This window comes from Pseudonocardia oceani (assembly GCF_019263585.2).
In the GTDB taxonomy this organism is placed as follows: domain Bacteria; phylum Actinomycetota; class Actinomycetes; order Mycobacteriales; family Pseudonocardiaceae; genus Pseudonocardia; species Pseudonocardia oceani.
Map to the genome: position 1 here is coordinate 2,430,388 of NZ_JADQDF010000001.1, position 115,343 is coordinate 2,545,730.

The 115,343-nt window shown below is 69.2% G+C and carries 98 protein-coding genes, 7 pseudogenes and 2 other annotated features (2 of these 107 only partly in view); of the genes and pseudogenes, 31 read left to right on the plus strand and 74 right to left on the minus strand.

Going from position 1 to position 115,343, the window contains the following annotated elements; all coding sequences use genetic code 11:
* The 8 genes from I4I82_RS12120 to I4I82_RS12155 form a co-directional block, all read left to right on the plus strand.
* A protein-coding gene (locus I4I82_RS12120; protein WP_218589703.1) for an FAD-dependent monooxygenase crosses the window boundary here: on the plus strand, positions 1 to 465 show its 3' portion. 804 nt of this gene lie to the left of the window's left edge; the window shows 465 of its 1,269 coding nt (coding positions 805-1,269); its start codon lies beyond the left edge, outside the window; its stop codon occupies positions 463 to 465.
* Positions 466 to 476: 11 nt separating this feature from the next.
* A complete protein-coding gene (locus I4I82_RS12125) occupies positions 477 to 1,859 on the plus strand; it encodes an MFS transporter (RefSeq protein WP_218589704.1) in 1,383 nt (460 codons plus the stop codon).
* Positions 1,856 to 2,740: an FAD binding domain-containing protein gene (locus tag I4I82_RS12130; protein WP_218589705.1), complete on the plus strand. Its 885-nt coding sequence runs from the start codon at positions 1,856 to 1,858 to the stop codon at positions 2,738 to 2,740. Before I4I82_RS12125 ends, I4I82_RS12130 begins: the two co-directional genes overlap by 4 nt.
* 68 nt (positions 2,741 to 2,808) lie before the next feature.
* Positions 2,809 to 5,214, plus strand: coding sequence for a xanthine dehydrogenase family protein molybdopterin-binding subunit (locus I4I82_RS12135; protein ID WP_218589729.1), 2,406 nt, complete (start codon positions 2,809 to 2,811; stop codon positions 5,212 to 5,214).
* A complete protein-coding gene (locus I4I82_RS12140) occupies positions 5,196 to 5,708 on the plus strand; it encodes a (2Fe-2S)-binding protein (protein ID WP_218589706.1) in 513 nt (170 codons plus the stop codon). Before I4I82_RS12135 ends, I4I82_RS12140 begins: the two co-directional genes overlap by 19 nt.
* Positions 5,705 to 6,376, plus strand: coding sequence for an SRPBCC family protein (locus I4I82_RS12145; protein WP_218589707.1), 672 nt, complete (start codon positions 5,705 to 5,707; stop codon positions 6,374 to 6,376). Before I4I82_RS12140 ends, I4I82_RS12145 begins: the two co-directional genes overlap by 4 nt.
* A complete protein-coding gene (locus I4I82_RS12150; RefSeq protein ID WP_218589708.1) occupies positions 6,366 to 7,019 on the plus strand; it encodes an isochorismatase family protein in 654 nt (217 codons plus the stop codon). The genes I4I82_RS12145 and I4I82_RS12150 overlap by 11 nt, the downstream gene beginning before the upstream one ends.
* Positions 7,012 to 7,872: an alpha/beta fold hydrolase gene (locus I4I82_RS12155; RefSeq protein ID WP_218589709.1), complete on the plus strand. Its 861-nt coding sequence runs from the start codon at positions 7,012 to 7,014 to the stop codon at positions 7,870 to 7,872. Before I4I82_RS12150 ends, I4I82_RS12155 begins: the two co-directional genes overlap by 8 nt.
* A gap of 54 nt (positions 7,873 to 7,926) precedes the next feature.
* On the opposite strand, the gene I4I82_RS12160 is transcribed toward I4I82_RS12155, so the two are convergent.
* The 4 genes from I4I82_RS12160 to I4I82_RS12175 all read right to left on the minus strand — a co-directional run bounded on the left by I4I82_RS12160 (position 7,927) and on the right by I4I82_RS12175 (position 10,588).
* The gene (locus I4I82_RS12160) at positions 7,927 to 8,718 is read right to left on the minus strand and encodes an aspartate racemase/maleate isomerase family protein (protein WP_218589710.1); all 792 of its coding nucleotides are present in this window, start codon (positions 8,716 to 8,718) and stop codon (positions 7,927 to 7,929) included.
* Positions 8,715 to 9,761 carry a 2,5-dihydroxypyridine 5,6-dioxygenase NicX family protein gene (locus I4I82_RS12165; RefSeq protein ID WP_218589711.1) on the minus strand — a complete coding sequence of 349 codons (1,047 nt, stop codon included), beginning with the start codon at positions 9,759 to 9,761 and terminating at the stop codon, positions 8,715 to 8,717. Before I4I82_RS12165 ends, I4I82_RS12160 begins: the two co-directional genes overlap by 4 nt.
* 76 nt (positions 9,762 to 9,837) lie before the next feature.
* Positions 9,838 to 10,227, minus strand: a complete 390-nt coding sequence (locus I4I82_RS12170) for an MmcQ/YjbR family DNA-binding protein (RefSeq protein ID WP_218589712.1) — start codon at positions 10,225 to 10,227, stop codon at positions 9,838 to 9,840.
* 55 nt (positions 10,228 to 10,282) lie between these two features.
* Complete coding sequence (locus tag I4I82_RS12175; RefSeq protein ID WP_218589713.1) at positions 10,283 to 10,588, minus strand: hypothetical protein; 306 nt, start codon at positions 10,586 to 10,588, stop codon at positions 10,283 to 10,285.
* Positions 10,589 to 10,995: 407 nt separating this feature from the next.
* On the opposite strand from I4I82_RS12175, the gene I4I82_RS12180 reads away from it, so the two are divergent.
* On the plus strand, positions 10,996 to 12,081 hold the full coding sequence (locus I4I82_RS12180) for a VldE C-terminal domain-containing protein (protein WP_218589714.1): 1,086 nt from the start codon (positions 10,996 to 10,998) through the stop codon (positions 12,079 to 12,081).
* Between the two features lie 214 nt (positions 12,082 to 12,295).
* Here I4I82_RS12180 and I4I82_RS12185 read toward each other — a convergent pair whose 3' ends face one another.
* The 18 genes from I4I82_RS12185 to I4I82_RS12270 form a co-directional block, all read right to left on the minus strand.
* Positions 12,296 to 12,826, minus strand: a complete 531-nt coding sequence (locus I4I82_RS12185; protein WP_218589715.1) for a beta propeller repeat protein — start codon at positions 12,824 to 12,826, stop codon at positions 12,296 to 12,298.
* Between the two features lie 68 nt (positions 12,827 to 12,894).
* Positions 12,895 to 13,536 carry a DUF305 domain-containing protein gene (locus tag I4I82_RS12190; protein WP_218589716.1) on the minus strand — a complete coding sequence of 214 codons (642 nt, stop codon included), beginning with the start codon at positions 13,534 to 13,536 and terminating at the stop codon, positions 12,895 to 12,897.
* A 55-nt stretch (positions 13,537 to 13,591) separates the two neighbouring features.
* Complete coding sequence (locus I4I82_RS12195; protein ID WP_218589717.1) at positions 13,592 to 14,014, minus strand: DUF6153 family protein; 423 nt, start codon at positions 14,012 to 14,014, stop codon at positions 13,592 to 13,594.
* Between the two features lie 184 nt (positions 14,015 to 14,198).
* Positions 14,199 to 15,641 carry an NADH-quinone oxidoreductase subunit N gene (locus I4I82_RS12200; protein ID WP_225920583.1) on the minus strand — a complete coding sequence of 481 codons (1,443 nt, stop codon included), beginning with the start codon at positions 15,639 to 15,641 and terminating at the stop codon, positions 14,199 to 14,201.
* The gene (locus I4I82_RS12205; RefSeq protein ID WP_218589718.1) at positions 15,638 to 17,146 is read right to left on the minus strand and encodes a complex I subunit 4 family protein; all 1,509 of its coding nucleotides are present in this window, start codon (positions 17,144 to 17,146) and stop codon (positions 15,638 to 15,640) included. Before I4I82_RS12205 ends, I4I82_RS12200 begins: the two co-directional genes overlap by 4 nt.
* A gap of 3 nt (positions 17,147 to 17,149) precedes the next feature.
* A complete protein-coding gene (locus I4I82_RS12210; protein WP_226370005.1) occupies positions 17,150 to 18,976 on the minus strand; it encodes an NADH-quinone oxidoreductase subunit 5 family protein in 1,827 nt (608 codons plus the stop codon).
* A gap of 5 nt (positions 18,977 to 18,981) precedes the next feature.
* Positions 18,982 to 19,287, minus strand: a complete 306-nt coding sequence (gene nuoK / locus I4I82_RS12215; protein ID WP_218589719.1) for an NADH-quinone oxidoreductase subunit NuoK — start codon at positions 19,285 to 19,287, stop codon at positions 18,982 to 18,984.
* A complete protein-coding gene (locus I4I82_RS12220; protein WP_218589720.1) occupies positions 19,284 to 19,844 on the minus strand; it encodes an NADH-quinone oxidoreductase subunit J in 561 nt (186 codons plus the stop codon). Before I4I82_RS12220 ends, nuoK begins: the two co-directional genes overlap by 4 nt.
* A complete protein-coding gene (locus I4I82_RS12225) occupies positions 19,845 to 20,795 on the minus strand; it encodes a complex I subunit 1 family protein (protein WP_218589721.1) in 951 nt (316 codons plus the stop codon).
* Positions 20,788 to 21,837, minus strand: coding sequence for a hypothetical protein (locus I4I82_RS12230; RefSeq protein ID WP_226370006.1), 1,050 nt, complete (start codon positions 21,835 to 21,837; stop codon positions 20,788 to 20,790). The genes I4I82_RS12225 and I4I82_RS12230 overlap by 8 nt, the downstream gene beginning before the upstream one ends.
* Positions 21,828 to 22,178 (minus strand): NADH-quinone oxidoreductase subunit A, encoded by a 351-nt coding sequence (locus tag I4I82_RS12235; RefSeq protein ID WP_218589723.1) that lies wholly within the window; start codon positions 22,176 to 22,178, stop codon positions 21,828 to 21,830. The genes I4I82_RS12230 and I4I82_RS12235 overlap by 10 nt, the downstream gene beginning before the upstream one ends.
* Positions 22,179 to 22,325: 147 nt before the next feature.
* The gene (locus tag I4I82_RS12240) at positions 22,326 to 24,599 is read right to left on the minus strand and encodes a heavy metal translocating P-type ATPase (RefSeq protein ID WP_218595706.1); all 2,274 of its coding nucleotides are present in this window, start codon (positions 24,597 to 24,599) and stop codon (positions 22,326 to 22,328) included.
* Positions 24,600 to 24,619: 20 nt separating this feature from the next.
* Positions 24,620 to 25,588 carry a DUF8832 domain-containing protein gene (locus I4I82_RS12245; protein WP_218595157.1) on the minus strand — a complete coding sequence of 323 codons (969 nt, stop codon included), beginning with the start codon at positions 25,586 to 25,588 and terminating at the stop codon, positions 24,620 to 24,622.
* A 23-nt stretch (positions 25,589 to 25,611) separates the two neighbouring features.
* Positions 25,612 to 25,818: a heavy-metal-associated domain-containing protein gene (locus I4I82_RS12250; RefSeq protein ID WP_218595707.1), complete on the minus strand. Its 207-nt coding sequence runs from the start codon at positions 25,816 to 25,818 to the stop codon at positions 25,612 to 25,614.
* Between the two features lie 17 nt (positions 25,819 to 25,835).
* Positions 25,836 to 26,117, minus strand: coding sequence for a metal-sensitive transcriptional regulator (locus I4I82_RS12255; protein ID WP_218595159.1), 282 nt, complete (start codon positions 26,115 to 26,117; stop codon positions 25,836 to 25,838).
* 104 nt (positions 26,118 to 26,221) lie between these two features.
* Positions 26,222 to 26,650 carry a carboxymuconolactone decarboxylase family protein gene (locus tag I4I82_RS12260; RefSeq protein WP_225920584.1) on the minus strand — a complete coding sequence of 143 codons (429 nt, stop codon included), beginning with the start codon at positions 26,648 to 26,650 and terminating at the stop codon, positions 26,222 to 26,224.
* Between the two features lie 182 nt (positions 26,651 to 26,832).
* On the minus strand, positions 26,833 to 27,321 hold the full coding sequence (locus I4I82_RS12265) for a universal stress protein (RefSeq protein WP_218595161.1): 489 nt from the start codon (positions 27,319 to 27,321) through the stop codon (positions 26,833 to 26,835).
* Positions 27,322 to 27,336: 15 nt separating this feature from the next.
* Positions 27,337 to 28,767, minus strand: coding sequence for an MFS transporter (locus I4I82_RS12270; protein ID WP_225920585.1), 1,431 nt, complete (start codon positions 28,765 to 28,767; stop codon positions 27,337 to 27,339).
* A 156-nt stretch (positions 28,768 to 28,923) separates the two neighbouring features.
* On the opposite strand from I4I82_RS12270, the gene I4I82_RS12275 reads away from it, so the two are divergent.
* On the plus strand, positions 28,924 to 29,130 hold the full coding sequence (locus I4I82_RS12275; protein ID WP_218595163.1) for a heavy-metal-associated domain-containing protein: 207 nt from the start codon (positions 28,924 to 28,926) through the stop codon (positions 29,128 to 29,130).
* Between the two features lie 14 nt (positions 29,131 to 29,144).
* On the opposite strand, the gene I4I82_RS12280 is transcribed toward I4I82_RS12275, so the two are convergent.
* Together I4I82_RS12280 and I4I82_RS12285 are read right to left on the minus strand one after the other, a co-directional pair.
* Positions 29,145 to 29,537: a hypothetical protein gene (locus tag I4I82_RS12280; protein WP_218595710.1), complete on the minus strand. Its 393-nt coding sequence runs from the start codon at positions 29,535 to 29,537 to the stop codon at positions 29,145 to 29,147.
* 21 nt (positions 29,538 to 29,558) lie between these two features.
* Positions 29,559 to 32,279, minus strand: coding sequence for an ATP-binding protein (locus I4I82_RS12285; RefSeq protein WP_218595711.1), 2,721 nt, complete (start codon positions 32,277 to 32,279; stop codon positions 29,559 to 29,561).
* Positions 32,280 to 32,495: 216 nt separating this feature from the next.
* Between I4I82_RS12285 and I4I82_RS12290 the strand changes: the two genes are divergently transcribed.
* A complete protein-coding gene (locus I4I82_RS12290; protein ID WP_218593813.1) occupies positions 32,496 to 32,696 on the plus strand; it encodes a hypothetical protein in 201 nt (66 codons plus the stop codon).
* 954 nt (positions 32,697 to 33,650) lie between these two features.
* On the opposite strand, the gene I4I82_RS12295 is transcribed toward I4I82_RS12290, so the two are convergent.
* From I4I82_RS12295 to I4I82_RS34420, 3 genes are read right to left on the minus strand one after another with little or no spacing between them, the layout of a single operon-like run.
* Positions 33,651 to 34,643: a ribose-phosphate diphosphokinase gene (locus tag I4I82_RS12295; protein WP_218595712.1), complete on the minus strand. Its 993-nt coding sequence runs from the start codon at positions 34,641 to 34,643 to the stop codon at positions 33,651 to 33,653.
* A gap of 41 nt (positions 34,644 to 34,684) precedes the next feature.
* On the minus strand, positions 34,685 to 35,638 hold the full coding sequence (locus I4I82_RS12300; protein WP_218595713.1) for a PfkB family carbohydrate kinase: 954 nt from the start codon (positions 35,636 to 35,638) through the stop codon (positions 34,685 to 34,687).
* The gene (locus tag I4I82_RS34420; RefSeq protein WP_267461573.1) at positions 35,635 to 35,766 is read right to left on the minus strand and encodes a hypothetical protein; all 132 of its coding nucleotides are present in this window, start codon (positions 35,764 to 35,766) and stop codon (positions 35,635 to 35,637) included. The genes I4I82_RS12300 and I4I82_RS34420 overlap by 4 nt, the downstream gene beginning before the upstream one ends.
* Positions 35,767 to 35,786: 20 nt before the next feature.
* On the opposite strand from I4I82_RS34420, the pseudogene I4I82_RS12305 reads away from it, so the two are divergent.
* Positions 35,787 to 37,033: pseudogene (locus I4I82_RS12305) on the plus strand (IS3 family transposase).
* Positions 36,068 to 36,196 (plus strand) — a sequence feature (AL1L pseudoknot). (Overlaps the previous pseudogene by 129 nt.)
* 14 nt (positions 37,034 to 37,047) lie before the next feature.
* On the opposite strand, the gene I4I82_RS12310 reads toward I4I82_RS12305, so the two are convergent.
* Positions 37,048 to 37,416, minus strand: coding sequence for a substrate-binding domain-containing protein (locus I4I82_RS12310; RefSeq protein ID WP_308112780.1), 369 nt, complete (start codon positions 37,414 to 37,416; stop codon positions 37,048 to 37,050).
* The gene (locus tag I4I82_RS12315; RefSeq protein WP_218595714.1) at positions 37,347 to 38,129 is read right to left on the minus strand and encodes a glutamine amidotransferase; all 783 of its coding nucleotides are present in this window, start codon (positions 38,127 to 38,129) and stop codon (positions 37,347 to 37,349) included. Before I4I82_RS12315 ends, I4I82_RS12310 begins: the two co-directional genes overlap by 70 nt.
* A gap of 487 nt (positions 38,130 to 38,616) precedes the next feature.
* On the opposite strand from I4I82_RS12315, the gene ribA reads away from it, so the two are divergent.
* From ribA to I4I82_RS12360, 9 genes are all read left to right on the plus strand, one after another.
* Positions 38,617 to 39,927, plus strand: a complete 1,311-nt coding sequence (ribA, locus tag I4I82_RS12320; RefSeq protein WP_226370008.1) for a GTP cyclohydrolase II — start codon at positions 38,617 to 38,619, stop codon at positions 39,925 to 39,927.
* A gap of 375 nt (positions 39,928 to 40,302) precedes the next feature.
* The gene (locus I4I82_RS12325) at positions 40,303 to 40,536 is read left to right on the plus strand and encodes a hypothetical protein (RefSeq protein WP_218594470.1); all 234 of its coding nucleotides are present in this window, start codon (positions 40,303 to 40,305) and stop codon (positions 40,534 to 40,536) included.
* An 8-nt stretch (positions 40,537 to 40,544) separates the two neighbouring features.
* Positions 40,545 to 41,570, plus strand: coding sequence for an oxidoreductase (locus I4I82_RS12330; RefSeq protein ID WP_218594469.1), 1,026 nt, complete (start codon positions 40,545 to 40,547; stop codon positions 41,568 to 41,570).
* A gap of 251 nt (positions 41,571 to 41,821) precedes the next feature.
* Positions 41,822 to 42,934, plus strand: coding sequence for an LLM class flavin-dependent oxidoreductase (locus I4I82_RS12335; RefSeq protein ID WP_218595715.1), 1,113 nt, complete (start codon positions 41,822 to 41,824; stop codon positions 42,932 to 42,934).
* 59 nt (positions 42,935 to 42,993) lie between these two features.
* Positions 42,994 to 43,416, plus strand: a complete 423-nt coding sequence (locus I4I82_RS12340; RefSeq protein WP_226370009.1) for an amidohydrolase family protein — start codon at positions 42,994 to 42,996, stop codon at positions 43,414 to 43,416.
* 46 nt (positions 43,417 to 43,462) lie between these two features.
* The gene (locus I4I82_RS12345) at positions 43,463 to 44,272 is read left to right on the plus strand and encodes an alpha/beta fold hydrolase (RefSeq protein WP_218594045.1); all 810 of its coding nucleotides are present in this window, start codon (positions 43,463 to 43,465) and stop codon (positions 44,270 to 44,272) included.
* A gap of 50 nt (positions 44,273 to 44,322) precedes the next feature.
* The gene (locus I4I82_RS12350; RefSeq protein ID WP_218594046.1) at positions 44,323 to 44,511 is read left to right on the plus strand and encodes a tautomerase family protein; all 189 of its coding nucleotides are present in this window, start codon (positions 44,323 to 44,325) and stop codon (positions 44,509 to 44,511) included.
* An 88-nt stretch (positions 44,512 to 44,599) separates the two neighbouring features.
* Positions 44,600 to 45,112 carry a flavin reductase family protein gene (locus I4I82_RS12355; RefSeq protein WP_218594047.1) on the plus strand — a complete coding sequence of 171 codons (513 nt, stop codon included), beginning with the start codon at positions 44,600 to 44,602 and terminating at the stop codon, positions 45,110 to 45,112.
* A 301-nt stretch (positions 45,113 to 45,413) separates the two neighbouring features.
* Positions 45,414 to 46,031 (plus strand): TetR/AcrR family transcriptional regulator, encoded by a 618-nt coding sequence (locus tag I4I82_RS12360; protein ID WP_218594048.1) that lies wholly within the window; start codon positions 45,414 to 45,416, stop codon positions 46,029 to 46,031.
* Positions 46,032 to 46,070: 39 nt separating this feature from the next.
* Here I4I82_RS12360 and I4I82_RS34920 read toward each other — a convergent pair.
* The 30 genes and pseudogenes from I4I82_RS34920 to I4I82_RS12500 form a co-directional block, all read right to left on the minus strand.
* Positions 46,071 to 46,178 (minus strand): annotated as a pseudogene (locus I4I82_RS34920) (IS5-like element IS4811 family transposase); the annotation flags it as partial.
* A gap of 694 nt (positions 46,179 to 46,872) precedes the next feature.
* Positions 46,873 to 47,499, minus strand: a complete 627-nt coding sequence (locus I4I82_RS12370; RefSeq protein WP_218594049.1) for an HAD family hydrolase — start codon at positions 47,497 to 47,499, stop codon at positions 46,873 to 46,875.
* 435 nt (positions 47,500 to 47,934) lie between these two features.
* Positions 47,935 to 48,261, minus strand: coding sequence for an NIPSNAP family protein (locus I4I82_RS12375; protein ID WP_169385765.1), 327 nt, complete (start codon positions 48,259 to 48,261; stop codon positions 47,935 to 47,937).
* Complete coding sequence (locus tag I4I82_RS12380; RefSeq protein ID WP_218595716.1) at positions 48,258 to 49,361, minus strand: LLM class flavin-dependent oxidoreductase; 1,104 nt, start codon at positions 49,359 to 49,361, stop codon at positions 48,258 to 48,260. Before I4I82_RS12380 ends, I4I82_RS12375 begins: the two co-directional genes overlap by 4 nt.
* Before the next feature lie 94 nt (positions 49,362 to 49,455).
* Positions 49,456 to 50,448: a ribose-phosphate diphosphokinase gene (locus tag I4I82_RS12385; RefSeq protein WP_218595712.1), complete on the minus strand. Its 993-nt coding sequence runs from the start codon at positions 50,446 to 50,448 to the stop codon at positions 49,456 to 49,458.
* 41 nt (positions 50,449 to 50,489) lie between these two features.
* On the minus strand, positions 50,490 to 51,443 hold the full coding sequence (locus tag I4I82_RS12390; RefSeq protein ID WP_218595713.1) for a PfkB family carbohydrate kinase: 954 nt from the start codon (positions 51,441 to 51,443) through the stop codon (positions 50,490 to 50,492).
* Between the two features lie 124 nt (positions 51,444 to 51,567).
* Positions 51,568 to 52,350 carry a glutamine amidotransferase gene (locus I4I82_RS12395; RefSeq protein WP_218595717.1) on the minus strand — a complete coding sequence of 261 codons (783 nt, stop codon included), beginning with the start codon at positions 52,348 to 52,350 and terminating at the stop codon, positions 51,568 to 51,570.
* A gap of 94 nt (positions 52,351 to 52,444) precedes the next feature.
* Positions 52,445 to 53,902: an aldehyde dehydrogenase family protein gene (locus I4I82_RS12400; protein ID WP_218590025.1), complete on the minus strand. Its 1,458-nt coding sequence runs from the start codon at positions 53,900 to 53,902 to the stop codon at positions 52,445 to 52,447.
* 134 nt (positions 53,903 to 54,036) lie between these two features.
* Positions 54,037 to 55,524: an aldehyde dehydrogenase gene (locus I4I82_RS12405; RefSeq protein ID WP_218590024.1), complete on the minus strand. Its 1,488-nt coding sequence runs from the start codon at positions 55,522 to 55,524 to the stop codon at positions 54,037 to 54,039.
* A gap of 62 nt (positions 55,525 to 55,586) precedes the next feature.
* A complete protein-coding gene (locus I4I82_RS12410) occupies positions 55,587 to 55,928 on the minus strand; it encodes a cupin domain-containing protein (protein ID WP_218590023.1) in 342 nt (113 codons plus the stop codon).
* Between the two features lie 39 nt (positions 55,929 to 55,967).
* The gene (locus I4I82_RS12415) at positions 55,968 to 57,035 is read right to left on the minus strand and encodes a phosphotriesterase family protein (protein ID WP_218590022.1); all 1,068 of its coding nucleotides are present in this window, start codon (positions 57,033 to 57,035) and stop codon (positions 55,968 to 55,970) included.
* A gap of 80 nt (positions 57,036 to 57,115) precedes the next feature.
* A complete protein-coding gene (locus tag I4I82_RS12420; RefSeq protein ID WP_218590021.1) occupies positions 57,116 to 58,570 on the minus strand; it encodes a nicotinate phosphoribosyltransferase in 1,455 nt (484 codons plus the stop codon).
* Positions 58,571 to 60,249: 1,679 nt separating this feature from the next.
* The gene (locus tag I4I82_RS12430; RefSeq protein ID WP_218590019.1) at positions 60,250 to 60,453 is read right to left on the minus strand and encodes a hypothetical protein; all 204 of its coding nucleotides are present in this window, start codon (positions 60,451 to 60,453) and stop codon (positions 60,250 to 60,252) included.
* A gap of 227 nt (positions 60,454 to 60,680) precedes the next feature.
* Positions 60,681 to 61,625 carry a nucleoside hydrolase gene (locus tag I4I82_RS12435; protein ID WP_218590018.1) on the minus strand — a complete coding sequence of 315 codons (945 nt, stop codon included), beginning with the start codon at positions 61,623 to 61,625 and terminating at the stop codon, positions 60,681 to 60,683.
* A gap of 85 nt (positions 61,626 to 61,710) precedes the next feature.
* A complete protein-coding gene (locus tag I4I82_RS12440) occupies positions 61,711 to 62,037 on the minus strand; it encodes a cupin domain-containing protein (protein ID WP_226370010.1) in 327 nt (108 codons plus the stop codon).
* Between the two features lie 640 nt (positions 62,038 to 62,677).
* Positions 62,678 to 63,679 carry an acrylyl-CoA reductase family protein gene (locus I4I82_RS12445; protein ID WP_218590016.1) on the minus strand — a complete coding sequence of 334 codons (1,002 nt, stop codon included), beginning with the start codon at positions 63,677 to 63,679 and terminating at the stop codon, positions 62,678 to 62,680.
* Positions 63,680 to 63,786: 107 nt separating this feature from the next.
* On the minus strand, positions 63,787 to 64,296 hold the full coding sequence (locus tag I4I82_RS12450) for a cupin domain-containing protein (RefSeq protein WP_218590015.1): 510 nt from the start codon (positions 64,294 to 64,296) through the stop codon (positions 63,787 to 63,789).
* Positions 64,297 to 64,696: 400 nt separating this feature from the next.
* Entirely contained in the window at positions 64,697 to 65,281 is a 585-nt protein-coding gene (locus I4I82_RS12455; RefSeq protein ID WP_225920588.1) for a ribose-phosphate diphosphokinase, read from the minus strand.
* A complete protein-coding gene (locus tag I4I82_RS34425; protein WP_267460524.1) occupies positions 65,278 to 65,511 on the minus strand; it encodes a hypothetical protein in 234 nt (77 codons plus the stop codon). Before I4I82_RS34425 ends, I4I82_RS12455 begins: the two co-directional genes overlap by 4 nt.
* Positions 65,508 to 65,708, minus strand: a complete 201-nt coding sequence (locus tag I4I82_RS34430) for a ribose-phosphate pyrophosphokinase-like domain-containing protein (protein ID WP_308112866.1) — start codon at positions 65,706 to 65,708, stop codon at positions 65,508 to 65,510. The genes I4I82_RS34425 and I4I82_RS34430 overlap by 4 nt, the downstream gene beginning before the upstream one ends.
* A 10-nt stretch (positions 65,709 to 65,718) precedes the next feature.
* The gene (locus tag I4I82_RS34925) at positions 65,719 to 66,021 is read right to left on the minus strand and encodes a hypothetical protein (RefSeq protein WP_372451352.1); all 303 of its coding nucleotides are present in this window, start codon (positions 66,019 to 66,021) and stop codon (positions 65,719 to 65,721) included.
* 772 nt (positions 66,022 to 66,793) lie between these two features.
* A complete protein-coding gene (locus I4I82_RS12470) occupies positions 66,794 to 67,828 on the minus strand; it encodes a LacI family DNA-binding transcriptional regulator (RefSeq protein ID WP_218590014.1) in 1,035 nt (344 codons plus the stop codon).
* Positions 67,825 to 68,310 carry a glutamine amidotransferase gene (locus I4I82_RS12475; RefSeq protein WP_267461575.1) on the minus strand — a complete coding sequence of 162 codons (486 nt, stop codon included), beginning with the start codon at positions 68,308 to 68,310 and terminating at the stop codon, positions 67,825 to 67,827. The genes I4I82_RS12470 and I4I82_RS12475 overlap by 4 nt, the downstream gene beginning before the upstream one ends.
* A 142-nt stretch (positions 68,311 to 68,452) precedes the next feature.
* Positions 68,453 to 68,695: a transposase gene (locus I4I82_RS34930; protein ID WP_372451353.1), complete on the minus strand. Its 243-nt coding sequence runs from the start codon at positions 68,693 to 68,695 to the stop codon at positions 68,453 to 68,455.
* A gap of 67 nt (positions 68,696 to 68,762) precedes the next feature.
* Positions 68,763 to 68,885: pseudogene (locus I4I82_RS34935) on the minus strand (hypothetical protein); the annotation flags it as partial.
* A 199-nt stretch (positions 68,886 to 69,084) separates the two neighbouring features.
* A pseudogene (locus I4I82_RS34940) lies at positions 69,085 to 69,327 on the minus strand (transposase); the annotation flags it as partial.
* Between the two features lie 1,474 nt (positions 69,328 to 70,801).
* Positions 70,802 to 71,467, minus strand: a complete 666-nt coding sequence (locus I4I82_RS12485; RefSeq protein ID WP_226370011.1) for an HAD family hydrolase — start codon at positions 71,465 to 71,467, stop codon at positions 70,802 to 70,804.
* A 133-nt stretch (positions 71,468 to 71,600) separates the two neighbouring features.
* Positions 71,601 to 72,419: an aldo/keto reductase gene (locus I4I82_RS12490; protein WP_218590012.1), complete on the minus strand. Its 819-nt coding sequence runs from the start codon at positions 72,417 to 72,419 to the stop codon at positions 71,601 to 71,603.
* Between the two features lie 299 nt (positions 72,420 to 72,718).
* Positions 72,719 to 74,158, minus strand: coding sequence for a nicotinate phosphoribosyltransferase (locus tag I4I82_RS12495; RefSeq protein ID WP_218590011.1), 1,440 nt, complete (start codon positions 74,156 to 74,158; stop codon positions 72,719 to 72,721).
* Positions 74,159 to 74,380: 222 nt separating this feature from the next.
* On the minus strand, positions 74,381 to 74,926 hold the full coding sequence (locus I4I82_RS12500; RefSeq protein WP_218590010.1) for a pyridoxamine 5'-phosphate oxidase family protein: 546 nt from the start codon (positions 74,924 to 74,926) through the stop codon (positions 74,381 to 74,383).
* 595 nt (positions 74,927 to 75,521) lie between these two features.
* On the opposite strand from I4I82_RS12500, the gene I4I82_RS12505 reads away from it, so the two are divergent.
* Both I4I82_RS12505 and I4I82_RS12510 read left to right on the plus strand, forming a co-directional pair.
* The gene (locus I4I82_RS12505; RefSeq protein ID WP_218590009.1) at positions 75,522 to 76,583 is read left to right on the plus strand and encodes a phosphotriesterase family protein; all 1,062 of its coding nucleotides are present in this window, start codon (positions 75,522 to 75,524) and stop codon (positions 76,581 to 76,583) included.
* A 46-nt stretch (positions 76,584 to 76,629) separates the two neighbouring features.
* The gene (locus tag I4I82_RS12510; protein ID WP_218590008.1) at positions 76,630 to 77,031 is read left to right on the plus strand and encodes an IS5 family transposase; all 402 of its coding nucleotides are present in this window, start codon (positions 76,630 to 76,632) and stop codon (positions 77,029 to 77,031) included.
* On the opposite strand, the pseudogene I4I82_RS34765 reads toward I4I82_RS12510, so the two are convergent.
* The 3 genes and pseudogenes from I4I82_RS34765 to I4I82_RS12525 form a co-directional block, all read right to left on the minus strand.
* Positions 77,028 to 77,258, minus strand: a pseudogene (locus I4I82_RS34765) (DUF5131 family protein); the annotation flags it as partial. The gene I4I82_RS12510 and the pseudogene I4I82_RS34765 overlap by 4 nt on opposite strands.
* On the minus strand, positions 77,255 to 78,133 hold the full coding sequence (locus I4I82_RS12520; protein ID WP_218590007.1) for a hypothetical protein: 879 nt from the start codon (positions 78,131 to 78,133) through the stop codon (positions 77,255 to 77,257). The pseudogene I4I82_RS34765 and the gene I4I82_RS12520, both read right to left, overlap by 4 nt.
* Before the next feature lie 766 nt (positions 78,134 to 78,899).
* Positions 78,900 to 79,733 (minus strand): hypothetical protein, encoded by an 834-nt coding sequence (locus I4I82_RS12525; RefSeq protein WP_218595718.1) that lies wholly within the window; start codon positions 79,731 to 79,733, stop codon positions 78,900 to 78,902.
* Positions 79,734 to 79,952: 219 nt separating this feature from the next.
* Here I4I82_RS12525 and I4I82_RS12530 point away from each other — a divergent pair, with 219 nt between their 5' ends.
* The 3 genes from I4I82_RS12530 (at position 79,953) to I4I82_RS12540 (ending at position 84,238) form a co-directional block, all read left to right on the plus strand.
* Positions 79,953 to 80,693, plus strand: coding sequence for an FHA domain-containing protein (locus tag I4I82_RS12530; RefSeq protein ID WP_218595719.1), 741 nt, complete (start codon positions 79,953 to 79,955; stop codon positions 80,691 to 80,693).
* A 142-nt stretch (positions 80,694 to 80,835) separates the two neighbouring features.
* Entirely contained in the window at positions 80,836 to 83,157 is a 2,322-nt protein-coding gene (locus I4I82_RS12535; protein WP_218595720.1) for a DUF4407 domain-containing protein, read from the plus strand.
* 250 nt (positions 83,158 to 83,407) lie between these two features.
* Complete coding sequence (locus I4I82_RS12540) at positions 83,408 to 84,238, plus strand: transglycosylase domain-containing protein (RefSeq protein WP_218595721.1); 831 nt, start codon at positions 83,408 to 83,410, stop codon at positions 84,236 to 84,238.
* Positions 84,239 to 84,665: 427 nt separating this feature from the next.
* On the opposite strand, the gene I4I82_RS12545 is transcribed toward I4I82_RS12540, so the two are convergent.
* Positions 84,666 to 85,607: a GlxA family transcriptional regulator gene (locus I4I82_RS12545; RefSeq protein WP_027504856.1), complete on the minus strand. Its 942-nt coding sequence runs from the start codon at positions 85,605 to 85,607 to the stop codon at positions 84,666 to 84,668.
* Positions 85,608 to 85,714: 107 nt separating this feature from the next.
* Between I4I82_RS12545 and I4I82_RS12550 the strand changes: the two genes are divergently transcribed.
* The gene (locus tag I4I82_RS12550; RefSeq protein ID WP_006247389.1) at positions 85,715 to 86,026 is read left to right on the plus strand and encodes a putative quinol monooxygenase; all 312 of its coding nucleotides are present in this window, start codon (positions 85,715 to 85,717) and stop codon (positions 86,024 to 86,026) included.
* 279 nt (positions 86,027 to 86,305) lie between these two features.
* Here the strand turns inward: I4I82_RS12550 and I4I82_RS12555 are convergent.
* Positions 86,306 to 87,552 (minus strand): annotated as a pseudogene (locus I4I82_RS12555) (IS3 family transposase).
* Positions 87,143 to 87,271, minus strand: a sequence feature (AL1L pseudoknot). Its footprint overlaps the pseudogene before it by 129 nt.
* An 811-nt stretch (positions 87,553 to 88,363) precedes the next feature.
* Here I4I82_RS12555 and I4I82_RS12560 point away from each other — a divergent pair.
* Positions 88,364 to 89,689: an ISL3-like element ISPfr2 family transposase gene (locus I4I82_RS12560; protein ID WP_032401348.1), complete on the plus strand. Its 1,326-nt coding sequence runs from the start codon at positions 88,364 to 88,366 to the stop codon at positions 89,687 to 89,689.
* 1,699 nt (positions 89,690 to 91,388) lie between these two features.
* Here the strand turns inward: I4I82_RS12560 and I4I82_RS12565 are convergent.
* Entirely contained in the window at positions 91,389 to 93,167 is a 1,779-nt protein-coding gene (locus I4I82_RS12565; protein WP_218595722.1) for a DUF262 domain-containing protein, read from the minus strand.
* Between the two features lie 629 nt (positions 93,168 to 93,796).
* Here I4I82_RS12565 and I4I82_RS12570 point away from each other — a divergent pair.
* Both I4I82_RS12570 and I4I82_RS12575 read left to right on the plus strand, forming a co-directional pair.
* Positions 93,797 to 94,432, plus strand: a complete 636-nt coding sequence (locus tag I4I82_RS12570) for a DUF6308 family protein (protein ID WP_218595723.1) — start codon at positions 93,797 to 93,799, stop codon at positions 94,430 to 94,432.
* A 348-nt stretch (positions 94,433 to 94,780) separates the two neighbouring features.
* Positions 94,781 to 95,020 carry a hypothetical protein gene (locus tag I4I82_RS12575; protein ID WP_218595724.1) on the plus strand — a complete coding sequence of 80 codons (240 nt, stop codon included), beginning with the start codon at positions 94,781 to 94,783 and terminating at the stop codon, positions 95,018 to 95,020.
* 116 nt (positions 95,021 to 95,136) lie between these two features.
* On the opposite strand, the gene I4I82_RS34945 is transcribed toward I4I82_RS12575, so the two are convergent.
* From I4I82_RS34945 to pglW, 9 genes and pseudogenes are all read right to left on the minus strand, one after another.
* On the minus strand, positions 95,137 to 95,460 hold the full coding sequence (locus I4I82_RS34945) for a hypothetical protein (protein WP_218595725.1): 324 nt from the start codon (positions 95,458 to 95,460) through the stop codon (positions 95,137 to 95,139).
* A 58-nt stretch (positions 95,461 to 95,518) separates the two neighbouring features.
* Positions 95,519 to 97,576: a DEAD/DEAH box helicase gene (locus tag I4I82_RS12585; protein ID WP_226370013.1), complete on the minus strand. Its 2,058-nt coding sequence runs from the start codon at positions 97,574 to 97,576 to the stop codon at positions 95,519 to 95,521.
* Positions 97,577 to 97,589: 13 nt separating this feature from the next.
* Positions 97,590 to 98,921: a BREX system ATP-binding protein BrxD gene (gene brxD / locus I4I82_RS12590; RefSeq protein WP_218595727.1), complete on the minus strand. Its 1,332-nt coding sequence runs from the start codon at positions 98,919 to 98,921 to the stop codon at positions 97,590 to 97,592.
* On the minus strand, positions 98,918 to 101,557 hold the full coding sequence (pglZ, locus tag I4I82_RS12595) for a BREX-2 system phosphatase PglZ (RefSeq protein ID WP_218595728.1): 2,640 nt from the start codon (positions 101,555 to 101,557) through the stop codon (positions 98,918 to 98,920). The genes brxD and pglZ overlap by 4 nt, the downstream gene beginning before the upstream one ends.
* Positions 101,554 to 105,375: a DUF6079 family protein gene (locus I4I82_RS12600; protein WP_218595729.1), complete on the minus strand. Its 3,822-nt coding sequence runs from the start codon at positions 105,373 to 105,375 to the stop codon at positions 101,554 to 101,556. Before I4I82_RS12600 ends, pglZ begins: the two co-directional genes overlap by 4 nt.
* A 19-nt stretch (positions 105,376 to 105,394) precedes the next feature.
* Positions 105,395 to 106,381, minus strand: a complete 987-nt coding sequence (locus I4I82_RS12605; RefSeq protein WP_372481294.1) for a DUF7008 domain-containing protein — start codon at positions 106,379 to 106,381, stop codon at positions 105,395 to 105,397.
* 19 nt (positions 106,382 to 106,400) lie between these two features.
* The gene (locus tag I4I82_RS12610) at positions 106,401 to 108,161 is read right to left on the minus strand and encodes an IS1634 family transposase (protein WP_443690138.1); all 1,761 of its coding nucleotides are present in this window, start codon (positions 108,159 to 108,161) and stop codon (positions 106,401 to 106,403) included.
* Between the two features lie 172 nt (positions 108,162 to 108,333).
* Positions 108,334 to 111,069 (minus strand): annotated as a pseudogene (gene pglX / locus I4I82_RS12615) (BREX-2 system adenine-specific DNA-methyltransferase PglX); the annotation flags it as partial.
* 8 nt (positions 111,070 to 111,077) lie between these two features.
* Complete coding sequence (gene pglW / locus I4I82_RS12620; RefSeq protein WP_218596474.1) at positions 111,078 to 114,923, minus strand: BREX system serine/threonine kinase PglW; 3,846 nt, start codon at positions 114,921 to 114,923, stop codon at positions 111,078 to 111,080.
* Positions 114,924 to 114,976: 53 nt separating this feature from the next.
* Between pglW and I4I82_RS12625 the strand changes: the two genes are divergently transcribed.
* A protein-coding gene (locus I4I82_RS12625; RefSeq protein ID WP_218594897.1) for an IS256 family transposase crosses the window boundary here: on the plus strand, positions 114,977 to 115,343 show its beginning. The gene runs 1,019 nt beyond the window's last position; the window shows 367 of its 1,386 coding nt (coding positions 1-367); it begins with the start codon at positions 114,977 to 114,979; its stop codon lies off the right edge, out of view.

A 115,343-nucleotide genomic window follows, 5' to 3' on the forward strand; every position in this document is an offset into this window, starting at 1 on the left:
GACTGGGACGACCGCGTCGGGGCCATGCTGTCCAAGGCCAAGGACGACGTGTCGGTGTGGGCGCTGTTCCGCCGCCGGCGCGACCCGGTCTGGGTCGACGGCCGGGTCGCGCTGCTGGGCGACGCCTGCCACGCGATGCTCCCCTACCAGGCGCAGGGCGCGTCCCAGGCGATGGAGGACGCCGCGGTGCTGGCCGAGGAGCTCGGCTCGGTGACCCGCAGCGGCGTCGACGGCGCGCTGGCGCGCTACGTCCACCGGCGGGCCAAGCACGCGGGCATGGTGCAGGACGCGTCGCTGCGCAACATGGACTTCTACCACCTGCCCGACGGCCCGGCGCAGCGCGAGCGCGACGAGAAGCTGCGCCGGTTCGACGGCGAGTCCGACGTCTCCTACGACTGGCTGTGGAACGGCAGCCCGCTGCACGACCCCGACAACGAGGCACTCTCCTACCAGTTCGCACGGTGACGGGAGCAGGTATGCGTACCGGAGATCAGATCGTCCAGGACCTCCCCTGGCGCTGGAGCGTGCAGGGCAAGGTCTTCATCATCGGCGGCCTGGGCTACATGTTCGACGCCTGGGACGTCGCGCTCAACGGCTTCCTGACCCCGCTGCTCGGCGCGGAGTTCGACCTGAGCACCACCGAGCGGGGGCTCGTCGCGACGGCCAACCTCGTCGGCATGGCCGTCGGCGCGGTCGCCTGGGGCACGATCGCGGACCGGATCGGCCGCAAGCGGGCGTTCAGCATCACGCTGCTGATCTTCGCGCTGTTCTCGGCGCTGGGCGCGCTGTCGCCCAACATCGAGGTGTTCTACCTGCTGCGCTTCCTCGCGGGCATCGGCCTGGGCGGCTGCATCCCCGTCGACTACGCGATCGTCAGCGAGTTCTCGCCGCGCAAGCACCGGGGCCGGGTCCTGTCGGCCATGGACGGGTGGTGGCCGATCGGGGCCACGCTGGCCGGGGTGAGCGCGACGTTGCTGGTGCCGGTCGACGGCAACTGGCGCTGGATGCTGCTCCTCATGATCCTCCCGGCGCTGCTGCTGTTCTGGGCCCGCCGCGGCATCCCGGAGTCGCCCCTGTTCCTGGTCCGCAAGGGCCGCGAGGACGAGGCCCGCGCCGTGATCGACGACCTCGTCCGGCGCACGGGCGCGGCGCCGGAGCCGTACTCCGTGCCGGCCCCGGTCGTCGAGGACACCCGCGGCGGCGCCGCCCGCGCCGCGGTCGACCAGCTGCGCCGCGTGTGGGCGTTCAGCCCCCGCATCACGTCGGTGGCCTGGGCGCTGTTCATCTCCGTCATGCTCGTCTACTACGCCGCGCTGAGCTGGATGCCCTCGATCCTGCGGGCGGAGGGCTTCGGCGAGGTCGCCGCGTTCGCGTCGACGACGCTCATGAACGGGCTGGGCATCGTGGGCGTCCTCATCGCCGTCCTGGTGGTGGAGCGGGTCGGGCGCAAGCGCGTCATCGCCGTGGCGGGTCCGCTGGCCGCGGTCACCCTGGTCGCGTTCGCGCTGCTGCTGGGCACCCCGTGGGTCGCGCTCGTCGCGCTCGGGGCGTTCGGGATGCTCGCGCTGATCGTCATCCCGGTGATGTACGCCTACGTCTCCGAGCTGTACCCGACCGAGCTGCGGGCCAGCGGGTTCGGCTGGGCGTCGTCGTCGAGCCGGGCGGTCACCGGCTTCGCCCCGCTGCTGTTCGGCAGCGTGCTGTGGCCGGTGCTGGGCCTGCCGCTGACCTTCGCCCTGCTGGGGGTGCTGGTCGTGGCCGCGGTGGCCTGGATGTGGGTCGCCGCCCCGGAGACCGCGGGCCGCGAGCTCGACCACATCGTCGCCGTGGAGCCCGGCGACAAGGCCGCGGCGCGGTGAAACCGGCCGCCTTCAGCTACCACCGCGCCCGTGACGTCACGGGCGCGGTGGCGCTGCTGTCCGAGCTGGCCGCAGCGGGCGAGGACCCGAAGCTGCTCGCCGGCGGCCAGAGCCTGGTGCCGATGATGAGCTTCCGGCTCGCCCGGCCGTCGGCCCTGGTCGACCTGGGCGGGCTCCGCCGCCGCGGCGAGCTGACGGGGATCACCCCGCAGGCGGACGGGTCGCTGCGCATCGGGGCCCTGACCACCCACCACGAGGTCGAGACCTCCGCCGCGACCGGCCGGGACTACCGCGTGCTCCGCCGGGCCATGCGCTGGGTCGGGCACCTGCCGATCCGCACCCGCGGCACCGTCGCGGGCAGCCTGGTCCACGGCGACGCCACCGCCGAGTGGTGCCTGCTCGCGCTCCTGTGCGACGCCCGGATCGTCGTCGAGGGGCCCGGCGGCCGCCGCGAGATCCCGGCCGGGGAGATGTTCCACGGCTTCTACGCCACCGAGGTCGAACCCGACGAGCTGGTCACCGAGGTCGTGTTCACCCGCCCGGCGCCGCACGCCGCACTCACCGAGTTCGCCCAGCGCCACGGCGACTTCGCCGTCGTCGACGCGGCCGTCGCGCTGGACCGCGCCCCGGACGGCACCCTCCTCGGCGGACGGGTCGTGCTCGGCGGGGTGGCCCCCGCGCCGGTCCGCGTGCCCGTCGCCGAGGCCGAGCTGGACGGCGGGCCCGCCTCGTTCGCCGCCTGCGCCGACGCCGCCGCGGCCGGGGTCGACCCGCCCGCCGACGCGCACGGCAGCAGCGACTACCGGCGCCACCTGGTCCGCACCCTCGTCACCCGGGCCTGCGAGCAGGCCTGGGACGGAGCGAAGGAGTCCCACCCGTGAGCCGGGAGATCCCCACCGCCACCGGGGCGCCCGAGCCGGTCGGCGAGACCCGCATCGACGGGCACGCCGTGCCCAGCCCCGCCACCGGGCCGCGGTCGCACGCCGGCGCCGCCCGCTGGGTCGGCGTGTCCGTGCCCCGCCGGGAGGACCCCCGGCTCGTGGCCGGCCGCGGCCGCTTCCTCGACGACATCGACCCACCCGGCGTGCTGCACGCCGCGTTCGTCCGCTCCACGGTCGCCCACGGCGCGCTGACCGGGATCGACCTGGAGCCGGTCCGGGCGGTGCCCGGCGTCGTCGCCGCCTTCGACGCCGCCGACCTGGACCTGGCCGACATCGTCGCGCTGCTCGACCGGCCGCCCGAGGAGTTCGTCCCGACCGCGATGCCCGTGCTCGCCCGCGACCGCGTCCGGTTCGTCGGCGAGCCGGTGGCCGTCGTCGTGGCGCGGGACCCCTACGCCGCCGAGGACGGCGTCGAGGCCGCGGTCGTGCGGATCACCGCCGAGGAGGCGGTGGTCTCCGAGGAGACCGCGCTGGCCGCCAGCGCGCCGCTCGTGCACGCCGACGCGTCCGCGAACACCCTCGTCGACGTGTCGATGTTCGCGACCGAGGGCATCGACGAGGTCTTCGCGGGCGCCGCGTGCGTCGTCGAGGTCGACACCCGCACCGGCCGCCAGAACGCGCTGCCGCTGGAGACCCGCGGGGCGCTCGCCTCCTGGGACGACCGCGACGACCAGCTGCTGCTGCAGACCTGCACGCAGATCCCGCACCAGGTGCGGACGCTGGCCGCCCGCTGCCTGCGGGTCGACGAGCGCACGATCCGCGTGACCGTCCCCGACATGGGCGGCGGCTTCGGCCAGAAGTGCGTGGTCGGGCGGGAGGAGATCGTCGTCGCCGCCGTGGCGCGCCGGCTCGACCGTCCCGTCAAGTGGATCGAGGACCGCCGGGAGTCGCTGACCGCGTCGTTCCTGGCGCGCGAGCAGCACTACCGCACCCGCGCCGCGTTCGACGCCGACGGGACCGTCCTGGCCCTCGACGTCGACGTCGTCTGCGACATGGGCGCCTACTCCTGCTACCCGTTCACGGCCGGCATCGAGCCGCTGATGGCCTCGGCGGAGATGCCGTCGGTCTACCGCGTGCCCGCCTACCGGGTGCGCGCCCGCGCGATCACCACGAACAAGGCCCCCACGGCGCCCTACCGCGGGGTCAGCCGCCCGCAGTACGTCATGGCGATGGAGCGGGTGATGGAGCGCGCGGCGCGCGAGCTGGGCATGGACCCGCTCGACGTCCGCCGCCGCAACCTCATCACCGACTTCCCCTACACCGGCGTCAACGACGTCACCTACGACCTCGGCACCTACCGGGAGTCGCTCGACCTCGCCGAGAGCACGTTGCGCGAGGAGGGCTGGTTCCGCTTCCGCGACGAGGCCGCGGCGCAGGGCCGGGCGGTGGGCATCGGGTTCTGCTGCTTCAGCGAGCGGACCGGGTACGGCTCCGACGCCTTCGCCAAGCGGCGGATGACCGTCGTCCCCGGCTTCGACATCTCCGAGATCCGGATGGACACCTCCGGGTCGGTGGTGGTCACCAGCGGCACGCTCAACCACGGCCAGTCCCACGAGACGACGATGGCCCAGATCGTCGCGGACCGGCTCGGGATCGACATCGCGCAGGTCAAGCTGCGCCAGGGCGACACCGAGCGGATCTCCTACGGCTGGGGCACGTTCGCCTCCCGCTCGATCACCGTCGGCGGGTCCGCGGTCGCCGCGGCGTCGACCCGCCTCGGCGTCCTGCTCTGCCGGATCGCCGCGCACCTGATGGACGTCACCGAGGACGACGTCGAGCTCGACGGCGAGGGCCGGGTGGTGCTGCGCACCGACCCGGCGCGGCGGATCCCGTTCACCGAGATCGCCGACGTCGCGTACCTGCGGTCGAACCTGCTGCCCAAGGACGTCGAGCCGGGCCTCAGCGCCACCGCGAGCTTCGACGCCCCGGGCGACGGCACGTTCTCCAACGCGACGCACGCCGTCGTCGTCGAGTGCCACGCCGGGACCGGCCGGGTCGAGATCCTGCGCTACGCCTGCGTCGAGGACTGCGGCGTGGTGATCCACCCCCAGGTCGTCGACGGGCAGTGCCGGGGCGGGATCGCCCAGGGCATCGCGGGCGCACTGTTCGAGGAGGTCACCTACGACGCGAACGGCGAGCCCTCGGCCGCCAGCTTCATCGACTACAAGGTGCCCACCGCCACCGAGATCCCCGACATCACCGTCGCCCACCTCGAGACGCCGTGCGCGTTCACCGAGAACGGGGCCAAGGGCGCCGGCGAGGGCGGCACCATCGGCGCTCCGGCCGCGGTGCTCAACGCCGTCAACGACGCGCTGCGCCACACCGGGGTCGAGCTCGACGCGACCCCCGTCCACCCCCGGACCGTCGTCGAGGCCCTGCTGCGGAAGGAGCCGGCGTGCACGACCGCCACCTGATCACGTTGACCGTCAACGACGAGGAGCACGAGGTCGTCGTCGAGGCCCGGCGCACCCTGCTCGACGTGCTGCGCCACGACCTGCGGCTGACCGGCGCGCACGCCGGCTGCGAGCACGGCGTCTGCGGGGCGTGCACCGTCCTCGTCGACGGCGCCCCGGCGCGGGCCTGCCTGCTGTTCGCCGTGCAGGCCGAGGGCAGCGCGCTGCACACCGTGGAGTCGCTGGCCGCGCCGTCGGGCGAGCTGTCGGACCTGCAGCGGGCCTTCAGCCGCCACCACGGGCTCCAGTGCGGCTTCTGCACGCCCGGGTTCCTCATGCTGGCCGAGGGCTGGCTCGCCGAGCGCGCCGCCACGGGGGCCGGCGAGCCCGACCGCGAGGAGGTGCGCGAGATGGCGTCGGCCAACCTGTGCCGCTGCACCGGCTACCAGACCATCGTCGACGCGATCGCCGACACCGCCCGCACCCGCCTCGCAGCACCTGGGGAGACCGCGTGATCCTGGACAACGAGCTCACCGTCGCAGCACCCCCGGACGAGGTGTTCGCGCTGGTCAACGACGTCGAGCGGGTGGCGACCTGCCTGCCCGGCGCCGTTCTCGACGGCCGCGACGGCGACACCTACCGCGGCCGCGTCACCGTCAAGGTCGGCCCGATCCGGGCGGCCTACGGCGGCACCGTCCGCTTCCTCGACGTCACCCCCGACGAGCGGCGGCTGCGGCTCGCCGCGAGGGGCGCCGACAGCCACGGCAGCGGCGACGCCGAGGCGGAGGTCGAGCTGTCCGTCGTGCCCGACGGGGCCGGGTCGATACTGCGCCTGCACACCGACCTGGTCATCCGCGGCAAGATCGCCCAGTTCGGCAAGGGCGCCGTCGTGGCGGTGTCCGACCGGCTGCTCGACCGGTTCGCGCAGAACCTGGCGGCGCAGCTCGACGGGTCGGCCGCGCCGGCGTCCCCGGAGCGCGCCGCAGCGGTGGCGCCCTCCTCCACGGCCGGGCCGGCGGACCCCGACGGCGCCGTCGACGGGCTGGGGATGCTGCTGCCCCCGAACGCGGGCCGGATCGCCGCCGCGGGCGCCGCGCTGGCCGTCGCGTTCCTGCAGGGATGGATGGCCGGGCGGCTGCGCGGCCAGAGGATGCTGATCGAGGAGCTGCGCCGTGACCGCTGAGGGCACCGACGCCGTCTACGCCCGGGCCGGGTTCGGGGCCGCCGTGCCGCGCGGGCCCCGCCCCGTGCTGGTGGTGGTCGACCTGACCCGGGGGTTCACCGAACCGGGGTTCCCCAGCGGTGCCGAGCTGGGCGAGGTCGTCGCGGAGAACGCCGCGCTCGCCGACGCCGCCCACCGCGCCGGCGTGCCGGTGGTGTGGACCTCCATCGCCTACACCGACGCCGAGGCCGACGGCGACGCGGTCGCCTGGCTGCGCAAGGCGACCGGGATGCGCGCGCTGCGCGAGGGGTCACCGGCGGTCGCGCTCGACCCGCGCCTGCCCGTGCTCCCCGGCGACCACACGATCGTCAAGAAGGGCGCGTCCGCCTTCCACGGCACCGGGCTCGCCGCCCTGCTGTCCGGGCTCGGGGCGAGCACCGTCGTCGTGACCGGCGCGACCACCAGCGGCTGCGTCCGGGCCACCGCGGTCGACAGCGTCACCGCGGGGTTCGACACGCTCGTCGTCGGCACGGCGTGCGGCGACCGCGCGCAGGCCCCGCACGACGCCGCGCTGTTCGACCTGCAGGCCAAGTACGCCGACGTCGTCACCCTCGACGACGCGCTCGACTACCTCGGCACCGACAGGGAGACCGCCCGTGCCTGACGCACCCGACCCCCGCGTCCTGACCCAGACCGCGCTCGCCGACCTGGCCGACGTCCCGGCCACCAGCCGCTGGGTCCGGTCCTCGGGCCTGGCCCTGCACGTCCTGGACTACGGCGGCGACCGGACGCCGCTGCTCGTGCTGCCCGGCATCACCAGCCCGGCGGTCAGCATGGACTTCGTGGCCCGCCGGCTGACCGACCTGGTCCGGCCGGTCCTGCTCGACGTCCGCGGCCGCGGCCTGTCCGACTCCGCCCCCGGGCCCGGCGGCTACGCGCTGGCGGACTACGCCGACGACGTCGAGGCCGTCGTGACCGGCCTCGGGCTCGACCGCCCGGTGCTGCTCGGGCACTCGATGGGCGCCCGCATCGCGGGGGCCGCCGCGGCCCGCGGGCGGATCGCCGTGCGCGGCACCGTGCTGGTCGACCCGCCGATGAGCGGGCCCGGGCGCGGTCCGTACCCGACCACCCTGGAGGCGTTCCTCGGTCAGCTCGACCAGGCCCGCGGGGGCACCGACGCCGACGAGGTCGCCCGCTCCTGGCCCTCCTGGCCCCGCGCGGAGCAGGCCCTGCGCGCGCGCTGGCTCGGGTCCTGCTCGGCGCGGGCGATCGCCGAGACCCACGCCGGGTTCGAGTCGGAGGACTTCTTCGACACCTGGCCCACCGTCCCGGCCCCCACGGTGCTCGTCCACGGAGGGGCCAGCCCCGTGGTGACCGCCGACGGTGCCCGGGAGGCGGCCGCGACCCACCCCGGCGCCGCCGTCGTGGAGGTGCCGGGCACCGGCCACATGGTGTTCTGGGACGACCCGGACGCCGCCGTCACCGCGGTCCGCTCCGCGCTGGCCGGCATGGCGTAGGACGCGCACGCGAACGGCCCCGCACCCCCCGGTGCGGGGCCGTTCGCCGTTCCGTCAGGCCGCCGCGCGGGCGGGGTCGGTGTACCGGCCCGACAGCAGCTCCCCCGCACCCGGCACGTTCGTCGCCAGCCCGAGCTCGGACAGGATCCGGAACGTCGTCGCCGTGGCCGCCGACAGCACCGGCAGGCCGCAGTCCCGCTGCACCGCCTCGACCGCGGCGAGCGAGGGCATCTGCACGCAGGCCGAGAGCACGAGGGCGTCGGCGCCGGTGAGGTCGAGCTTGCGCCAGTGCTCGCGCAGGTCGGCCGGGTCGAGCCGGGCGACCGCGAGGTTGTCGGGCACCTCCAGCGACAGGGAGTCCACGACCTGCACGCCGGCGTCCTGCAGGTAGTCCACGACCGCCTGCGTCAGGGGCTGCATGTACGGGGTGATCAGCGCGACCCGCTTCGCCCCGAGTGCCGCGATGCCCGAGAGCAGGGCGCCCGCGCTGGAGACGACCGGGGCGTGCGAGCCCTCGGCGCGGAGCACCGCGGTGATCGAGTCCTCGGCGGTGCAGTGGAACCCCGGTCCCTGCGCCATGATCGCCACCAGGCAGGCGGTGGCCACGACGTCGGGGCGGGCGTCGGCGAGCTCGGCGGCGGCCCGGTCGGCCTGGGCGTTCATCGCGCGCAGCTGCTCGGGGGTGACGTGCTGCATCCGTGCGCGGGCGGCGTGGAAGACGAACCGGTCGCCCGGGTCGGCCCCCTCCCGGGCGCGCAGCATCCGCGGCAGCTCGGTCTCCATCGTGAGGTTCGAGCTCGGGACGATCATCCCGATATGGTGGTCGGTCCCCGCCTGTCCCGTCATCGCTTCGCCGCCGGGCGCATCTCCGGGACGGTGAGCTCGCCGGCGTCGACGATCAGCTCGTCGTCGAGGAGAAGGCTGTTGCCGCGCATCGGGATGTCGAAGTGGCAGGCGGTGTCGTTGGGCCCGCCGAGCTCGTTGTTGGGGCCGATGGAGAACATGACGTTGCCGTAGAAGCTGCGCAGCTCCATGCCCATGCCCCCGCCGAACTGGGTCAGGCCGTGCCAGTGGGCGCGCTCGTCCAGGCCCCAGCCGACGTGGGACATGCCGTAGCCGCGGGGGTCGGCGAAGCTCTCGATGTAGGAGCGCAGCAGGTCCGCGTCCAGGCCGGTGGAGCCGGCGCCGCCGCGGATGTCGCGGATGAACCCGGCCTCGACGGTGATCTCGACGGGGGTCCGGACGTAGGAGTTGAACGGCAGCAGCACGTCACCGGGGGCCAGGACGATCTTCCCGTCGACGCCGTCGTCGGCGCCGCCGGTGAACACGAACGCGGCGGGCCAGTGGTCCCAGCGGCCGGGCTGGTCGGTGTAGCCGTACTCGCTCATCGTCGGGTAGACGCCCAGGCGGTAGGTGACGTCGGTGCCGTGCGGGCTGGTGATCCGCATCGTCTGCGCTTTCGCGAGCAGTTCGGCGCCGATCTCGACGCGCTCGCGCAGCTCGGTGGTCGGCATCAGCCGGGCCAGCAGCTCCGGGGGCTCCACCGCGGTCAGGATCCGGGTCCCGGCGTCCTGGATCGCGAACTGCTCCTTGCTGAACAGCAGGAACGTGCAGTCCACCACCATGTCGACGGCCTGGAGCGCCTCGACGGCCAGCGGCAGCGACCCGAGCCCCGAGTCCCCCACCGCCCAGGCGCCGGCGGCGCTGACCGGCGAGGGGAGGCGCATGTGGTACGCCGCCGCGCCCAGCTTCTGCGCCGCCCACAGGAACGCATCCGCGTACTCCGCCCGCTCGCCGCCCCTGGTCAGGACGACGACCGTCTCACCCTCGTGCACGCCCGACAGGCGCAGCTGCTCCAGGCAGATGTCGTTGAACAGGTTCTGGTCCATCGCGACCACCTCCCCTACCATCCGAGCACGTATTATCCGAGTACGCAACAGTTTTGGCGAACGGTCTTCGTCCGACTCAACGGGCTCGCGCGCCCGGACCTCCGGGATGGGTGAGGTCGTAGGCCCGCGACAGCTTCTTCGGCACGACCATGCGCCAGGCGTCCACGACGAGCTCGCGGGCCTCGACCGGGTCCAGCGCGGCGAGGGTCGCGTGGACCCAGTTGAACCGCAGGTCCGACGTCGACGGCAGGTGGAACCGCTGCGGATCGCCCGCGACGAGCGCCTCCCGCTCCTCCTTCGGGAACGCGAAGCCCAGCACGGCCCCCTCGAGCGAGAACGCCGCGTACACGATCTGCCCGACGCGGAACTTCAGCCGCCCGCGCACGTGCACCTCGTACGAGCGCTCCAGCCCGGCACCCAGCGGCCGGAGGTCCTCGACCCTCGCGCCGCGCCTGTTGTCGTCCACCAAGATGCACCCCCGTGATTGCCTGTGCCAGGAAGACGCAGGGGCGGAGCGGGAGTCATCGGTCGTCGGTGCGTCGTCCCGGAGTCACGCGTCCGAGCGGGGCGGCTCGCCCCGGCGCCGCGGTGGTGATGACCGTGCGCAGTTCGTGCAGGGCGTGGGCCCGGGCACCGGTCAGCGAGGGGGCGTCGGCCAGCTGGGCGGGCCGGACCGGGACGTGGCGCGGGAGCTGCGCGAACGCGGCGGCGACGGCGTCGAGGACGGCGGGCTCGGAGCCCCAGGTGCCGCCGAGGACGACGAGCGTCGGATCGGCGAGGGCCACCGCGGCGGCGAGGACGCCGCAGACGGCCGCATCAGTTGACACCTGACGGTTGACGGTCGGTCACCAGCAGTCCACGCGCCTGCGTCAGATGCAACCCGCAGCCGCCCGATCACGTCGTGGGTGCCGCCGCGCCACCGGCCCGCCGCAGCCCTGTTCGGCGCCGGGCAGTTCGCGGACACCTCGGCTACCAGCTGCTCGACCGCGCGACGATGTATGCACTCGCGGCGTACCGGCCCTCGCCGAGATGGCCGCTGCCACCGCCTTGCTGGGAGCACTACCCGGCCGGGCCGCCGCCCTCGTCCCCGTGCTCGGATCGGCGGACGGTTCCGAGAACCGGCGAGCACCTTTCGCTGCAGGGATGGACCGGCCGTGTCAGGCTTTGCACCGATGGCAGCCTGCACCTCGACTCCGCGCACCGCAGTCGCATCACCCGGAGGAACGGCCGGGTCGTGAACGGCTTCGAGCACGCCACCGTCGCGATGCGGAGGCTGGGGCGGCGGATCGTCGTCCTGGGTGTCGTCGTCACGCTGCTCGCCGTGGCCGGCGTCGCCCTCTTCTTCGCCATGACCGCGTTGCTGACTCCCCCAGGCCGTCCAGGTGGTTGCGTGCCCGACTCCTCCGCGGTGCCCATCGAGGCGGCGGGCGAAGCAGCCGTCGGGCAAGAGCAGCTGGCCAACGCGGCGGTGATCGTCGCGACCGGTCGTGAACTGAACGTCCCGGAGCGCGGGCTGTGGGTGGCGTTGGGCACTGCGTTGCAGGAGTCCGGGCTCAGGAACCTCGACTACGGTGACCGGGACTCACTGGGGCTGTTCCAACAGCGGCCGTCACAGGGTTGGGGCAGTCCGGCGGAGGTTCGCGACCCCCGCTACGCGTCGACCCAGTTCTACCGGCGCCTCGTCGCGGTCCCGGGTTGGGCGGACATGCCGTTGTGGCAGGCCGCGCAGACCGTCCAGCGCTCCGCGTTCCCCCTGGCCTACGCGAAGTGGGAGCAGACCGCCGCCGACATCCTGGCCGCGGTGGGCACCGCGACCGGGGTCCGTGGAGCGACGTACGGATGCGCGCCGGAAGGATCGGTGGCCGCGCTGCAAGGTGCCGCGAGCGGATGCACCGAGGACGATCCGACCACCGCGGGCTGCGTCACGCCGACGACGCGGTACGCGTTGGCCCAGGCGGAGGGAGCTTTCGGTGGGCTGCGCAACGGGACCCTGATCCGTTCCACGGGTTGCTTCGCGCAGCGGCCCGGCAACTCCACCAGCGATCATCCGCTGGGCAAGGGATGCGATCTGTTCCCCGGTCAGGGCGGTAGGTTCGCGACCGGCGTGGAGGTCGACAACGGGTGGCGCGTGGCCGGCTGGTTCCGGACCAACGCCGAGGCTCTCGGAGTGTCCTACGTCATCTGGCAGGGCCGGATCTGGGCGCCCGGCGACGACGACGTCGACGGTTGGGGCCGTCGCTACACCGGCGGCGGCGTCTACGACCCCTTGGACGCGGTCGGTGGACATTACGACCACATCCACGTCAGCTTCCTGCGCTGACGCCCCTCATTCCAGCGGGAGCGAGTACCTGCCAGCCCCGCCCGGCGTCCTCCGTCGCCAGCACCGCATCGTGCGTCGCGGCGAGGAACTGGGCGCCGTCGACGACGGTGAAGGCCTGGGCCGGTCCGGGGAGCTCGCCGGCTCGCTCCCACCGATCGCCTGCCACTCCAGCGTCCGCCCACCGTCCGAGCTCATCCGCAACCCGCCCCAGTGGTCACCACGACGCGGTGGTAATCGCACGGTCGATGTCCAGGTCCGCGATGTCGGCCACGGCGCCGCTGGTCCACGTGATTCCGCCGTCCTCGCTGCGCAGCAGTGCACCGGAGACCGAGTCCCATCCGTGGACCACCTGTCCGCTCACGGATAGCGCGTGCAGGTCGGCTGCACCCTGTAGGGAGAGCGGCTGCCACTTTCGTACGGCGTCGTCGCTGCGGATGAGTCCGAGCTGCGGTGGCCCCGGTTCGTTCGGACCCGGGTGCCCGCTGCCGTAGAAGGAGCCGGGGCCTGCCAGCGTGAAGCCCATGATGTCCTGTTTCCCGGTGCCGACGCGCCTGGCGCCCTCGGCGCCGACGGAGAGAACACCGGAATGGGTCGCGACGTAGACGGTTCCGTCGGCAGGATCCTGCTCCAGCCCGTGTACGTGTCCCAGGACGGCGGGAGCGGCGGGAGCGGCAGGGCCGGCGTGCACCGAGCAGGCGGACACGGCCGGGCCGGCGAGGATCGCGGGGGGCAGCAGGGAACGCACGGTTCTCCGGGTCGGGCCAGGGCGGATCGGCGCTACGGGCGCCCGGCATGGGCGCCCGTAGCGAACACTCAGATCTGCGTGAGCAGCTGAGCCATCTCGTCGATCTCGGCCTGCTGGGTGTCGATGATCGTCTGCGCGAGGCCGGTCGCCCTCGGGTCCGATCCCTCGGCGAGCTCGGTCCGGGCCATCTCGACCGCTCCGGTGTGGTGCTCGGTCATCATCTCCAGGAACATGCGGTCGAACGCCGGGCCCGAGGCCTGCTCCAACCGGGTCATCTGCTCGGGCGTCATCATCCCGCCCATGCCGCCCATGCCGCCCATGGCGCCCGTGCCGCCATGGTCCATGCCGCCCATGCCGCCGCCCGTGTCGGCGGAGGGCACGTCGGCTCCCCACTCCTCCAGCCACGAGTTCAGAGTCTCGATCTCCGGCCCCTGCGCGGCGCCGATCCGCGCGGCCAGGTCGATCACCTGGGGGTTCCGCGAACGGGTCGCCGCCAGTTCCGCCATCTCGACGGCCTGCTGGTGGTGCACGGTCATGCCCTGCGCGAACGACACGTCCGCCTCGTTGTGCGCGGTGGTCTGCTCGACGCCGGTGGAGCTCGAGGACGCTGCACCGGGCGTCGTGGTGTCCGTGCCGGCGGCGCAGCCCGCGAGGGCGAGACCGACGACCGCGGCCCCGGTCAGGGCAGACGTCAGCTTCGTGATCTTCATGTGTGTTGTGGTCTCCGTACGTGGGTGAACGGGGTCTACCGAGTGATCGGTGACCTCACGTCCTCAGCACGCAGAGCAGGGCGAGCCGGCGGGGAACGGTCGGCGGAGGGGCTCGCGAGCCTCCCGCGCTCGACCACGTCATACCCACGATGTGGGACGGTCCGTCCCCGCCGCCTCGGAGGAGGAACAGCGCGATCACGACCACGAGCGCCCCGAACAGCACCGCGAGGCACAGGTGGAGCAGATCCGCGAGGTGGTCGGCGTGACGGTCCGACACCGGAGCGCCGGCCGCGGAACCATGTCCGGGCTCCGACCCGGCCGGCTCGGTCATCACCGACACGGGCTCGACGACCGCCACCTGTGGCGTGGTGCCCGTGAGCAGGACGTGGTGCATCCCGATCAGACCCAGGACGAGCCCGGCCACGGCGAGTGCGAGCAGCCAGCCGCTCACACGCGGTGTGCCGGCTCGAGAGTGCACGGGCACGACCCTAGCGATCGTCGCCGATCTTCGCAGGGGTCACCCGTTCCTGGCCGTCGCCCTCAGCGGCTCCGGACCGCCCGGGCGTCGGACGCCCCGCCCCACGCCTCAGCCCTGTGAAGCCGAGGCTCGAGGACCGAGAGGATCATGGGGACGAGCAGCACGAACAGGCCACACCGGCTGTTCACGGCGCCATCGCAGGCGGCCCGGAGAGCAGCGGCAGCAGGACGCCCCCGCCGAGACCGAGACCGAGCGACACGACCGACGCCAGGTAGGCGGTGCGCGCCGAGCCGAGCGAGATCGGTGGTGCGGCGACGCGGTCCACGTCCGCGTCGCGGAAGGCCGGCGCGATCCAGCGCAGGTAGTAGAAGACGCTGGCGACGGTGTTGACCACGGCGAGGACGGCGAGCCAGCCCAGACCACCCTCGACGGCCGCGGTGAAGACGGTGAGCTTCCCGAGGAACACGGCGGTGGGCGGGGTGCCGACGAGTCCGAGCAGGCAGACGATGAGTGCGGCGACGAGCAGGGGATGTCGCCGCGCCGCTCCACGGTAGTCGTCGAGCTCGGTGTACGCCGGCAGCGCGGCGACGACGGCGAAGGCACCCAGGTTGGTGATCGCGTAGGCCGCGAGGTAGAGGAGGAGGGCGGGCTGGGCCAGCTCGGACCGGCCTGCCACGGCGACCGCCATGAGCAGGTAGCCGACCTGGCTGATGGTCGAGTAGCCGAGCAGACGCTGCACCGAGGTCTGGAAGAACGCGGCGAGGTTGCCCAGCGTCATCGACGCGGCGGCCACGACGGCCACCAGCAGGGTCGCGTCGACGGCCTCGGGTGGCACGGCGACGAGCAGCAACCGGTAGACCGCGACCAGCGCACCGATCTTCGGGATGGTGCTGACGATCGCCGCGACCGCGGGTGGTGTGCCGGCGGTGACGTCGGGGACCCAGAAGTGCACCGGGACGGCGCCCGCCTTGAACAGCAGGCCGCCCAGCAGGGCGACCACCCCGACCGCGACGACGGCCGTATCGGCACCGGCAAGACCGTCACGCATCGCGCTGTAGGCCGTGGTGCGGGCGACGCCGTAGAGGATCGCGGTGCCCGTCAGCATCGCGACGCCGAGGAATGCGCCGGACAGGTAGTACTTCATCGCGGCCTCGGTGGACAGCGCGCGGGCGTCCCACCCCGCGAGTGCGTACAGGGGCACGCTGGCCAGCAGGAATGCCGCGAACAGCAGCAGCAGGTCGTTGGCTCCGCCCAGCACGATCGTGCCGAGCGACCCGAGCAGGAGCAGCACCACGAACTCGGTCTCGCGCCGGTGTCCCCGGGTCGCGTCCGCCGACAGCGCCAGCGCGATCAGCAGGGCCACGAGCACGATCGCGCGGGCGGCGTGGGTGATGCCGTCGATCGCGTAGCTGGTGCCGAACACGACCTGGTCGGGCTCCCGGGCCGCGGCGGCGGTGGCGGCGAGCCCGGCGACGGCGGCCGCCGCGGCGAGGAGCCGCACGGCGTACTGCCGGCGCCGTGGGAGCCACGCGCCCAGCAGCAGCCCGACGACCGCGGCGGCGAGCAGCAGCAGCTCCGGCACCAGCGCGCCGGGGTTCTCGTTCATCGTCATCGCGCCGCCGGTCATCGCGCCACGAGCTCCACCAGGGTGCGCGACGCCGGCTCGATCACATCGAGCAGGAAGCGCGGCAGGACCCCGATCACCGTGGCCAGCACGAGGAGCGGAACGACGGCTGCGGTTTCGCTGGGTCGCAGATCAGCGAACGCGCGTGGTGTCCCAGGTGCGTCGGGCAGGCGCAGCGGCCCGAGGAAGAGCCTCTGCAGGGCGAGCAGGAACAGCCCGGCGGTGATGACGATCCCGGTGGCGGCCACGACCGTCGGCCCCGGTGCGGCTGGCAGGGCGCCGGTGAAGATCTGGAACTCGGCGATGAACCCGGAGAAGCCGGGCAGCCCCAGTGAGGCGAAGGCGGCGACCGCGAACGCAGCGGCGAAACTCGGGGTCCGCGCCGCGAGGCCGGAGTAGGCGCGCATGTCGTAGGTGCCGCCGCGGTCGTGCAGCACTCCGGCGAGCAGGAACAGCGCCGCGGTGATCAGCCCGTGGCTGACCATCTGGGTCACCGCCCCGGTGGTGGCCCGCTGCCGGGCCTGCTCGTCGGTGCCGGCCAGCATCCCCGCGGCACCGACGGCGAGGACGACGTAGCCCATGTGGTTGACCGAGGTGTAGGCGATCATGCGCTTGAGATCGGTCTGGGCCAGTGCGAGTAGCGCTCCGTAGATCACCGACACCGCCCCGACGATGACCGCGACCAGGGCGTACTGCCGCCAGGTGTCGGGCAGGATCGGCATCGCGATGCGCACGAAGCCGTAGGTGCCCATCTTCAGCAGCACCCCGGCGAGGATCGCCGAGCCGGTCGCGGGCGCCTCGGTGTGCGCGGGCGGCAACCACGTGTGGAAGGGCACCGTCGGGGTCTTCACCGCCAGGCCCAGCGCGATCGCGAGCAGGGCCAGTGAGGCGTACGGACCACCTCCTGCGAGCGGGTCCGCGGCGATCAGGTCGACGATGTCGAAGGTCCTCGGTTCGGCGACGAGGTAGAGCAGGATGAACCCGAGCAGCAGCGCGAGCGAGCCGAGGAAGGTGTAGAGGAAGAACTTCAGCGCTGCGGCGCGAGCCCGGTCCCCGTGGCCCCAGCCCGCGATGAGGAAGTACATCGCGACGATCGACAGGTCGAAGAACAGGAAGAACAGGATCAGGTCCAGCGCGACGAACAGCCCGAGGCAGACGGTCTGCAGCCCCAGGAACAGCGTCACGTAGGCCTTGGTCCGCCGCGTCTCCCGCAGCGCGAACACGGCGCAGGCCCCGAACAGCACGGCCGTCAGCGCGACCAGCGGGAGGGACAGTCCGTCCACCCCGACGTGGTAGGAGATCCCCACGCTGGGGATCCACGGCACGCGCTGCTCGAAGGCGAACCCGCCACCGGTCGGGAGCGCGAGCCAGACCGCGGCGATGAGGACGAGTTCGAGGACGCTGACGCCGATCCAGGCGCCGACGAACACGCGCGGCGGCGCGGTGCCGGGCACCAGGAGCAGGACTGCGGCGAGCGCTACGGGCAGGAACACGATCAGCGACAACATCTGCTACCCCACCACGATGACGAGAACGGCCAGCACCATGAGGGCGACGACGGCCTGGGCGTAGTACTGGTGGACCTGCCCGGTCTGGGGGCGCCGCGCCAGCCGTCCGAGGCGGCGCGTCCCCGCCGCAACGGCGCGCACGGCCCCGTCGACCGACAGCTCGCCCCGCCGGTCGAGGCTCCGCGCCACGGCCACGGTCGCGCGGCCCGCACCGTCCACGGCGCGGTCGAGGACGCGGTCGTCGAAGCGGGCCAGCGCCGCCGCGAGGACGAGCACCGGGCGGACGACCACGGCGTGCGCCGCCCGTCCCATCCCCAGCCAACCCACCAGTGAGCGGGACGAGGGCAACCGCGAGGCCGACCGCCAGGTAGACAGCACCGCGACGACGGCGATCGACGCGGACACGACCAGCTCCCACACCTGCGGCGCCGGCGCGACGGCCAGCGCGCCCGACAGCACGAGCGGAAGAACGCCGAGCACCGTCGCGAGCACGGCGAGCACGACCAGCGGCGGGGCGAAGGCCCCGCTCACCGCGCCGACCGGCTCCTGCTCGACGGGCGGCGAGCCGCCGGCGACGATCTCGGTGGAGGGCTGCCACACGAACCACACCGCCTTGGCGCTGTAGACCGCGGACACCGCGGCGGCGAGGAGTCCGACGGCGTAGAGCACGACGCTCTGCTCGAGTGCCGCGGCGAGCACGGCGTCCTTGCCGACCCACAGGGACAGCGGCGGTAGCCCGGCCAGCGAGGCCGCACCGATCGTGAAGGCGACCCCGACGAGCGGGAACCGGCGCGCGGCCCCGCGGAGCCCGTCGAGCTGCTTGGTGCCCAGGGCCACCAGCCAGGCCCCCGCCGCGAGGAACAGCAGGCTCTTGGTCGCGGCGTGGGCGACCAGCTGAACGGCACCGCCGGCGACGGCGCCGGAGCCGGCGGCCAGGACCATGAAGCCGATCTGCGCGCAGGTCGACGCCGCGAGCAACTGCTTGAGGTCGGTCTGGGCCACCGCGACCAGGCCCAGGAGAACGGCCGTGGCAGCTCCGACCCACGCCACCATCGGCGAGGCCCATCCACTGCGTTCGAGCAGCGGTACCAGCCGCAGCAGCAGGTAGGCCCCGGCCGCGACCATCGTCGCCGAGTGCAGCAGGGCCGAGACCGGGCTCGGGCCCCGCATCGCCCCGGACAGCCAGAACGAGAACGGCAGCTGTGCCGACTTGCCCAGCGCGGCGAGCACCACCCCGGCCGTGACGACGTGCAGCCATGGACCGGAGGCCGCGGGCAGCTCGGCCAGCGCCAGCGACCCGACCCCGCCGGCGAGCGCGGCACCGGCGGCGACGTAGAGGCCCAGATCGGCCAGGCGGGTGGTCAGAAGAGCGGTGTGCGCCGCGTCGACGGACGCGGGCTCGCGCCAGCGGTAACCGATCAGCACCCAGCTGGTCGCCCCCATCACCTCCCACGCCATGAGCAGCACGACCAGCGTCGTCGCGGTCACCGTCACCAGCATCGCGCCCGCGAACAGCAGGACGAACCCGACGAAGCGCGCGGTGCGCAGGTCCGACTCCCCGGCGGCGAACACCAGCACGGCAAGGGTCACGACGGCGACCGTCACGACCATCAGGGCCGAGAGACCGTCCACGGCCAGACCCGCCCGGATGCCGACGAGCAGTGGGGCGTCGACGGCGGGCCGGACGACGGCGACCGGCACGGCGAGTGCGAGTACGGCAACGCCGAACAGCACACCGATGCCGGCGGAGGCCCGGTCGAGGCGAGGGCCCGTCACGGTGAGGAGCGCACCGCCGAGCAGCGGGACGGTGACGAGAGCCCACAGCAGCACCGGCGTCAGCCCTTCAGGTCCGCGGCGTCGTCGGTCATGTCGACCTGCCGGGAGCGGTAGATCGCGGTGGCCACCGCGAACCCGGCAGCCATCTCGATCGCCATCGCCGTGATCACCACGACGATCAGCACCTGCCCGTCGGTGCCGCCGGGCGCGACGTAGTACCAGAACGCGGCCGTGGCGACGATGACGCCGTTGAGCATCAGCTCGAGCCCCATCATGATCATGACGATCGACATCTGCGACAGCGCGCCGAACAGCCCGATCGCGAACAGGCCGGCAGCCAGGAGCAGGAACAGCTCGAGGTTCATCCGACACCCCCACCGGCCGGGTCGTCGGCGGGCGAGCGGTCCAGGTCGTCGCCGAACCGGTCGTAGCGACCGCGGCGGGTCGAGAGCACGACGGTCGCGACGATCGTGGCGAACAATGTCACGCCCAGGGTCATCATCGTCAGCATCTGCCCGCCCATGAGCGCCTCGCCCAGGGCGAGGGTCAGATCCTGGGCGGGCTCCCCCTGCCGCGTCGGCCAGTCGACGAGCAGGATCCCGGCGGCCAGGGCTACGAACACGACCGCTGCTATGACGGCGGAGCCCTTCGTGTTGTGGAACATCGACATGGGCATCAGGCCGGCCGGGTTCATCATGTACATGATCATGAACACGGCCATGACCACCATCTCGATGATCATCATCAGCACGATCACCACACCCAGGTAGCTCAGACCCAGCAAGAGCACCAGGCCGGCCACGGCGAGGAACGACGCGAGCAGCGCGAACGTCACCTGGGCCATCGAGTCCAGGCGGAACACCAGTGCGCCGAAGACCAGCGCGGCGATGGCCAGCACCCAGAACAGGACGATCGACGACACCTACATCCCCCCTCGCTGCAGCACGACCACCGCGACGACCAGCGCCTGGGCGATCGTCAACGGGATCAGCACGACCCACGCGATCTCGGTCCAGCGGTCCATCCGCAAGGTCGGGACCCGCCGCCGCATCCAGATCAGCAGGGCCAGCACCGCGGCGGTCTTGAGGCCCGTCCACAGCCACGCGGGCAGCCACGGGCCGGCGCCACCGCCGAGGAACAGCGGCACCGCCATCGCCGCCGCCACCACCAGCAGCAGCCAGCGCCCACCGGCGAACACGAGCCGGTCGATCCCGGACAGCTCGGCCACCGCTCCCCCGCCCAGGTCCCGGTGCACGGGCGCGTCGAAGGGCCCCCAGAACGCCATGGCCGCAGCGGAGAGGAGGTAGGCGCCGAACGCCACGGGCATGAGAACGACGAACCAGAGATCCTGCTGGGCCTCGACGATGTCGCTGACCCGCAGGCTCTCGGCCGCCAGTGCGACGGTGATGATCGCGAACATGTGGGGCAGCTCGTAGGCCAGGCCCTGCACGACGAACCGGTAGCCGCCCACCAGCGACAGCGCGCTGTTCGAGCCCCACCCGACCATCCACACCGCCGCCCACGCCACCACCTCCATGGCGTTGAACCACACGACCCCGACGTCGAGGTCCGCGACCGCGAGCCGCCCCCACGGCAGGACCGCCGCCGCGAGCAGTGCGGCCACCGGGAGCACGGCTGCACCCGTGCGCCCGAGGACCGTGTCGGCGGCGACGGTGCGGCGCCGCTGCCCGACGAGCAGGCGCGCGGTCTCGCGCACCGGGGTCAGCACGGCTGAGCCGAGCCCGCGGGGGCTCCCGGCGGCGCGGGCGGTCAGCGCGGCGTCGAACGCCACAGCGACCCAGGTGGCGACACCCAGCAGCAGTGGGAGCAGCAGCACCGACCAGACCGGGAGAACTCCGGCGGAGTCACTCATGACGCACCGGGCCCGTGACCGGATCCAGCGCGGCGACGATCAGGCGGGCAGCAGCCAGCTCGGCCCCGACCACCATCTCGGCGAGGTCCTCCACCACCGCCGGCGCGGGGCCCGGTACACCGCGCACTGCGGCGCCGGCGGCGGCCAGGCGCCGATCGACCAGAGTGGCGAGGTCGGTGGGGCCGGCCGGTACGCCGCGCACCAGCCGGCGCAGCGTCCGGGACCGGCGTACCTGCGCCAGCAGCGCGACGGTCCGGTCCGTGACCCGCTCCGCCGGGCCACCGGCGTGCAGCTCGTCGCGCAGCCTGCGGGCCTGCGCCGCGGGGTCCGCCCACCCGGCGACGGCGAGCAGCCGCGCGAGCGCGTCGAGCTCTCGTACCGCGTCGCGACCGCTGTCACCCGGGTCTTCCGCTGCCGGCTGATCGCCCTGGTCCAGGACCTCGGCGTGCGCCTGCTGGATGACGTCGCCCTGCAGCGTCACGCGCAGCACCAGTCCGGCGGGCCAATCCGGGAGCACAGGCCCGAGCGGCACATGGAGCCGGTCCAGGGTCAGCCCGTCCCGGTCCTCCCCCAGGTCGGCCATCGGCAGGCCACCCGGCATGTCCATCCCCCCGCCGTGATGGTGATGGCCGCCGTGCTCACCGCCGTGCTCACCGCCGTGCTCACCGCCGTGCTCGGCTTCCTTCACCGTCGCGAGGTCGTGCGGTTCCGATGACTGCGCACGCTGGTGGGCGTGATTCCGCAGCAGTGCAGCCGCGACGTCGAGTGCAGACACCGCGCGAGACGGGGTGCTGATCTCGGTTCGCGCGCGGGGGGCCGGCACGGCCGCCCAGGTGCGCTCCACCACTGCGGCCAGTTGCGGCCCGGCCGAGCCCGCGACGACCAGCAGGTCGGCATCAGCCGGGCTCGTGGCGAGCGGCCAGCCCCGGTGGGTCAGCTCCGCCTCGATGGCGAGCCGGACGTCCATCGCGCCGGGTACGGGTACGAGCAGGACGTGCGGGCGGGCGGCTCCGAGGCGCAGCAGCACGGCGGTCAGGTCCATCGCAGTGCTCCCTCACGCCAGGCGTAGAGCACGCCGGCGAGCAGGATGGCGAGGAAGAGGAACATCTCGATCACGGACGCGACACCGACGCGGGAGACGACCAGTGTCCACGGGTACATGAAGAGCATCTCCATGTCGAAGGCGAGGAACACCAGCGTCACGGGGTACCAGCGGACGTGGAACCGGGACACGGCGTGCTCGGTCGCGGGAAGGCCCCCGGAGAACGGCGGCACGTCTGCGGCGATCCGGGCGACCGCAAGGAGCCTTGACAGCCCGTAGCCCGCGAGGACCAGGGCGACCGATACGCCGAGCAGGGCCAGGACCGGACCGAACTGCGTCATGTCACCGCTCCTCGGGGGGTGTGGGGGACGGTCAGTTGATCGTGTCGGCCAGGGGTGTGGCTACCCCGAGCGGCCGAGAAGAACCTGACGGGGCCGCCCGGATGGCGCCGGCTCGATGACCGAACCGGTGCCACCCGCGCTGCCGACTCAGGTCCGAGCGGTGAAACCGCGCAGGCGCAGGCTGTTGGCCACGACGAAGACGGAGCTGAACGCCATCGCTGCGCCGGCGATCATCGGGTTCAGCAGCCCGGCCGCGGCCAGCGGCAGAGCGGCCACGTTGTAGGCGAACGCCCAGAACAGGTTGCCCTTGATCGTGCCCAGCGTGCGACGGGACAGCCGGATCGCGTCGGGCACCGACCTCAGGTCCCCGCGCACCAGAGTGATGTCGCTCGCCTCGATGGCGACGTCGGTGCCGGTGCCCATGGCCAGACCGAGGTCGGCCTGGGCGAGCGCGGCGGCGTCGTTGACGCCGTCGCCGACCATCGCGACGACCTTGCCCTCGCTCTGCAGCCTCTTGATCACCTCGAGCTTGTCGGCGGGCAGCACCTCGGCGATCACCTCGGTGATGCCGACCTCCGACGCGACGCTGCGTGCGACGGCGGTGTTGTCCCCGGTGAGCAGGACGGGGGTCAGCCCGAGCGCCCGGAGCTGCGCGATCGCCTCGGCCGAGGTCGGTTTGACCGTATCGGCGACGACGAGCACCGCCCGTGCCGTGCCGTCGACGGCCACCGCGATCGCGGTGCGCCCCTGGTCCTCCGCGGCGGCCTTGTGAACGGCCAGCGCGTCGGGCAGCGGCTGGCTCCACTGCTCCAGGAGCGCCGTGCGGCCGGCCAGGACCGCGTGCCCCTCGACGACGCCCTGCACGCCGAGGCCCTCGATGTTGGAGAACTCCTCCGCGGGTGGCAGGTCGCCGAGGCGCTCCCGGGCGCCCCGGGCGATCGCCGACGCGATCGGGTGCTCGGAGGCGTCCTCGAGCGCGCCTGCGAGCCGCAACAGTTCGTCAGGGTTCTCGCCCTCGACCACGTGCACGTCGACGAGCGCCATCCGCCCGGTGGTGACCGTGCCCGTCTTGTCCAGCACGACGGTGTCCACTCGGCGGGTGGACTCCAGCACCTCGGGACCCTTGATCAGGATCCCGAGCTGGGCGCCGCGGCCGGTGCCGACGAGCAGCGCGGTCGGCGTCGCGAGCCCCAGCGCGCAGGGGCAGGCGATGATCAGCACCGCCACCGCGGCCGTGAACGCCGCGGCGGTCCCGACGCCCGCGCCCAGCCAGAAGCCGAGCGTCGTGGCGGCCAACGCGATGACGATCGGTACGAAGACCCCCGAGACGCGGTCGGCGAGGCGCTGCACATCGGCTTTGCCGCTCTGCGCGTCCTCGACGAGCTTGGCCATCTGCGCGAGCTGCGTGTCGGTACCGATGCGGGTGGCCCGCACGACCAGCCGGCCGCCGGCGTTCACGGTGGCTCCGGTGACCACGTCGCCCGGGACGACCTCGACCGGCACGGACTCGCCGGTCAGCATCGAGGCGTCCACGGCCGACGAGCCCTGCTCGATGACGCCGTCGGTGGCGATCTTCTCGCCCGGCCGTACGACGAACCTGTCGCCGACTGCCAGTTGAGCGGTGGGGATCCGGAGCTCGACACCGTTGCGCAGGACCGCGACCTCCTTCGCGCCGAGTTCCAGCAGAGCGCGCAGCGCTGCACCGGCCTGCCGCTTCGACCGTGCCTCGAAGTACCGGCCGGCGAGGATGAAGGTGGTGACTCCCGCGGCGACCTCGAGGTAGATGTTGCCCGCCCCGTCCGACGGGGCGACGGTGAGCTCGAAGGGGTGCACCATCCCCGGCACCCCGGCGGTACCGAACAGCAGCGCCCACAGCGACCACGCGAAGGCGGCGAGCACGCCCATCGACACGAGCGTGTCCATGGTCGCGGCACCGTGGCGCAGGTTCGCCCAGGCCGCGCGGTGGAACGGCCACGCCGCCCAGGTCACGACGGGTGCAGCGAGCGTCAGCGAGATCCACTGCCAGTAGGTGAACTGCCACGCCGGGACCATGGCCAGTGCGATCACCGGAACGGCCAGGGCCGCGCTGGTGATCAAGCGGTCGCGCAGGGGACGTGTCGCGTCGACCTCGTCGACGGCGGCGTCACCGTCGCCGGAGGCGGGCGGACGAGGTAGGACGGCGGTGTAGCCCGCCGCCTCGACCTGCGCGACCAGCGTCTCGGGGTCGACGCCCTCGGGGGCCTGCACCCGGGCCTTTTCTGTGGCGTAGTTGACGGATGCGGTCACGCCGTCGATCTTGTTGAGCTTGCGCTCGATCCGGTTGGCGCAGGAGGCGCAGGTCATCCCGGCGATGGCCAGCTCGATCTCGGTGACCGGTGTCGTGGGTGCGGCGCCCTCGGGCGCCGACGTGAACGTGCTCATGGTGCGGTCTCCTCTCGCGATCAGTGGCCGTGGCCGGGCTCGCCGTGCGCGTCCGTCGGGGCGGGCGCGACGACAGGTGCGGCACCTGTGGTCGAAACGGTGAACTCCGCGGTGCGCACGGCACCGCCGTGCCGGAAGTCCAGGAACAGCCGGTAGGTGCCGGCGCTGGGCACCTCGGCGACGAACGGGATCTGCGGTCCGGCCGGGCCGGCCTCGGGGTGCACGTGCAGGTATGCCAGGTCCCCCTGCCGCAGCGCGACCAGGTGTCCGTAGGCACCGAGGTAGGGCTGCAGGTCGCTGACGGGAACGCCGTCCTTGCTGACCGTGAGGGTCACGGGTGAGGACTGTCCCGGGACCAGGTCGCCCGCCAGTTCGACGGAGTAACCGTCGACCTGCGCGACGCGACTCGGCGCGTGGACGACCGGCTCGAACGTTCCGGCCGCCACGAGATCCACTCCGAGGGTTGTGGCCGCGCCACCGGTGGGGACGAAGTCGGCGAACGCGCGGTAGGACCCGGCGGTGTCGACCGTCGTCGGGGCCGTCCAGGTGCCGTCCGGGGACATCTCCGGGTGGAGGTGCTGGAAGCCGGCCGTGTCGCGGCGCACCAGGATCAGGTGCATCCGCTTCTCGTGCTCGACGTCGAACGCCGTGACGGCGGTCCCGTCCGGGCCGGTGATGCGGAAGGTCAGGTCTTGCGTCGTGCCCGGGGTGAGCGTCACGTCGGCGGGGGTGAGGGTGTAGCCCCCCGCGCTGGACGCCAATCCGCCGGGCTGGTCGGTCGCGGCGTCCGCGACGGTGCCGCTGTGTGCGTCCCCGTGTCCGGCTTCCTCGGCGCCCGCGGGCGCCATGCCGGACATCGTGCCGTTCTCGCCGCTTGAAGCGGCGGATGCGGTGGCGAGGGGACCGACAGCGGATCCGGTCGCCCAGCCTGCTCCTGCGAGCAGGACGAGCGCCGCACCGTAGGCGGACAGCTTCGCTGTGGTGTTCATGTCACATCCTCGGGTCGAGCCCGCTAGCTCGCGAGCTTGTAGCCGGCCTCCTCGACGGCGGCGCGGACGCGCTCGTCGTCAAGGGGCTCGGTGCTGGTGACTGTCACGGCGCCGGATGCCAGGTCCACGACCACGTCCTGCACGCCGTCGATCTCACCGATCTCCTCGGTGACCGAGGCGACGCAGTGGTCGCAGGTCATTCCCGTCACGGTGTAGGTGCTCTGGCTCATCAGTTCTCTTCCTTGTCTCAGGACTTCACGAGGCGGGCGATGGCGGCGCTCGCCTCGGCCACCTTCTGGTTCGCGACGTCGCCGCCTTCAGCCGCGGCCTGGGTGACGCAGTGCTTGAGGTGCTCATCGAGCAGACCCAGTGCCACGGCCTCCAGCGCCTTGGTGGTGGCTGACACCTGCGTCAGCACATCGATGCAGTACTTGTCGTCCTCGATCATCTTGGCGATGCCGCGCACCTGGCCCTCGATGCGCCGCATGCGCTTGAGGTAGGCGTCCTTGTCCTGCGCGTAGCCGTTCATGGCCACTCCTTCCGCCGGCTCGTTGAGTATACCATAGGGGGGTATGGTACCCGAATGATTCACGTAGGACGCTGGTGACCGGTGTCCATCGGGGGTCCTCGCCGTCACGCCGCGCCGGAGGAGGGTTCGGCCGGGTTCAGACCGGCAACGAGGTTGAACGAGCCGGTCAGCTGGTTGAGCGCGACGAGGCCGATGACGTCGGCGAGGACGCGGTCGCTCCAGCCGTGCCCGCGCAGCTCGGCGATGTCGGTGTCGCGCAGGGAGTCGGGTTCGGTGAGCACCCGCACGGCGTAGGTGATGAGGGCCGCCTCGCGGGCGTCGATCGCCGTGCCCTCCCGGGCGAGCGCGATGTCGTTCCCGCTGAGGCCGACCGCGCGCGCGGCGGCGGTGTGCGCAGCGAGGCACAGTTCGCAGGCGATCCACTCCTGCAGGGCGAGTGAGATCTTCTCACCGAGCGGGCGCGGGACGGCAGCCCGCTTCATCGCGCGGGAGAGCTCGAGGTAGCCCTGGAGCAGGGCCGGGGAGTGGGCCATGGTTCGGACCATGAGTCCGGCGTCACCGTGCCGGTTGATGATCTCGCCGAGGAGCCGGGCTGAAGCGGCGGGTGCGGTGTCGGGATCCAGGGGACGTAGGCGGGGCATGGGGGTGGCCTTCCGTGAGAGGGGATCGGGGGCCGACCGCCGCGCCGGGTGGCGACCGGCGCGGCGGGCCGGCGTCAGCTCGTCCGAACCGAGCGCGGAGCGCCGGTGACGCCGGCGGGCGGGACCACGAGGGTCGGGCGGTGGCCGTGGTGCAGGACCGTGGTCGAGGTGCTGCCGAGGACGGCGGCCCGCAGCCCGCGGCGACCGCGGGAGCCGAGCACGATCGCGGAGGCGTCAACGGCGTCGGCGGCCTCCACGATCGCCTCGGCAGCGGTCTGCCCGATGGCTGCGACCCGCGGTGCGGCGTCGAGCCCGGCGGCCCTGGCCTCCCGGGCACCCTCGTCAGCGACCCGTTCCGAGCCGTCGAGTGTGCGGGCGTCGTCGGCGCGCAACTCCTCGATCGCCGGGTGGTTCTCGAGGTGGGCGGCAACGGCCTCGAGCGGTTCGCGGGCGTAGAGGACGACAGCCGGCGCGCCGGGGAAGAGGTGCCCGGCGACCTTGACCGCCGCGCGGGCGTCGGGCGATCCGTCATAGGCGATGAGGACGGGATGGGTGGTGTGCATGATGGTTTCCTTCGCTCAGGCGGTCGTTGCCGGCTGGGACTGGCTGGCGGGGCGGGAGGTGCGCAGGGGGACGGCGGCCAGGACGGCGCCGGCCGCGGCCAGCACGGCGGCTCCAATGAACGCGGCCGAGTAACCGTCGGTCAGGGCGGTCAGGTCACCGAGCCGGCCCGCGCCCTGGCTCGTGGCCAGCGCGGTGATCGCGGCCAGCCCGAGCGCGGACCCGACCTGGTAGCTGGTGTTGACGATCCCCGCCGCCAGCCCGCCCTCCTCGGGGCGCGCCGCGGACAGCGCGGTGCCCAGCGTGGGGATGAAGGCCATCGACATGCCCAGCGCGGCGACGATCGAGGCCGGCAGGACGTCGACCGGGAAGCTGCCGTCGGGTCGGATCATCGCGAGCCAGGCCATGCCGGCGGCGAGCACCGCGAGCCCGCTGACCGTGAGCGTCCTGGGGCCGAAGCGGGCGATCAGCCGCGGTGCCAGGACGATCATCCCGAGCATGATCACGATCGTCATGGGCAGCAGCGCCGCTCCGCTCGGGAACGCTGTGTATCCCAGGACCTGCTGCAGGTAGAGGTTCAGGAAGAACCACATGGGGATCCAGGCCGCCCCGAGCAGGAGCTGCGCAACGTTGGCTGCGGCGAGGTTCGGCGCCCGGAAGATGCCCAGCCGCATCAGCGGTTCTGCGCGGCGGCTCTGGATGGCGACGAACAGCGCGAGCAGCAGCGCGGCGCCGCCGAGCGTGACCAGCGTCGTCGCGGACGCCCACCCCGTCTCCGGCGCCTGCACGATCCCGAACACGGCCAGGGCGAGACCGGCGGTGACGGTCACGGCACCGGCGACGTCGACAGCGCCGCTCCGTCGGCCGCCCGCGGGCATCAGGGCCGGGGCGGCCGCGAGCACGAGCAGCGCGATCGGGACGTTGAGGTAGAACACCCACGGCCAGCTGACGTACTCGGTGATGACGCCGCCGAGGAACACCCCGGCGGTCCCGCCGGCCGGGGCGGCGGCGCCGTACAGCGCGAGTGCCTTCGTCAGCTCGCGGGGCTCGGACCCGAAGATCATCATCAGTAGCGTGAGGGCCGCGGGCGCGATCAGCGCGGCGCCCGCGCCCTGCACGGCGCGCCCGAGGAGCTCCCAGCCGGCACTGCCCGCGGCGCCGGCCACGACGGACCCGACGAGCAGGGTGAGCCAGCCGATGGCGAAGATCCGCCGCGCGCCGAACAGGTCCGACAGGCGCCCGCCGAGCAGCAGCAGCCCACCGAACGCGACGACGTAGGCGTTGAACACCCAGGACAGGCCCTCGGGGGTGAAGCCGAGGTCTGCCTGCATCTTCGGCAGGGCGACCCCGATGATCGACGTATCCATGATGACCATGAACTGTGCGGTGGCGATGAGGAGGAGACCCCATCGCCGTCGGAGGGGTGTGGAAGTGGTGGTCGCGTCCATCGAGCGCTCCAAGGTGAAGGGATCTGACGCGACGGAGAGTGCGTGCCCGGTCTGTCCCCGTGCTGTCCCACGGCGGGGCGCGCTGTCCACGCCGGACAGCACCCGGACAGCACCGGCCCCCACGCTCGTGACGGTCACGGAAGCGATGGAGTCGCCATGCAGACGCTGCGGGTCTCGGTACCGGCCATGTCGTGCCGGCACTGCGTGCGCGCGGTCAGCCGGCACCTCTGCGACGTCCCCGGAGTCGAGACGATCACCGCGGACGCCGCTGCCGGCATCGTCACGCTGAGGGGAACGATGACCGTCGCGGAGGTGGTCGTCGCGTTGCGGGAGGCCGGTTTCCCGGCCAGCGCGCTTCCCTGACCACGTTCCCCGGTTCAGGGAGTGCGGGCGGCCTCGGCCCTCTCGTGCGGCGGCAACGGCCGGTGCGCCTCGGCCCGGACCGCCGCGGCACGGGCCGACAACGTCGCGGCCCGCAGGGTGTCTCCGCGCGTCGCCGCGATGCGAGCACGTCCCTCCAGCGCTCTGGCGGTCAGATCGGGTTCGCCCGTGTCCTCACCCGCGCGCAGAACCTGCTGGTAACGGTCCTCCGCCGCGTCGACCAGCCCGTCCTCCTCGTCGCACCGGGCGAGACCCGCGAGGGCGAGTCCAGCGGGGAGGGGCGTACCGAGCGCGCTGAACCCGGCGAGGGCGTCCGCGAACCCGGCTCGAGCCGCCCCCCATTCCCCCGCCGTGCTGGACAGCACGGCGTACCCGAAGGCGGCGAGCACCTCGCCCGCCCCGTCACCGACCTACTCCGACGCCGAGCGCGCCCGGTCGAAGCACCGCCGAGCGGACCCGGGATGGCCGAGGTGCACGTGAGCGATGCCGAGGTCGGCGAGCGCCCACTGCACCGTGTTGTGCAGATCCGCCGAGGCCGCGACGGCGATGGCCTCTTCCAGGACCGGGACCGCCTCGGTGTACCGCCCGAGCTGCCGCAGACCCCACCCCAGGTGGTACAGCACCGCGGACAGGCCCCACGGATCGTCGAGCGCGCGAAACGCATCCGCGGCCGCCCGCCCTGCGGGGAGGGCCCGGTCCTCGTCACCGGCCTTGAGGAAGGTCTCCAGCCGGACGAACGCCACAACGGCGCGCCCCCATACGTCGTCGTCGCGGCTGAACTGCTGCTCGGCCTCCTCCAGCAGCCGCTCGGAGCCGTCCGGGTCGACGCCCGTCACACCCTGCACGGCGAGCAGGACGCGCGACACCGCCGCCCGCCTCGCGTCCCCGATCTCCGAGAACAGGGCAAGGCTCGTCCGCGCTGCCTCCTCGCACCGCGAACTCGGATGCACCAGGCAGGCCCGAGGCCGCTCCACCAGCGACACGGCTTGCAGCGCCCGCGCCCGGGCGGCCGGTGACCCGCCCTCTCCCGGGAGCCCGCGCAGGATGGCCCGGCCCTCGATGTGCCGCCCCAGGTGCCAGAACCAGCCCAGCGCGCCGGCCAGAAGGAGCCTTTCCTCCAGCCGGGACGGGTCGGCCCCGAGCCAGGCCAACGCCGCGCGCAGGTTCGACTGCTCGGTACGCAACCGCCGCAGTGTCAGGCGCTGGCCCCGTCCGCGCAGCGAGTCCTCGGCGGTCTCGGCGAGCTCTCTGAACCAGCCGGCGTGCCGAGCAGCGACGTCGTCGCGCTCGCCGGCTGTCTCGAGCTGCTCGTCCGCGTACTGCTGCAGCGTCTGCAGCATGCGGTAGCGGGTCGGGAGCCCGGGCTCTGCGATGACCATGGACTGGTCGACGAGCCGACCCAGCAGGTCGAGCACCTGGTTCCGTTCGACCCCGGGGCCGGCGGCGACCGCCTCGGCGGCGTCCAGGGTCCACCCACCGTGGAACACGGCCATCCGGCGGAACAGGACCTGCTCCGGTCCGGTCAGCAAGGTGTGGCTCCAATCGACGGTCGCCCGCAGCGCCCGGTGCCGCGCATCGGCCGTGCGGGCCCCACCTCGCAGCAGCGCGAAGCGGTCGGCCAGCCGGTCGGCGAGCTCGGTGGGCGACAGCGACGACGCCCGCGCGGCAGCCAGCTCCAGAGCGAGCGGCATCCCGTCCAGCGCGGTCACCACCCGGGCCACCGCGACGAGATCACTGTCGTCGAGTCGGAACCCGCGGCGGACGGCCGCCGCGCGCTGCACGAACAGCTCGGCCGCCGGGTAGCTCAGCACCCGTTCCGGCGCGGTCCCGACCGGTGGGACGGCCAGCGGGGCCACCGTCACCTGCACCTCGCCCGGGACAGCGAGAGCCTCTCGACTGGTGGCCATGATCGTCACGCGCGGACAGCCCGCGAGTATCTCGACGGCGAGCCGGGCAGCGGCATCGATGACGTGCTCGCAGTTGTCCAGCACCAGCAGCAGCTCACGCCGCGCGAGGTAGGACACGAGCCGCGTGCTCGCCTGCGATCCGTGCGCCGCTCCGTCCAGCGGCACGCCGAGCGCGTCCGCCACCGCCAGGACCACGTCACCATCGGCGGTCACCGCGGCCAACCCCACCACCGACGCGCCGCCCGGGTACGCCGACGTCCGGCTCCGAGCCAGCGCGAGCGACAGCGCCGTCTTCCCTGCACCACCCGGCCCCACCAGCGTCAGCAACCGCGTCGAGCCGAGGAGCTCACCCATCGAGGAGAGCTCGTCGGCTCGACCGACAAGGGGCGTGACCTCGGCCGGGATGTTGCCTGCTGGCTGGGAGGAAGCAGCGGCCTCAGCGCTTGCCGGCGCCGGATCGAGTCGCGGATCCTGGCGCAGGACGCGCTGGTGCAGCGCGCGCAGTTCCGCGGACGGCTCCAGGCCGAGCTCATCGTCCAGCACCGCCCGGGTCCGGGCGAAGACCTCGAGCGCCTCGGTCTGTCGGCCGTCGCGGTACAGCGCCGTGATGAGCAGACCGACGAGTCGTTCCTGCGTCGGCTCCGACGCCACCAAAGGACCGAGATCGGCTATGACCTCGCCGTGCCGACCGATGCCGAGACCGATCTCGGCCCGTTCAGCCAAGGCGGCGAGCCGCATCTGCGAGAGCCTCGTCGCCTCGATCGCCGCCCACTCGTGCGTCACGAAATCGATGAGCGGGTCACCCCGCCACAGACGGAACGCGGCGTCGTACTCGCCCAGTGCGCGTACCGCACCGGTCGCCTCCCGGACCCTCGCGAGTGCCCGTCCCCGGCGCACGGCTCCGACGAACCGCTGCACGTCCACCGCGTCCGGATCGACGTCCATCCGGTACCCGACACCGTCACGCACGACGACGTCTTCGCCGTGGGCCGACAGGGACCGGCGCAGCTTCGACACCCGCAGTTGCAGGGCGTTCATCGGATCAACGGGAAGTTCCGCGGACCCCCAGAGCTGGTCGACGAGCGTCGTCGCGGGTACGGCGTGCCGCCCTGCCAGCAGTAGCAGCGCCAGCAGCGCCCGCTCGGCCGCACCGGGCACCCGCACCGACTCACCACGGACGCGGACCTCCAGAGGACCGAGGAGCCGGAAATCGATGCCCCCCACCGTCACCCCTCCTCTGCGCGGCAGATCCTGCCGGAGCGCCGTCCGAACGACAACCACAGCGCGTTCTCCGGGTGGGGTTCCTGTGCAGATGAGCCATCGGACGTCCTGTCCGCGTCAGGGCTGGTGAGCAGGGCGCTCGCCGACCACGGCTAGGAGCACATCTGACGCTTGCTCCCAGTTGCGCGTCCTGTCGGGGCCGGCTGCCATCCTCGTCCCGTGGAGGTGGCCACAGCCGATCTCGCCCAGGTACCTGTCGAGAACGTGCTGGTGTCCCGGGCCGAGTTCGACGCGGTGGCGGCGCGAGGAAGCACAGACTGGTGTGCCGGTGGCATCGTCCTGACATGCCGGTGGCTCGCGGGCGCGGTCGTCACCGATCAGACCGGGCGGCCGCAGCTGCCCTACTCCCCGGCAAGCTGATCGGCGCTCACGAGGCTCGGCCAGCGCCAGCCACGCCCTCGGCATGCTGATCGCGCAGATCGCCGCTCAACGAGACAGTCGGTCGTGCCAGTCCCCGGTCGCCCGCGAAGCCCGCCGATCGCGTCGGCGGTGGAGGCCTCGTTGCGGCGCGAATGCCTCAGGTTTGCCGGTCAACGGATCAACGCCGGCGTAGACGAGCACCTGGTAGGAGCCGCCGCGCCGGCGGATGTGCCCCCGCGGGCGACGCGACTTCGTGCTGGTCCGGGCCACACTTCGCATTGCACCCAACGACAGTGGCATCGGCAGGCGCTGCTGCAACAGGGCCGACCACATGCCACTGCCCAGAAGCGGTGGGCCCCCGGGGGATCGAACCCCGAACCCGCGGATTAAAAGATCGAGGCCAACGACATCCGCGGCTGTTCCACACCCGCTGAGCATGCGCAGGCGCTGGCCTCTCTGGCTGGGCTGTCCGTCAATAATGGGACTTCATTGACAGACGCCATGACATTCGGTCCACAGTGGATGCAGGGCCAGTCGTCGTCACGATGGCAGGAGCATCGCCTCTCCCAGCGCCGAACCGGCTCCAGATCGGGTCGTAGCTCACGACCGCGCCGACCGGCACCGCCACGATCCGGGCGCCGAGTGCCTCGTCGAGTTATGGCTCGCCTGGGCGACCAGGAAGTGCCGGGGTGCGCTCGCGGTGACGACGCCGCGTGTCCGCCTCCCCTCGGCTAAGGGGATCCCGCACCTCGGTGCGCGTCGCACACCTCGTCCACGGCGTCCTGCAGCAGGTTCGGGCCGTAGGTACTGGCGTCGCCCAGCGCGCGTTGCCGCCGCCGGTCACCTCGTCGAGGTCGTCGCAGTCGTAGTCCGGTGGATTGGGCCGTGTTGACTGCATGGGATTGGGGGTTGACCGGGTTTGGGCTGGCCGTGGAGATCGGTGACCGGAACCGGTTAGAACAGGTGGTTCTTGCCGCCGAAGACCTCGCTGACCGAGTCGTCGGTGAAGATTCGGCGGATGGAGTCGGCGAGCAGCGGGGCGCAGGACACGACGTCGATCGTGGGCGGGGCACCCGGGCGGAGCGGGATGGTGTCGGTGACGACGATCCGCTCGAACGGCGACGCCGCGAGGTTCTCGTAGGCCCGCCCGCTGAACACCGCATGCGTCGCCGCGGCGAACACCCGCCGCGCACCCGCCCGCGCGACCGCCTCGCCCGCGGCGCGCAGCGTGCCCGCGGTGTCGATGATGTCATCGACGATGATCGCGGTCTTCCCCCGGACGTCCCCGATCACCTGGTTGATCTCGGCGACCTGCTGCGCGGGACGCTCCTTGTCCAGGATGGCCAGACCGGCACCCATCCGGGTCGCGAACTGCTTGTTCAACTTCACCCGACCAGCGTCCGGCGCCACGACCACCAGATCGTCGTCCAACCCCGCGAAGTGGTCCGCCAACATCATCAGCGCCGTCATGTGGTCGACCGGGATCCCGAAAAACCCCTGCAGCTGACCTGCGTGCAGGTCCATGGTCAGCACCCGGTCCACGCCGACCGCCTCGAGCGTGCGCGCGACCATCCGCGCCGAAATAGGCTCCCGCGGGGCGGACTTCTTGTCCTGCCGCGAATAGCCGTACCAGGGAGTCACCGCGATCACCCGGTGGGCGCTGGCACCGACCGCCGCGTCGACCATGACCAGCAGCTCCAGCAGCGCGTCGTTGGCGTTGACCCCGGCGGCCGGGTTGGCGCACATGGGCTGGACGAGGAACACGTCCGCACCGCGGATCGACTCCTCGTACCGGCAATACACCTCGTCGTTGGAGAAGGTCTTGAGCGTGATCGGGCCGAGATCGACACCGAGCTGGCGGGCGATCCCCTCGGCCAGGACGGGATTCGCCCGACCGGAGAACAGCATCAGCCGCTTGTCGTAGCCCCGCTGTAGCGACGCCGTCATGGGTCCACCTTTCGTGGAGGTAGTGGAAGAACCGCGGTGGATCAGCCCGTGGGCGCGCCCTGGGCGATCGCGTCGTCGATCGCCCAGGCGCGCGGCATCCCGGCCCGTGCCCCGACCGTGCCGACCGAGAGCGAGGCCGCCGCCACGCCGCGCGCGCCGGCCTCGAACACGGTGGCGCCGGCGGCCAGTGCCACCGCGAGCACCCCGTTGAAGGTGTCACCCGCGCCCGTGGTGTCCCGGACGTCCGCGGGCGGAGCGGGCAGGGACGTCGCCTGCTGCTCGGGGTCGATGACCAGCACACCGTCGCCGCCGAGGGTCACCACGACAGGCGCGCCCGTCCGTGCGGCCACCGCGGCCGCCATCTCCGGCACGGTCGTCCTCTCCGGATCGATCGCACCGGTCTCGAGCAGCGCGTACAGGTCGCGCAGCTCGGACCGGTTGGGGGTGACGACCGGGCCGAGCCCGAGCAGGTCCACCAGCCCGGGGGCCACCGGGGCCGGGTTGAGCACGCACGCCAGCCCGTGCGCCACCGCGGTCTCCACCGCTGCGGCCACCGCGTCCGCCGGAATCTCGGTGCTGACCAGCACACAGCCCGCCCAGTCCGCCGAGCGCGCCACGGCCTTGCGCACCGCCGCCGGGTCCACGGCGGCGTTCGCCCCGGCCCCCACGGCGATCTGGTTCTCCCCCTGCACGTCGACGACGATCAGGGCGGCGCCGGTGGCGACGCCCTCGAGCACCGCCACGTCGGTGACGTCGATCCCCTCCGCGCGCAGCTCCGCCAGGGCACCGACCCCGACGTCATCCGCACCCACCGCGCCGCAGTAGCGAACCTCGGCGCCGGCCCGAGCCGCGGCGACCGCCGCGTTCGCGCCCTTCCCGCCTCCATACCGCTCGACGCCGGGACCGACCACGGTCTCCCCCGGCCCCGGCAGCCGGTCGGTCTGCACCACCAGGTCGACGTTGACCGCACCGACCACCACCACCCGCGGCGTCATACGACCACCAACGGCGAACACACGAATTCCCGCACCTGGACGGTGGCCGGGAGCTCGCCGATCGCGCCGGACTCGTCGTCCTCCAGCAGATCGAACTGTCCCGTCCCGGGTTTGATGGAGAGCATCAAGCCTGGAGGATGATCGACCGATGGCCGCCCCGAGGAAGTACCCCGACGAGCTGCGGGAACGAGCGATCCGGCTCGTGCTCGACGCGAAGGCCGCCCCGGACGGCGGCGGCGGGAACGTCTACAAGCGCATCGGCGAGCAGCTGGGGATTAACCCGGAGACGTTGCGCGGCTGGGTGAAGCAGGTCGAGATCGACAACGGCAGCAGGCCGGGCACGACCACCGACGACGCGACGCGGCTGGCGGAGCTGGAACGTGAGGTTCGGGAGCTGCGGCGGGCGAACGCCATTCTGAAGTCGGCCTCGGCTTTCTTCGCGGCGGAGCTCGACCGCCCCAACAGGTAGTCCTCGACTACATCGAGGCGAACAAGACCGAGTTCGGGGTCGAGCCGATCTGCGCGGTATTGAAGGACGCAGGCGTGAAGATTGCCCCGAGTACTTTCCATGCGTCGAAGAAGCGGCCGCCGTCGGAGCGCTCGCTTACCGATGCCGAGAATTTGAACGAGATCGAGCGAGTGCACCGCGACAACTTCAGCGTCTACGGCAGCCGGAAGGTGTGGGCTCAGCTGCGCCGCCAAGGAGGGGTCAACGGTCGCCAAGTGGCACGCTGCACCGTCGAGCGGCTGATGCGCCGCAACGGCCTGCGCGGGGTGTCCCGCCTGCGGGTGCCGCGCACCACGGTGCGAGCCAAGGGACAGGACCTGCGGCCGGACCTGGTCGACCGGGACTTCACCGCGCCCGCACCGAACCGGCTGTGGGTCGCCGACATCACCTACATCCGCACGTTCTCCGGCTGGGTATACGCCGCCTTCGTCATGGACGTGTTCTCGCGCCGCATCGTGGGATGGCAGCTGTCGCGCAATCTATACACCAAACTCGCCCTGGACGCCTTGAACATGGGGATCTGGACCCGGCAGCGCGCGGGTGCAGATCTCTCCGAATTGATACATCATTCGGACCGTGGCGTGCAATATGTCGCCGTGCGCTACGGCGAGCGACTCGCGGAAGTCGAAGCAGTGGCATCGGTGGGGTCGGTCGGCGATTCCTACGATAATGCGATGGCGGAGGCGTTCAACTCGCTGTTCAAGGCCGAGCTCGTGCGGAATCGGGGCCCGTGGCGCGGGATCGACGACCTCGAGCTGGCGGTCGCGGAGTACATCGACTGGTACAACCATCGCCGTCTCCACGGCGAGCTCGGCCTGATCCCACCCGCCGAGCACGAGGCGCTACACGCCGACACGAGCACCGCCCGGCAGCCCGCCGGAGCGTGAGAACCGAGCCTCCATCAAACCCGGGACTTGACAAACAGAGCCGACGCCGCCCGGAAGCCCATGTCGTGCGCGGGCTGACGCACGGTGGTCAACCGCGGCGTGAGCAAGGCGGAGACCGGGAGGTCGTCGAAGCCGACGACGCTCACGTCCTCCGGCACCCGGAGCCCCACCTCGCGGCAGTGCTCCATCGCCCCGATCGCCATCAAGTCGTTCATGAAGATCACGGAGACCCGAGCGTGCTCGGCCACGTCCTTCATGGTGGGCCGCCTGCGCCTGCGGGCGGACTGTGTCACGTCACGTCCTCTTCGGGCTCTCACTGACCTCGGGGACCGCCTGCGGCCCAGGACAGAATCGACGTCCACAGAGCCGCATAGTGCTCCCACTCCACGAACTCCGGCGGAGCCCAGTGCGGGGCGAGGTCCGAGGTGAAGGCCACCGAGCGACCCCGGCCGTACTCCCCCACCACCAGCAACGGGTCGTCACCGGTCCGCGCGACGACGGTGGCGCCCTCCTTCGGGAAGGTCCGGTTGTAGCCCAGCAGCATCGGCCACTCGGCCGGCGTGCCGCCCAGCACCGGGTGGGCCGGGTCGCACACGTCCACCTTCAGCCCGTCGGAAATCTCCACCCGGTCGTCAGTGGGCATCAGGTCCACCGGCAAAGCCTCCGCCAGCGGGCTCATCCCATAGCGCGCCTTACCGTCGATCCCGGTGAACGACAGATACCCCCCGATCATCACCAGCCCACCGCCACGGCCGACGTAGTCCGCCACCAGGCCTAGCTTGTTCGGGGACTTCTCCGAGCGCAGGAACGTCTCGTCAGGCAACAGGAACGAATTGGACCCGACGTCGGAGATGACGACGACGTCGAACGCGTCGAGCGCCTCCGCCGTCTTGGGGAACAGCGCACTGATCTCGTGACCACGCACGTAGGTCAGCTCATGACCCGCCGCCCGCACGCAGTCCAGGAAGACGCCGGCACCCTCCTCGTACTCGGTGGAGTGGAACTGGTCGAAACCCTTCATGTGGATCGTGTGCTTGATCCAGGACTCACCCGCGACCAGGACGCGCAGCGGGGGGGAACTCAGGGCATCGGGCACGTGCCCTCCTCTCATGATAAACGTTTCTGCTAACGGCGTACGTGCCGCTCATTGCGCGGCCTACCAGGCCGAAAGTAGCCAGGTCCACGCGACATGACAAGAGGTAGGAACGTTTCCATCCGGTAGGCCGAGGTCGAGCGGCTGAACGATGCGCCTGTGGTGCGCGGCCCGGGGGCTCACGGACCGGACGGCCCGTCGGGGAACTCGCTGGGTGGCCGACTCCTACCGCAACCGCTACCGGATGGTGCGTGGGTATGCCGAGCACACGGGCCGGTAACCCCTCGACACCTCCGAAGGCCCAGACGCGCAGCTCCAGCGGCCTGCCGGGTGCTTCGTCACCGCTGGTGATCGCGCGTACCGATCAATTGGCCGTTGACAAGCCGTGGAGCGGAAGCCAGACTCAGGCAGGATGTTGGACGTTTGTTCAAAGTAGTCAGGAAGATTGGCCGACACAGGGCGGCGAGATCTCCAGGAGGCTCAACCCCCTGTGACGGAAGCCGAGGTGGTCGCTGTGTGCAGGTCGATCCATCACGAAGGGTGGGATCCTCAGGTGGTCCGCAAAACCAGAGAGCTGGAGCTTGCTGCTCAGGCAGTGCGTTCGGCCGTCGAGGCGCTTGCGTCAGGTGGGCTGGTCGTAGTAGCCGATGACCATGAACGCGAGAACGAAGGTGATCTGGTTGCGGCGGGCGCTCTGATAACCGCGGACGCGGTCGCCTTCATGGTGCGGCACACGACCGGCATCCTGTGCGCTCCGATGCCTGCCGCCCGCGCTCGGGAGCTCGGGCTTGCGGACATGGTCCCGGAGAACAAGGACCCCCACGGCACCGCGTTCACGATCACCGTCGACCACGGCAACTGCGGAACGGGCGTGTCCGCACAGGATCGAGCCCTGACTCTGCAGGCCCTAGCCCACCCGGCGGCTGTTGCATCGGACTTCACCCGGCCCGGTCACATCTTCCCGCTGAAGGCCCGCGAGGGCGGAGTGCTTATCCGTCCCGGGCACACGGAGGCCGCTGTCGACCTCCTGCATCGAACCGACCTCCCGCCAGTCGCGGTGATCAGCGAGATCATCGACGAGCACGGTGATATGGCGCGCGGAGACACGCTCAAGCGGTTCGCCGCGGAGCACGGGCTGCCCTTCCTGACGATCGCAGACCTGATCAAGGTCCGCGACGCGGAGCGTGCCGAGGTGCGACGAGTCGCAACGGCGGCGCTGCCCACGGTGTTCGGCGACTTTCAGGCCGCGGCCTACCGCACCTACGACGGCGCGGAGCACCTGGCGATCGTAGTCGGCGACGTCGCTGCAAGCGGGGTGTCCGAAGACGGTGTCCTGGTCCGGGTACACAGCGAATGTCTCACCGGAGACATCATCGGCTCGCTGCGCTGCGACTGCGGCGCCCAGCTCGAGCACGCGCTCGCCGCGATCACCCGCGAAGGCTGTGGCGCCGTCATCTACCTGCGAGGACACGAAGGCCGCGGGATCGGACTGGCCAACAAGATCACCGCATACAGCCTCCAGGATGACGGCCTCGACACCGTCGATGCCAACGTCGTCCAGGGCCTCCCGGTCGATGCCCGCGACTACGGGCACGCTGCCGGCATCCTGGCCGATCTCGGCATCCACAATGTTCGTCTCATCAGCAACAACCCAGCAAAGAGCGGCGCTCTTCGCGAGCATGGGCTGTTCGTGGTCGAACAAGTCACAGTCCCCTACGCGGAAAACCCACACAACGTACGGTACTTGCGAGCGAAGGAGAATCGTATGGGGCACCAGAAATTCGACACAGTCGCGATTTAGGGAATGATTGTGATCGCCCTACGTGCGGTGCAGGCATATCGCGCATCGCTCGGCGATGTCCGGAGCAAGAAGGTAGGAGAAGGCATGGCACAGTCGCCGAGCGAGGGAAGCCAAAGGTGCTGCTCGTCGGTGAGTCCTGGACCAAGCACACGATCCATCTGCAAGAGTTTGACCAGATTCACACCCCGAGTACGAGGAAGGCGCCTCGGACGTCCTTGACGCATTCGCCGCCAGCGGCTTCGATGTCACCTACATTCACGCACACGAAATCTGAAGTCGCTTCCCGCGCCAAGCCAGCGCTGGACGAGTAGGCGGCTGTCATCATCAGTGACATCAGTTCCAATAGCACGCAACGCGGTACGAGAAGCCGGGGCCGTGGCGGTGTACGCCGGGCGCGACTCACGGGATCTCCTTCGGCGACGCCGAGATCAAATTCAAGTCGGTTGTTCAGACGGGATGATGGCCGCCGACGCGATTGGGCTGCGCAGTGCGGTGAGTGGTCTGGTGCAGCATTTGTCGTGTGCAGAGCTTCTTGCTCGGTCGATCGCTCAGATCGAGGTGGGTAGCTCGGTCAGCGCGGTGTTCGACGGTTCCAACCACATCTTCTGACCGGTCTGATGGCCGACTTCCTGCGGTTCAAGGAGACGTTCATGTTGCTCGATCCCTTCAAGGTTCGGGGCCTGGAGCTGCCGAATCGGGTCATCATGGCGCCGATGTCGCAGCGCTCCGCTAACGAGACCGGGTGCGCGAGTAGTTGGCATCTGGTGCACTACGGCTCGCGCGCGGTCGGTGGTGTCGGGCTCGTGATGATCGAGGACTCGGCGGTCTCGCCCGAGGGCCGCGGCCACGGCGGCGCTCTTGGCCTCTACACCGATGAACAGGCCGCGGCGCTGGCGCCCATCGTGGAGTTCTGCCACGAGCAGGGGGCCAAGGTCGGTGTGCAGCTCGGGCACACCGGGCGGAAGGCCTTCGCCGACAGCGACGCGCTCAACCAGGTCGTAGGTGCTACCGGGGCGCCCTTCAACGCCTCGAGCCACCAGCCCCACGCGCTGACCGACGAGGAGATCTGCGACCTGGTCGCTGCGTTCGGGCAGGCCGCAGCCAGGGCGAGTCAGGTCGGCGTTGACGTGATCGAGATCCACGCCTCGAACGGGTACCTCATTCACGAGTTCCTTTCGCCGCTGACCAACCACCGCTCAGGCCCGTACGGCGGCGGCCCCGAGGCCAACAGTCGCTTCCTGCTCGAAATCGTGGAACGGGTACGCGCAGCCTGCGGGCCGGGAATGCCGCTGTTCGTCCGGCTGGCGATCGACGACCTCGCCGACGGCGGCTGGCATGCCGACGACGCCATCCCGGTCATCCACCAGCTCAGCCGGGCCGGCTGCGATGCCATCGACGCCGCGGCAGGCGGCGCAGTCGAGGGCGCGTCATCGTTCGAGATCCCGGTCGACTTCCGCAACCTCGCCGCACAGGTCCGCGAACGCACGGGTATGCCGACCATCGTCGCCGGCGGCATCAGCAGCGCAGAAGCAGCCGAAGCCGCGCTTGCCGGCAGGGACTGCGACCTCGTCGCGATCGGACGGCTCCTGCTCACCAACCCCTTCTGGGTCAACTCCCTGAAGGAGCCGACACAGGCCAAATGACCACACCCACGCGAGACCAACCTCGACGCCCGAGCGCACCCTGCTGTCAGGCCATTCCCGAACGAGCGCACGTCCAAGCAGTCCGTCGCTGAGTGGGCCTTACTTGGCCACACAACGCCGTACTCCGACCTCGGTTGGGTGGCGAGAAACCCAGCCTCGCCCGACGTTGTCGCAGCTGGTCTGCGGAGCGTCGGATTCGGCCTCACCCGTTCCTTCCTCTTCACACACGATTCCCGACAATGGAGTGAGTTATGGCACTGAAGTTCTGGGTGACGGCACCCTTCTTCTACTCGGACATGGACCGTCCGTGGGGCGAGCTCCTGCAGGACATGCTGACGATCGTCGACACCGCCGAGCGGCTCGGTTTCGAGGGCGTCGCGATCAACGAGAACGTGTTCCAGAACTACGTCGCGAACCCCAGCGCCCTGGCCTTCGCCGCGCTCGCGGCGGCCCGCACCACGCGGCTGCGGATCCTGCCCGGCGTGGTGGTGCTCCCGAGCTATAACCCGCTGCTGATCGCGTCGGAGATGGCGATGCTGGACCACCTGGCCACGGGCCGGGTGGGTATCGGTGTGGCCCGGGGCGGCGGCCGGTACCAGCTGGACCGGATCGGGGTGGACCCCGCCCAGGGCCGGGAGATCTACGAGGAGGCGCTGGAGATCATCCAGAAGGTGTGGGTCGAGGACAACGTGACCTACGACGGCCGCTACTTCTCGTTCCCGCGCACCACGATCGTGCCCAAGCCCGCCTCCCAGCCCGGCCCCGACCTGTGGATCGCCTCGCAGAGCGTCGATGGCGTGCGGAAGGTGGCCGCGCAGGGGCACAACCTGCTCACCGCACCCAACTGGGGCAACTTCGAGCCGCACGGGGACCTCGAGGCGCTCCTCGAGGCCTTCAACGCCGCGGCCGCCGAGAGCGGCTCGCCGCGCGGCGAAGTCATGGTCTACCGGCACACATGGCTGGGGCGGACCGAGGCCGACGCGCTCGAGTTCTTCGACGACATGGTGAGCGAGTACAACCACTACCTCGCGCTCACCCAGACCGTCAGCCAGGGCACCCGCGAGGACCGCCTCAAGGCGCGTGGCACGGGCGAGAAAATCGAGTTCGTGGAGGCCGGCCGCGTCGTGCCCGCGAACGAGTCGCCGTCGTCGGAAGGCCTCTGGGAGAAGTACTCCGACCCGGTCCTCACCACCGCGGACAAGATGATCGAGCGGTTCAAGCAGATGGAGGCGATGGGCGTCGACCACCTCGCCTGCCTGATCGCCTGGGGCCAGCCCATCGAGGCCGTCGTCGCCCAGATGGAGCTGATGGCCGAGCAGGTCCTGCCCGCCTTCGCCGAGGACCCCACGCCCTCCAGGGCCTGACCGCCTCAGCGGCTCGGCGACGTGCAGGGGGCTCGGCGACGTGCAGGGGGCTCGGCGACGTGCAGGCGGCTGTCGCCGAGCTCCCTGCCCCAGACATACCCATGTACCAGCGGGACGGTGAACAGGTGAACGACATCGCCATCGCCCGCCAGGCCGGAGTCCGGATCGCCATGGGCACCGACTCCTCCGGCACGCTGTGCCCCTTCGGTGCGCACGCCCGGGAGCTGGAGCTCTACGTCGAGCACGGCATGACACCGGAGGAAGCACTGACCACGGCCACGGCTACCGCGGCCGCGCTGCTCCAGCGCGAACACCAGATCGGCAAGCTCGCGGCCGGCTTCGCCGGGGACGTCGTGGTCGTCACCGGCGATGTGCTGTCCGATATCCGACTGCTCGGTGACCAGAGCAACATCGCGCACGTCCTCACCGCCGGTGTGGACCGCAGCGACTATCTCGCCGCTGCGGCGTCGGTCCTCAGTTGACCGCGGCGCCAGGTCGAGCGGGCCACCACAGGGAAAGCAGGAATGCATGAGTTGGGTTCGTGTTCGGGGCTTCGACTGCTTCGTGGCGGAGTTCGGCAGCGGCGACCGCTCTATCGTGTTGATTCACGGGTGGTGCAGCGACTCGACCGACTGGGTCGACCAGATTTCTGCTTTCGCCGGCGACGCGCGTGTTGTGACACTCGACCTGCGGGGGCACGGGCATTCCGAACGGACCGCGAGCGGGTACGGGAGCGTGGAGCTCGCCGAGGACGTGATCGCCGTCCTCGACCATCTGGGCCTGAGCGACAGCCATCTGGTCGGGCATTCCCTGGGCGGCATCATCGCCAACCTGATCGCTGTGCGCCGCCCGGACCTGGCCCGCTCGGTCCTGCTGATCGACCCGGCCTACGGACAGCCCGAGGAGTGGGAGGGCCAGGTTCGCGCGATCATCGGCGACCCGGCTTCCGCCGACAGCGCAGAACGCGCCGCGGTGGCAGCCGACCTCGAGCCGGAGGTACACAACAGCGTCACCGCCGCCCGCCGGATCCGACGCCGGCTGCAGGCGCTCGCACTCGGCCCCGAGGTGGTCTGGCCCACCTTTGCCGGCATGTGGTGCGGCGAGGACGCGCCGGGGCTTCGCCCGCAGACCGAACGCGCGATCCGCGAGCGCCGCCAGCCGGCACTGTGCATCTACGCCTACGAGCCGACCTACATCTGGGAGTCGAACCTCGTCGACGAGCTCGGTCTCGATACCCGAGTCGAGCTCTGGACAGGCGTCACCCACTTCCTGCACCAGGACGACCCGGAGCGGTTCAACAAAGTCGCATCAGCCTGGTTCGACGCGAATCGCCGGTAACCCACCAAGTACTCCGTCAGCACTTCTGGCCACAGAAAGGAAGCGGCAGAATGCCCTACGTCGAGGTGAAGGTTTTCGAGGATCGCTTCGAGGACCCGTCATTCTCGCAGCGGATGGTCGAGGCAGTCACACAGGCCATGATCTCCGTGCTCGGCGAGGAGGTCGGCGCGGAGTCGACCGTCATCGTCGAAGGCGTCCCGCGCAACCGCTGGGGCCATGGCGGCAAGCTGATGGGCTGACCCCACAAGCGGCGCGCAACGCTCCCTGATGCGCGCCGCTCACATCTCACTCGCATGACTTTGATAACCCGAGCCGAAACGGAAATCAATGGCCTCGAAACTGAGTATCGGTCCGCTGCCCGTTGACCAGGCGGAGTTGCGACGGGCCTACAGCTGTTTCCCCAGCGGCGTGACCGCTGTCTGTGCGCTGGACGACGAGGAGCCCGTCGGGATCGCGGCGAGCTCGTTCACCTCTGTCTCGATCACTCCACCGCTGGTGTCGGTCTGTGTGGCACACAGCTCGACGACTTGGCCGCGGTTGCGGCAGCTGCCCCGGCTGGGGGTGAGCGTGCTCGCCGACGGCCAGGAGGCGCTGTGCCGCTCACTCGCGGCGAAGGACCGCGACCGGTTCGCCGACGTGCCGTGGGAGCCCAGCGAAGACGGCGCCATCTTCGTCAGGGGCGCTGCAGCATGGCTCGAGTGCTCGGTGCACTCCGAGCTGCCCGCGGGCGACCACGACATCGTGCTGCTGCAGATTCACCGTCTGACCGCAGATCCCCGCAACGAGCCGCTGGTCTTCCACAGCAGCCGGTTCCGTCGCCTCATCGCACTCGAATCCTGACCCGGCAGCCATGTCGCGAGCCGGGCAGTCCCAACCCCTCTCACCCGTAGGCCGCATCCGGGGTGTCCGCTCGACGAGTCCGCCGCGACGCGGCCGACCCGCCGCCCATGCTTGCGGCTGGTGGACCGTTCCCCCATCCCCACAGCCGTCCTGCAGCCCCGACGATGACATCGGCCACGGCCGTCGCAACCGGCACGGTCCCCCGGCCAGGCCCGCTTCGCCTCCCGAAGACCGGCGGAGCGTCCTACCGCGGACGTAACGAGACAGTATGGTTCTCCCAGCGTCAACGAGGACCGGGCAGGTGGAAGGGAATTGTGGAGTGCGAGCGAGACCTCGTTCCGATGCCACCCGCCTCACCCTCCTCAATGCAGCCCTCGATGTTGCTGCCGAGTACGGGGTCAAGGGCGTCACCCACCGACGGGTCGCCAGCGCCGCCGGCCTGTCCCTCGGGCTGACCAGCTACCACTTCGCCAACCTCGACGATCTACTACTCGAGGCGTTCCGGCTCTTCGTCTCGCACACCTCGGCCCTGTACGAGCGTCAGTTCCACGAAGCCACCGACCTCGAGTCGATGATCGACGCGGCCCTCGCGGTCGTGAACGCGCTCAAGGACAGTGCCCGAGAACGCACCCTGCTCTACGAGCTCTACGCCCAGAGCGTCCGCGACCCCGCCTACCGAGAGCTCGTCATTTCCTGGGCAGCATCAGCACGCGCGGGCGTGGAACGTCTCTACAGCGCACGCACTGCCCGGTTCCTCGAGGCCGCCTGGGAAGGCGCCAACGCGCAGCTGATCCAAGGTCGCGACGATCAGTCCGAGGATGAACTACGCGACCTGTTCCGCCTGATCCTGCTTCAAGACTCGAACGAGCTCACAGGTGGCACAACCGCAGCCACCCCTCGCGGCGGAGAGCGCGTTTGAGAAGATCAACTGGCGGTTGTGGAGTTGCGGCGTTGGGGTAGTAGGCCCGCCGCGGGCGAGGCGTCGGGTGATGGTGTTGATCGCGGCCCATCGAATCATGGCCTCGGAGACGGCGGGGTCGCGTTCGTAGTCGCGGGTCAGGCGCCGGTGTGCGGCCAGGACCATCAGCACCGTGATCGGCACGACTGAAGCGCTCCTGGCCGCGGCCGGCTGGCGGCTCGCGGGGCCGACCTGACTGTCCTGCGTGCCATCCAGCGCCCCTCCCTCAGCTCAGCGTGTGCAGCGCGACGACGGCGACCGGGCCGACCGCGGCCATGGCGGCCGAGGCGGCGAGGGGAAGGGGCGGCGCAGGGCGGTACTCCCTCCCCGGCTCAGCGTCGTGCTCGTCGAGCCGAGGTGGTCGCTGCCTGTAGGTCGGTCCGCACGGGACCCCGGGCCCGCAGCGCCGCCAGGATCCCAACGGTCGTGTGCAAGTTGGTCAGGACATCCACCAACGCGGCCCCAGCCTTCGCGTGCCGCAGCCTCGTGTGCTCGACGGTGATCCGCTGCTGTCGAGGACCAGTCCCCGCCGTGTCGCCGGGCGGTGGTCCGCATCGACAGCGAGCCCTGCACGGAGACGACGCTGCGGAACCCGCTGTCCGCACCTCCGGCTCTGCGCAGCCCGGCCCGTAGGACACCGCATCGCGCCCGCGCAGTCGTAGCCCTGCAGGTGTATGCCCAGCTCCCCGAGCGCCCCGAGCTCCTTGGTGATCTCGTGCGGCGGGGCCTCACTCACCGAGTCGTCGGTCAAGACCCGGCGGACGGGGTCCGCCGGCAGCGGAACGCAGGACACGACGTCACATCACGACGGCACCAGGTCCCGGCCGAGCGCGTAGGCCGCGCGCAGGTCGAGGCCCTCGTAGACGACGGCGCACCGGTCGCGCAGCACGTCGGTGGGGTTGATCCCGACGGTGCGGGCGAGCCGCTCGAACAGCAGCACGTCGGAGCGGGAGTCGCCGTAGGCCGTGCGGTCGTCCTCGCTCAGCCCGAGGTCCGCGAGCAGGCCCAGGGTGATGTCGACCTTGTCCTGCAGGGTGAGCAGCGAATCCGTGGTCGGCGGGCGGCCGGGCACGACGTCCGAGCCGAACGTCCGGTGCGCACCCCACCCCTCCAGCCTGCGCACGAAGAAGTGCGGGGACTGGGAGATCACGGCGATGTGTTCGCCGCGGGCCCGGATGTCCGCGAAGACGTCCGGGACACCTTCGATCCAGGCGGCGGCTGCGAAGGCGGCGTCGATCTCGGCATCGGAGGCGTCCATCCAGAGGGGCAGCACCGCCTCCCAGAACTGCAGGTCGGTCAGCTGTCCGGCGTTCCAGGCCCGTTCGACGGCGTCCGCGACCTCGAACGTGCCGAGGTGGCGCGACAGTTCCACGGTGGCGGCGCCGCGCAGCAGCGTGCCGTCCATGTCGAAGACGTGCAGGCGGGTCATCGTTCTCCTAGCGGGTGGCTCGGCGCGCCGCCGGGGAGGGGATGGGCGGGGCGCCGGACGACTGCGTCAGGCCCAGACGGCCATCTCGGTCGAGACGGTCCGCATCAGACCGACATGGTCTATGTAGTCGGACTCCGGAACCTCACGCTCACAGTTCGCGATCAGCTCGGTGAAGTCTCACTTCCTGAGCAGCTTGCCGTCACGGAACACCGGCTGCAGCACGTGCTCCGGCTCGATGTAACTGGACATACTCTGTGCCCTTCGGGTACAGCGGGTAATGGCAGTGCTTGTCGTTGTCCGTGTCGGTGATCAGGTCGTCGAGATACCCCTCTGTTCACCCGCGTGAGAGTCGTTTCTGGTCAGACGGCGCTTCACGGCATCGCATGAGCTCAGTCCTCCCGGCGCCGCTGGCGAGCACCGGTTCGTTGTCACTGCTCAGGCGGTGACCACCGGGGCGGCGTCGAGGACCCGCCGCCGCATCGTCGCGAACAGCGGCCCGCCGGCCTCGGCGGCGCTCAGCGCCGCGACCCACTCCGGGTCGGCCAGCATCGCGTTCCACTTCCGTTCGAGGTCGGCGAGGTCGTCGAACCGCAGGGTGTAGACGAGTTCGCCCCAGGAGTGCTCGCCGATCATGGTACGGCCGGCGCTGACCAGCTCCATGCCGTGCTTGGCCAGCATCGGCAGGGTGGCGGAGGTGAAGAGGTCGATCACCGCCCCGAGCCGCCCCGGGACGGCCACGTACTCACGGACCTCGTAGATCACGCCCGCTCCTGTCCGGCGAAGGCGGGCAGGACCTGCTCGGCCATCAGCTCCATCTGGGCGACGACGGCCTCGATGGGCTGGCCCCAGGCGATCAGGCAGGCGAGGTGGTCGACGCCCATCGCCTCCATCTGCTTGAACCGCTCGATCATCTTGTCCGCGGTGGTGAGGACCGGGTCGGAGTACTTCTCCCAGAGGCCTTCCGACGACGGCGACTCGTTCGCGGGCACGACGCGGCCGGCCTCCACGAACTCGATTTTCTCGCCCGTGCCACGCGCCTTGAGGCGGTCCTCGCGGGTGCCCTGGCTGACGGTCTGGGTGAGCGCGAGGTAGTGGTTGTACTCGCTCACCATGTCGTCGAAGAACTCGAGCGCGTCGGCCTCGGTCCGCCCCAGCCATGTGTGCCGGTAGACCATGACTTCGCCGCGCGGCGAGCCGCTCTCGGCGGCCGCGGCGTTGAAGGCCTCGAGGAGCGCCTCGAGGTCCCCGTGCGGCTCGAAGTTGCCCCAGTTGGGTGCGGTGAGCAGGTTGTGCCCCTGCGCGGCCACCTTCCGCACGCCATCGACGCTCTGCGAGGCGATCCACAGGTCGGGGCCGGGCTGGGAGGCGGGCTTGGGCACGATCGTGGTGCGCGGGAACGAGAAGTAGCGGCCGTCGTAGGTCACGTTGTCCTCGACCCACACCTTCTGGATGATCTCCAGCGCCTCCTCGTAGATCTCCCGGCCCTGGGCGGGGTCCACCCCGATCCGGTCCAGCTGGTACCGGCCGCCGCCCCGGGCCACACCGATACCCACCCGGCCCGTGGCCAGGTGGTCCAGCATCGCCATCTCCGACGCGATCAGCAGCGGGTTATAGCTCGGGAGCACCACCACGCCGGGCAGGATCCGCAGCCGCGTGGTGCGGGCCGCCGCGAGCGCGGCGAAGGCCAGGGCGCTGGGGTTCGCGACGTAGTTCTGGAACACGTTCTCGTTGATCGCGACGCCCTCGAAACCGAGCCGCTCGGCGGTGTCGACGATCGTCAGCATGTCCTGCAGGAGCTCGCCCCACGGACGGTCCATGTCCGAGTAGAAGAAGGGTGCCGTCACCCAGAACTTCAGTGCCATGTCGTCTCTCCTCTACGGCAGTCGGCATATAAACGTTTCCATGATTGTAGCGACCCCACTCGGGAAGCACCACCGTGTTCTCGCTCGAGTGAACCTAGAAGAGGTGGTTCTTGCCGCCGAAGACCTCGCTGACCGAGTCGTCGGTGAAGATTCGGCGGATGGAGTCGGCGAGCAGCGGGGCGCAGGACACGACGTCGATCGTGGGCGGGGCACCCGGGCGGAGCGGGATGGTGTCGGTGACGACGATCCGCTCGAACGGCGACGCCGCGAGGTTCTCGTAGGCCCGCCCGCTGAACACCGCATGCGTCGCCGCGGCGAACACCCGCCGCGCACCCGCCCGCGCGACCGCCTCGCCCGCGGCGCGCAGCGTGCCCGCGGTGTCGATGATGTCATCGACGATGATCGCGGTCTTCCCCCGGACGTCCCCGATCACCTGGTTGATCTCGGCGACCTGCTGCGCGGGACGCTCCTTGTCCAGGATGGCCAGACCGGCACCCATCCGGGTCGCGAACTGCTTGTTCAACTTCACCCGACCAGCGTCCGGCGCCACGACCACCAGATCGTCGTCCAACCCCGCGAAGTGGTCCGCCAACATCATCAGCGCCGTCATGTGGTCGACCGGGATCCCGAAAAACCCCTGCAGCTGACCTGCGTGCAGGTCCATGGTCAGCACCCGGTCCACGCCGACCGCCTCGAGCGTGCGCGCGACCATCCGCGCCGAAATAGGCTCCCGCGGGGCGGACTTCTTGTCCTGCCGCGAATAGCCGTACCAGGGAGTCACCGCGATCACCCGGTGGGCGCTGGCACCGACCGCCGCGTCGACCATGACCAGCAGCTCCAGCAGCGCGTCGTTGGCGTTGACCCCGGCGGCCGGGTTGGCGCACATGGGCTGGACGAGGAACACGTCCGCACCGCGGATCGACTCCTCGTACCGGCAATACACCTCGTCGTTGGAGAAGGTCTTGAGCGTGATCGGGCCGAGATCGACACCGAGCTGGCGGGCGATCCCCTCGGCCAGGACGGGATTCGCCCGACCGGAGAACAGCATCAGCCGCTTGTCGTAGCCCCGCTGTAGCGACGCCGTCATGGGTCCACCTTTCGTGGAGGTAGTGGAAGAACCGCGGTGGATCAGCCCGTGGGCGCGCCCTGGGCGATCGCGTCGTCGATCGCCCAGGCGCGCGGCATCCCGGCCCGTGCCCCGACCGTGCCGACCGAGAGCGAGGCCGCCGCCACGCCGCGCGCGCCGGCCTCGAACACGGTGGCGCCGGCGGCCAGTGCCACCGCGAGCACCCCGTTGAAGGTGTCACCCGCGCCCGTGGTGTCCCGGACGTCCGCGGGCGGAGCGGGCAGGGACGTCGCCTGCTGCTCGGGGTCGATGACCAGCACACCGTCGCCGCCGAGGGTCACCACGACAGGCGCGCCCGTCCGTGCGGCCACCGCGGCCGCCATCTCCGGCACGGTCGTCCTCTCCGGATCGATCGCACCGGTCTCGAGCAGCGCGTACAGGTCGCGCAGCTCGGACCGGTTGGGGGTGACGACCGGGCCGAGCCCGAGCAGGTCCACCAGCCCGGGGGCCACCGGGGCCGGGTTGAGCACGCACGCCAGCCCGTGCGCCACCGCGGTCTCCACCGCTGCGGCCACCGCGTCCGCCGGAATCTCGGTGCTGACCAGCACACAGCCCGCCCAGTCCGCCGAGCGCGCCACGGCCTTGCGCACCGCCGCCGGGTCCACGGCGGCGTTCGCCCCGGCCCCCACGGCGATCTGGTTCTCCCCCTGCACGTCGACGACGATCAGGGCGGCGCCGGTGGCGACGCCCTCGAGCACCGCCACGTCGGTGACGTCGATCCCCTCCGCGCGCAGCTCCGCCAGGGCACCGACCCCGACGTCATCCGCACCCACCGCGCCGCAGTAGCGAACCTCGGCGCCGGCCCGAGCCGCGGCGACCGCCGCGTTCGCGCCCTTCCCGCCTCCATACCGCTCGACGCCGGGACCGACCACGGTCTCCCCCGGCCCCGGCAGCCGGTCGGTCTGCACCACCAGGTCGACGTTGACCGCGCCGACCACCACCACCCGCGGCGTCATGCGACCACCGACGGCGGACACACGAATTCCCGCACCTGGACGGTGGTGGGCCGTTTGCGCCTGCGGGCGGGCTGTGTCACGTCACGTCCCCTTCGGACTCTCACGTCACGTCCTCTTCGGGCTCTCACTGACCTCGGGGACCGCCTGCGGCCCAGGACAGAATCGACGTCCACAGAGCCGCATAGTGCTCCCACTCCACGAACTCCGGCGGAGCCCAGTGCGGGGCGAGGTCCGAGGTGAAGGCCACCGAGCGACCCCGGCCGTACTCCCCCACCACCAGCAACGGGTCGTCACCGGTCCGCGCGACGACGGTGGCGCCCTCCTTCGGGAAGGTCCGGTTGTAGCCCAGCAGCATCGGCCACTCGGCCGGCGTGCCGCCCAGCACCGGGTGGGCCGGGTCGCACACGTCCACCTTCAGCCCGTCGGAAATCTCCACCCGGTCGTCAGTGGGCATCAGGTCCACCGGCAAAGCCTCCGCCAGCGGGCTCATCCCATAGCGCGCCTTACCGTCGATCCCGGTGAACGACAGATACCCCCCGATCATCACCAGCCCACCGCCACGGCCGACGTAGTCCGCCACCAGGCCTAGCTTGTTCGGGGACTTCTCCGAGCGCAGGAACGTCTCGTCAGGCAACAGGAACGAATTGGACCCGACGTCGGAGATGACGACGACGTCGAACGCGTCGAGCGCCTCCGCCGTCTTGGGGAACAGCGCACTGATCTCGTGACCACGCACGTAGGTCAGCTCATGACCCGCCGCCCGCACGCAGTCCAGGAAGACGCCGGCACCCTCCTCGTACTCGGTGGAGTGGAACTGGTCGAAACCCTTCATGTGGATCGTGTGCTTGATCCAGGACTCACCCGCGACCAGGACGCGCAGCGGGGATGTGCTCAGGTTCTCGGGCACGTGCCCTCCTCTCGGCTCGAAGTTGACTATAAACGATTCTAACTACGGGTTGATAACGTCCGCCCAGCGGGTCACGCGTCGGCCGGTGGCCGCCTCATAAGCTCACTCCCGAGAGCACGAGCAACCGCGGTTCGGTGTAGTCCTCCATCGCGGCCCGGACTCCTTCGCGTCCGATACCGGACTCCTTGACCCCTCCGTACGGCATCTGTTCGGCACGGAAGGTTGGGATGTCGCCGACGATGACGCCTCCGACCTCCAGCTCCCGATGTGCGCGGAACGCCGTCTGAATGTCGTGGGTGAAGATCCCGGCCTGCAGGCCGAAGCGCGAGTCGTCCAGTGCCCGCAGGCCCTCGTCGACGCCGTCCACCGCCGCGACGGTCAGCACCGGACCGAAGGCCTCGTCCTGGCAGACCTGCGCGTCGGCCGGGGCGTCGACGAGCACGGTGGGAGAGACCAGCGCATCGGTGACCTCCCCGCCGGTCAGAACCCGGGCCCCGCCCGCGACGGCTGCGGTGACCCACTCCCCGATCCGCTGTGCAGCTGCTCGGTTGATCAACGGCCCGACGGTGGTCGCCGGCGACCAGGGGTCACCCACGACGAGCTGCTCGACCTCGTCCACCAGCACGGGCAGGAACCGTTCGTACACCGTCCTGTCGACGAGGACGCGCTGCACCGAGATGCAGGACTGGCCGCCCTGGGCGTTTGCGCCGGTCGCGATCCGCCGGGCCGCATGCCGCAGGTCGGCATCCGAACTCCAGTCCGGACAGATCAGCACCCCGGCGTTGCCGCCGAGCTCCAGAGTGACGTGCTTGCGGGGCACCGCGTCTCGGATGGCCCAGCCGACCGCTCCGGACCCGGTGAAGGACACCACGGGCATCCGCGGGTCGGCGACGAGACCGGCAGCGACCTCGTCGTCCACCGTGAGCACCGAGAACGCGCCCGCCGGTAGCCCGCAGTCGGCCAGGATCTCGCCCAGCAACAGGGCGCTGAGCGGCGTCTTCGGCGCGGGCTTGAGCACGATGGGCGCGCCCACCGCGAGGGCGGGCGCGATCTTGTGGGCGGCCAGGTTCACCGGGAAGTTGAAGGGTGTGATGCCCAGGACCGGACCCCGGGGGAACCGGCGCTGCAGGGCCAGGCGTCCGTCTCCGCCCGGCTCGCTGTCCAGTCGCTGGAGCTCACCCGACCACCGCACCGCCTCCTCCGCCCCCCACCGGAAGGTCAGGGCGGCGCGCTGCACCTCGGCTCGCGACCATGTGATCGGCTTGCCGCTCTCCCTGGTGATCGTGGCGGCGACCTCGTCCATGCGCTCGACCAGACCCGTGGCCGCCTGTCGGAGAGCGTCCGCGCGGCGGTGGGCGGGAACCGCGAGCAGGCTGCCGGCCGCCTCGTGGGCCAGCTGCAGCGCCTGCTCCACGTGCTCGGGGTCGGCGAGGGTGACCTCGGCCACGAGCTCGTCCGTCCAGGGGTCCCGGACCGGCAACGTTGCGGAACCGGACACCGGCTGCCCGGCGATCCAGGCCCCCGCCCGCCGGACGGTCGTGGTGCCGGTCATGGTGCCGCCCGCCCGGCGTCACGGGTGCTGGCGAGGGCGGTGGTGTCCTGTGGTCGGCTGAAGCGGACGAAGACGTCGTTCACGGGCTTCCGATCGAGCGCGGGAGGGGGCGGGACGAGGACTCTGCGGGTGCGCTAAGCGCTGCCACCCGGCTTCTCCTCGAGGATCATTGTCTTGTTCTCCAGGTAGGGCAGCAGCCCTGCGACGCCGCCTTCACGGCCGATGCCGGACTGTTTGAACCCGCCGAAGCCGATGCCGAAGTCTGCGCGGTTGTCGTTGTGGCCGACGGTGCCCGCCCGGAGTTGCCGGCCGACCGCTAGCGCCTTGTCCACGTCTCGGGTGAACACCGAGGCGTTGAGCCCGTAGATGGAGTCGTTGGCGATGCGGATGGCATCCTGCTCGTCCTTCGCGGGAGTCACCGTCAGCACGGGACCGAAGATCTCCTCCTGCGCGATCCGCCACGAGTTGTCCACGTTCCCGAAGACGGTCGGTCGGACGAACCATCCGCGGTCGAGGCCGGCCGGTCGTCCACCTCCGGCAGCGAGCGTCGCTCCCTCGCTGAGCCCGATGCCGATGTAACCCTCGACTCGTTCCCGCTGCCGTTCCGTGGCCAGCGGGCCCATCTGCACGGCCGGATCGAAGGGGTCCCCGACCGTCACCTGCGAGAACGCTTCGGCGAGACCCTCCACCATCTCGTCATGCCGATGGCGGGGCACGATGATCCGGGTCAGGGAGCCGCAGATCTGGCCGGTGAGGAAACACTCCGCCCCGCCCAGGACGCGGGCGGCCTCGGCGATGTCCGCATCGTCCAGGACCACTGCCGCAGACTTGCCGCCGAGCTCGAGCGTGAAGCGGCCGACCCGCTCGGTCATGATGCCGGCGATGGCCTTTCCCGCGGCGGTCGATCCGGTGAACGTGATCTTGTCCACCCGAGGGTCTCGGACGAGGGTCTCGGAGACCTCACGATCGGCGGTGACCACGTTCAGCACGCCCGCGGGCAGCCCGACCTGCTCAGCGATCTCGGCCATGATCAGCGCTGCGCCCGGCGCCTCGGGGGAGGCCTTGAGGACCACGGTGCAGCCGGCCAGCAGGGCGGGGGCGAGCTTGTAGGCGATCAGCGTCATCGGCACGTTCCACGGGATGATCGCGCCCACGACGCCGACCGGCTCCCGCACGATCGTCCCGTATCCGCCACCGCCGGACGGGGTGGCGGGCTCCTCGAAGGGGAACGACGCCGCGAGCTCAGCGTAGTAGGAGTACGCGCCCGTGACCTCCCCCATCGCCGCGCGGGCCGCGCCGGCGAGGATTCCCGACTCTCGCGGCCAGATCTGCGCGACGTCCTCGACGCGGTCCTCGACCGCGGAGCTGATCGCCCGGAGGTACTCGGCGCGCTGCCCGTGCGTCATGCGCGGCCAGGGGCCGTCGTCGAACGCCGCCCGTGCCGCACCGACCGCGGCGGCGATGTCGGCGTTCCGCGCCTCCGCGACGCTGAAGTACACCTGCTCGGTGACGGAGTCGACGACGTCGATCGTGTCCGAGGACGTCGGGGCGACCCATCGGCCGCCGATGTAGAACTCGTCCGGCCGGTCGAGGGGTACAGCGCCGGCGGTCGTGATGTCCACTCGCTATCTCTTTCCTTCTCTGTCGGCGCCCGTCGTGGACACCGTCAGGTGCGGGGTACGGGTCAGGATCCGGACTCAACCGGGGGGACGTAGAACGACACCTTGCGGATGGTCTCGATCGTCCGCCAGGTGTTCTTGTCCCCGGCGAACAGGCGGACGACGTCCCCCGGCCCGATCACGATCGTCTCTCCGGTGCGGTGGAAGGTGACCTCCGCCTTACCCGCGAGCACCACGAAGATCTCGTCGGCCGTGACGCCCTGGTACTCCCCGACCTCGGCTCCCCAGACGTCCACGGCAGTGTCCGCGGTGAGGCCGTCCAGGTAGCGGGCGCCGGTGCGGAATGTCGACGTCTTCGGCTTCCAGTCGAGCTCGGCCGAGAAGGCGTTTCCCAGAAGCTGGCTCACAGTTCTCCTCACAGATGTACAGGCTCTCGTTCCGAGAGGTCAGTGGTCGGCGTGCGCGCCGCGGGCCGCCGTGAACAGGCGCCGGGGGTTGGCGGTGAGCAGGCTGGCGGTCACCTCGCCCGGGACGCCGTGGCGTTCCAGCCGGGGCAGGAAGTACCGGGGCACGTAGCCGTAGCCGTTGCCGCCGTTGCGGCTCCACATCGCCTTCGTGGCCATATCGTGGCTCAGTAGCAGGCGCTCGGCGTAGCCCGCGGCGACGAGCGCGGCGACGGCCTCCGCGGTCTGGTGCGGCGCCGGGCACTGCCCCTCGCCCGCGTAGAAGAAGGGCATGCCGATCATGTCGAACTCCAGCCAGACGCCGCGCTCGGCGACGGCCCGCTGGTAGTCCGGGTCCTCGCCGGAGGGGTCCATGTGGCACAGCACGACGGCCTCGGGCCGGACCCCCTCCTCGTCGAGGACGATGTCGAGGACCTCGTGGGCGCGCCGCTGCCAGCCCGGCAGGTGGACGAACAGCGGGACGCCGAGCTCGCGCTGCGCGCGGGCGGACGCACGCAGGTGCGCCCGTTCCGCCTCGGTGAACTGCGGGGAGACCCCGATCTCGCCGATGATCCCGGGCCGGATGCCCGTGTCCCCGACACCGTCCGCGAACTCGGCGAGGATCTCCGCCACCAGGTCGTCCACGGTGGTCTCGGCGCGGCGGGCGGAGTGGAAGATGTGCACGTACCAGCCAGAGCCCATGACGACGTTGAGCCCGGTCCGCTCGGCGATGTCCCGCAGCGCCAGGGGGTCCCGGCCGACGTCGCCGTTGGTGCAGTCGACGACGGTCCGCCCGCCCGCCTCGACGAAGTTCGCCAGCTCCGCGACCGTGGCGTCCGGGTCGTCCTGGGTGGCGTTGTCCCGACAGCAGCGGGGGTCCTCGCGGAGCACCCACTGCATCGACGGGCTCACCTCGGCGTGGAACAGCGCGCGCTCGGCCGGGTCCTCGGGCTCGGCACGGGGCCTGCCGGACCAGTCGCTGAGCAGGTGCTCGTGGGTGAGCGTCATCCCGAGGGCGTCCACCGGAACCGGGCCGCGCACAGTACTGACCAGCACGGTCGGGTCATCCATCGGGTCAACCTCTTTCGTTCGCGTGGGGTCCCGGCGCCCCCGCCGGGGAAGGTGCGGGCAGGGGCGCCGGGTAGACGACGTCAGGCCGAGACGGCCATCTCCGAGGAGACGGTGCGCATCTGGCCGACGTGGTCGATGTAGTAGGACTCGGGGACGTCCTTCTCCGCGTTGGCGATCAGCTCGGTGAAGTCCCACTTCTTGAGCAGCTTGCCGTTGCGGAACACCGGCTGGAGCACGTTCTCGGACTCGGGGATCGAGCCCTTCGGCACGGTCGTGTAGACGCCGTTCTCGTGCTTGAGCGCGAGCCGGCCCTTCTTCGACGCCTTCATCGAGGAACCGGTGGGCTGCTTGGAGATGTCGCGCCACTCGCCGTTCACGCAGACCGCGGAGGCCTTCTGGCCGAAGTTCATCGTGTCGCGGTTCCAGTGCTGCAGCAGGCCGCCACCCATGCCGAACACCGCGTTGTCCGCGGCCAGGCCACGACGCTCGAGCTCCATGTAGACCTGCGGCAGGCTGTGGTAGTTCACGCCGTCGCCCTGGACCACCCGGATGAACGGCGGCAGGATCTTGAAGCCCTTGGAGTTGACCTCGTAGCCGAAGGCGTCCATCAGCCACTCGGTGGTGTCCGCGGTGACCTCGACGATGTCGCCCGAGTCCGGACGGATGCCGACGAGGCCCGGGAAGCTCTGGATCTGGTCCTTGAGCTCCTTGCCGATGATGTTCTTGACCGCGTTCTCGTGGTCGTAGGTGTCCGTCAGCAGCAGGGCACAGCCGTTCGGGCCCATCGTCTCGAGCATGTTGCGCATGGCGTCGGCCTCGCCCGCCCGGCCCCAGGCGCAGAAGCCGGCGTGCTCGGAGTTCGGGCCCGAGTTCGACACCTTGCCGGCGTTGTAGAAGCGCTTCGCCGCGAGGATGCCGGGCACGGTGTCGGACTGGTCGAAGTTGACCAGGTGCGCCAGGCCGCCGAGGGCGGCCGACTGCTGCGAGCTGACGCCACGGGCGCCGTAGTCGTGCAGCATGTTGCGCAGCCCGGCCGTGCTGTCGGCCGTGCGCGACAGCGCCTCGCGGATGACCATCTTCGACAGCCAGCTGACGGTGCCGATCGTGGTCGGGTACCAGACGGCGCGCAGCAGCGCGGTCTCGAAGAAGCTGGTGGCCCAGAAGTACTTCGGGTCGGTGTTGATGACCTGGACGAGCACGTTGCGGGCCGGGAGGACCGTGCCCTCGGGCACCGCCTCGATCTCGACGGGCAGGAAGCCGCCGTGGTCGTTGAGGATGCCCATCCAGTTCTCGCGGTTGAAGTGCATCCCCTGCTCGCGGACGACGAACTCTGCCTCGTCGATGTCCTCGAGCGAGATCGGCTTCATCAGCTTCTCCCGCAGGAACGCCTGCAGGCCGACGAACTGCGTCACCGCGAAGTCGCCGCCGCGGGACTCGATGTAGCTCGAGACGTACTCGGTGCCCTTCGGGTACAGCGGGTAGTGGCAGTGCTTGTAGTTGTCCGTGTCGATGATCAGGTTGTCGAGATAGCCCATCGATCCGCCTTCGTCGAGAGTCGTTTCTACTGGTGGACTTCGTGCGCGTTTCGGGCCGGTTCCGCACCGGCCGGCCGTGAGCGTCGCTCAGATCGGACGCCCCGTTCACACCCCGGAGAGCCTGGCTCACCGAGCCCGTCGAAGCTAGAGGTCGCAACCGGAATTACACGATCGTAACGTTTCTACCCTGGCCGAACCTGGCTAATATGGGGCGATTCCGGCACGCCGCAACACCGGACGGCCTTTCGGGTGCCCCGGCGACCGCCCGTCGTGCGGTGCTGTCGGACCTGCCCGCGACCGGCACGGGGCTGGCGATCCGGGCCGCCGAGCCACCCACCAGCCACGCGACGACCGAGAGGGTTGGATGGACTCGATTCTTCAGTGGGCACAGCTCGCCCCGTCCAGGACGCGCAGGCTCGTTGGGCGAGTACTCCAGCACCGGAACGGCGTCCAGCACCCGGCCGCGCCGTTCCGGCGTGACCGGCCCCGGGGTCGTCGAGCACATGGGACACCGTGCTCGCCGACACCCGGGCATGCTGGGCCACGTGCTTCATGGTCGGCCGCTTGCGCCTGCGGTCGGACTGCGTCACGTCGCGCTGCCTCCTACCCGTTTCACCGAGGCCTGCACGCGTGCCGCTCAGGACGGTATCGAGGTCCACAGGACCGCGTAGTGCGACCACCCGACGAACTCCGGCAGCGCCCGGTACGGAGCGAGGTCGGAGGGCGAAGGAGACCGCGCGATCGACGTCCGCGGTTGTCGGCGAGTGCAACCGTCCCGATCGGCTTCGCGGTCGACGGGTCGAGCACGTCCAGGGGGCCGAGCTCAACGGCGCGATCCACTCGCCAGCGCGACGAAGAAACGATCCGACCTCACCTTTAACTCCCTTCCACCGCCGAAACCTGCACTCAGTCGACCATGAAGCGGGTGTACGGCCTCCGTTGGCCAGGCATGGATTAGAAACGATTCTGGGATCGTAGGATACTTCACCCTGGCAGGTCAAGCAACGGGCACGGGTAAAACCCTTTGTCCGGGAGTTGCGCCCGCGCGGGAGAGAGGAACCTCGATGACAGCGACCCGGACGAGGCGGTCGCCCCGATCAAGCCGTGCCTCGACGCGGCCTCAACCACCTTGGTGTGCCACAGCCCGGCCACCATTGCCGACGCGCACAACCGCCGAGCGCGATGTCGGACCCAGCGCGCTGGAGCGGGAGGCGGTGCTGTCGTTCCGCGCACGCCGAGCTGCGGACCGTGGGCTGTGTCTTTGGGTTCGCGCTCGGGGAGGTTGAGCCGCTCGACCAGCACCTAGAGACCCAGACTTCGGCACGTTCTTTGCCAAGTTCTGCTCCTACCTCCCCCTACAACGCCAAGCTGTGTCTCAACGGGCACGAGTGGGCTAACGCCAGGCGACGAAGGCGGGCCTGGGGTTCGCCGCCCTGACCAACGGCTTCGCCACCTGCGCCGACGCGGAGGCGGTGCAAGCGATCTGCGATCGGCTCGGGGCCGAGCAGATCGACGCGCTGCTGCGCAAGTGGCTGGCGCGCCTGCCGCACCCGTTCACCGGCGGACCGGGCCGCTGGCTACCGCTATGAGGACTCAGCCATAACCCGATCCGCGCCGCCGAGGCCTTCACCACCGTCCACCTGCCGATCCTCACCCGCGACGGGCACCGCATCGCCGGACTACGCCTGGGTGATCACCGCGCGCAGGCGCTGCTGCGAGTGCTGCTGGTGTTCCGACTGCTCCCACGCGGATTCCGCAACCCCGACCTGCGCGGGCTGCTCGCCGAGCAGCTCGGCCTCGCCCCCACCGGGCCATCGGCCGGGCAGGTCAGCTACGACCTGCGCCGACTTCGCGCCCACGGCCGCATCGCGCGGGCCCGACACCGACCCACCCGTACCCAGCGCCCTGCGCGCCGCCGCCCGCAACTACCAGCACGCCCTCGACCACCTCACCCAGCAGGCCCGCTTCGCCGCATGACACCCAGACCTTGACTCGATCACACCGACTTGGTCGGTCCTAGCCGAGCTGGGCGCCACACTCGGTTGGCGCGAGTCCGCACGTATGGATCGATGACCAGTCCTCCGCCTGCGCATGGCGAAATAATTAGGGCCTACCGTTTCAGGCAGTCGTCGAGAATCCGGTGAAATCGCTCGCTGTCGGCATGAACAGCGAAACGTGCGTTACCCACCGTCCCGCTGTGCCCGTGCAGGTGATCAATGGTTGTCCGACCGTAATTCTGGGGGCTCACCGTTTCGACGTCGACGGCGACCTCCGTCAGCTCGAGAACGGCTGGGTCGATAGCGTACGCAACGCAGAGCGCGTCGTGCATAGGGGCAGAAAGAAGGCTCCCGATACCGTGAGGATCTGTTTCGTAGTAACTGTCGATGTAGTACTCCGTGACAGCCGCGACGACTTGACCGGCGCTGGTCTCAAGCTCTCGGTAGCGCCGCAGGTCGTCACGACTCACGAGCACCTCGTGCGTAGCGTCGAGAGGCGCGACGGTGAGGCGCTCGATGCCGGCGCTAAAGACGACATCGGCCGCCACGGGGTCGGTGTAGATGTTGAACTCCGCTGCTGGTGTCCGGTTCCCGGACGTCTTCCATGCGCCGCCCATGACGATGACCTCTTCGACCGTGTCGAGCACGTCGGGTGCCACCGTCAACGCGGCTGCGAGGTTGGTCAGAGGGGCGACCTGGATCAGGGTGATCGGATGGGTCGCGCGGCGCAACGTTTCGACCAGCCATTCCACGCCACGCCAGCTATGTGGCGTGAGCCCCGCCACCCCGACTGGCAGCATGTCCTGGTGGAACATTCCTTCCGCCGGGTTGGCTGCGGACGGGTAAGGACTCGGTGCGAAGCGGCGGGCCAGGCCGGCGTGGACCTCGACCTCGCTCTTGCCGATCGCGTGTAGGACACGCAGCGTGTTGTCGGTGGCTTGATCCAGCGTGAGGTTCCCGACCACCGTCGTGCACCCGACCAGTTCGATATCCGGGTGCAGGGCGGCCATCGTGAGCGCGACTGCGTCGTCGTTGCCGGTATCGACGTCCAGGATCACTCGCCGGGGCATCTGCTGTCCACCTCTCGCATCGGGGCCGACCAGGCCGGGGGCGCCGGCTGGCGCTCGCAGCGGGATAACCACGTCATGAGCCCGACTCCGACCAGATGGACACCTTCCGAAGCCGCTCGATGGTCCGCCAAGTATTACGCTGGCCTTTATTGAGGCGGACGACGTCGCCGGGTCCGATCTGGATCGTTTCCTTTGTGTCGTCGAACGTGACCTCGGCACGTCCTTCCAGGACCACGAAGACCTCGTCGTCGGTCAGGCCCCCAATGAGTCCTGGCTCCGCCTCCCACACTCCGATCTCCGCCCCATCGACAGTGCCGATATGGTAAGTACCGGTCGGTACCGTGGTGCTGGCATCCTCTAGTGATTCGTAGCCTTCAGGCTGGAGCTGGTAGCGGAACACGTTTCCGAGATGTTGCGTCATTCTATGTACTTCCTTTCGCGGCATTCTCACTTCTTTGGTGCAGTTCCGGACGCCCATCCGGGGCCGAGATCACCCGACCGAGGCTCATGACTCATCGCAGGTGACTTCGCCCAGTTCTGCTAAGGGCTGACCGATGCATCGGTCGAGGCTTGAACGGAGCGCAGGGCGCCGCGCTTGATCTTGCCGGTCGCGGCCTTTGCGATGTAGATCCGCCGATGGTACTTGTACGCCGCGAGTAGCCCTCGTGCGAACGGCGGTCCTGAACGCGCCGGCCAAGGCGTCGGTCGCGACGTCGACCTGGGACGCGGAAAGCTCTCCGTCGAAGTACCGAAGCGCGCAGCGGTCCGGAGCCGTTGCGACGCGGTAGCGCCAAGCTTCGGGAATGGAATGGAACGGAAGCGACGGTGTTTCATCGATATGCCCAGAGTTGAGCCGCCGCCACGGCGTTCCCTGACCACTGGGTTGTCGTCGGGCATATGATCTCTCTGCTCAGTCACCGTCGGCATCTCGCGGTGGTGCCACCTGGAGGGGCCCGACCGCCCGAGCACACCGGCCACCGCGCCGCCCGGCACCTCACCATCGGTGAGCACGACCGGATGGTCCGACAACGCCATGTTGCTCACTTGTGGACATCGACGACGACGCGCCCGTGTACCCGGCCTGCCACGACATCCTGCGACACGCTCGCCGCGTCCTCGAGCCCCACGATCGAAGTGATCGAGTCGAGCAGCTCGTGGTCCACGTTCGCCAGCCGGTCCCATGCTCGCCGCCGTCGGTACTCGGAGGCGTAGACGGAGTCGATACCGACCAACGAGACCCCTCGCAGGATGAAGGGCAGCACCGTCGAAGGAAGATCGATCCCTTGTGCGAGACCGACCGCGGCGACCACGCCTCCGTAGCGGGTGGCGGCCAAAGCCGAGGCGAGGGTCGTACTGCCGACGGAGTCGATCACCGCGCTCCACGCTGGAGTCGCCAACCCGTCGCCGGCCTCGGCCGGCAGCCGGTCGATGATCTCGCGCGCCCCCAGCCGCAGCAGCGAATCCCGCAGCTGGTCTGCCCGTCCGGTTGACGCCACGACATCGAAGCCGGCCTGGGCCAGAACGGCGATGGCGATCGTTCCGACGCCGCCACCCGCGCCGGTGACCAGAACCGGTCCGTTCGAGGGCCTCACACCAGCCTCGAGGATCGCCTCAACAGCCAGCCCGGCGGTGTACCCCGCAGTCCCGATCGCAGCGGCGCGCCGCTGATCGAGCCGCGAAGGTAGTGCCAGCAAGAAGGCCCCCGGAACGCGTGTCCGCTGCGTCAGCCCCCCGTCACGATCGGTCCCAAGACCGAAGCCATTCGCCACCACCTCATCGCCGACCGCGAACAGTGGGTTCGAAGAATGGGTCACCGTTCCCACCAAGTCGATACCGGGAACGATGGGAAGGTGCTGCGGGATAGGCGAGCCCGCCTCCATCACTTTTCCATCCTTGAAGTTGAGATCTGAGTAGGAGACGTCGACCTCGACATCACCCCAGGGCAGGTCGTCGTCGGTCAGCTTGTCAACCGAAACCCGGGTCGAGTCGCCAACTCGATGAATCCGTACCGCATGGAACTCGCGCCGATCGCTGCTGCTCACTTCTTACCCCACTCACTGAACGAACTCGCGTCGGCCAATTGCCGCCTCATCGACTGCCCCAATGGACCCGCACCGGCGCAGGTTTCCGGGGCCGATCGCGGGATCGCTCAACGGTCCGAGCGGAGACGACGCATCCCAATGAGGACGTCGCTGTACGATTCGTCATCACCGGTATAGCGCCACCCGGACAGCATCTGCGGCGATGTCGTCAGAAGCACTTTCGCCTCGACGCCGGTCGATTTCACCGTATATCTGTATCCGGCTGGCGCCCAGAAATACTCCCCGGCCTCGAGGGAGAACTCGACGTTGACGTCATCGGCGTCGGTCGCCACGATGTGTATAGTGCCGTCGATGCAATAGAACGCCTCGTCCCAGCTCGTCGCCTGCCAGACCACGTCTTTCGCGGCGGGGGCGTGAAAACTGATTCCCTGGCTGTAGTACCGGGCACCGTCACGCTCGCGCGAGATGAAGGTGCCGGCTGCGACACCTTCGCTGAAGGCGATCCGCGGCATCGCCTCGATCTCGTCGAACCGAAACAGCCGAGGAAACCGGATCTCCTGTGCGGCTACCGATTTTCTGATCGCTGCGCCGGCAGCACGTTTGGCCTCGCTGGACATCAGGCGACCACCATCCCCTTCCCTTCGCCCGTGTGGGCGTTCGACGAACACGTCCTCACCCCAGACACCAGGAGTTTAATCGTTTCTACTAGACATGCCCGACCAGTGCTCCCCCATGGCTGACCGGCACAGCGTAGCGTCGCCGCCTGCTGGCGGCAATACATAGAACGTTTATATCCTGGCTGCTCTACCGGGCCGGTGCGCCTCCACCCGCGCTGGGGCACGCCACGGCTGCGGGTGTCACGACCGCGGTCAGGAAGCCGACGAGCCGCCTGAAAGGACGACGTGACCAGCATCGCGATGAAGTCAACGGCCCGATCTGGTGTTCGGAACACTTGGGGTGGCCGCCGGCCGAACAGGACGGTGCCCCTGCTCGGGCCGGGCCCCACCGTACGACAAGTCAGACGGAATGGTTCTTGCCGCGGAAAACTGTGCTGAACGAGTCGTCGGTAAAGATTCGGCCGATTGAGTCGGCAAGTAACGAAGCGCATGACACGACGTCGATTAATGCGGGTACGTCTGGCCTCAACGAAATGGCGTCAGTGACGACGATTCTCTCGAGAGGTGACGATCGTAGGTTCTCGTAGATTTGGCCCGCGAACACTGCGTGGGTGGCCACGGCGAATATTCGACGAGCGCCGCTGCCCACCACGGCCTCCGCGGCCGCACCCAATGTGCCGGTTGTGCTGATGATGTCGTCGACGACGATTGCGGTTTTGTCGTGGACATCGCCGACGCCGTGTCCGTTTTCGGCGGCGCGGTGCCGAAGGCGGTCCTTGTCGAGATCGCCAGCCCAGCGCCCAGCCGGGTGGCGAACTGCTTGTTCAGTTTCACCCGGCCAGCGTCGGGAGCCACGACCCCAAGGTCGTCGTCCAGGCCGGCAAAGTAATTCGCCAACATCATCAAGGCCGTCATTTGGTCGACCGGGACGCCGGAAAGCCCTGCACTTGCCCTGGGTGCAGGTCCATCGTGGGAACCTGCTCAAACTCCCGCGGCCTCGAGCGTGCGAGCGACCGCCCCGGACGTGTTCGCCGCGCCGGAGGTGCCGCCGTCGGAGGTGCCGGCCCGGCGGGGCGTCCCGGTGGTACGCCGACAGATGCGTGCCGAGATCGATTTACGGGACAGCCGACTTCTTACCTTGCCGCATGTACCCGCATACCAGGGCGTCACGGCGATCTCGCGATGCGCGCTGGCCCCCACAGCGGCATCGGTCATGACCAGCAGCTCGAGCAGGCCATCATTTGCGTGATGCCCGTCCCGGCATTGCCGCACATCGGCTGGATAAGGAAGACATCCGCGCCGCGTATGGACTCGTCGAAGCGACAGTAGACCTCGTCGTTCGGGAAAGTCTTGAGTGTGATCGGTCCGAGCTCGATGCCGAGCTGACAACGATGCGCCCGCCAGAGCGGGATTCACCCGGCGTCAGTCGTCCTGATGTCTGGTCGGACTTGCCCGTGGAAGGCGGTCAGGATTTCTGTCACGTTCCGGCGGCCAGCAGCTACTGCTGTTTCCCCGATCACGATAATGCAGTCGTGTTCCGACGCGGCTCCTCCCGAGCGAACCAGCAGCGGTTTGGTCGGCGCTATTGTGAGCGGCGTCGCTGGCGTCGCTGCGCGACATGCCGGCTCGTGCATCGACCCAGCCGACCGACAGCGAGGCGGCCGTGACGCCGCGGGAACTCGCGTTCAGGACCGTTGCTCCCGCGGCCAGGGCACTGGCGAACACCCCGTTGAACGTGTCGCCCGCGCCGGTCGTATCTCGAACCCCGCGATCTGTCGGGCCGGCAAGGCTGCCACTGCACCGTCGGATTCGGCCACCAGTACACCCGCTCCCCCGAGGTCACGACGACTGGAGCTTGCGTGCGAGCTGCGAGGTCAGCCGCCATGACCGAAACCGCACCGACCCGTGCTCCCCCCAGCAGCGTGCGCAGTCGCCGGGCTCGGAGTAGTCGGGGGTGGCACGAGGCCGAGGCCGAAGAGCTCCACGGGTCCGGACGTGACCGGCGCCGGATTCAACACGCAGGGGATCCGATGGGAAGCAGCACTCTCGACAGCGGCGACGACCGCATCCAGGGGTGATCCCAGCGCTGACGAGCACACAGCTCGCCCAGCCAGCTGCACGCGCTACGACCCGTTCGGACTGCCGCCGGACCGACGACGGCGTTCGCCCCGGCACCGACGGCGATCTGGTTCTCCCCCTTCCGGTCGACCACGATCAGTCCGTACCGGTCGACACTCCGTCGAGGGTGGCGACATCGGTCACGTCGATGCCTCGGTGCGAGCTCGGCCACCGCACTGGATCCTGCATCGTCGCGGCCGACGGCGCCGTAGTACCGGGCCTCCGCACCGGACGTGCGGCAGCAATCGCCGCGTTCGCTCCCTTGCCGCCGCCGTAGCGCTCCGCGCTGCGCCGACGACGGTCTGTCCCGGCCCGGGAAGTTCGTCGGTCGAGACGACGACGTCGACGTTGACGGCGCCGACGACGAGCACCCGTGCGGTCATCTGCCTTCCCTCGGAGCGCACACCGATTCGCGCAGCTGCACGGTCACCGGCAGCACACCGAGTTCTTCGGACTCGTCGTTCTCGAGTAGATCGAACAGTGCCGACGCCGCGCGGGACCCCATCTCGTGCGCGGGCTGGCGAACGGTGGTCAGCCTGGGGGTGAGCAGCGCGGAGACGGGGAGATCGTCGAACCCGACGATGCTCACGTCCTCGGGGACCCGCAGACCGACTCGTCTGCAGTACTCCATGGCGCCGATCGCCATGAGGTCGTTCGTGCAGAGCAGCACAGTCGGCCGTGAGTCGGATTCCAGCGCTGTCGCCGCAAGTTTCTCGCCCGTGGCCTGTCGGTAGTCGCCGGGGAAGACCGGTACCGAATCTGGGTCGAGTCCTGCTCCCGCAAACGCCTCCCGGTAGCCCGCGAGCCGCTGCTGGGATGTCCAGAGCGACGGTGGACCGCCAATCACGGCTACCCGCCGGTGCCCCTGCTCCAAGGCGTGCGCGGCAACCTCGCGAGCTCCCTTCCGGGAGTCGCAGACCACCGCAGGCAGATCCATACCGGGGATCTGCTCATCGACCAGCACGACGGGACCGGAGCGAGCCAGCCGGTAGAGCGACGCAGGCATCGACCCGGTCCCCGATAGGTAGACGACGCCGTCGATCCGCTGGCTCCGTAGAAGCTTTGCCTGCTTCTCCTCGGGCTGCCCCGAGGCATCGGGCAAGACCAGCACTACCAGAACGTCTCGCTCCGATGCCGCCTTTTGCACACCTTCGGCCACCATCGCGAAGAAAGGATTAGTCAGCTCCGGCACCACCATGCCGATCGTCGAGGTGCTGCGCAGCTTGAGGTTCCGGGCGGACTCGTTGGGCGTGTACTCCAGGACCCGCATGGCATCGAGCACTCGATTGCGCCGCTCGGGCGCGACCGGGCCCGAGTCGTTGAGCACGTAGCTCACCGTGCTCACCGACACACCAGCGTGCTGGGCGACATCTTTCATGGTGGGCCGCTTACGTGTAGGGCCGGACCGCGTCATGACCACGACCCTCTTCGGCCTGTCGCGTGCGCGTCTGGCGTCGCCTGGGCAGCCCACGCCGGTATCGAGGTCCAGAGCGCGGGGTAGTGCACCCACTCCACGAATTCCGGGGGCGCCCAATGCGGGGCGAGATCCGAGGCGAATGCGACCGCCCGACGCTCCCCGTACTCACCGGTGACCAGCATCAGGTCATTAGCCGTGCGGGCCGCCACCACGCAACCCGGCTTGGGCAGCAATCGGTTGTAGCTCAGCAGCGGCGGCCACAGCGCGAGCGTGCCGCCAAGGATCGGGTGCCCCGGCTCAACGACGTCGACCTCTAGCCCGTCCAACGTCTCGTTGCGGTCGTCATGGGGAAGCACCGTGACCGGCAGGACGTCCGTAAGCGGGCTCATGCCGTAGCGGGCCTTGCCGTCGATGCCGGTGAACGACAGATACCCGCCGATCATGACGAGACCCCCGCCGCAGCCCACATAGTCGGCCACAAGCCCACTCTGTCCTCCCCCAGTCTCGACGGTGCCAGAAACCGTCATATTACCATAATCGATTCTGTCAACCTGGTCCTGGTTGGGGGCCACGGTCCGCCGAGTGGTGCAACTCGGTCCGAGTGATGCTCTGCGGAGCAGATCATGCCGTCATCAGCTGGGATGCCGCCACCCTCTCCTTCGTCGGCGAGGCGGCGAGCAGGGCCAGGGTGGCCTCGGAGAGGTAGCGGCGGCCGGTGGCCTGCCTCTCGTCGTGGGCCTCGACCAGGACCGCGCCGGCCAGGCGGGTGGCGTCGGGTTGTGCGAAGATCGTGCGGATCGCCGCGGCCACCATCTCCGAGCTGCCCTTCGAGACCTGCGCGAGGACGTTGCGCAGGAAATGCACCCTGCAGACTCTGCCACGCGGCGCCGAGCAGGACCGCGGAGATGGCCTGCTCGAGCCCGGTGTGGGCGTCGGAGATGACCAGCTGCACCCCACCGAGCCCGCGGGCCTTCAACGAGCGCAGGGAACGCGGTCCAGAACGCCCCGTCCCCCGAGTCCCCAACCGCGAACCCGAGGACCTCGCGCCACCCATCGGCCCGACCCCGGTGGCGATCACGACCGCCGGGGACACCACGCGGTGATTCACCGGGCCTTGCAGTAGGTGGCGTCGAGGAACACATACGGGAACTGCTGATCGGCCAACGAGCGGTCCCGGAACACGCCGACCTCGACGCCAGACCGGCGCAGATCCGCGAGACCTCGCTCTCGGAGTTCCCGGTGTCGGCGCCGAGTGCCTTGACCAGGTCGTTGACCTCACGGGTGGACACCCCGTGCAGGGAGGCCTCCATGACCACCGCGGGCAATGCCTGATTTGCCCGACGGCGCCGCTCGAGCAGACTCGGGAAGAACGAGCCGGTGCGCAGCTTCGGGATCCGCAACTCCAGATCCCCGCCGTCGTGAACAGGATGCGGGCGCGGTGCGCCCGTTGCGCTGATTGCTGCGCTCGCGGAACGCTCGTGCAGACCGGCCCCGATCGCATCGGTGAGCTCAGCCCGGTCACCGCCTGATAGACGGTCTCCGCGGCCTGACGGACACGGTCACCGACATCGGCGGCCTCGAGTGCACCGAGGGCTTCGAGCAGGGCAGAACCGGTCCAGGGCCATCGCGTGGCGCCTCTCCACGAGTTCGTTCGGCGGGATCACGCGAAGCGTCATGCGGTGGCCTTCCACGCGCTCAGGCACGCCGGACGGGGCAGGAGTTGCACCCCCTTCTGCCGTCCGTGGCCTGGTCCTCTTGTGCGGCCGACCGAGCCAGCTGGACCGACCGGCGTGGCTTGTGAGGAGCGTGGCATCGCCCCCACTGACGTGCCCGCCGGGCGGTCCTGCCATCCCCGGACAAGAAGGGAGACAGCCCGCATGGTGGTTCTCGGAATCGACGCGCACAAGCGCAACCACACCGTCGTTGCCGTCGACGCTGCCGGACGCAAGCTCGACGAGCGCACCACGCACGACCACCGCAGATCACCTGGCGCTGCTCACCTCGGCAGAGCAGTTCGGCGCCGACCGGCTCTGGGCCGTCGAGGACTGCAGGCACCTGTCCCGCCGGCCTCGAACGGGACCTGCTCGGAACCCGGCCAGCGCATCGTGCGCGTCCCGCCCAAGCTCATTGCTCACGTCCGCGACAGCGCCCCGTAGCTACGGCAAGTCCGACCCGATCGACGCAGTCGCCGTCGCCCGGGCAGCGCTGCGCGAGCCTGACCTACTTATTGCTCGACGCGACGGATCGGCACGCCAGGTTCGACTGCTGACCAACCACCGTGACGACCTCGTCGGACCCCGATCATCAACCGGCTCCACTGGCACCTGCACGAACTCGACCCTGCCTGGCAGCCCCCGGCCCGCAGCCTGTGTTGCCCGAAGCATCTCTGCGCGACTGGGACGGAGTCAGCGGCCTGGTCGCACGCCTGTCTCCGCAACCTCATCGAACGCTGCCGCATGCTCAGCGAGGAGATCGCGAGCTCGAACCGCTGATCCATCAGCTCGCGCCCACCCTGACCGCCGTCTGCGACTGCGCGACACCCACCGCCGCGAAGATCATCAGTGAAACCGCTGACGTTGAACGATTCCGCTCCCGACACGCCTACACCCGAACAACGGGACCGCGCCAGTCCCGGTCTGGTCAGGGCAACCGAGAGCGTCATCGCCTGTCCCCGCATCGGGAACCGGCAGCTCCGCGCGGCCCTGCACTGCATCGCCATCACTCGAGCGCACTACCACCCCCCAGGCGCGGGCGGTCCTTCAGCGCCGACGAGCGGGCGGCGACACCAAGGCGAATCGATCCGCGCCCTCAAACGACGTCCTCTCCGACGTCGTCTACCGCACACTCCTCACCGACGCCGAACACGTGGCCCGGTCGCCGGCCTTCGCCGCCGCTTGACAGAGGAGCAAGGGGGACATGACTTGACGTGGCGCCGGCTGCTTGAGTGATCCTCTTCAGGTCGTGTCGACGTCAGTCGTCCGACAGCAGGCCACGCCCGATCGAGTACGCCTCTCGGAGGTCGGTGCCGACGTAACTTGCCGAAGCCAGCTCGGCTACGGCTGGGCTCGGGTTCACCGCGACGGCGTGCGGCAGCCAAGCGAACAGGTCGAGATCGGACGACGAGTCGCCGTACGCGACACATGCATGCTCAGTCAGACGATGTCGGCCCAGAACATCCTTCGTGATCCTCACCTTGTCCTCCGGTAACAGGGTGGCGGAAGGCGGCAGCGGCCGGCCGACCTCGACGTCCGAGCCGTAGGTCTCACTTGCACCCCAACGCTGCAGCCTGCGGGCAAAGAAGGCCGGGGACTGTGTGATGACGATCGCGATCTCACCTCGGGCACGAATATCGGTGAAGACGTCGACGATGCCTGTCATCCAACAGGCGCTTTGAAACGCAGCGTCGAGATCAGCTTCGGTCGCCCCGGCGCAAATATCGAGCAAGATCTGCCAGAATTCTTGGTCCGAGATGGAGCCAGCGAGCCACCGAGACTCGATGTCCTGACCGACGGCGGGCTTCCCGAAGTGTCGGGCCAGCTCGATCGTAGCGGCACCTCGGAGGAGGGTGCCGTCCATGTCGAAGACATGCAGACGTCGGCCATGGCCCGACATGTCGGCACCTGGGCTCTGTGGCATGAGCTCTCTTTTCACGGGAAGGCCACACGGGACGATGCCCGCGGGATGCATGCAAGGGTGGTTGGGCCAGACGTCACTCGACAGAGATGAATCACCGAACCGTCGGGCCGAGGGAAACGAAGATCTTTCCGGATCAGGACAACGTCTCGAGGGGGACGACACCCGGCGCCGGGAAGGCGCGATCCAGGACCTCGAGTTCCTCGTCAGTGAGCTCGAGGTCCAGTGCTGCAGCGTTCTCCTTGACATGGGCAAGCCGGACAGCCTTCGGAACGGCGATGACGCCCCCGCTACGGACCGACCAGGCCAGCGCGACCTGCGCCGAGGTGGCTCCACGCTCTGTCGCCACGCGGCGGAGGTCGGGATGATCGAGCAACGCCCCCTTCTCGACGGGCGAGTAGGCCATGATCGCGGCGCCCACGCGCTCACACCAGGGGAACAGATTCGCCTCCGGACCGCGACGGGTGAGGTTGTAGAGGATCTGATTGCAGGCAGGGACGGCGCCCTCCGGCAAGTCCTCCAGATCGTGCAGGTCGAAATTGCTGACCCCCCAGGCCTGGATCGAACCCTCCTCGCGCAGCTTCTCGAGCCCGGCCACCGTTTCCACGAGGGGAACCTCACGGCGCCAGTGCAGCAGGTAGAGATCCAGCCGATCGGTCCCCAGGCGCCTGAGGCTCGCATGGCATGCGGCGACCGTACCCTCGGTGGTCGCATTCTGCGGGAGCACCTTGCTGACCAAAAAGACCTCGTCGCGACGGCCACGCACCGCCTGACCGACGACCTCTTCTGCAGCCCCGTCGGCGTAGAGCTCGGCCGTGTCGATCACGGTCATTCCGAGATCGATACCGGTCCGCAAGGCGGTGATCTCGGCCGGGCGGTCCGCACCCATACGCCAGGTGCCCTGGCCGATCGGTGGAACATTCGCTCCGGCCAGCCGAACTGTATTCAGGGTCATATCAGAGGGTCCAATATCGTAGCTTCTTCCTTAACCGAGAACATCGCAACCACGAAAACGCCATCCGCGAGTCTTCGTCCTCCGGCCACACGCTCCCGACCGACGAGATCGTAGGTCGAGCGTCTTGCCGAATGGGAGTCCGAGGTCGCTCGCAGCTCTACCGACCCGGCCATCCCCGAGCACGCCCTGGCGCTCGGGACCGTGATCGAGCGGTCGGCCGCGCACCTGGTGGGCAGGCTGGGTCGCACGGGGGCGGGACCGACCCAGGGGAGCACGGGTCGGTCCCGCAGCGGCCGGCCTCAGTGCACGCCGGCGACTCCCTGTACGACGCCCGAGTAGTAGCTCTCCGGAGTCGGCCGCTCGCTCCGCTCGATGAGCTCGGTGAAGTCCCACTGGCGCAGCATCTTGCCGTCACGGAAGACCGGCACGAGCTGGTTCTCCTCCGCCGGGATGGAGTCGCGGGGGACGGTGGAGTACGTGCCGTCGGTGTAGCGGAGGGCGAGCCGGCCCCCTTTCGACCGCTTCATCGCGCTGCCGGTCGGGGCCTTCACGGTCTCTCGCCACTCGCCGTTGATGCGCATAGCGCTGGCCTTGAACCCGAAGTTGAGCGTGTCCCGGTTGACCTGCTGCAGCAGGCCGCCACCCATCCCGCAGAGCACGTTGTCCGCGGCCAGGCCCCGCGCCTCCAGTTCGGTGTAGATCGCGACGTAGGTGTCGAGGGTGAGCCCGTCGCCCTGGATCACCCGGATGTTCGGAGGCAGGACCTTGAACCCCTTGCCGTTGGTCTCGTACCCGAAGCTGTCCATCAGCGACTCGACGGTGTCGACCGGCACCTTGATCGGATCGCCAGAGTCGCACCGCACCGCGACGAGACCCTGGAACTGGCTGATCTCGTCGTGCATCTCCTTGCCGAGGATCTCGTTGACCGCCCGGTCGTGGTCGAACGTGTCGACAAGAAGACCGGCCACGACGACCCCGGGGAACTTCAGAAGGCTGCGGAACGTGTCCGCCTCGGCATCCCTGCCGGCGGCCGCCACGGTGGAATGCTCCTGGAAGACCGCGCTGCCGTTCGGGGCCGCCGCGTTGTACCACTGCCGGGCGGCGACGTACGCGGGAACCGTGTCGGTCTGGTCGAAGTTGACCAGGTGCGCCATTCCGCCGAGACCGGCCGACTCCAGCGAGCTGACGCCCCGATTGCCGTAGTCGTGCAGATACATGCGGATTGCCTCGGGGTGATCGGAGGTGCGTTCCAGGAACCCCTTCATCAACTGCTTCGCCGTCCAGCTCAGGGTGCCGACCGTGGTCGGGTACCAGACGCCCCGGAGCAGGGCGGTCTCGACGAAGCTGGTGATCCATGGATAACGCGGATCGGTGTTGACCAGCTGCACGAGGACGTTGCCGGTCGGGACGACGGTGCCCTCCGGGACCGCCTCGATCTCGATCGGGAGGTAGCCGTCGTGGTCGTTGAGCAGGTCGATCCAGTTCTGTCGGTTGAACGGGATGCCCATCGGCCGGTGCACGGCCTCGGCGTCGTTGATGTCATCGATGGTGATCCGCCGGGTCAGGTACTCGAGCAGGAAGGCCTGGAGCCCGACAAACAGCGTCGCGGGGAAGCGGCCGCCACGTGATTCGACGTAGCTGGAGACGTACTCGGTGCCGTCCGGGTACATCCCGTAGTGCGCGTTCTTGTAACTATCGACGTTCACGATGATGTTGCGCCACAGGGACGATTCGCTCATGTCAACTCTCCTGATCGTATGCCAACAGGTAGGTGGCCGGGTCAGAGGCGACCCGAACCAAGCCGAGGACTGTGCTCGTTGACTCACCTCGCCCGCGCCGGCCGGTGGTCATGAAGCGGATGGCGGTAGGCCGCTCAACTCGTGGTCAGCGGCCCAACACTGCCGTCGTCGGGGCCATGGAGGCGGTCGCTCGATCCGAGCAGGCCGGCCTCGATGAAGGAATCAGCTTCCGTTCACCACGTGGTCAGGGAAGCGAAGGCGTTCCTGGATCGGAGGCTGAGGCAGCTCACGCATATCCCAACCATCGACGCGCTCAGGAATGATCCGGTACCAACGCCGCGCCGCTACCGCACCCGCACTGAAGTAGTACTCGAGGTGCGGGTGACCGACGTGGAAGTACTTCTCAGCCACCAGATTCAGGAGCTGCTCGACGAGCTCCGGATCGTCAACCTGATTGGCTGTCCCTTCAAGCTGGACCGCCCGCACGTTGGAGATTTCGTCGCCCTCGTCGATCACCGCGGACACCCGGCCACCTGCGTCGATGATTTCCATGTGGCGGGCGTCAGGGGTCGTGCTCTGTCCCGGATCACCGAGGGTCGGGTCGAGAGGCACATAGGCGGTCTCGTCTACGACGACGAACCACGCCGGCGAGACGTTGATCGCCCCGTTCGGAAGGGCAGATGCGAGCCGAAGCCGCAGAGCCCTTTCCACGAAGGCCCAGCGCTTGACGCCTTCGAGGGGAGCAAGCTCCCCGAGGGAGGTAGCCATGTGGTCGTCCTCTCAGTTCAGGGCAGCGAGTGGTCGAGGCCAAGTCGGGTTCTGTGGTTCCGATCCCGAAGCTGCCCGACAAGGCCAGCGGCGCGAATCGTTTCTACTTTCCAGACACAGATCTACCTCCGTAGCGTCAGGCGCTGCGGGGTGACCCTACGACGGAGCATGCGTCACAGCAAGACTCAGAACGTTTCTATCGTGTTAGATGGCCCAACCCATAGCTCCCGACAACACCGGAGACGCCGGTGATCGACAGCTCAGTCCTGAACCGATCGAGCGCCGACGGCGGGTGTCTGACGAGCACACAGTGGCGTTCCTCCCGCGGCTGTTGGGTCTGCGAACCCCGGTCGCGCGCTGCGGCCGAACCGCGCGTAGCCCCCTGTCTACAGTGTTCACATCACGCAGACCCTGAGGTGGACGGCATGGTCAGGCGAACGCAGGACGCCGCGGGACGCTGCGGGACGGCAGTGGACACGGCCGCACCGCCCAGGCGTCAGCGACACGTACGGCACAAGCTCCCGGGACCGGCGATTGCGCTTTGATCCAGTCCGGGCCGGCGGCCGGCCCGATCCCGACACAGAGGAGAACCCAGATGGCTTCAGCGGTAGCCGACCAAGCCGTGCAGGTGAACACGGTTCGAGGTCCCGTGTCGGTTGACGAGCTCGGTATGACCTTGACCCACGAGCACCTCATCTTCGACTTCACGAAGCGGTTCACGCCGCCCGAGGGCGCCGCCGAACGCAAGCTGTATGGCACACCCGTGGGCCCGTCGATGAACTGGCTACTTGCCGACCGTCCGTTCTGCTGCTTCGACAACGGGTGCCAGGACGACCCGCTCGCCACAGCCGCGGAACTCGGGAACTTCAGTGAGGCAGGCGGTCGGACAGTCGTCGATTGCACGAACGGAGACTTCGGGCGGGACCCTCTAGCGCTCAAAGAAATCTCCGACAGGTCAGGGATCAACGTCGTGATGGGCTCCGGCTGGTATGTTCACGGATTTCACGACAGCAGGACCACCTCCGCCAGCGCCGACCAGCTCACCGAGGAGCTCCTGGCCGAGTTCACCGACGGAGTCGGCGACACGGGACTTGCGCCCGGAGTCATCGGGGAGATCGGGGTCTCGCCTGACTTCACTGACGCGGAGAAGATCCGGCTGCGCGCTGCATCTCGTGCCCAACGCCAGCTCGGAGTTCCGCTCATGATCCACCTGCCGGGCTGGCAACGTCGAGCCTTCGAGGTACTCGACATCGTGCTGGGCGAGGAGGGAGTTACCCCCGCGGCGGTCGTCATGTGCCACATGGATCCGTCTGGCCATGACGTGGAATACCAGCGCGCCGTTTCCGATCATGGCGTCTGGCTCGAGTTCGACATGATCGGGATGCCGTTCTACTACCCTGGGGAAGGTCAGTCTCCCGCCCCTGACCAGACCGCAGCCGCGGTTGCCGGACTGATTCGGGACGGGTACTCCGCACGAATACTACTGAGCCACGATGTGGCCGCCAAGAGCATGTTGACCTGCAATGGCGGGAACGGATTCGGCTACGTTCCAAAGATTTTCTTGCCTCGCCTGGAGCGTTATGGAGTGACGCCCGAGGTGGCGGCAGCGCTTCTGACCGCGAACCCCGGACGCCTATTTGCGGCTTCGCGCACCTAGAGCGTGTCCCGCGGATCTTGACCGGCAGATGCGGTAGACCGAGCGGGTGCTCGATCGTCATGACCTGACCGACACTGAATGGGCTCGGCTGGAGCCCTTGTTGCCCAACCAGACCCCGCGCAGGAGTGGTCGGTGGGCCGATCACCGGACAGTGATCAACGGGGTGTTCTGGCGGACCCGCTGCGGCCTGCCTTGGCGGGACGTGCCACCGGCCTACGGACACTGGAAGACCGTCTACAACCGGCATCGCCGCTGGTCAGGAGATAAAACCTGGTCGGGGGTCCTCGACGAGCTGCGCCGCGACGCCGACCAGCACGAAGGCCCGGGGTGGACGGTCGGGATCGACTCCGGAGTGGTCCGCGCCCACCAGCACGCCGCCGGCGCGCCGTCGTTCTGGTACTTCGCCGACCCCATCCCTTTAAATCGCTTCGCCAGCGTCAGCGCGTAGCAGTGATCACAGCCAGCAGACACCCGGTCGCACCCGGTTGTCGGGTTCCAGGTCACCTCGGTCCACTCGATCCGAGACCTACTCATGATCGTGACTCTCCGTTCTGCTGTCTCGCACCGTAGGCGATCACGCCGACGGTTTCCGCGTGTTGCCACGCCTCCGACCGAGCGACGAGGATTCGTGCTGCACCGCATGGCCGCGACGGTCCGATCTGTCGGCCGGGTCATGGCGTGCCCATCCCGGTCCGACAGGCCGGCGGTGAGCGCAACCGTGTACAGGCGGTTCCGGGCCACTCGAGCAGCCGTGGCCGCGGCCGCCGCGTCGAAAACCGGGCAGCCGGGGCCGGCGGGTACTCACTCCCCCGCCTCCCCGTCCTGTTCAGGAAGGTCGGGGGCGAATTCGGTGCCGCAGACTTCGGCCCAGCGGCGAGCACGGTCGGTGCCACTCGGATCTTGCGGCCGCACTCGCAGCCGCAAGGCGGCGGTGTCGGCTTCCTCTCCTTCCTGTCTCCGATCTCCACGGAGCGGTGCAGCCGCAGCACCCGTCCCAACTCGTCGATCACCTCGGCGCTAGGTCTCGCGGGTGTTGGCGGGGATAGTCGTCGGGGACCACCCGATCCGCGGGTCTTCGTGACCTCGATGCCGAGTTCCCCGGCGAGCGCCTTGAACCTCGCGTTGTGCCACCGCCCCTGCCGGGACGTGTCCTTGACGTCGCGGACGTGGGCCAGCGCATGGGCTGCCTCGTGCAGCAGCGCCCCAAGCACGTCGGCCGGCCCCGGGGCCAGACCCTCACCGCCGACTAACACCTCCGGCAGCCGCACCGCGACCGCGTCGCCGCCCTGCTCGCCGGTGGGCTGGCCGGGGTCGGCCCAGCGCATCGCGGCGAAGTGCCCCAGCCGCAGACCGCCCGCGTTCCCGATCGAGCCGGCGCCGTGAACCATCACCACCGCCGGAACCTCGGGGTGCCGGGCCCGGATCGCCGCCCACGCGGATTCGAGTGCCGCCACCATCGGAGCGCGGATCGGCCCGTCCGGTGTTGACACGTACGCGTCAACCACGGCCTGAGCCTCGCGCGCCGGCACGTCGACGACCGGCGCGGTCATCGGGTCACCTCGATCGGGTCGACGATCCCGCCGGCCACGGTGCGGCACAGGGCGGTCCGGTCCGGGTGGGAGAACTGCGCGACCGGCAACCCGTCGCCCACGCTCCAGATCGCCGGAGGGGCTTCGATCGTGCGGTCGCCGCACCGGGGCAGATCAGGTCGTCGGGGTCGACGAACCACCGGACGGTGGTCAGGGTGTCGTTTGAGCGTGCACGGTGGCCTCCTGCTCTGGTTGGGCCTGGTGGCCCGTCCCCTTGGGGCGGCGGGGAGTTGTTTCCCCCGCCGCCGTAAGGCGACCAACCACGGCCGTGGAGGCTCGCGGTCACTGAAGGCAAGCTGGTTCTGCCGGACCCGTCGGGTCCGGTGCGCATCCCGGACCGTCGGGTCATCGCCCAGGCTCGCGTGGCCCTCGAGGCCCGCCTTGACAACGCGAGGCCCGGCGGGACGGGGCGTGCTGACCGGCGATGGGGTTGTGCGCCTCGAGCGCTTCAGTGACAGGCGATCAAGGACACTAGGCGCTGAGCGGCATCTGCTGTTCAGCTTGGGTGGGCCCCCGGGGGATCGAACCCCGAACCCGCGGATTAAAAGGGATCAGGTTAGGTGCTCACTCTGCTCTGAGCTGGGTAGATCTGAACCAACACATGCCACCGGCGCACACGATGCGCACCCTTGCGCCCGCATCTCGTGGCACATGGCGTGGCACGCAGCTTGCTCTTCGGTCGAAGCTGGCCGCGGGCCTATACGCGCCCAAGCCCACGGCTAACTGCCTAGGCGGGCGGGCCGAACAGCTCGAAAACGCGCTCCTCATCGACTGTCCGGGAGTCGATGGCCCAGCGGGCGAGGGCTTCGACGTAGTACGTCGAGTCCTCGTTACGGGGCGCCTCGTCCATGGACCGAAGGCCCGGGATACCCTCGTTGGACAATCGGTTCCGGAGCCGGTCCAGAGTGGTGCGGACGGTGTCCGGATTCTTGGCGCCAGCCCGCTCGGCGATCTGGCGGTACGACCGCGGACGCCCACCGGGCTGGGTAAGGATCGGCTCGCATAGCGCGGCGAGGTAGACCAGCTCACGTCCGGTCGGGACTCGCGACGGCTTGTAGACTGTTAGACCGTCCGTACTCTGCCGTAGCGTGGGCGGTTCTTCACCGATCGGTTCCAGCCCCGAGCGGACAGGCCGACCCCTGCGGCCCCCGAGAAGTCCCCGTGCGTCGATCTCCACGGCATATACCGCGCCGTACTTCCCGAAGAGCTCCAGGCGTACCAGCTCGAACGGCATGGTGCCCACGACCATGCCCGGTGCCATCCACATCTCCGGCCCGCCGAGGGCCTGGTAGCGGATGGACTGGGTCCTTGACAGGTTCCGGATGAGCGCTCCGTCGGAAACCCCGACGATCGATCCAGCCTTACGCGACAACTGAACGTCCGCTTGTCCGATCCTGAGGTCGTTCTCGTCGCCGCGGCCGAAGGTGCACTTCTGGCTGCGTCCAACAAGCACCCGTGTCTCACCTGCTGTCACCACGGCCGCCGCGACCGGTGCGCCTGATGGGGGTACTCCCACAGCTGAACTCCTCCTCGGTCGAGTACTACCGTCGTCGGCATCCACGCCGTCTGTGTTACCGACGGGTAGTTGACCCCTGAGCCGCCGCGGTGGGCGTTCCTGACGTGAAATAGCAACGTGCCCACGTCGCGTAACGCCACCGCGCAGTCGCTCGACTACTCAGCAGTGGTGATCACCGTGACGATCTGAGTACAGCCATTCGGCGCAGTGCCCTTCCGCTCCCGGACCCCGTCCTCGCTCTCTCGTTCTGAAGACAAGGCAGTAATGGAGACCGTGCTGATCAGCGTAATCGCGTTCGGCCTCGGCCTGTTCTTGGGCGTCCGCTTGCCAGCGCTGCGCGCGCATCGCGCTACCCCTGCCTGGTGGAGGCAGCTGTGGAGACTGCGCGGGCGTGACCCCCTCGGCGACGTAATACAGCGCCGAGCGCTGGCCCATGCCCGGCGACCAACGGAGGACGACCGGCTTCAACTCGGCGCACTCGAGGTTCACTGCCACCCGCAGGACCACAGCCTCGTACTGGATCGGCTTGACCTGCTCGAGCGGGCGATCCGCAGGTCATGCGACGTACACCAAATCGAGATTCGGGCGCCCCGGGTTCTGGCGGCGGTTATCCCCGACACCGCCCAACCGCCAGGGCTGCCCGACGTCCTCACTCCTCGTTCGGCCCTCGCCTCGACCCGCCCGTATGGAGACGATGCAACCCAGCTGCAGCGGGTACGCCTCGAGCCGCTTGCCCCCGGCCTGGCCGTCCTCGAGGTACCGCGCTCCGGCGCAGTCCTCGGGCGAGACGCAGGCCTGTGCACGTTGGTCCTGGACGCGCCAACGATCTCGCGTGCGCACGCCATCCTGACCCCGCGTCCGGGTCGGCTGGCGGTGCAGGACGCCGAAAGCTCTAACGGAATCATGATCAATGGCGTGTCCGTACAGGCGGGATCCCTAGTGCAGGGCGATGTCCTCGGGCTGGGTCGTTCGGTTCGCTTCCGGGTGGTGATCGGCGATGCGTAACGAGGGACTCCCCGTTCACGAGACCCACGTCGAACCTCCCGTTGCGAAGGCAGGTTGGCCCGCCGGGGACCCGCTACTGGAAGAGGGCGAGGTGCGCCGCCAGCCGGACCGGCGAGTCCGGCTATGGCAGGCAGGGAACGCCATGGCCTGGCTCGGCGGCGGGGATTGGCGAGAGATCGAGGACCGCACCGAACGCTCGACGTTCCAAATGTCGGGATTCTTCGTCGTACTCAACGCCCTGATCGCAGGCGTGACGATGGGGCTTGCGATCACCGGTGCCGTGCGTACGAGCGCCTGGGCCGCCCTGCCCGCGATCGTCCTGTGGGCACTCTTCGTCGGCACCTTCGACCGCGCCATCTCCACGAAGATCGACGACCCGGAGCAGCCGCGGTGGCGCCGCACCGGCGGGTACCTCGTGCGCGGCCTCTTCACGATCGTGATTGGCGTGATCGTGGCCGAGGCGGCGGGCCTAACCATCTTCGCGAGCAGCATCGAGCGGACGCTCGCTGACAACGTCCAAGCCCAGATCACCAGCTCCCAGCAGCTGGTCACCGGTGAGCTCGGCACCCCCAGTTCCCGGCAGCGTGAGCTCGACGAGCTGATCGCCCGTCGGCAGGGTCTCGACGAGTCCGTCCAAACCGCACAGGAGACGCTCGACACCGCGAACGACCAGGCTGCATGCGAACGCAACCCTGGCCCAGGTTGCGCGAATGTGACCGGCGTTCCGGGCGACGGCCCGCAGACCCGAGCCCGAGACGCGCAGGCTGATCAGGCTCGCGAAGCGCTGAGCGCCGCCACCGACCAGCGTGCCGCGCTGGCGGACGGGCTGGACCAGGAGATCGCCGCGAAACGCATCTTGCTGGCGGCAGACGCGGCCATGGTGGAGAGACTCGCGCGTTCTGAGAACGGCATCGACGCCCGCTGGCGGGCGATGCACGACTACACGACCTCGAGCGACGCCGCCCTCGCGTTGCGTCTCCTGTTGGCCGTCGGGCTCATCTTCCTGGACCTGGTCCCACTACTGCTGAAGATGCTGCGCGGCCGGGCCGGGCACGACCGTCGGATCCTGGCGGCCCGTCATCGCAACGCCAACGCCCTCCAAGCCCACACTGGCCGCTACCACGCGCGGCTCGACCATGAGTCGACCGAACACCAAGCCGATCTCGACGAGCTGGCCGAAGCGGGCGCCATAGCCCGTCGGACCCGCACCGAGAACCTTGACTCCGCCGCGCAGGTCGATCGCGGGATCGAGCGTGCAAGACAAGAGAGCCGGCTGGCCGAGGCGCTGGCGGAGATCGAGGTACGAGGCTCGGCGGGCGGCGTGGGTGGCAGGCTACCCGCGCCGCGGCCCACCCTGTCCATCCCGGTGTGGTGGACCGCCGCGGACGAGAAGCTGATCGGCAAGCGCTTTGGCGTATACGAGGCGATCGGCGCGCTCGAGGGCGCGGACCGCAGCGCGTTCGGCCGGATCCTGGTCGGGCGAAACGTCGACAACCACTCGGACAAGGCCGTGATCAAGGTCGTGGCCGAGGAGTCCGACGGCGCCGCACGCAAGACCGCCACCCGCAAGATGTGGGACGCGGAGGTGGCAGCGGCCCGCAAGCTTCAGTCCCACACAGCGATAGCTGAGGTGCTCGGCTACGGACACACGCACGGCTACCTGTGGATCGCCTCCCGGCTCTATGCCCCGGGCAGCCTGGTGCGCTGGGTCGAGAGCAGCGGGCAAGGCCTCTCGTTGATCGACACCGTCATGGTGATGCGCCAGGTCATCGAGGCCTTGCGCTACGCCCATTCCCAGCGGCTGGCGCACGGCGACCTGAAGCCGCACAACATCGTTCTTGAGGGCATTCGGGTCCGGCTCGTCGATTGGGGTCTAGCTCGTGCCGTAGGGTCCGTCCGAGGCGAGATCAGCACCGGCCGCCCACAGGGGACGAAATTCTATAGCCCGCCCGAGGCGTTCCTACTCGGGCACTCCGGAGACCAGTACGGAGACCTCTACTCGATCGGCGCCACCTGGTATTTCCTGCTTGCTGGGTGCGCGCCGTTCTCGGACCTGCCGGACCTCCCGCACGACATCGTGGCGTTCGCGCACCGCGCTCAGGCAGGCTCGCTGGTTCCGACCCCGCTGCTGAACCTGCTCCCCGGGCTGCCACCCGACCTCGCGAGCTTGATTCACCGACTGCTGGCCGGGCAGCCCACGGACCGGGCCCCGATGGACCCGAAAACCACGGCGGTATCAGCGCTGGCGGAGAAGCTGCTCGACATTGAGCGCAGGCTCACTCCCGCCCAGCGCAACCTCCCTGTGGGTGCCAAGGGAGTTCAGGAGGCTCAAGGGCCTCAGCTCGTTCACATTGAAGTTCCCATCCCGCGCCCGGCGGAGCCGACTCGTGCGGACAAGCCGTCCGCCCCAGACCGGAACCTCGCACTGACCCTGCCAGACCCTGCCGAACATCCGTCACCCTGACCTGCACTGTTCGGGGATGAAGCAGCTTCCATAGCTCTGATCGCGAACCCTGTGAGCAGTCACCGACCGCTCAGCAGACGGGGCCCCCCAGATGTCCGCACACACCTTTTCGACGCCGGGGTGGCAGCCCCCGGACGACCCCTGCCACCCGCCGCGCTTCACCGATCCGATACCGCGTGCATCCGGGTACGGCACCCGGGAGCTGCCCCGCGTCGTACCGAACCGGTGCTCGGCGTGTTCGGGCAACCGGGTGCGCACCCGCCGCAGGCGCCGCATCTTCGCCATGGTCGCGGCGGCGGCGGCCCTGCCGATGGTACTGATCCTGCTTCTCAGCTTCATGAATCCTGCAACCACTATGTTCCGGTTGCTCAACCCGGACAGCACGGTGGCTAAGTGGGTCGACGTCGAGCACATCTCTCGGCACTTCCTGATAACGGTAATGGGTCAGGAGGACCAGGACCTTCCAACGCGTTGGACCGCGGTCGACCCGAACGACTATCTCAACCGGGTCGCCGCGCACCTGGCGGGCGAGGAGGACCGCTCTGGTTCGACCATTCCGCAGCAAGTCGCGAAAAACCTGTTCCTGTGGCCGGAGTCCGACGTGCTGCGCAAGGCCCTCGAGGCCCCGCTGTCCGAGGAGGTAGCACTACTGCTCCCAAACCGCCGGATCCTGGAGATTTACGTCAACACGGCGCAATTTGCACCGCACGTCTACGGGGTATGCGCGGCGAGCTGGTACTACTTCGACCACTCCAGCCGGACGCTGTCGTTGGACGAATCCGCGATGCTCGCAGGACTACTCCCCTCTCCCTTGCACGTGTACCGCGCCCCAGACGGCGGCATGGCGTTCACCGCCGATGCTAACGGCAACGGCGTCGCGGACCCGGGCGAAGCCGGCTTCATCAGCGCGAAGGGATACTGGCACGCCCGTGAGCACGCCCCACGCTGGTTTGAGCAGATGGGCGGCATGCGCGACGGCAGGTTCATCGCCACCGAGGCCCTCGGCATCAGTGGGCGCGCAGACGACCTGCCCGCCGCTGATGACCCCTGCGGCGAGCGCCCTGCAGGTCTGGCCGGCTGACCCGCTCGGCGAGCGGCAACGAGTCAGCAAACCGGCTCTTCCCAGATGACGGTGTAGGTCGGCCGGGCGCGTCGGTCCGCAGATAGACGTCGAGGTCTCCCGACGATGGAGGTTCCTACGCCATCCATCCGAAAGACCTCGACGTGTCCGACGCTACCCCGCCGGCCGGCTTCGGCCGCCCTGACCTGACCGCCTTCGCGGCTCATCCCAATCGACCCTGATCGGGTCTGCTGACCCCCTCGACGAGAACGCAGCGACATCACAGCCACCCAACCCCGACCGTCCGGGAAGCCGGGGCACGTCACATGGCCTGTGCTGCGGGCGTGTCGAGTGGGTCGTCCAGGGGCGACGCAGGAGCGTCGACGCGACGTGCTGAGAGGTGGTTCCAACCGAGCGCTAGGACACCGGCTACAGGCATGGCGATAGGTCAGGAACGGCGTCGCTCCCTGCGCAGGAGGGAGCGCAGAGTCTCGGCGTTCGCGTAGCCGACCCGTAGCGCGATCTCGGCGGAGGTGAGGTCCGTGGTTGCTGAGAGGTGCCGAGCTCGTTCGATGCGAAGCCGTTGGACGAAGCCGAGCGGAGTGAGGTTGAGCGCCGCACGGACTCGTCGTTCGAGGGTGCGCCGGCTGGTGCCGAGCGACTGCGCGACGAAGGCGACGTTGAACGGTTCGTCCAGGCGGGCGCGCACGAAGCGTTCGAACTCGACGACGATCGGGTCCTCGTGCCGGAGATGTTCGTAGGCGACGAAGGCCGCCTGCGACGGACGCTCGTCGATGATGAGGAGCTTGGCGACATGTTGGGCCAGGTCGGGGCTGATCGATCGCACGAGTGAGAGCGCGAGGTCGATGTGGGCGAACGCGGCGCCGGCGGTGACGAGGTTCCCGTCGACCACGACCATGGTGTCGAGATCGAGGGCGACGGTCGGATAGCGCTTCAGGAACTCCGGCCCCAGGAACCAGCTGGTCGTCGCCCGCCGATGATGCATCCGTCCAGTCTCGGCGACGGCGAACACGCCGGTGCACGCCGCGGCGATCCGGGTGGTCGCGTCGTCGAGGCGCCCGAGTGAGGCGATGACCGAACGTGCATCTCGGCTCTGGAGGGCGTCGTTGGTAGCGGCGGCCGTGAGGGTTCCAAGCGCAGGGACGACGACCACGTCGAACTCTCCGGACTCCGACAGCGGGTGGTCTACCGACAGGGTCATCGATGCCGTCGTGGTCACTCGCCGTTTCGGTCCGAGGATGGCGAGTTCGATCGGGTCGATCCGCGGGTCGACATCGCCGCGGGCTCCGTCGGCCACCCGCACGATGTCGATGACCGACGCGACAGCCGAACCGAAGCAGCCGTCGATCGCGATCAGTCCGATACGCATGGCGCGAACAATAGCAATACTGTCGTATACGCCACTCCCCACCGGCCCTCGCTCGTCATACGCTGAACTCGCCCCACGAAGAACCCCGACTTCAAGGAGAACCCCTCATGTCCACACCCGCATCACTTCCGTATGCCTTCGTCGCCAAGATCGTCGCGGCCGATGGACAGCACGACGCGCTCGCCGATCTGCTCGCCGGCGCTGTCGCACTCGCCAACGAAGAAGTAGGAACGATTGTCTGGTTCGCGGCTAGGACCCACGCCGACACCTTCTGGATCTTCGATGCATTCCCCGACGAGGCCGCTCGCGACGCCCACGCCAACGGCGCCATCGTCGCAGCCCTGATGGCCAACCAGCACCTCCTCGGCGCAGCACCCGAGATCCTGGCGGCCGACGTCCTCGCGTCCAAGCTCCCGTAGTCCGCCAACGCACGAGACGATCGCGCCCCGCCGAGCCGTCGGACCCGACCGCCTCGACACCCGCACCACGTTGACGATCCCCGACGGGCCGATCACGAGGAGGCCAGGCAACACCAGGCGCAAGCCTGGAGCGGCACTGTTTCACCGGTGGTCATCGAGAGAGCCAGCGCGGTTCCATGGCAGCGCAACTGTGTCAACTTGCCCTCCGTCCCGCGAGGCGCCGTGGGCGGGGTCGTGGTTGCGATCTGTCAAGTCCCGGGTTTGATGGAGGCTCGGTTCTCACGCTCCGGCGGGCTGCCGGGCGGTGCTCGTGTCGGCGTGTAGCGCCTCGTGCTCGGCGGGTGGGATCAGGCCGAGCTCGCCGTGGAGACGGCGATGGTTGTACCAGTCGATGTACTCCGCGACCGCCAGCTCGAGGTCGTCGATCCCGCGCCACGGGCCCCGATTCCGCACGAGCTCGGCCTTGAACAGCGAGTTGAACGCCTCCGCCATCGCATTATCGTAGGAATCGCCGACCGACCCCACCGATGCCACTGCTTCGACTTCCGCGAGTCGCTCGCCGTAGCGCACGGCGACATATTGCACGCCACGGTCCGAATGATGTATCAATTCGGAGAGATCTGCACCCGCGCGCTGCCGGGTCCAGATCCCCATGTTCAAGGCGTCCAGGGCGAGTTTGGTGTATAGATTGCGCGACAGCTGCCATCCCACGATGCGGCGCGAGAACACGTCCATGACGAAGGCGGCGTATACCCAGCCGGAGAACGTGCGGATGTAGGTGATGTCGGCGACCCACAGCCGGTTCGGTGCGGGCGCGGTGAAGTCCCGGTCGACCAGGTCCGGCCGCAGGTCCTGTCCCTTGGCTCGCACCGTGGTGCGCGGCACCCGCAGGCGGGACACCCCGCGCAGGCCGTTGCGGCGCATCAGCCGCTCGACGGTGCAGCGTGCCACTTGGCGACCGTTGACCCCTCCTTGGCGGCGCAGCTGAGCCCACACCTTCCGGCTGCCGTAGACGCTGAAGTTGTCGCGGTGCACTCGCTCGATCTCGTTCAAATTCTCGGCATCGGTAAGCGAGCGCTCCGACGGCGGCCGCTTCTTCGACGCATGGAAAGTACTCGGGGCAATCTTCACGCCTGCGTCCTTCAATACCGCGCAGATCGGCTCGACCCCGAACTCGGTCTTGTTCGCCTCGATGTAGTCGAGGACTACCTGTTGGGGCGGTCGAGCTCCGCCGCGAAGAAAGCCGAGGCCGACTTCAGAATGGCGTTCGCCCGCCGCAGCTCCCGAACCTCACGTTCCAGCTCCGCCAGCCGCGTCGCGTCGTCGGTGGTCGTGCCCGGCCTGCTGCCGTTGTCGATCTCGACCTGCTTCACCCAGCCGCGCAACGTCTCCGGGTTAATCCCCAGCTGCTCGCCGATGCGCTTGTAGACGTTCCCGCCGCCGCCGTCCGGGGCGGCCTTCGCGTCGAGCACGAGCCGGATCGCTCGTTCCCGCAGCTCGTCGGGGTACTTCCTCGGGGCGGCCATCGGTCGATCATCCTCCAGGCTTGATGCTCTCCATCAAACCCGGGACGGGACAATCCGTTGCCGTGACGGGAGACGCGTTGCGCGTCGCAGCGATGACGGGTCGTTGGCGTTCCGGGGCGTTGCGTTCGTGCGCGCCGCGCGTGCGGCATGGAGCATCTCGCTGCGCACACAACGATCGCTGCGCCGACGCACCGTTGACACCTCGCACGTCCAGGTCGCGACACAACGCCGCGCTGCGTTGCCGAGCGGAGCGAGGCCTATCGGCACACGGACAGGATGCCGGCCGCGAGCGCTCAGCCGGCGAGGGGTCCGTCGCAGAGGAGAGCGACGTCGGTGTCGGGCAGAGCCGTGAGGCCAGCGCATCGCGCGACCACCAGAACCGAACCGCCCCTGCCCTGCGTTTGCGCAGGTCAGGGGCGGTTCGCCGGAGCCGCCTGTCGGAATCGAACCGACGACCTAATCACGTCGGCTCTGCGTCTATCGCTTGATGCGCCCACTGGGTGAACGAGCCGCTGACCTGCGCAAACGCCGAGCGTGGGGGACGCTGCCATCCGGTGGTGACCGACGACGACCGACCAGTACCGACCGTTTTACCGGAGTTTCACCGGAGCTCGCGGCGGCGTCGAAGCCGAGCAAGCTCCATTCTTTAGCTCACCGCGCCTTGCTCCTCGCCGGTCCCGTCGTCGTCGAAGACGTTTCAGGGCTCTTCCCAGATGAGGGTGTAGGTCGGCCGGGCGCGTCGGTCCGCAGATAGACGTCGAGGTCTCCCGACGATGGAGGTTCCTACGCCATCCATCCGAAAGACCTCGACGTGTCCGACGCTACCCCGCCGGCCGGCTTCGGCCGCCCTGACCTGACCGCCTTCGCTCGACTCGACGGCCTCGGTCTGAGCGTGACCGGGCAACGACTTGAACCGGATCGTGCGGTCCTCGCGTGCCGCGTGGTGGAACCAGATCAGTGGTGCCGACGGTGCGGCAGCGAAGGCGCTGCTCGTGACACCGTGATCCGGCGGTTGGCCCACGAGCCGCTGGGCTGGCGACCGACCGTGCTGGAAGTTGTAGTGCGCCGCTACCGCTGTGCCGACTGCGGACACGTGTGGCGCCAAGACACCAGCGCCGCGGCGGAGCCACGCGCGAAGCTCTCGCGCACCGGGTTGCGGTGGGCGCTGGAAGGGATCGTGGTCGCACACCTCACCGTCGCCCGTGTCGCCGAGGGACTCGGGGTCGCGTGGGACACCGCCAACAACGCGGTCCTGGCCGAAGGCAATCGGCTGCTGATCAACGACCCCACGCGGTTCGAGGGCGTGAAGGTCATTGGCGTCGATGAGCACGTCTGGCGCCACACCAGGCGTGGCGACAAGTACGTCACCGTGATCATCGACCTCACCCCGGTCCGCGATGGCGCCGGCCCAGCAAGGCTGCTGGACATGGTCGAGGGCCGGTCGAAGGCGGCGTTCAAGACCTGGCTCGCCGACCGCGACGACGCCTTCCGTGACGCGGTCGAGGTGGTCGCGATGGACGGCTTCACCGGGTTCAAGACCGCCGCTGCAGAGGAGATCCCGGACGCGGTCACGGTGATGGATCCCTTCCACGTCGTGCGCTTGGCCGGTGACGCCCTCGACAGGTGCCGGCGCCGGGTCCAACTCGCGATCCACGGGCACCGTGGGTTCAGGGACGACCCGCTCTACAAGTCGCGGCGCACGCTGCACACCGGCGCGGACCTGCTCACCGACAAGCAGAGCGACAGGCTACGCGCGCTGTTCGTTGATGACGCTCACGTCGAGGTCGAGGCGACCTGGGGTGTCTACCAGCGCATGATCGCCGCCTATCGCCACGAGGACCGGCAACGTGGCCGCGAGCTCATGGAGAAGCTGATCACCGACCTCAGCGCCGGCGTCCCCAAGGTGCTCACCGAGCTCACCACCCTGGGCCGGACCCTGAAGAAGCGAGCCGCTGACGTGCTCGCCTACTTCGAACGACCCGGCACCAGCAACGGGCCGACCGAGGCGCTCAACGGACGGCTCGAACACCTGCGCGGCTCCGCACTCGGGTTCCGCAACCTGACCAACTACATCGCCCGAAGCCTGCTCGAGACCGGCGGCTTCAGACCCCAACTCCTACACCCCCGATTGGGATGAGCCAGCAAACCCATTGACGACCTGGAGAGATGCCCCAAGCATCGAAGCTGCAGACAGCCGAAGGGGCGCGGTGCAGAAACGGTCCGGACTTTGGTTCGTGCCAGCTTAGGTTGCCGCCGGGGGGGAGGGCGAGGTCTTCAGAGCCTTCAACATCCGGCTCGATCGCACCCACACACCATCCCGGTCCACGAGTTCGCCGAGATCGACGGCAGGCAAACTCACTGATCCACCAGGCAGCTACAGAGCTTCACGCATTGGGCCATCGACGCTGGCGTGGTCACTCGCCGGAAGGGTGCCGAGGTGTTCTCCCGGCTGAAGAGGCAGCCGTCCCTAACCCCAAACCGGCTAGGACTCGCCAGTTGTGCTATCTCGCCTGGTTCAGGGGTGAACCATCATCACTCAGCTTCCCCCGACATCCTTGCGTTGAAGGCAAGTACCTCGAACAAGGAGTCGAAGTGAGAGTCAGACTGCTAGGCATCACCCTTGCTGCTTTCATCCTGGTGACATTTGGCAGCGTGGCAATGCCGACGCCAGCTGGGGCGGCCGAGTCGAACACTCAGACTCGTATGCAGGAATTTTCGGCTGGCGAGATCTGGACGACAAGCGGAACCTGGGGACGGGTCCGTCACCGGACAGGCTTCGAATGGACGCTCTCCGCGCCTTACCAGGTCCGCGCAGTCGCTCAGTTCCAGGTGGACTGGCCCACAGGCTGCACCGTCGGGATCAGTAAGGATGGACCAGCGCTCGATGGTTGCGACCCGAAGCTTGGCACGAAACGGCTACGCCTGGAGTTTCACGAGATTGTAATTCCGCTTCAATGGACCGGACCGGATGGGTCGGGTTCACTCACCTGCCGTTTCCAAGACACGGGAACTGAGCCGTCTGACTTCTCCGAGACGTGGACGTGCACGGGTGACTGGATCCGACAGCAGGATGACTTTCAGTACACCGTCTCCACTTCAACGCTGAATGCTGACGTTGACGATGACGGTGAGGGCTTGAAGGACCTGGCGCCAATATCGAGCACTCTGACCTTCGTACAGCAGTAACTTACCACCCCCAGGCGAGGCTCTATTCAAGCAGCCTCCGTCTGCTCGGGATGAACGCCTCGGCGGCGACGCGGCTCTCAAAGAAGCCCGCGTCGCCGCAGGCAGTTCATCTCACGAATAATTGATCACGGCCTCGTGGCCGCTCGTCGATACCACTAACCTCCGGAGACAAGGCGGCCCGCCGCTGCGGAAACGTCATCGGGGTGTGACAGGACGCTGCCTTGGCACTGCCAGGTTCTTGTGATCGGAGGCAGTCGCTTAAGAGTCAGACGCGGTACCCGGCTAAATTCTGGAGTAGACGTCAACATTGCCGCGCAAGGTCCATCCCTCACGCTCGCCTTGGTACATCCTGAGGTGGGCGCCGGGGTCACACTCGATCGTCACCCGCCCCCTGACGTTGATTGATCCACGCTGGCGCCGAGGACCATCACTACCGCCGGAACCTTCGGGTGCCGGCCCCGGATCGCCGCCCGCGCCCCTTCGAGCGCGGCCACCGTCGATGCGCTGGTCGGCCCGCCCTGCGTTGCTATATGTGAGTAATGATCGGCCGACGCCTCGACCACCGCAGCGCTGTCCAATCGGCTGTACGGCGCCACCAGGAACTCGTAGTCACGCCGTTAGTCGTCGCGTTCATTGTGCAGCCAAGTGGTTCACAGCAATGGGAATCGAAGTAGGCTGGCGTCGACTAGCTTTTTGGTGCGCTCCTCGATATCCGCCACCGTCCAGGTCTGCCTGTCGACGAGGTCGACGTTCAGTGCTAGCCCGTTGCGATAGCCGATGTACCTACCGTTGGTATCGGTACGGTCGCGCTTCTCGGGGAACGACTTGTTGCCGAGAGTGCTGTTGTATGCCGTGATCGTCAGGTTGCCGAGCCGGTGCACATCGGCCTCCTGCGCTGAAGCGGCCGCGGCAGCACCACCCAGCATCTGCTTCCACGCGTCGGGCAGGTTGGCTCCCTGCGGAAGGATATGCTCGATTGTCCAAACGAAGTGGCCCTTCTCCTGGCCCCATAGATCCGTCTGGGTCTCCTTCGTCATCGCGTCCTCGGACAGCGTAGTGAGCAGGAAGCGGGCCACGTCGGTGTTCTCGTCGTAGATCGGACCCTCCAGACGCCTGCGGAAATCCTCATCGCTGGACGACGCGTCGGTGAGCTCCTTCGCGATGATGTCAACGACCCCAACTCCGCTCCGCCCGTCGAGCATGGCGATGATGGTCATGAAGAGCTTCGGTAACGCATAGGTCTGCGGGTAGCCGGTCAGGTTGCGACGGACGAAGAAGCTTGTCAACCAGCGGGTGACGGAGATGAGTTGATACTCGGTGAGCCCGAGCTTTGCCTGCTTCGCGAGCAGCCACATCACGAGCACGTAGGACGGCGCACCCTGCGCGCGCATCAAATGGCGGAACGACTCGTCGAGCGCAGTAGGTGCGTCCGTCTCGGCGACGCAGGTGACGCGTCCGTAGATCCGGCTGGCGCCGACAAGGTCGTCGACACCCGACTTGATGTTCTTGCCCAGTAGCGTCTCGTAGATGCGGATCAGCTTCGTGCGGGTCGCGACGGGCGCATTGGCCACCTCAGGCAGTTCAGCCTTGAATGCATTGTAGTAGTGCCGAAGAAAACGTTCCTGCGTCGCGTAGTCGTCGCCGAGATTCGTCAGCATCTCGTTCCATAGCTTGAAGGCCTCGTCGACGTGCATGACGCCATGGCGTTCGGAAACCGCCAGGAGATGGTTCTTGATTAGGTCGACCGGGGTGAGTGGCATCCCTCGGTTGTTCAGTGACTCGAACAACACGAAAGCGTCGGCGTGATTCGCTACCTCGATCTTGACCAGTATTGCCTTCTGGACTGCTTCGAGCATAATGCGGGCGGCCCTAACCTCATCAAATCCGTTGGTTTCGGCGAGCCTGGTGATCGAGCCGCGGAAATACTGGTAACACCTAGCGATCCGACGCAGGGGAAAGTACGGCTTCTTCTGTGCTGGCTCCACAGGCAGGCCGGCCTCGGCCAATACCGCCCGGTAGTCGTCGCGATTGCGCCCTTGTGTCTGCGGGGTAACCCGGAGTTCGCCACCCTTGCCGACGAGCCGTCGACCCAGGTTGAACAATTCATTGCGCGCCTCGTCGTCAAGATCCTCCCGATGCTCGTTCAGCACCGAGTAAATCGCGGCCAGCAGCAGCGTCAGAGTCGTCGCCCGTTGCTGACCGTCGATCAGTTCCAGGATGCCGCTCGCGACTGCGTCCGTCGTCTGATTGAGAGTGATGATCGTTCCGAGAAAGTGCGAATCGTCGGCCTCTACGAGGTCCTGGAAGAGATCTTCCCACTCGGCCTTTTGCCAGGAGTACTCTCGCTGGTACGGCGGGACTCGGTAGGTAAGGTTGCCTTCGTAGGACAGCAGCGCGTGAACCGGGTACTGATTGGCCGACTTAATCACGGCGCGATCCTCTCAATGGACATTCGATTTCAGCTTCTGGCGAACGCATTACGCGCTCGCACAACGGGCGCTTCCCATTCTGCATTCCCGGCGAGCACGTTTGCGACACAGCCCGGTCACGATCGAATCGACCGACTCGTTTGCCTGCTACGATTCGCAACCGAATCAGCCGTGGAGTGTTCAGCATCGGAACGCAGGGCCTCCCTCGGCGTTCGGTGGCGTGCCCAGGTCACTCCATGGACGGCCGGATCTCGCTCCCCCGATGACGGCACCATATCTTGGACCCTGGTCGCCGCTGCTGCGCTCGGCGCCGAGCGCGCGAGGTCACTCACGCGGGATGTTTGGGTGGCCCGCTGCAGATCATCGGCCTGGGCGGGGCGGTCCACTGCGTGGCGCGAGCACCGCGCACGCTCCACCTCACCGACCCAGTTCATCGGCGAGGTTGGCATAGGGCCGCCCTTAGGGCCGCCAGGCCCCGACGAAGGCGGTCGATCAGCAGTTGCCTCGGCCCGCGCGGCCATGAGCGCATATCCGCGCAGCTCCCGGCCGGTGACGCCGTACCTGCCCGACAGAGTGACAACCGCGGCGCTCGCTGCCCCACCGACGACCACCGGGGCAAGCTGGCCCACATGGCTTTTCAGCTCCCCGAGTCGCTACAGAGTTCGGATGATGACGCGGCGCTTGCGCTGCTGACGCGCTACTACGGCCGGCCGTTCGCCGGTCCGGGCTCGGCCGTCGGAGCGGCATTCGACCATTGGGACAGCACCGGCACCCGAGTGCAGGACGTCGACCGTTTCACCGCCGACGACCTGGTCGCCGTCACCTTCCTCAGCGTCGACGTCTCCGCTACCGCGGCCCGGGCGCTGCTGCGGGAACGGGCTGATGAGTTCGCCGCGCTCTTGGCCGACGTGGGTCAGGACCGCGATCTCGTCGACGAGGTTGACCCGCTCGCCGACGACTGGGCTGGCTGGGCGGTGATGAGCGCACTGCGTGGGCTCGACCGCATCGGCCCTACGACAGCGAGCAAGCTCCTCGCCCGGAAGCGCCCACGACTGCGCCCGATCTGGGACACCGTTGTGACGAAGGTGACCGGCTCCACCGAACAGCAGTGGGAACCGCTGCGACAAGCACTTCGCGCCGACGATGCGGCCTTGCATCATCGCCTTCTCCGGCTCCGCGCCGCCGCCGGCCTGCCCGACGACATCGGCGCACTGCGCATCTTCGACGTCATCTGCTGGCGCGAGGGCAAGGATCGCGGTTGGTAGTTCACCGGTGTCGCATCCGGCCGGAGGGCGGCCCGCTAAGTCGACCGCGGCGCGCCCGAAACCAGCGGAGCACCCTCGGGGAGGTGTCACGAACCGACGTGCGGCCTCGGAACGGCAACAGGGTCAGCTGACCGTTGACACAACCGCGCGATGCGGGCATCATTGTTATCAGCACCTCGCACCGACAAGCTGCAACGCACTAAGTACGATCAGCGCCACTACAGCACACTTCTGTGCTCAGTAGTGGCGCCCGTTGTCGTTTCACGTGATTGCGACAAGGCCCAGAACGCTTCGGCGTTCTGGGCCTTTTTGTGTCCGCACATCAATGAGTAAGAAGGGAGCAGAACCATGCGTGAGCACTGGGAGATGGACAGCGACGCTGCGGCGTCCTACCAGCTCGACCCGAGCTACACCGCGAGCGGCGCCAACTGGTGCGGCGAGCGCCGCCCGGCCAAGAGGCGCGCGACGGCAGGAAGGCAGGAAGGCGCTCGTCGCGGTCGACCGCACACGGCGGCCGTCTGCGGGGCGGGTGACAACCTCGGGCTGGAGATGCTGAAGGCGCGCTTTCAGCATCGCCGGTCCGGCTGATGAACTACGCCCAAGGGGCCGTCGACTCGGTCGGGCTGCAGCGCCGGTGCGACCGACGTGACGATGAGTACGGGCATGTCCTTGACCCGGACGCCCCTTGGCCTCGACACAACTTATCAAGTGACGCCTGGTGGTCTGGTCGCGATGCGAGCCGCGCTTACCGATACCTCGCCCCGTGCTCGTCCGGAAGATCCGAAGGCATAGAGCTTCTGCTCGAGCTTGTCATTGAACACGCTGGCGTTGTCGATCACAGCGCCGCCGAGCAGCCGGTAGAACTCCTCGGCGTCGATGCGATGGGATCGTTCCACCTTTGCCGTTGAGACGCGGTGTGGCGGTCCGGATGTAGATGTGCCGATGCCGTGATCAAGGACCTGCCGGTGGAAGCTGGACTGAAACTTCGCGCCGTTGTCGGTCCGGACCTTCTCGATTTGAAACGGCATCAACGAGGTACGGCAGCTTCTGACCATTGTAAGAGCACGACGATGAACAGCTTGGCGCCTACGTGTCGAGGCGAATCAGAGGCATCCGCACCACGTCCGTGGCGCCGGCAGGGTCAGCCAGCCGCTCGCCGAGCGTCCGCGCTGCAAGCTCCTCCGGTAAGGCGACCGAGAACTTCAGTGCGGTGACGGACTCCTTGTCGAGTCGCGGGACCGCGTGGACATCTGCCGTCCGGATGTCCAGTGGACCCACACCCTCTGGCAGAATAAGGCTCTCGTTCTCCGCACCGGAGCTGTCCAGGCCGAGGCCAGCCAGCAGCGTCGCATTGGCCTTGAGCCCCGCCCAGGTCCAGAGGCGCGAGCCGCCTACCGGTCGGCGGGCGAGAACGAGCGCATCCCGATGAACCTCGGCAGCGTACCGAGCGCGAAGCTGCGGTGCCGCTTCCATCGCCCGCTGCGAGATCGTCACCGCCGGAAGAGCACCGAGCAGCACGTCGCGCTGCGCTCGGCACAGGTCGAACGAGTAGGCGATCGCATCCGAGGGCCACTTCACATCGCCCTTGGCCGACACTTCCTCCACCCAGACGGTGAAGCGGCTCCAGTCGACGTGCCGGACGAACCACGCCCGGCCGGCCAGCGTCAGCGGCTTGCGCTCACGATTGTCGTTGCGTGGCAGCGCGAGCGGTGAGACGAAGCCGATCTCCTGGGTTCCGGCGACCACTCTCAGCTCAAGGTCGGCGATGAACGACGACAGCAGCTCCATGAAGTGCTGCTTGCCGAACTCTCTTTCCGCCCGCGGGCCGATCATGAGTAGGCCGGAGTCCTCGACGAGGAACCCCGCGGAGCGCAGGTGGGTCAGAATCGCCTCCGCCTCGTCCAGCACCGCGAGATCGCCCCACCACTCCCGCCACCGGGACGCCCCGAACGCCTTTTCCTGCAGTGCGAGGGCTAGCAGCTGCTGGGCCGCGAGATGCCGCGGGTTCCGCGGCGCGACGACGTCCTCGACGAACCCGCGCTTCCACAACAGCAGCACTGCAGCCGCCTGCAGCAGACCGTGCAGATCGATCGCCAGGAAGAGCATGTTGCGGCTGGCTCCCGGGCGACGCCCGGTGCGGCCGAGCCGCTGCAGGAACGCCGAGACCGTCCGGGGCGCGTCGATCTGTATGACCCGATCGAGATCGCCGATGTCGACACCGAGTTCGAGGGTGGACGTGGCGACGATGACGGTGTTGCGTCCCTCGGCGAAGGCCTGCTCGCTACGGCGACGCTCGGACGCCGACAACGACGAGTGGGACACGAACGTCTCAACGCCCCGCTCCCGCAGCAGGAAGGTGAGCTCCTCGGCCCGGCGCCGGGACTCGAGGAACACCAGCCGCTTCTCGCCACGGTGCAGACGGGAGATCACCGTGGCGGCATTAACCATACTTCCGACGTAGTCCAGAGTGACATCCGGCTCACCGGCGTCGGAGACGGTGTCGCGGACCACCCGCGCGGGACGCCCACCCACGGTCGAGCCCTGCATCCACGTCCCGACCGCCTCGGGATTGCCGACCGTCGCCGATAATCCGATGCGCTGGAGCTTTCGACCCGCGAACCGCTCTACCCGCTCCAGCACGGCAAGCAGATGCCAGCCACGGTCGGACGAGGCGAAGGAGTGCAGCTCGTCGATGACAACCGACTGCACCGACGAGAAGAACCGTTCCCGGTCGAAGCGACGGGAGACCAGCATCGCCTCGATCGACTCCGGTGTGGTGAGCAGGATGTCTGGGCGTTCGGCGAGGATTCGCCGACGCTCGGTCGGCCCGACGTCACCGTGCCAGAGCCCGACCGTTCGGCCTAACCAGGCGCCGTAGGACTCGATGCGCGGGTGCAGATTGTTCAGTAGTGCGCGCAGCGGTGCTAGGTAGAGGACCGTGGTTCCCGACCACTGCTGCTCCGTCATTCTCGAAAGCAGGGGGAAGACAGCAGCCTCGGTCTTGCCGCCCGCGGTCGGGGCGACGAGGACGCAGTCGTCGCCGGAACGGACGGGCCCGACCGCCGCGGCCTGCAGCGGTCGCAGGCCCGACCAGCCGAGTGAGTTGATGATGTGGAACTCGACCGCTTCGTCGAGTCCGGTCACCCCTGCCACGACGTCACAGGTCTAGGTCGATGTCATCCACGGAGGCGGCCGCCCGACGGTCTCCCAGTGCGCGGGCTTCGCGCTCGACGTCGGTCAGCTCATCAGGCTTCATCGTGAGCCGGTAGTCGCGCCGCGGGTCGAAGTCCTCGAACTGGTCAACCCGGTCGAGGACGTCAGCCACGAGCTTCTTCAGGAACAGCCTCGGTGACACGCCCGTACGTCCGCCGAGCTCACCGCCTACGGCAGCTGCCAGGTCGCGCACATAGGGGTTGTCGACGACGGACCGGAGCCGGGCGGGGTCCTTCGCGCCGGCCGCGTACACGTCGCGGACCCTGCTGCCGAGCTCCAGCAAGGAATCTGAGGTGAAGCCGTTAAGGCGAATCTGCGGGGCGCGGGGGTTGTCCCACCGCGATTCGGTATGGAAGTCGGTCTGGAGCCGCTGGGCGAGTGGCGCCAGGCGCTGCACGCCCTGCTGACCGTCGTAGAAGGCGGGTGTACCGGTCATGACAACATAAAGACCCGGGTAGCGGCCGCTGTCGATCTCGTCCAGCAGCTGCCGAAGCGCGTTGAGCGACTTCTCCCGGGCGTCGGAACGCATCCGCTGCAGGGTCTCGACTTCGTCGAGCACGAGGACGAGCCCGGCGTAGTCGGAGTCCCGCAGCACCGTGAGCAGTCCCTGGAGGAACCCGAGGGCGCCGAAGTGGTCGAGGTCGCCCCGCACTCCGGCGGCGCGCCGAACCGAGGCGGCGACGTGGGGCTGCCCACCGAGCCAGGCCAGCAGCCCGTCGGCCTGCGCGGCGTTCCCCTCGGTCAGGGCGATCCGGTACTGGCGCAGGACGGCGGCGAACGCCGGGGCCTCCTTAGAGATCGTGGCGAGCCGCTTCTGCATCAGCTCGAAGAGGGCGTTCCCGGAGTCGGCTGTGCCTGGCGCGGTCGACACGTCCCGGTCGAGGACGTGGAGCCAGCCGTCGACGACGTCGCGGAGCGCGCCGGTGGCCGTCGTCGGCGTCGCGAGGTTCTCGACGACGCGCCGATACACGGTCTCCAGCTTGTGCAGCGGGGTCTCGGTTTCGCTGATCTGGATCTCGGCGGTGGCGAAGTTGGCCCGCTTCGCCCGCTCGGTGAGCCAGCGGGAGAAGAAAGTCTTGCCGGAGCCGTACTCGCCGCGTACCGCCTTGAACCCGGCGCCGCCGCCCGCGACCGACTCCAGATCCTCGTCGACGGCCGTCTCGAAGCGGGTCAGGCCGACGGCGAGGACATCGAGACCCTGTCGTGGAACGGTGCCGCGGCGCAGCGCCTCGATGATGTCCCGCCGGCGGCGGGGGCTGATCGTGGCGGTGCTCATTTTAGCCCGCCCAGCTCGAACTGTTCCCCTAGCAGCTCGATGTCGATCCGGTAGGTCACGCCATCGCTGTCGACCTTCAGCACCTCATAGCCGTCGACATTGAGGAGCCGCTTCACCACGGCGAACCGCTGGCCCAGCTCGACGGCGGGGATGCCGGCGGTGGCCGCCACAGTGTCCTGGTGGGCGCGGCCCCCGCGCTGCAGGATCGGGCGCAGGAAAGCCGCGACTGCGTCGCCCGACAGCGCGTGTCGCCCCGCCCTCCGGTGCTGGTCGGCGTACGCGGACGAGGCGAGCAGGGCGTCGACCAGGTCGGCCTCGGGATCTGGTGTCGCCTCCCGCTCCACGGCGAACAGCGCGTCCTGGTCGGCGACCGGAGCAGGCGCCGGCTTCCGCTTCTTCCGGCTCCGCGACACAGGCGGTGCCAGGGCCGGACCGTCGGCCGGGTCGTTCCACCAGCCCGGTACCTGCGGCGGCGCCGACACCCAGCCGGCCAAGGTGTCGGCCAGTGCGGTCGCGGGCTGGAACACCAGCACCGGGACTGTGACCTCGGCGAGGCTCGCGCCGCCGTGGTAGCCGGACCTGCGCGGCCCGTACCGCAGGTCCTCCCGCCAGAGCAGGACTGCAGCGCCGTCAGGGACGACCACACGCGGCCCACTCACCTCGACCTCGCCCGGCCGCACGGGGTTCCTGACAGGGCGCCATCGGCTGTCCGTTCCGGGGGCGGGCAGCGTCTCCGTGCCGCGTTCCACGACGTGCCCGTGGTCGGAGGTCACAATCACGGTGCGCCGGCTGGCGATGGCCGCCTCGAGCAGCGCCCGCAGCGGGTGCAGGTCCGTCAGCTTCCAGTCGGTGTCGGAAACGTCGGTCTTGTGGATGGCGTCGTCGATCGCGTTGACGACGACCCCGACCACCGGCACCTTCTCGTCGGCGAGCGCGGAAGCGACGTCGGTGGGCAGCGCGGCCCCGCTTTCGGCGCGTAGATCGTTCTTGTGGAACAAGATGGAGCCGGGGAACGCGGAGCGCAGGCCCTTCTTCTCCTGGTCCGCGTCACCTTCCCGCACCGCGCCGCAGAACAGCGACGTGCGGGAACGCCTGGTTAGCGTCGGCAGGATGGCGACGGCGCCGAGCCGTTGCAGCGAGACCATGGGGACGTGTTCGACGAACCCGAGCCGGGCGATCTCGGAGGCGAGCATGACCGCGACGGCCCCGCTCAGCCCGTCTAGCACCACGAGGAGCGCGCCACCACCTCGCCGTAGCGGTTCCACGACATCGCCGAGGATGCGCTCGACGCCGATTGCATCCGTGCCCGGTGTCGCCTGCCGTCCGAAAGTGGCCGCCTGGGCCAGGCGGTGGGCGGCCAGTTCGTCCCGTCCGGCGCGCCGATCGCGCACCTTCGTCACCAGGCGCTGGTACGTCTCCGCGACCACGGGATCGGTCGCCGCTCGGCACACTGCACCGAGCGCGGCGTCGACCCAGGCGCCGTCGTTCAGCTGCCGCTGGAGGTCCCCGGCGAGCGACGACGGCTCGACCTCAGGACCGGCGAGCCAGCGGTGCAGGCGCACGGCCATAGTGGGCACGCCGTTCGCGTCGCGGTGCTCGAGCACGGCGCTGAGGGCGTCCTCGATTCCGGTCCCGGAGTCGAGCGCAACGGCCAGTGCCCGTTCCCGTGCGTAGTAGCCGGGTCGCAGCACGGATGACCTCTCGGCGCCGATGGCCCAGCCGAGGTCGCCCAGGAGCGCCTCGGCCTGCTTGAGCGCGACTGCGATGTCCGCATCGTCATCGACGGCCGCCCGCTGCACGGTGGCCCTGGCTACGGACGCCACAGCGGTGGCCTCTGTGACGGGAATGGTCTTCCCGTCGACGAACCGTTCGGCGCGCACCCTGGCAGCGATTTGCAGCTCGTTGGGGATCGACCCGTCGACCGGCCACAGGACGTCCAGCGCGAGGCCCACCGCCAGGGGCATGACCAGTTCCTGTCGCTGCGCGACCTTGAGCGCGAACGCCGCGGGCGCGCCCAGCTCGGCGCCGGCCCACGCGATCAAGTGTCGGCGCAAGGACACATCGACTTCGGCCCACCGGCTGCGGTTGTCCCGCTTCCCGAGGGCGGTGAGCAGCACGGCACCATCCAGCTCGGCGTCAACGCGCAGGCCGACCAGGTGAGCGAGCAACGCCCCGATCGCGTGCGCCGCCCCGACCGCGATCTCCGGAGACCGCGGCCAGTCGCCGACGGGCCGATGGTCGAGCAGCGCGGTGGCGGCCCAGTCGAGGCGCCGCAGCTCGCGGCTTACCTCACGCGCCCCGGGGAACAAGCGCGGCACGGCCTGCCACTCGTCGGGCATCTCGACCCGCTGCTTGTAGGCGCGGGCCAGCACGGCGTCACCGAGGTCGCTGCTGGGCCGGTCGGTGAGGATCACGGCGTAGTCGTCGGGGCCGAGAGAGGCGTAGGCGTCGAGGACAGCCAGCTGGGAGACGGCGGTGACCACCCGCACCTCCCGGTCACCCACCTTCACCGGTCCGGCAGTCCATTCCGGGTGAGCCCGCAACAGCAGCACCCGCGCATCCGACCCCACCAGATCGGACGCACGCTGCTGCACCATCGCGGGTGAGACCGGGACGGCGCGGACTGCCTTGCTCACTCCCACCGCCATTCCACCCGCAGCGTCTTGCCCTGCACGGGGTTGGCGAGCTGATCGACCAGGGTGCGCGCCAGTTCCTGGATCTCGACGGCCTGGGCGACGTGCAGGCTGTGGTTCTCCTTGGCGCGTTCCTCGGCCTCCTGCCGACGCCGCTCGACCTCGGCCTCGGCCTCGATGCGCCTGCGCTCAGCGTCCTCCCGCTCGCGCCGGAGCCGCTCGTTCTCCTCAGCGAGGTCTCGCTGCCGATCCTTCTCCTCGTCGTCATTGCGTCGGCGCTCTTCCTCTTCTTTCCGCCGCCGCTCCTCCTCCTCCTTGCGCCGACGCTCCTCCTCTGCACGACGCTTCGCCTCCTCCTCGTCCCTGCGGCGGCGGAGGTCGACAAGAATGGCAGTGGCCTCCCTTGCCGCAGCCTGCAGGGCCGCCGCCAGAGGGGCATGACGCTGCTCTCCCCCTGCCGCGGCCTGCAGCTCACCCAGCGCACGGTGCGCACGATCGTCGTCCAGCTCGGGGAGCTGGTCGATCATCTCCCAATTCGCCCCCTTGAGAACTGCCGCCACATCGGCGGCGCTGGCCATGCCGTGGGCGAACGGAGGGAGCTCCTCGGGGAGATCGAACTCGGAGAGCTGCCGAATGACATCGAGCGAGTCGCCGGTGGTGTCGAGCGCCGAGACCAGGTCCTGTCCCCTGCGGGCGCTCGCAAGCCGAGCGCTCACGTCGGTCAGACCCAAGATGAGTGCGTGCGACTGGAGCAGGCTCGCCAGCGAGTCGACGGCCGGACGCAGTTCCTTGGCCTTGCTGCGTACGGCGCCCGCGACCCGTTCCATCGCGGCGCTGGACAGGTGGAACTCGTCTTTCACCCCGAACAGCGCCTTCGCCCGGCCGACGGCGGCCCGCCACTCTCCCTCGTCGGGGAGCACAGGCTCGTGCAGCGTCATCTCCGGCTTTAGCCCACCGATAGCCGGATCGGGGATCTGCGTCCCGCGCCACCGGATCACCCGATCCGTCATCGCGGCCCAGGCGAGCACGAGCAGGTCCTGGACGTCGGTGGTGAACCCGTACTCGACCACGGACGCGCGCAAGGCCTCGACAGTGGTGTCGCCTCTGACCGTGGCCTTGACGAAGTGGTCGTGCCAGCGGAAGTACTGCGTCTGCAGCACGTAGGTCTGCTCGCTAAGCCGCCCGACCCCGAACCCGTCGATCACGCGGCGCACCTTCTGTGCCGTCTGACGGTCGACTGCCTCGATCCGGCTGCCCTCCGCCATCGCGCGGCGCGCCAGGTCGAGCGCTCCCGCCAACTCGGGACGGCGCAGCTCGGTGTCGGCGCGGTCCAGTGGCGGGTGTTTCGGAAACCGCTGGTCCAACGCATTACCGAGGACCGTCTCGACGGCGGCCCGGAACGTGGGTGCCGACGGCTTGAGCGGGTCGTAGTCGCGGGCGAGAGTCGCGAAAACACGGCCGTCCGGGACTCGGGCTCCGAGCTGGTCGTCGGTCGCCGCGTCGATCCCGTACGCCTGCCGCAATGCGCTGATCACCTGGACGCGGAGCGAGTCGCGCTGGTTGGTCAGCTGCCGCTTCGCGGGCTCCCGATCGGCAACGGGCAGGGCGGTGGAGTACTGGTCGAAGTGGCCGCCGGTGAGCAGATAGTCGAGGACCACCAACTTTCCGATCTCGTCGACACGTTCGGTTCGCACGTAGTGGGGCAGCCAGACGACCGTGTCGCTGTCGACGTCACCGTCGCGGAGCTGGCGGAGCCGTTCGACGGCGTCGGCCGGGGCGTGCCCCGATTCGTCGAACGGGACGTCGATGACGAGCCGCCACCGCCCGTCCGATGACAGCATCGCCTCGGTGCGGAGCTGGCCGGTGTCGCGGACGGTGCCGAACACGACGTCGACGTTGCGTTTCTGTCCGGACCAGACGTGGCTGAGGACGTACTCGCTGCCGATCGCTGCGGTGACCTCGGCGCCGATCTGCTCGGTCAGCAGCCTGCGGACGAGGGCGCGCCGTGTCGGGGCGGAGTTCTCGGCCTGGACGTGCACGAGCACGGAGTCGAGGTCGATTCCGGACAACTGCAGCGTGATGATCGGGTCGCCGGGCTGGTTGCCGACGGTAATCTCGCCGAACTCCCCAGACCACTGCTTAGCCTTGGTGACGACCTGCGCGGCCTCTTGCCCGGGGAGCATCGTGACCACCGAGCCGAAGTTCAGGGCGGCGAGCTTGGACGCGGTCAGATCCTTGAGTGAGGTCGCGCCGGGGGCGATGGCGGCGACGAGCAGCGTCTTGGCGATGCGGTCGTCGCGGCGGAACGGGTGCCCGCGCTCCAGATCCACCGCCGTCTGCTCGGTGAGGCTGTGCCGGTTGAGCAGGTGGGGCCGCATCTTTTGCTGGTAGAACGTCCGGGCTGACGCGAACAGGCTCTTCATGTCGTCGGTGAGCGGGTCGGAGTCGCCCAGCACCACCGCGTCGAAGAGGTCACCGACGCCGATCACGTCGCCGACGGTCAGGTCATCCCGGCCGCGCGACAGCAGCTCGCTCATGATCTTCAGCGCGGTGCGCTCACGCTGCATGATCGACGAGAGCGCGATCATGGCGTCTACGAGCGCGGGCGAGAACGGGTACACCATCTCGAAGTCGACCGCGCTGGAGCCGGCCTCGTCGGTGAGCAGGTGCTTGAACGCCGTCGGGTTGGCCCGCACGGTGCCGACCGCCTTGGCGAGCGCCGCCCGGCCGTTCTCGCTCGTCGGCGTGAGCAGGCGGCGCTGGACGATCTGCGGCAGGTCCGCTGCCGGGAGCGTGATCTTCTCGAAACGCCCCTCCCACCACTGGAAGGAGTCGCCGAGAGCCACCTGCTCGGCACCAGCCGCCCCACCGCCGAGGAAGTCCTTCAGCTCCCGCTGGCGCGCGACGAACGACACCAGAGGCACCGGCAGCGTCCCGATACCGGTCTCGACCAGTTTCGCGATCTTGGACGTCTCGGACGCGATGAACTCGCTGTTGCGCAGGTGCCCGGACAGCCACAGCACGAGCTCGTCGAGGAACAGCACGACCCCGTCGTAGCCGAGGTTCTTCACGTGCTGGGTCATCGCCTGCAGCCCGGCGGACATCTCCAGCCAGGTACCGGTCGCCTCGAACCCGGTGAAGTAGGTCCGCACCAGCTCCGCGGTGATCTTCTGCCGGTCCGGGTCGTCCGGGGCCGCGTGGCGAGCGGCATCGTAGGACGCCGGGGTCACGCTTGCGCCGAAACGGCCCCACCCCCCGCCGGAGCTGCCGGTGAACTCCGCGAAGAACGCATTCTCCCCCATCCGCTTCCGCAGGTTGTCGGCATCGACCCACAGCGAGTCGGACCGATGCAGCACCGGCGCGGGGGCGTCGGGGTGCAGCCGCCGGACCGTGTCGAGGTAACCCGTGAACAGTGCCGACTCGACGGACGTTGCGCCGACGAAGTGGTAGTCCACCGCCAACAGCTTGCGGTCGAGCAGACCAGCGTGTTTCGCCACCACGTTCTGCAGGCCGGACAGCGCCTGCGCACCGGCGTTGCCGTTGAGCAGCAGGTGCAGCACGGCCATGTAGTGCGACTTGCCGGATCCGAACGAGCCGTGGATGAACGCGCCTTTGGACGTCCGGGTCGCGAGGGTGGCTTCCACCATCGTGAGGCCCTTGTCAAAAGCCCCGGCGATCGCGTCGGTGACGACGTACTCGCCGAGCGTCCGCTCCGCCGCCTCCTGGGCGCGGTGGATCTGCAGGACGAAGTCGTCGTCGTGGACGGCTAACGGAATGTCGATGGCGTCGCGCAGCGGCAACGAGAGCGCGGTGGGTGTCATTGCGGTGGTCCTCTGCCGATCAGGAGCGCTTCGGACGGCGACCGCGTGTCGGCGCGGGCGGGGTCCAGGCCGTCACGTCGTCGCGGGTCATCCCCATCCGGAGAAGGTACTGGTCGATCACCTGTGTGATCACAGCTGCAGGGCTCGCGCCGAACACCGGGTCCTCCTCGGCGTGCCACTGGTGCAGCCACGGCTCGAGCTCCACCAGCCCGGCGACAAGCGGGGTGAGGGCCACGTCGTCGGCACCGAGCGACTCCTGCACCGGCAGCTCCCGGCCAAGCGCGAGCGCCTGATTGCGGTGGTCCCAGCCAGCCCAGCCGAGCACGGGAGTGCCGTCGGCCTCGCGGCGCAGGTCGGGGTAGAGGACGAACCGCTCCTTGGGCACGTCGAGCTTGCCCCGCGCCTTCCAATAGACGTCCTTGCGGAAGTCGGGCTTGCCGTACTTCGCAGGCACGGCGATGTCGACCTTCTCCCCCGCGTCCTCACGACGCTGCAGCTCCCACACCTCTTGCCAAGTGCGGTACTTCTCCAGCCCAGACGGCTTGTACCGGTGCGCTGCCAGGTATGGGACGGCTTCGTCACCGGTTAGCGAACCGAGAACACCAGTGAGGTCAGGCTCTGCGGAACCCGTCAGAACCGCAGCCAGCTCGCGCAGCACCGCGTCGGTGCGAAGCAAGTCGGCTAGCTCGGCCACCGACCGAGTTCGCGGGCCCTGCTCATCGCGCCACAGCTCCGCCCGCTCCAGGCGGTCGAGGATTGCTGCTTCCAACGCCTTGGTCAGCTGGACGCTCCACGGCGTGACCGCCCAGCGGCGCTTGAACTCCGGCTTCTCCAACAGGCGGATGTTGGGGTCGGAGTCGATGAGATCAAGACGGCGCTGCACAAGAGCGGCATATTCGGCGGGCCACACCGTCCCGGGTTCCGCAGCTGATGTCGGTGCTGGACACGGAATCTGGGGGTTGACCTGCGAGAACGCCGAAGGCCGCCCGGACGGGCGTGTGTCCAGGCGGTGAGGTTCGTGCTGGTCAGAGCGTTGTGGCGGGCCCGAGTTCGATGATCTTCTTGGGTGCGTTGATGTCGAGCTTGGCGAGGATGTCGCGCTGGGCGGTGGTCAGCTCGGTGCGTTGGCGGAACGTGCCGGCGGGGCCGGTGAAGGTGCCGACGTGCAGGTCTTGGAGGTCCTCGCGGACGCGGTTCCAGGTAGCACCGGTGGTGGTCTCGACGATGCGGACCAGGAGCAGCGCGAGCCAGCAGAGGATGACGTGGGCACGGATGCGTTCTTCGAGGCGGTGATAGACCGGGCGCAGTTCCAGGGTGGTCTTCATGTCGCGCCAGCCGCGTTCGACCTGCAACAGCTGCTTGTAGCCCAGCGCGATGTCCTCCGCGGACAGGTGCGGGTCCGAGCAGCGCAGCAGGTACTTCCCGTCCAGGTTCACCTCGCCGGCGATCTTCTTGCGGTCGACGCGGAGCAGGCCCTTCGGGGTGACGCGCAGGAACCGGTTGAGCCCGGGCATGGTCGAGATGCGCCCGCGCAGCTCGGCCCGCTTGGTCACCGTGAGCCGGTCGGTGTCGGCGATGAGCGCGGTGAGCTTGCCGACCATGACCTCGCGCAGCGCGGCGTCCCGTTCGGCCTGCTCAGGGTTGAAGCAGATCACGAACCGCTCATCAGCGGCGATCTTGACCTCTTTGACCTGCAGGTTGTCCCGGACATGGCTGTAGCGGCCCTGGCGGGACAGCGCCGCGGTGGCCTCCGCGGAACCGGAGCGGAGCTTCTCTCCGATGATGTAGTGCCCGCCGCCGCGGCGCAGCTCCCTGCGGTTCTGCGTCGAGGAGAACCCGCGGTCCGCGACCCACATCACCCTCGCCAGGGTCCAGTCCCGCATGTCCTCGCGGGCCTGGCGGATCAGCGCCGAGTCGGTGGTGTTGCCCGGCCAGCACCACACCCGCACCGGGATCCCGGCGCGGGTGACGGCCATGCCGATCACGACCTGGGGCAGGTCGTCACGGGAGTCCTTCGACTTGCCGTAAGTCCGGAACCCCACCCCGCCGCCGGTGTCCTCGCCGTCGCCGTCGCCGTCGCCGTCGCCGTCGCCGTCGCCGTCGCCGGGGTCCTGGTCGGGGACCGGGCGCCCGCGGACGTCACGGGCGAGCGGGTCGTCGGGCTCGTCGGTCTGGAAGTAGGTGGAGGTGGTGTCGAAGAACAGCAGGTCGACCTCGTGATCGAGCAGGGTCGCGACCTGCCAGAACACCTCCCGTTCCAGATCGGGGGCGATGTCGAGGAGCCAGTCCATCGCCCGGTAGCAGGCGTCGTCGGAGGTCTCGGCCAGGCCGTCGATGTGCGCGCGGCGGTTCACCCAGCCCGCGGCGGCCAGCTTCGAACCCGGCGCCAGCGCCCGGTTCGCCACCAGCGCGAACAGCACCCGCTCGGTGCGCGGGTCGCGCTTGCGCCCGGTGAGCAGCCGGGTCATGACGGTGTCGATCCCGAGGCGGCGCCACAACGCGTCGAGGACCAGGGTGCCGCCGACCGGGCGCGAGGAGGTGAACGCCAGCCCCGCCGCCCCGGGCGCCTGCGAGCCGGTCAGAGCGGTGGCCGGGTCGAGCAGCCTCGTCAGCGACGCGACCAGGCGCTTGATCGCGTCGCGGTCGAGTTGGTCCTCCCGGCCGAAGCTGTGCAGCACCTTGGGCCGCGAGGTCTTCGTGGTCGGGTCCCACTCGTTGTGGGTCAGCTGCAGGTACCGCACCGCGGCGCCGTCCTTGTTTCGCCGTGTCGACACTCGTACGTGCACGTGTCCAGACGTTACATGAGTTCCAGCAGCTCAACAGTTCGAACACCGATCGAACGTGTGTCCAGTATTTTCGCCGCTTCCGGACCTGCTCCCGCTCGCTGACCTGGGAGAATACCGCGGCGTGTGTCCAGATCCGCCCATCAGCTGCGGAACGCGGGACCGTCGGCGGTTCGGTGATGGGGACCGAGCCGTGGCGGGTGAACCACGTCGACTCCTCTTCACCCGTCTCGACTTGCCGCGCAACGACAATCTCGAACGCCCGCTGGCCCAAAACGAGCCGCTCTGCCTCGTCGCCCGAGTAGGCGAGGTCGTCATCGAGCAGCCCGTAGAGGCGGTAGACCTCCCAGTCCAGCTCCTCCTGCTCGAAGATCATGCGTTCGCGGAGCCGCTCCCATGCCGCGCCACCCTCCTTCAACCGCTGGTCGAGGGACGTCGACGGACTCATCCCGTCCTGCAGCCAGTCGGCGACCACGGCACGGGGTGAGTTCTGGTCGAGCTCACGCGCCAATGTGTCCAGCTCGCGTCCACGGACCAGCGGAAGTTCCGCAGGCAGCGGGAACTGCTCGAGCTTGGTGCCGGTGAATTCGAATGTGTTGCGCCATTCCTCGCTACCCATCGCCGCGTAGCCAGCATCGACCCGAGCACCGCCGCCCTCACCCTTGTTGTGGCTGACCTGCTTGAGCCAGAAGCACGCCGTCGAGCTATTCAGCACCCCGAGCAGCTCCAAATGCTGGTCCTCACTCGCCCCCTTCGGCAGCTTGATCACCGGTGCGGACTGCTTGAACACCTTGCCGCCACGGTCCAGCACAAAGTGGTTGTGGGTGGCGACAAAGGCAAACGCGACGCTCAATCTCGATCGAAATCGATCCGCGAAGAACATGCTGTGGTCGAACCAGCGAAGTCCGCGCTCCTCTGGCTCGTGCCCAAAGTCAACCCGACGACGAAGCGGAGACCGGTAAGTCCACATTTCTCGAAGGAATTCACCGCTCGGACCTACGGCAAACCCATCCGAGGAGTAGGGAAATAGCGTTTCCGTTTCGCCACCAATCCGATAGTCCCTCACCTCGTCGCCGAGAATAACCGGCACAAACTCGACCAGATTTCGGCGGCCAGCGTATCCAGTCGGCCGATAAAATGCTTCATCCAGCCCGGTATGCGTGGTTCGTCCTACCACAATCTCTCGTTGCGAGATCCGCGCAGCCTGACCGTCAAGCAACTGCAGTAGATCCGCCGCACCGCCACCTGACAGCGACCAGGGATGAGACACCAACACTGCCCGCGGGAGGTCGCCCACTGATACGTACTTCCCATTGAATTCCGGATTGTCAAGATTCTCCACGATCTCGGTCCAGACCAAACCGTTGCCAGGCACCTTCGGCTGCCCTGGTTCACCTCGGATCCCCATAACGACACGCACAACATCGCCGACCGGCTTGCGGCGTCGCCCGACGAGGATGACGGTCGGCGTTCCATGTCCAGGAACATAGGCGCCCGATGTATCGATCACCTGTACAAGATCGACCGGATTGTCCAAATGAAATCCGCCGAACAAATCCTCGATGAGCTTCTTGCCGAACTCACGCTTCACAAAGGAGTTCGATGTGATCTGACCAACGTAACCCGCCGGTTCGTTGCGATTACCTTTCACGGCAAGACGGTAAAAAAGTTCCGCAAACGGCACGGAGAGTGCGTACTGACGGTGGGCAGTCTTGTAGGAATCCCGATACAGCGCGCTTAGAACAGCGTCCTTTACCGTGATGTACGGCGGGTTGCCGACAACCACGTGATACTGGCCGGGCTGCAGAATCCCGACATAGTCGGCGAGGTCCTCCGTGTCGTACAGGTAAGTTCGCTCCACGTCCGGGTCTTCGTCGTCGTCGATCCCGGGGATCGTGGCCGGGACTCCCCCGCTCTCGCCGAGCAGGGCGTCGCCGATGGCGAGGTGGTAGCCGAGGGCCGGGATGGCAGCGAGCGAACGTTCGCCAATGGCATTGATTCCGGCGACAGTCAGACGGAAGCGGGCAATGGCCACGGCGAAGGGGTTGAGGTCGACCCCGTGGATCGAATCCATGGCGCGCCGCACGCGTTCCTTCACGTCGAGTGCCGGCGCCTCGTGCTCCCACACCTTCATCAGCCGGTGGAATGCGCCGAGCAGGAAGTGGCCCGACCCGCACGTGGGGTCGATGAGCTTCAGCCCGTCGTGCCCGAACTCCTTCAGGGCGGGCGTGAGGGTCTGGTCAAGGATGAACTCCTCAACGAAATCCGGGGTCTGCAGGAGGGCGTATGTCTTCTTTGCATGCTCGGATAGATCCTGGTAGAGGTCGCCGAGGAAGCGGGTGCCGAGATCGAGGTCGGTGAAGTCGTGGATCAGCACGCCGGCGTCGTCCGTCCGCCGCCAGAACTCGACGAGGGCGGCGGCCGACTCCGGCCTGATCAGCGCTGTCCACACCGGGTTGTGCTTGCGGTCGATCAGGGCCTTGCCAGCGGGCTGGGCGGCGAGGACGGCGAAGCCCTGTTGCAGCCAGTGCCGCCGGTTGTGTGTCGGGTTGGCGCGGAAGTAGGCGGTGAGGTTCTCCTCGGCGAGGGCCGTGCGGTCTCCAGGCCCGGTGATCCAGCCGATCGGCGTCGGCCGCCCGTTCAGATGGGCGCCGGTGAGCAGGTCGTTGTCCTCGCAAAACCGTAGGAACGTCGTGGCGATGATCCAGGCAACCGCGGCCTGGTCGACCTCATTGTCCCGCCATACCACCCATGAGTGCCCGGTGCGTTCGCGCGTGCGGGCCTCGGCGTACTCCTCCTTGAGCCGCGTACCCCAGGCGTCGCCTGAGTCCTCGGCTCGGGCACGGAGATCGGCGACGAGCAGCCTGAGCTGCCCCTTGAGGTCCTTGAGGAGAGCAGCCGAGTCGATCACAGTGCGTCCTAGCGTGCGGTGGTGCGGTGGGTGGTGGACAGCGTGGAGAGGTCGGCGGGCAGGGTGATCCAGCGGCTCGGCCCGAGGGGTACCGGCTCGGATTCGAGCAGCGGGACGGGTTGGTACCCCTGCATGGCGACCAGTAGCCAGCGCGCGGCGGGGCGCGGGTTGCCGACGTCGAGCAGGTGGGCGAGCAGCGGCCGGAGCCCATAGCGGACCAGTGGCCCGGCGTTGACGATCAGCAGTGGACGGTCGGCGGCGAGCCGTTCGGTCCATCGCGGTTCGACGGCCTCCCGCACGAGGTTGCCCAGCAGCGTCCAGTCATTGCCGCCCTTCGGGCCGGCGTCGACCCCGAGGACGAACGGCCAGTCGACCCCGTACTGCGCCGCGAGGTCTCGGGTGGCGTCGACGACCAGGTCGGCGACGTCGAGCACGTCGACGTCGAACACCTCGGCGAGATCGCACGTGGCCCGGACGTACCGCTTCGGGAGGGTGCACAGCGTCAAGGCGCCGTGGCGGCGCAGCGACTCAGTCAGCCTGGCGGCCGCCTCGGGCGCAGCGGTCGGAGCGAGCATCGTTCCAGTGGTGCCGGTGCCAGTGCTCTGCCGGGTGCTTCGGGGCTCGTAGACGGTGCCCTTACGCACGAGCCCCGGCATCACCGCTGTGACCAGCGCGTCGAGCTGGTGATCGGCGGCGGGTAGCGTGATCCGGGAGAAGCGCGTGGCGACGCTCTGCTTTACGGCCGCAACGCTGATGCTGCGGCCCGGCTTTCCGCTGAGGGCGAGTTCGACGGCGTGCCTCGGGTCGAGGTCGAGCGGGTAGAGTTCGTCGAAGCCCGACACCGCGGCCTGTTCGCCCGCATCGGCCGCGAGCCGCAGCAGGCGACGGTCGTCGCCATTCACGACGTCGGCACCGAGGTCGGCGACGGCGGCGCGCAGCTCCTGCACGGCGGTGACGAGTGGGACGACGCCCGTGCCGCCAGTGGCCGCCACCAGGTTGTCGGCCCGGCGTCCCAGCTCGGTGGCGGTCTCGATGAGCACGTCGGCGGTCGGGTACTCCCGGCCAAGCAGATCGGGATCGGCGGCGTCGTGGAGCGCGACCAACGACGGCCGCCGGGTGCTGCGGCGCAGCTCCAGCAGGGGATCGTCGTGCCGGGCGTCCAACTCGTACACCGCCCGTAACAACGCGGCTGCCTTCTGGGTCCGCTCGGCGCCGTCCAGCAGCGAGCCCCGCTCGGCGGCCAGGGCCGTCGCGAGACTCTGCACCGTCATGACCCGGCCGTCCCGCGCGAGCAGGCGCACCACCTCGGCTCGCGCGTCCTCCAGCGCCGGACCCTTCGTCCACGCGTCGACCGCCCTGTCGATCGCATGGGCGACCTGGTCGCGGCTGCGTCCGACGGTGTGCCCGACGTCCTGCACCGCGGGCCAGCGGAGCTGGGCCTCTGCTGGACCGTCCAGGGCGAGGATGGCCCGGACAACCGCCCGGTCGGTGCCCTTGAGCTGGGCGAGTAGATTCTCGACGAGCCGCTCCGTACCCTCGGACGCGGGGTCGGTTTCCTGCTCCTCGGTCGAGTTGAGGCGCGCCCGCCACTCCTTGATTCGGCGCTGGATCTCCTTGCGGAACGTCTCCCCGAGCCCTCGAATTGTATTGATCTTCACCGGGTGCACGGCGAGCAGATCGCCGACCGTGGAGACGTCGAGGCGGGCCAGGCCCGACCGGGCCCGCGCCGACAGCCCGGAGCGCTCCAACAGGGTCTCAGCCGTGGCAGCGATGGCGAGCGCATCGTTGCCGTCGGCGGTCTCCTCGCCGGCGTCGAGACTCGTGAAGACCTCCCGCCAGGCGAGTGCCAGCTCGTCGGCGCTGGTGAACCGGTCCTTGGCCTCCGGGCTCAGCCCCCGCCGGAACAGCTGGGTGAGCTGGGCCGATACCGCGGGCTCGAACGAACCGGGCTCGATGACGGGGGCGTCCGTACCGTCGAGGGGGTGGGCGGCGCCGTCGCCCCACCACGGCATCATCCCCGTGGCCATCTCGTAGAGCGTGGTCGCCACCGCGTACAGCTCCGCCGCCCGGTCGTAGCGCTTGCGCCGGCCCCGCCCGAGGAAGGGGTCGAGGTAGCCCTGGGTGCCGGAGGCGAGGTTCTCGACGCTCTCGCTCGCCAGCGAGAGGTCGAACAGGACGAGACGGGGTGTGCGGTTGCCCGGGTCGGGCAGGATGCCCAGGTTGGCCGGCTTGATGTCGCGGTGAAAGACGCCCCGGCTCTCCAGGTAAGTCATGGCGTCGAGGAGGTCGCTGCCGTACTGCTGGAGTTGCCCCAGCGTGGCGCGACCTTCCTTCGACAGGCGCGTCGCCAGCGTCTCGCGGCCGGCGTCGGTGAGCAGCAACGCCTTCCGGCCGTCGACGTCAAGGGGTCCGTCCAGGATCCGGACGATCCGGCGGTGGTCGAGTGTCCGGAGGACGTCCGCCTCGTCCGAGAGCCGCCGGTCCGCTGCCTCGGTCCGCGCGATCTTGAGGATGACTTCGCGCTCGGAGTCGGTGGCCTCCATGTCGTTGACGGCGACCGCGACTCCGCTGGAACCCTCACCGCGACGGCCGGTGACGATGAACCGATCGGCGATGGTTTCACCGGCTTGCGCGTCGAGCGGGTCGGTGGCAGGAGTCGGCTCGGCTTCCGGCTCCGGACGACGGATCGCGCGCCACTCGTCGCGGAGCAGGTCCAGCAGCTCCTCGACCGTCGCGGGTCGGTCGGACTCGCTGACGCTGGTGGCCATGACGACGGCTTCGGCGATGCCGTCCGGTACACCCGTGGTCGCCGAGCGCGGGTCGAGCGCCTTCGTCGTCGCGAGCTTGGTCTCCAGCTCCACGAACGTCTCGGCAGGCGGACGGCCAGTGAGGATCAGGTAGGCGAGTGCCCCGAAGCCGTAGACGTCCAGCGGCATGCCCGGCATGCCCTCGGCCGACGCACGTGCCTCGGGGGCGAAGTAGAGCCAGTCCCCCTGGTTGGCGATGCCCAGCAGGTCGTTCACGCCCGCGCTGATGGCGGTCCAGCGTGTGGAGGCATCGGTAGAGTGGAACTTCTGCCCGAAGTACCAGTCTCGGATCGACAGCCGCGGCCTGCCCTTGTTCGGACGGACCCACACGCGCTGCGGGCTCAGAGCGCGGTGGATGAGATGGCGCTGATGGGCGAAACGGAGAACCTCGCCCAGCCGCTGCACCAGGCCGAACCGCTCCTCGAAGCTCAGCTCGGCGCCCTGTTCGGCGAGGTAGGCGTCGAGGGGCAGCTCGGTGTCGTCGTAGTCGAAGACGAGCGCCGGCCCGTCATCGGTCCTTCTGAACTCGCTCGGTACGGCGATGCCCTCGTGCTTGATCCCGTATGTCAGCTGCATCTCGCTCTTCGCGAGCTGCTCCACCCGCTGCCGCTCGCTCGCGGACGCCTTCGGCGGAACGTCGTAGAGCCGCAGCCGCAGTTTCGCGTCGGCAACGACGGGGTGGTCGACGAGGACGTCCTGCCAGTCCGGGCCCTCAGCGATCGGCGTCGAGTCGGCGACCGGGTAGTCACCCACCATCCGGGTCTTCGGGGCGGGCAGGAAGTTGGCGCGGGCGCAGAGGGAACGGACCTGCCCCGCACGGAACTTGTCGATGATGTGGGACTTGTTGCCCGGCAGCTCGGCGAGGAAGTGACTGAACCTCTTCAGCGGCGGCTTCGCCTTGACGTGGTAGCCGTCGAGGCTCACCACCCCGGTGCGGCCACGGTCGTCGAGGTCGATGGTGCTCTCGTGGCCGTGGAGTACGACGAGTGCCTGCAGAAAGGGGACGGCTCTGCGGGCGGTCGCGTTCGGGGCGTGATCGCGCAGCAGAGCCTGTCAGATGGTCTGTGTAACAAGATCCTCTTGAGTTGAGGAGTACACAGATGTCCGTGATCGATGATCAGGATGTGCATCCGCTCGGAGCCGCCCCCTCGGTCGGTGCCGAGCCCGAGACGGCCCGTGACGCCGTGAACCGGATGGTCGATGCCGGTCTGCTCGACGGGCTGATGTCCAAGGTGGATGCCGGTGAGCTCGCGCTGACCGGTGACGGGGGCTTCCTCCCCGAGATGATCAAAGCGGTCCTCGAGCGTGGCCTGGCCGCCGAGCAGACCGCTCACCTGGGCTACGAGCGTGGCGACCCGGCCGGGCGCGGGACCCCGAACTCCCGCAACGGGTCCACCCCGAAGACCCTCGCGACCGAGGTCGGCGACGTGGCGCTCGACGTGCCGCGGGACCGGGCCGGAACCTTCG

Coding starts and splice junctions, on each gene's coding strand:
- I4I82_RS12300 (WP_218595713.1), bottom strand. CDS start 35,638: ATGACGCCGCGGGTGGTGGTGGTCGGTGCGGTCAACGTCGACCTGGTG.
- I4I82_RS12495 (WP_218590011.1), bottom strand. CDS start 74,158: ATGAGCGAATCGTCCCTGTGGCGCAACATCATCGTGAACGTCGATAGT.
- I4I82_RS12600 (WP_218595729.1), bottom strand. CDS start 105,375: ATGACACCCACCGCGCTCTCGTTGCCGCTGCGCGACGCCATCGACATT.
- I4I82_RS12545 (WP_027504856.1), bottom strand. CDS start 85,607: ATGCGTATCGGACTGATCGCGATCGACGGCTGCTTCGGTTCGGCTGTC.
- I4I82_RS12530 (WP_218595719.1), top strand. CDS start 79,953: ATGGAGACCGTGCTGATCAGCGTAATCGCGTTCGGCCTCGGCCTGTTC.
- I4I82_RS12550 (WP_006247389.1), top strand. CDS start 85,715: ATGTCCACACCCGCATCACTTCCGTATGCCTTCGTCGCCAAGATCGTC.
- I4I82_RS12190 (WP_218589716.1), bottom strand. CDS start 13,536: ATGAAGATCACGAAGCTGACGTCTGCCCTGACCGGGGCCGCGGTCGTC.
- I4I82_RS12245 (WP_218595157.1), bottom strand. CDS start 25,588: ATGAACACCACAGCGAAGCTGTCCGCCTACGGTGCGGCGCTCGTCCTG.
- I4I82_RS12470 (WP_218590014.1), bottom strand. CDS start 67,828: ATGACGCGGTCCGGCCCTACACGTAAGCGGCCCACCATGAAAGATGTC.
- I4I82_RS12400 (WP_218590025.1), bottom strand. CDS start 53,902: ATGACCGGCACCACGACCGTCCGGCGGGCGGGGGCCTGGATCGCCGGG.
- I4I82_RS12260 (WP_225920584.1), bottom strand. CDS start 26,650: ATGGCCCACTCCCCGGCCCTGCTCCAGGGCTACCTCGAGCTCTCCCGC.
- I4I82_RS12225 (WP_218589721.1), bottom strand. CDS start 20,795: ATGAGTGACTCCGCCGGAGTTCTCCCGGTCTGGTCGGTGCTGCTGCTC.
- I4I82_RS12250 (WP_218595707.1), bottom strand. CDS start 25,818: ATGAGCCAGAGCACCTACACCGTGACGGGAATGACCTGCGACCACTGC.
- I4I82_RS12295 (WP_218595712.1), bottom strand. CDS start 34,643: ATGACGGCGTCGCTACAGCGGGGCTACGACAAGCGGCTGATGCTGTTC.
- I4I82_RS12370 (WP_218594049.1), bottom strand. CDS start 47,499: ATGACCCGCCTGCACGTCTTCGACATGGACGGCACGCTGCTGCGCGGC.
- I4I82_RS12205 (WP_218589718.1), bottom strand. CDS start 17,146: ATGTTGTCGCTGATCGTGTTCCTGCCCGTAGCGCTCGCCGCAGTCCTG.
- I4I82_RS12265 (WP_218595161.1), bottom strand. CDS start 27,321: ATGCACACCACCCATCCCGTCCTCATCGCCTATGACGGATCGCCCGAC.
- I4I82_RS12345 (WP_218594045.1), top strand. CDS start 43,463: ATGAGTTGGGTTCGTGTTCGGGGCTTCGACTGCTTCGTGGCGGAGTTC.
- I4I82_RS12125 (WP_218589704.1), top strand. CDS start 477: ATGCGTACCGGAGATCAGATCGTCCAGGACCTCCCCTGGCGCTGGAGC.
- I4I82_RS12385 (WP_218595712.1), bottom strand. CDS start 50,448: ATGACGGCGTCGCTACAGCGGGGCTACGACAAGCGGCTGATGCTGTTC.
- I4I82_RS12275 (WP_218595163.1), top strand. CDS start 28,924: ATGCAGACGCTGCGGGTCTCGGTACCGGCCATGTCGTGCCGGCACTGC.
- I4I82_RS34425 (WP_267460524.1), bottom strand. CDS start 65,511: ATGACCGATGCCGCTGTGGGGGCCAGCGCGCATCGCGAGATCGCCGTG.
- I4I82_RS12415 (WP_218590022.1), bottom strand. CDS start 57,035: ATGGATGACCCGACCGTGCTGGTCAGTACTGTGCGCGGCCCGGTTCCG.
- I4I82_RS12355 (WP_218594047.1), top strand. CDS start 44,600: ATGGCCTCGAAACTGAGTATCGGTCCGCTGCCCGTTGACCAGGCGGAG.
- I4I82_RS12505 (WP_218590009.1), top strand. CDS start 75,522: ATGGCTTCAGCGGTAGCCGACCAAGCCGTGCAGGTGAACACGGTTCGA.
- brxD (WP_218595727.1), bottom strand. CDS start 98,921: ATGAGCACCGCCACGATCAGCCCCCGCCGCCGGCGGGACATCATCGAG.
- nuoK (WP_218589719.1), bottom strand. CDS start 19,287: ATGAACCTCGAGCTGTTCCTGCTCCTGGCTGCCGGCCTGTTCGCGATC.
- I4I82_RS34945 (WP_218595725.1), bottom strand. CDS start 95,460: ATGCCGTTTCAAATCGAGAAGGTCCGGACCGACAACGGCGCGAAGTTT.
- I4I82_RS12330 (WP_218594469.1), top strand. CDS start 40,545: ATGGCCGACTTCCTGCGGTTCAAGGAGACGTTCATGTTGCTCGATCCC.
- I4I82_RS12230 (WP_226370006.1), bottom strand. CDS start 21,837: ATGGACCTGACCGCCGTGCTGCTGCGCCTCGGAGCCGCCCGCCCGCAC.
- I4I82_RS12350 (WP_218594046.1), top strand. CDS start 44,323: ATGCCCTACGTCGAGGTGAAGGTTTTCGAGGATCGCTTCGAGGACCCG.
- I4I82_RS12450 (WP_218590015.1), bottom strand. CDS start 64,296: ATGTCCAGCGAGGCCAAACGTGCTGCCGGCGCAGCGATCAGAAAATCG.
- I4I82_RS12160 (WP_218589710.1), bottom strand. CDS start 8,718: ATGACGGGACAGGCGGGGACCGACCACCATATCGGGATGATCGTCCCG.
- I4I82_RS12380 (WP_218595716.1), bottom strand. CDS start 49,361: ATGGCACTGAAGTTCTGGGTGACGGCACCCTTCTTCTACTCGGACATG.
- I4I82_RS12255 (WP_218595159.1), bottom strand. CDS start 26,117: ATGAACGGCTACGCGCAGGACAAGGACGCCTACCTCAAGCGCATGCGG.
- I4I82_RS12490 (WP_218590012.1), bottom strand. CDS start 72,419: ATGACCCTGAATACAGTTCGGCTGGCCGGAGCGAATGTTCCACCGATC.
- I4I82_RS12270 (WP_225920585.1), bottom strand. CDS start 28,767: ATGGACGCGACCACCACTTCCACACCCCTCCGACGGCGATGGGGTCTC.
- I4I82_RS12420 (WP_218590021.1), bottom strand. CDS start 58,570: ATGGGCTATCTCGACAACCTGATCATCGACACGGACAACTACAAGCAC.
- I4I82_RS12570 (WP_218595723.1), top strand. CDS start 93,797: ATGGCTTTTCAGCTCCCCGAGTCGCTACAGAGTTCGGATGATGACGCG.
- I4I82_RS12575 (WP_218595724.1), top strand. CDS start 94,781: ATGCGTGAGCACTGGGAGATGGACAGCGACGCTGCGGCGTCCTACCAG.
- I4I82_RS12520 (WP_218590007.1), bottom strand. CDS start 78,133: ATGACCGCGCCGGTCGTCGACGTGCCGGCGCGCGAGGCTCAGGCCGTG.
- I4I82_RS12335 (WP_218595715.1), top strand. CDS start 41,822: ATGGCACTGAAGTTCTGGGTGACGGCACCCTTCTTCTACTCGGACATG.
- I4I82_RS12390 (WP_218595713.1), bottom strand. CDS start 51,443: ATGACGCCGCGGGTGGTGGTGGTCGGCGCGGTCAACGTCGACCTGGTG.
- I4I82_RS12200 (WP_225920583.1), bottom strand. CDS start 15,641: ATGACCGGCGGCGCGATGACGATGAACGAGAACCCCGGCGCGCTGGTG.
- I4I82_RS12165 (WP_218589711.1), bottom strand. CDS start 9,761: ATGGACCAGAACCTGTTCAACGACATCTGCCTGGAGCAGCTGCGCCTG.
- I4I82_RS12500 (WP_218590010.1), bottom strand. CDS start 74,926: ATGGCTACCTCCCTCGGGGAGCTTGCTCCCCTCGAAGGCGTCAAGCGC.
- I4I82_RS12535 (WP_218595720.1), top strand. CDS start 80,836: ATGGCCTGGCTCGGCGGCGGGGATTGGCGAGAGATCGAGGACCGCACC.
- I4I82_RS12240 (WP_218595706.1), bottom strand. CDS start 24,599: ATGAGCACGTTCACGTCGGCGCCCGAGGGCGCCGCACCCACGACACCG.
- I4I82_RS12235 (WP_218589723.1), bottom strand. CDS start 22,178: ATGACGCAGTTCGGTCCGGTCCTGGCCCTGCTCGGCGTATCGGTCGCC.
- I4I82_RS12485 (WP_226370011.1), bottom strand. CDS start 71,467: ATGCCACAGAGCCCAGGTGCCGACATGTCGGGCCATGGCCGACGTCTG.